General features: G+C 74.3%; 99 protein-coding genes, 2 tRNA genes, 1 pseudogene and 1 riboswitch (2 of these 103 running past the window's edge). Of the genes and pseudogenes, 37 read left to right on the top strand and 65 right to left on the bottom strand.

What is annotated here, in order from left to right; all coding sequences use genetic code 11:
* The 6 genes from OKX07_RS11585 to OKX07_RS11610 all read right to left on the bottom strand — a co-directional run.
* Positions 1 to 170, bottom strand: partial view of an FAD-dependent oxidoreductase gene (locus OKX07_RS11585; RefSeq protein ID WP_265628229.1) — the beginning only. 1,465 nt of this gene lie to the left of the window's left edge; only the first 170 of its 1,635 coding nucleotides appear in the window; the start codon lies at positions 168 to 170; its stop codon lies off the left edge, out of view.
* Between the two features lie 48 nt (positions 171 to 218).
* Positions 219 to 698 (bottom strand): hypothetical protein, encoded by a 480-nt coding sequence (locus tag OKX07_RS11590; protein ID WP_265628230.1) that lies wholly within the window; start codon positions 696 to 698, stop codon positions 219 to 221.
* Between the two features lie 240 nt (positions 699 to 938).
* Positions 939 to 1,439: a DUF3145 domain-containing protein gene (locus OKX07_RS11595; RefSeq protein ID WP_265628231.1), complete on the bottom strand. Its 501-nt coding sequence runs from the start codon at positions 1,437 to 1,439 to the stop codon at positions 939 to 941.
* 154 nt (positions 1,440 to 1,593) lie between these two features.
* Positions 1,594 to 2,082, bottom strand: coding sequence for a peptide deformylase (gene def, locus OKX07_RS11600; RefSeq protein ID WP_265628232.1), 489 nt, complete (start codon positions 2,080 to 2,082; stop codon positions 1,594 to 1,596).
* A 152-nt stretch (positions 2,083 to 2,234) separates the two neighbouring features.
* Complete coding sequence (locus OKX07_RS11605; RefSeq protein ID WP_265628233.1) at positions 2,235 to 2,459, bottom strand: BldC family transcriptional regulator; 225 nt, start codon at positions 2,457 to 2,459, stop codon at positions 2,235 to 2,237.
* Between the two features lie 19 nt (positions 2,460 to 2,478).
* A riboswitch (cyclic di-GMP riboswitch) is annotated at positions 2,479 to 2,553 on the bottom strand.
* Positions 2,554 to 2,633: 80 nt separating this feature from the next.
* The gene (locus tag OKX07_RS11610; RefSeq protein WP_265628234.1) at positions 2,634 to 3,410 is read right to left on the bottom strand and encodes a DUF1206 domain-containing protein; all 777 of its coding nucleotides are present in this window, start codon (positions 3,408 to 3,410) and stop codon (positions 2,634 to 2,636) included.
* A 116-nt stretch (positions 3,411 to 3,526) separates the two neighbouring features.
* On the opposite strand from OKX07_RS11610, the gene OKX07_RS11615 reads away from it, so the two are divergent.
* The 7 genes from OKX07_RS11615 (at position 3,527) to OKX07_RS11645 (ending at position 7,619) form a co-directional block, all read left to right on the top strand.
* Entirely contained in the window at positions 3,527 to 4,021 is a 495-nt protein-coding gene (locus OKX07_RS11615) for a YciI family protein (RefSeq protein ID WP_322746775.1), read from the top strand.
* On the top strand, positions 4,018 to 5,256 hold the full coding sequence (locus OKX07_RS11620) for an RNA polymerase sigma factor (protein WP_265628235.1): 1,239 nt from the start codon (positions 4,018 to 4,020) through the stop codon (positions 5,254 to 5,256). The genes OKX07_RS11615 and OKX07_RS11620 overlap by 4 nt, the downstream gene beginning before the upstream one ends.
* 15 nt (positions 5,257 to 5,271) lie before the next feature.
* Positions 5,272 to 5,345, top strand: a tRNA-Ile gene (locus OKX07_RS11625).
* Positions 5,346 to 5,392: 47 nt separating this feature from the next.
* The gene (locus tag OKX07_RS11630) at positions 5,393 to 6,094 is read left to right on the top strand and encodes a phosphatase PAP2 family protein (protein ID WP_265628236.1); all 702 of its coding nucleotides are present in this window, start codon (positions 5,393 to 5,395) and stop codon (positions 6,092 to 6,094) included.
* A 13-nt stretch (positions 6,095 to 6,107) separates the two neighbouring features.
* Positions 6,108 to 6,791 carry a phosphatase PAP2 family protein gene (locus OKX07_RS11635; protein WP_265628237.1) on the top strand — a complete coding sequence of 228 codons (684 nt, stop codon included), beginning with the start codon at positions 6,108 to 6,110 and terminating at the stop codon, positions 6,789 to 6,791.
* 143 nt (positions 6,792 to 6,934) lie between these two features.
* On the top strand, positions 6,935 to 7,447 hold the full coding sequence (locus OKX07_RS11640) for a hypothetical protein (RefSeq protein WP_265628238.1): 513 nt from the start codon (positions 6,935 to 6,937) through the stop codon (positions 7,445 to 7,447).
* 99 nt (positions 7,448 to 7,546) lie between these two features.
* A tRNA-Asn gene (locus tag OKX07_RS11645) sits at positions 7,547 to 7,619 on the top strand.
* Between the two features lie 2 nt (positions 7,620 to 7,621).
* Here the strand turns inward: OKX07_RS11645 and OKX07_RS11650 are convergent.
* Positions 7,622 to 8,215, bottom strand: coding sequence for a metallophosphoesterase family protein (locus OKX07_RS11650; protein WP_265628239.1), 594 nt, complete (start codon positions 8,213 to 8,215; stop codon positions 7,622 to 7,624).
* A gap of 74 nt (positions 8,216 to 8,289) precedes the next feature.
* On the opposite strand from OKX07_RS11650, the gene OKX07_RS11655 reads away from it, so the two are divergent.
* Together OKX07_RS11655 and OKX07_RS11660 are read left to right on the top strand one after the other, a co-directional pair.
* A complete protein-coding gene (locus OKX07_RS11655; RefSeq protein ID WP_265628240.1) occupies positions 8,290 to 8,700 on the top strand; it encodes a phage holin family protein in 411 nt (136 codons plus the stop codon).
* 297 nt (positions 8,701 to 8,997) lie between these two features.
* Complete coding sequence (locus OKX07_RS11660) at positions 8,998 to 9,792, top strand: transglutaminase-like domain-containing protein (protein ID WP_265628241.1); 795 nt, start codon at positions 8,998 to 9,000, stop codon at positions 9,790 to 9,792.
* Between the two features lie 36 nt (positions 9,793 to 9,828).
* Here the strand turns inward: OKX07_RS11660 and dnaG are convergent, their stop codons facing one another.
* Positions 9,829 to 11,793, bottom strand: a complete 1,965-nt coding sequence (gene dnaG / locus OKX07_RS11665; protein ID WP_265628242.1) for a DNA primase — start codon at positions 11,791 to 11,793, stop codon at positions 9,829 to 9,831.
* 122 nt (positions 11,794 to 11,915) lie between these two features.
* On the opposite strand from dnaG, the gene OKX07_RS11670 reads away from it, so the two are divergent.
* Positions 11,916 to 12,248 (top strand): YciI family protein, encoded by a 333-nt coding sequence (locus tag OKX07_RS11670; RefSeq protein WP_322746849.1) that lies wholly within the window; start codon positions 11,916 to 11,918, stop codon positions 12,246 to 12,248.
* Between the two features lie 21 nt (positions 12,249 to 12,269).
* On the opposite strand, the pseudogene OKX07_RS11675 reads toward OKX07_RS11670, so the two are convergent.
* Positions 12,270 to 12,383 (bottom strand): annotated as a pseudogene (locus tag OKX07_RS11675) (hypothetical protein); the annotation flags it as partial.
* 869 nt (positions 12,384 to 13,252) lie between these two features.
* Between OKX07_RS11675 and OKX07_RS11680 the strand changes: the two are divergent.
* Positions 13,253 to 13,705 carry an AAA family ATPase gene (locus OKX07_RS11680; protein WP_265628244.1) on the top strand — a complete coding sequence of 151 codons (453 nt, stop codon included), beginning with the start codon at positions 13,253 to 13,255 and terminating at the stop codon, positions 13,703 to 13,705.
* A gap of 996 nt (positions 13,706 to 14,701) precedes the next feature.
* Here OKX07_RS11680 and OKX07_RS11685 read toward each other — a convergent pair.
* From OKX07_RS11685 to OKX07_RS11705, 5 genes are all read right to left on the bottom strand, one after another.
* Positions 14,702 to 15,985 carry a deoxyguanosinetriphosphate triphosphohydrolase gene (locus tag OKX07_RS11685; RefSeq protein ID WP_265628245.1) on the bottom strand — a complete coding sequence of 428 codons (1,284 nt, stop codon included), beginning with the start codon at positions 15,983 to 15,985 and terminating at the stop codon, positions 14,702 to 14,704.
* A gap of 44 nt (positions 15,986 to 16,029) precedes the next feature.
* The gene (locus tag OKX07_RS11690) at positions 16,030 to 16,521 is read right to left on the bottom strand and encodes a hypothetical protein (RefSeq protein WP_265628246.1); all 492 of its coding nucleotides are present in this window, start codon (positions 16,519 to 16,521) and stop codon (positions 16,030 to 16,032) included.
* 66 nt (positions 16,522 to 16,587) lie between these two features.
* The gene (locus tag OKX07_RS11695; protein ID WP_265628247.1) at positions 16,588 to 17,472 is read right to left on the bottom strand and encodes a sugar ABC transporter permease; all 885 of its coding nucleotides are present in this window, start codon (positions 17,470 to 17,472) and stop codon (positions 16,588 to 16,590) included.
* Complete coding sequence (locus OKX07_RS11700; RefSeq protein ID WP_265628248.1) at positions 17,472 to 19,118, bottom strand: ABC transporter permease subunit; 1,647 nt, start codon at positions 19,116 to 19,118, stop codon at positions 17,472 to 17,474. The genes OKX07_RS11695 and OKX07_RS11700 overlap by 1 nt, the downstream gene beginning before the upstream one ends.
* 120 nt (positions 19,119 to 19,238) lie before the next feature.
* Entirely contained in the window at positions 19,239 to 20,471 is a 1,233-nt protein-coding gene (locus OKX07_RS11705) for a sugar ABC transporter substrate-binding protein (protein ID WP_265628249.1), read from the bottom strand.
* 198 nt (positions 20,472 to 20,669) lie between these two features.
* On the opposite strand from OKX07_RS11705, the gene OKX07_RS11710 reads away from it, so the two are divergent.
* Together OKX07_RS11710 and OKX07_RS11715 are read left to right on the top strand one after the other, a co-directional pair.
* Positions 20,670 to 21,725, top strand: a complete 1,056-nt coding sequence (locus OKX07_RS11710; RefSeq protein ID WP_265628250.1) for a LacI family DNA-binding transcriptional regulator — start codon at positions 20,670 to 20,672, stop codon at positions 21,723 to 21,725.
* 83 nt (positions 21,726 to 21,808) lie between these two features.
* Positions 21,809 to 23,515: a glycoside hydrolase family 13 protein gene (locus OKX07_RS11715; protein WP_265628251.1), complete on the top strand. Its 1,707-nt coding sequence runs from the start codon at positions 21,809 to 21,811 to the stop codon at positions 23,513 to 23,515.
* Positions 23,516 to 23,568: 53 nt separating this feature from the next.
* On the opposite strand, the gene OKX07_RS11720 is transcribed toward OKX07_RS11715, so the two are convergent.
* Together OKX07_RS11720 and dusB are read right to left on the bottom strand one after the other, a co-directional pair.
* Positions 23,569 to 24,663 (bottom strand): carboxylate-amine ligase, encoded by a 1,095-nt coding sequence (locus tag OKX07_RS11720; RefSeq protein ID WP_265631909.1) that lies wholly within the window; start codon positions 24,661 to 24,663, stop codon positions 23,569 to 23,571.
* 77 nt (positions 24,664 to 24,740) lie between these two features.
* Positions 24,741 to 25,934, bottom strand: coding sequence for a tRNA dihydrouridine synthase DusB (gene dusB, locus OKX07_RS11725; protein WP_265628252.1), 1,194 nt, complete (start codon positions 25,932 to 25,934; stop codon positions 24,741 to 24,743).
* An 82-nt stretch (positions 25,935 to 26,016) separates the two neighbouring features.
* Here dusB and OKX07_RS11730 point away from each other — a divergent pair, with 82 nt between their 5' ends.
* Positions 26,017 to 26,349, top strand: a complete 333-nt coding sequence (locus tag OKX07_RS11730; RefSeq protein WP_265628253.1) for an ArsR/SmtB family transcription factor — start codon at positions 26,017 to 26,019, stop codon at positions 26,347 to 26,349.
* Entirely contained in the window at positions 26,346 to 26,882 is a 537-nt protein-coding gene (locus OKX07_RS11735; protein WP_265628254.1) for an SRPBCC domain-containing protein, read from the top strand. Before OKX07_RS11730 ends, OKX07_RS11735 begins: the two co-directional genes overlap by 4 nt.
* A gap of 19 nt (positions 26,883 to 26,901) precedes the next feature.
* On the opposite strand, the gene OKX07_RS11740 is transcribed toward OKX07_RS11735, so the two are convergent.
* Positions 26,902 to 27,198, bottom strand: coding sequence for a DUF6036 family nucleotidyltransferase (locus OKX07_RS11740; RefSeq protein WP_265628255.1), 297 nt, complete (start codon positions 27,196 to 27,198; stop codon positions 26,902 to 26,904).
* A gap of 270 nt (positions 27,199 to 27,468) precedes the next feature.
* Entirely contained in the window at positions 27,469 to 27,987 is a 519-nt protein-coding gene (locus tag OKX07_RS11745) for a helix-turn-helix domain-containing protein (protein ID WP_265628256.1), read from the bottom strand.
* Between the two features lie 72 nt (positions 27,988 to 28,059).
* On the opposite strand from OKX07_RS11745, the gene OKX07_RS11750 reads away from it, so the two are divergent.
* On the top strand, positions 28,060 to 28,722 hold the full coding sequence (locus OKX07_RS11750) for a hypothetical protein (protein ID WP_265628257.1): 663 nt from the start codon (positions 28,060 to 28,062) through the stop codon (positions 28,720 to 28,722).
* Between the two features lie 31 nt (positions 28,723 to 28,753).
* Here the strand turns inward: OKX07_RS11750 and OKX07_RS11755 are convergent, their stop codons facing one another.
* Positions 28,754 to 30,142: a glycine--tRNA ligase gene (locus OKX07_RS11755; protein ID WP_265628258.1), complete on the bottom strand. Its 1,389-nt coding sequence runs from the start codon at positions 30,140 to 30,142 to the stop codon at positions 28,754 to 28,756.
* Positions 30,143 to 30,300: 158 nt separating this feature from the next.
* On the opposite strand from OKX07_RS11755, the gene OKX07_RS11760 reads away from it, so the two are divergent.
* The 4 genes from OKX07_RS11760 to OKX07_RS11775 are packed head-to-tail and all read left to right on the top strand — an operon-like array spanning position 30,301 to position 33,602.
* Positions 30,301 to 31,242 (top strand): metal ABC transporter substrate-binding protein, encoded by a 942-nt coding sequence (locus OKX07_RS11760; RefSeq protein WP_265628259.1) that lies wholly within the window; start codon positions 30,301 to 30,303, stop codon positions 31,240 to 31,242.
* Entirely contained in the window at positions 31,239 to 32,009 is a 771-nt protein-coding gene (locus OKX07_RS11765) for a metal ABC transporter ATP-binding protein (protein ID WP_265628260.1), read from the top strand. The genes OKX07_RS11760 and OKX07_RS11765 overlap by 4 nt, the downstream gene beginning before the upstream one ends.
* Positions 32,006 to 32,974 carry a metal ABC transporter permease gene (locus OKX07_RS11770; protein WP_265628261.1) on the top strand — a complete coding sequence of 323 codons (969 nt, stop codon included), beginning with the start codon at positions 32,006 to 32,008 and terminating at the stop codon, positions 32,972 to 32,974. The genes OKX07_RS11765 and OKX07_RS11770 overlap by 4 nt, the downstream gene beginning before the upstream one ends.
* Positions 32,975 to 33,005: 31 nt before the next feature.
* On the top strand, positions 33,006 to 33,602 hold the full coding sequence (locus OKX07_RS11775) for a DedA family protein (protein WP_265628262.1): 597 nt from the start codon (positions 33,006 to 33,008) through the stop codon (positions 33,600 to 33,602).
* Between the two features lie 96 nt (positions 33,603 to 33,698).
* Here the strand turns inward: OKX07_RS11775 and OKX07_RS11780 are convergent, their stop codons facing one another.
* From OKX07_RS11780 to OKX07_RS11805, 6 genes are all read right to left on the bottom strand, one after another.
* Entirely contained in the window at positions 33,699 to 34,058 is a 360-nt protein-coding gene (locus OKX07_RS11780; protein ID WP_265628263.1) for a VOC family protein, read from the bottom strand.
* Positions 34,059 to 34,100: 42 nt separating this feature from the next.
* Positions 34,101 to 34,886: an isoprenyl transferase gene (locus OKX07_RS11785; protein ID WP_265628264.1), complete on the bottom strand. Its 786-nt coding sequence runs from the start codon at positions 34,884 to 34,886 to the stop codon at positions 34,101 to 34,103.
* Positions 34,887 to 34,929: 43 nt separating this feature from the next.
* Positions 34,930 to 35,661 carry a DNA repair protein RecO gene (recO, locus tag OKX07_RS11790; protein WP_265628265.1) on the bottom strand — a complete coding sequence of 244 codons (732 nt, stop codon included), beginning with the start codon at positions 35,659 to 35,661 and terminating at the stop codon, positions 34,930 to 34,932.
* A 75-nt stretch (positions 35,662 to 35,736) separates the two neighbouring features.
* The gene (gene leuA, locus OKX07_RS11795) at positions 35,737 to 37,524 is read right to left on the bottom strand and encodes a 2-isopropylmalate synthase (RefSeq protein WP_265628266.1); all 1,788 of its coding nucleotides are present in this window, start codon (positions 37,522 to 37,524) and stop codon (positions 35,737 to 35,739) included.
* 181 nt (positions 37,525 to 37,705) lie between these two features.
* Positions 37,706 to 39,190, bottom strand: coding sequence for a PQQ-binding-like beta-propeller repeat protein (locus OKX07_RS11800; RefSeq protein ID WP_265628267.1), 1,485 nt, complete (start codon positions 39,188 to 39,190; stop codon positions 37,706 to 37,708).
* A 14-nt stretch (positions 39,191 to 39,204) separates the two neighbouring features.
* Positions 39,205 to 39,612, bottom strand: a complete 408-nt coding sequence (locus tag OKX07_RS11805) for a VOC family protein (protein WP_265628268.1) — start codon at positions 39,610 to 39,612, stop codon at positions 39,205 to 39,207.
* 74 nt (positions 39,613 to 39,686) lie between these two features.
* Here OKX07_RS11805 and OKX07_RS11810 point away from each other — a divergent pair, with 74 nt between their 5' ends.
* Positions 39,687 to 40,427, top strand: coding sequence for a TetR/AcrR family transcriptional regulator (locus OKX07_RS11810; RefSeq protein ID WP_265628269.1), 741 nt, complete (start codon positions 39,687 to 39,689; stop codon positions 40,425 to 40,427).
* Here OKX07_RS11810 and OKX07_RS11815 read toward each other — a convergent pair.
* The 13 genes from OKX07_RS11815 to OKX07_RS11875 form a co-directional block, all read right to left on the bottom strand.
* The gene (locus OKX07_RS11815) at positions 40,424 to 41,668 is read right to left on the bottom strand and encodes an RDD family protein (RefSeq protein WP_265628270.1); all 1,245 of its coding nucleotides are present in this window, start codon (positions 41,666 to 41,668) and stop codon (positions 40,424 to 40,426) included. The genes OKX07_RS11810 and OKX07_RS11815 overlap by 4 nt on opposite strands.
* Positions 41,665 to 44,049, bottom strand: coding sequence for a transglutaminase-like domain-containing protein (locus OKX07_RS11820; RefSeq protein ID WP_265628271.1), 2,385 nt, complete (start codon positions 44,047 to 44,049; stop codon positions 41,665 to 41,667). The genes OKX07_RS11815 and OKX07_RS11820 overlap by 4 nt, the downstream gene beginning before the upstream one ends.
* A 25-nt stretch (positions 44,050 to 44,074) precedes the next feature.
* Entirely contained in the window at positions 44,075 to 45,223 is a 1,149-nt protein-coding gene (locus OKX07_RS11825) for a DUF58 domain-containing protein (RefSeq protein WP_265628272.1), read from the bottom strand.
* Between the two features lie 3 nt (positions 45,224 to 45,226).
* Positions 45,227 to 46,183: an AAA family ATPase gene (locus tag OKX07_RS11830; RefSeq protein ID WP_265628273.1), complete on the bottom strand. Its 957-nt coding sequence runs from the start codon at positions 46,181 to 46,183 to the stop codon at positions 45,227 to 45,229.
* Between the two features lie 52 nt (positions 46,184 to 46,235).
* A complete protein-coding gene (locus OKX07_RS11835) occupies positions 46,236 to 52,424 on the bottom strand; it encodes an Ig-like domain-containing protein (protein ID WP_265631910.1) in 6,189 nt (2,062 codons plus the stop codon).
* Entirely contained in the window at positions 52,424 to 53,926 is a 1,503-nt protein-coding gene (locus OKX07_RS11840; RefSeq protein ID WP_265628274.1) for a serine/threonine-protein kinase, read from the bottom strand. Before OKX07_RS11840 ends, OKX07_RS11835 begins: the two co-directional genes overlap by 1 nt.
* Positions 53,923 to 55,509: an FHA domain-containing protein gene (locus tag OKX07_RS11845; protein WP_265628275.1), complete on the bottom strand. Its 1,587-nt coding sequence runs from the start codon at positions 55,507 to 55,509 to the stop codon at positions 53,923 to 53,925. The genes OKX07_RS11840 and OKX07_RS11845 overlap by 4 nt, the downstream gene beginning before the upstream one ends.
* Positions 55,506 to 56,396: a PP2C family protein-serine/threonine phosphatase gene (locus OKX07_RS11850; RefSeq protein WP_265628276.1), complete on the bottom strand. Its 891-nt coding sequence runs from the start codon at positions 56,394 to 56,396 to the stop codon at positions 55,506 to 55,508. The genes OKX07_RS11845 and OKX07_RS11850 overlap by 4 nt, the downstream gene beginning before the upstream one ends.
* A 90-nt stretch (positions 56,397 to 56,486) precedes the next feature.
* Positions 56,487 to 58,076, bottom strand: coding sequence for an alpha/beta hydrolase family protein (locus OKX07_RS11855; RefSeq protein WP_322746776.1), 1,590 nt, complete (start codon positions 58,074 to 58,076; stop codon positions 56,487 to 56,489).
* Between the two features lie 7 nt (positions 58,077 to 58,083).
* Positions 58,084 to 59,004: a GTPase Era gene (gene era / locus OKX07_RS11860; RefSeq protein ID WP_265628277.1), complete on the bottom strand. Its 921-nt coding sequence runs from the start codon at positions 59,002 to 59,004 to the stop codon at positions 58,084 to 58,086.
* Positions 59,001 to 60,368 (bottom strand): hemolysin family protein, encoded by a 1,368-nt coding sequence (locus OKX07_RS11865; RefSeq protein WP_265628278.1) that lies wholly within the window; start codon positions 60,366 to 60,368, stop codon positions 59,001 to 59,003. Before OKX07_RS11865 ends, era begins: the two co-directional genes overlap by 4 nt.
* A complete protein-coding gene (ybeY, locus tag OKX07_RS11870) occupies positions 60,365 to 60,817 on the bottom strand; it encodes an rRNA maturation RNase YbeY (RefSeq protein ID WP_265628279.1) in 453 nt (150 codons plus the stop codon). The genes OKX07_RS11865 and ybeY overlap by 4 nt, the downstream gene beginning before the upstream one ends.
* Positions 60,814 to 61,815 (bottom strand): PhoH family protein, encoded by a 1,002-nt coding sequence (locus tag OKX07_RS11875; protein ID WP_265631912.1) that lies wholly within the window; start codon positions 61,813 to 61,815, stop codon positions 60,814 to 60,816. Before OKX07_RS11875 ends, ybeY begins: the two co-directional genes overlap by 4 nt.
* A gap of 198 nt (positions 61,816 to 62,013) precedes the next feature.
* On the opposite strand from OKX07_RS11875, the gene ppdK reads away from it, so the two are divergent.
* The gene (ppdK, locus tag OKX07_RS11880) at positions 62,014 to 64,728 is read left to right on the top strand and encodes a pyruvate, phosphate dikinase (protein ID WP_265628280.1); all 2,715 of its coding nucleotides are present in this window, start codon (positions 62,014 to 62,016) and stop codon (positions 64,726 to 64,728) included.
* A 74-nt stretch (positions 64,729 to 64,802) separates the two neighbouring features.
* On the opposite strand, the gene OKX07_RS11885 is transcribed toward ppdK, so the two are convergent.
* The 3 genes from OKX07_RS11885 to hrcA all read right to left on the bottom strand — a co-directional run bounded on the left by OKX07_RS11885 (position 64,803) and on the right by hrcA (position 67,788).
* The gene (locus OKX07_RS11885) at positions 64,803 to 65,561 is read right to left on the bottom strand and encodes a 16S rRNA (uracil(1498)-N(3))-methyltransferase (RefSeq protein ID WP_265628281.1); all 759 of its coding nucleotides are present in this window, start codon (positions 65,559 to 65,561) and stop codon (positions 64,803 to 64,805) included.
* Positions 65,558 to 66,682 carry a molecular chaperone DnaJ gene (gene dnaJ / locus OKX07_RS11890; RefSeq protein ID WP_265628282.1) on the bottom strand — a complete coding sequence of 375 codons (1,125 nt, stop codon included), beginning with the start codon at positions 66,680 to 66,682 and terminating at the stop codon, positions 65,558 to 65,560. Before dnaJ ends, OKX07_RS11885 begins: the two co-directional genes overlap by 4 nt.
* 83 nt (positions 66,683 to 66,765) lie before the next feature.
* On the bottom strand, positions 66,766 to 67,788 hold the full coding sequence (gene hrcA / locus OKX07_RS11895) for a heat-inducible transcriptional repressor HrcA (protein ID WP_265628283.1): 1,023 nt from the start codon (positions 67,786 to 67,788) through the stop codon (positions 66,766 to 66,768).
* Between the two features lie 232 nt (positions 67,789 to 68,020).
* On the opposite strand from hrcA, the gene OKX07_RS11900 reads away from it, so the two are divergent.
* Positions 68,021 to 68,890, top strand: a complete 870-nt coding sequence (locus tag OKX07_RS11900; RefSeq protein ID WP_265628284.1) for a DUF3097 domain-containing protein — start codon at positions 68,021 to 68,023, stop codon at positions 68,888 to 68,890.
* 65 nt (positions 68,891 to 68,955) lie between these two features.
* On the opposite strand, the gene OKX07_RS11905 is transcribed toward OKX07_RS11900, so the two are convergent.
* Positions 68,956 to 69,906: a hypothetical protein gene (locus OKX07_RS11905; RefSeq protein WP_265628285.1), complete on the bottom strand. Its 951-nt coding sequence runs from the start codon at positions 69,904 to 69,906 to the stop codon at positions 68,956 to 68,958.
* Positions 69,907 to 70,113: 207 nt separating this feature from the next.
* On the opposite strand from OKX07_RS11905, the gene OKX07_RS11910 reads away from it, so the two are divergent.
* Positions 70,114 to 70,491, top strand: coding sequence for a DUF4870 domain-containing protein (locus OKX07_RS11910; RefSeq protein WP_265628286.1), 378 nt, complete (start codon positions 70,114 to 70,116; stop codon positions 70,489 to 70,491).
* Entirely contained in the window at positions 70,488 to 70,871 is a 384-nt protein-coding gene (locus OKX07_RS11915; protein WP_265628287.1) for a DUF4870 domain-containing protein, read from the top strand. The genes OKX07_RS11910 and OKX07_RS11915 overlap by 4 nt, the downstream gene beginning before the upstream one ends.
* 21 nt (positions 70,872 to 70,892) lie before the next feature.
* Here OKX07_RS11915 and hemW read toward each other — a convergent pair whose 3' ends face one another.
* Entirely contained in the window at positions 70,893 to 72,131 is a 1,239-nt protein-coding gene (gene hemW, locus OKX07_RS11920) for a radical SAM family heme chaperone HemW (protein WP_265628288.1), read from the bottom strand.
* A 31-nt stretch (positions 72,132 to 72,162) separates the two neighbouring features.
* A complete protein-coding gene (gene lepA, locus OKX07_RS11925) occupies positions 72,163 to 74,040 on the bottom strand; it encodes a translation elongation factor 4 (RefSeq protein WP_322746777.1) in 1,878 nt (625 codons plus the stop codon).
* Between the two features lie 162 nt (positions 74,041 to 74,202).
* On the opposite strand from lepA, the gene OKX07_RS11930 reads away from it, so the two are divergent.
* Positions 74,203 to 74,940, top strand: a complete 738-nt coding sequence (locus OKX07_RS11930) for a maleylpyruvate isomerase family mycothiol-dependent enzyme (protein ID WP_265628289.1) — start codon at positions 74,203 to 74,205, stop codon at positions 74,938 to 74,940.
* 12 nt (positions 74,941 to 74,952) lie between these two features.
* On the opposite strand, the gene OKX07_RS11935 is transcribed toward OKX07_RS11930, so the two are convergent.
* The 6 genes from OKX07_RS11935 to OKX07_RS11960 all read right to left on the bottom strand — a co-directional run bounded on the left by OKX07_RS11935 (position 74,953) and on the right by OKX07_RS11960 (position 81,846).
* The gene (locus OKX07_RS11935) at positions 74,953 to 75,792 is read right to left on the bottom strand and encodes a transglutaminase family protein (protein WP_265628290.1); all 840 of its coding nucleotides are present in this window, start codon (positions 75,790 to 75,792) and stop codon (positions 74,953 to 74,955) included.
* A gap of 16 nt (positions 75,793 to 75,808) precedes the next feature.
* Positions 75,809 to 76,738 (bottom strand): alpha-E domain-containing protein, encoded by a 930-nt coding sequence (locus OKX07_RS11940; protein WP_265628291.1) that lies wholly within the window; start codon positions 76,736 to 76,738, stop codon positions 75,809 to 75,811.
* A complete protein-coding gene (locus tag OKX07_RS11945) occupies positions 76,732 to 78,312 on the bottom strand; it encodes a circularly permuted type 2 ATP-grasp protein (protein ID WP_265628292.1) in 1,581 nt (526 codons plus the stop codon). The genes OKX07_RS11940 and OKX07_RS11945 overlap by 7 nt, the downstream gene beginning before the upstream one ends.
* 106 nt (positions 78,313 to 78,418) lie before the next feature.
* The gene (locus tag OKX07_RS11950; RefSeq protein WP_265628293.1) at positions 78,419 to 79,024 is read right to left on the bottom strand and encodes a hypothetical protein; all 606 of its coding nucleotides are present in this window, start codon (positions 79,022 to 79,024) and stop codon (positions 78,419 to 78,421) included.
* The gene (locus OKX07_RS11955) at positions 79,021 to 81,297 is read right to left on the bottom strand and encodes an ice-binding family protein (protein ID WP_265628294.1); all 2,277 of its coding nucleotides are present in this window, start codon (positions 81,295 to 81,297) and stop codon (positions 79,021 to 79,023) included. The genes OKX07_RS11950 and OKX07_RS11955 overlap by 4 nt, the downstream gene beginning before the upstream one ends.
* Positions 81,298 to 81,417: 120 nt before the next feature.
* Positions 81,418 to 81,846: a hypothetical protein gene (locus OKX07_RS11960; RefSeq protein ID WP_265628295.1), complete on the bottom strand. Its 429-nt coding sequence runs from the start codon at positions 81,844 to 81,846 to the stop codon at positions 81,418 to 81,420.
* Between the two features lie 426 nt (positions 81,847 to 82,272).
* Between OKX07_RS11960 and OKX07_RS11965 the strand changes: the two genes are divergently transcribed.
* Both OKX07_RS11965 and rpsT read left to right on the top strand, forming a co-directional pair.
* Positions 82,273 to 82,794 (top strand): type II toxin-antitoxin system PemK/MazF family toxin, encoded by a 522-nt coding sequence (locus tag OKX07_RS11965; RefSeq protein ID WP_265628296.1) that lies wholly within the window; start codon positions 82,273 to 82,275, stop codon positions 82,792 to 82,794.
* A gap of 144 nt (positions 82,795 to 82,938) precedes the next feature.
* Positions 82,939 to 83,199 (top strand): 30S ribosomal protein S20, encoded by a 261-nt coding sequence (rpsT, locus tag OKX07_RS11970; protein WP_265628297.1) that lies wholly within the window; start codon positions 82,939 to 82,941, stop codon positions 83,197 to 83,199.
* Between the two features lie 143 nt (positions 83,200 to 83,342).
* On the opposite strand, the gene OKX07_RS11975 is transcribed toward rpsT, so the two are convergent.
* Positions 83,343 to 84,671, bottom strand: coding sequence for a helix-turn-helix domain-containing protein (locus OKX07_RS11975; protein ID WP_265628298.1), 1,329 nt, complete (start codon positions 84,669 to 84,671; stop codon positions 83,343 to 83,345).
* Between the two features lie 190 nt (positions 84,672 to 84,861).
* Positions 84,862 to 84,990: a hypothetical protein gene (locus OKX07_RS11980; protein WP_263598882.1), complete on the bottom strand. Its 129-nt coding sequence runs from the start codon at positions 84,988 to 84,990 to the stop codon at positions 84,862 to 84,864.
* A gap of 194 nt (positions 84,991 to 85,184) precedes the next feature.
* Here OKX07_RS11980 and OKX07_RS11985 point away from each other — a divergent pair, with 194 nt between their 5' ends.
* On the top strand, positions 85,185 to 85,910 hold the full coding sequence (locus tag OKX07_RS11985; RefSeq protein ID WP_265628299.1) for an EAL domain-containing protein: 726 nt from the start codon (positions 85,185 to 85,187) through the stop codon (positions 85,908 to 85,910).
* 263 nt (positions 85,911 to 86,173) lie between these two features.
* On the opposite strand, the gene holA is transcribed toward OKX07_RS11985, so the two are convergent.
* The 5 genes from holA to leuS form a co-directional block, all read right to left on the bottom strand.
* On the bottom strand, positions 86,174 to 87,139 hold the full coding sequence (holA, locus tag OKX07_RS11990; RefSeq protein ID WP_265631914.1) for a DNA polymerase III subunit delta: 966 nt from the start codon (positions 87,137 to 87,139) through the stop codon (positions 86,174 to 86,176).
* Between the two features lie 175 nt (positions 87,140 to 87,314).
* Complete coding sequence (locus OKX07_RS11995; RefSeq protein WP_265628300.1) at positions 87,315 to 88,853, bottom strand: ComEC/Rec2 family competence protein; 1,539 nt, start codon at positions 88,851 to 88,853, stop codon at positions 87,315 to 87,317.
* Entirely contained in the window at positions 88,850 to 89,725 is an 876-nt protein-coding gene (locus OKX07_RS12000; protein WP_265628301.1) for a ComEA family DNA-binding protein, read from the bottom strand. Before OKX07_RS12000 ends, OKX07_RS11995 begins: the two co-directional genes overlap by 4 nt.
* A 122-nt stretch (positions 89,726 to 89,847) precedes the next feature.
* A complete protein-coding gene (locus OKX07_RS12005; protein WP_265628302.1) occupies positions 89,848 to 90,798 on the bottom strand; it encodes a DegV family protein in 951 nt (316 codons plus the stop codon).
* Between the two features lie 35 nt (positions 90,799 to 90,833).
* Complete coding sequence (leuS, locus tag OKX07_RS12010) at positions 90,834 to 93,749, bottom strand: leucine--tRNA ligase (protein WP_265628303.1); 2,916 nt, start codon at positions 93,747 to 93,749, stop codon at positions 90,834 to 90,836.
* Between the two features lie 70 nt (positions 93,750 to 93,819).
* Here leuS and OKX07_RS12015 point away from each other — a divergent pair, with 70 nt between their 5' ends.
* Positions 93,820 to 95,670: a helicase HerA-like domain-containing protein gene (locus tag OKX07_RS12015; protein WP_265628304.1), complete on the top strand. Its 1,851-nt coding sequence runs from the start codon at positions 93,820 to 93,822 to the stop codon at positions 95,668 to 95,670.
* Between the two features lie 18 nt (positions 95,671 to 95,688).
* Here the strand turns inward: OKX07_RS12015 and OKX07_RS12020 are convergent, their stop codons facing one another.
* The 5 genes from OKX07_RS12020 to OKX07_RS12040 form a co-directional block, all read right to left on the bottom strand.
* Complete coding sequence (locus tag OKX07_RS12020; RefSeq protein ID WP_265628305.1) at positions 95,689 to 96,369, bottom strand: metal-dependent transcriptional regulator; 681 nt, start codon at positions 96,367 to 96,369, stop codon at positions 95,689 to 95,691.
* A 33-nt stretch (positions 96,370 to 96,402) separates the two neighbouring features.
* A complete protein-coding gene (locus tag OKX07_RS12025; protein ID WP_265628306.1) occupies positions 96,403 to 97,923 on the bottom strand; it encodes a D-alanyl-D-alanine carboxypeptidase family protein in 1,521 nt (506 codons plus the stop codon).
* A 137-nt stretch (positions 97,924 to 98,060) separates the two neighbouring features.
* On the bottom strand, positions 98,061 to 100,118 hold the full coding sequence (locus tag OKX07_RS12030; protein ID WP_265628307.1) for a metallophosphoesterase family protein: 2,058 nt from the start codon (positions 100,116 to 100,118) through the stop codon (positions 98,061 to 98,063).
* 41 nt (positions 100,119 to 100,159) lie between these two features.
* Positions 100,160 to 100,951, bottom strand: a complete 792-nt coding sequence (locus tag OKX07_RS12035) for an LLM class F420-dependent oxidoreductase (protein WP_265628308.1) — start codon at positions 100,949 to 100,951, stop codon at positions 100,160 to 100,162.
* A gap of 26 nt (positions 100,952 to 100,977) precedes the next feature.
* Complete coding sequence (locus OKX07_RS12040) at positions 100,978 to 102,768, bottom strand: hypothetical protein (RefSeq protein ID WP_265628309.1); 1,791 nt, start codon at positions 102,766 to 102,768, stop codon at positions 100,978 to 100,980.
* A 170-nt stretch (positions 102,769 to 102,938) separates the two neighbouring features.
* Here OKX07_RS12040 and OKX07_RS12045 point away from each other — a divergent pair, with 170 nt between their 5' ends.
* The gene (locus OKX07_RS12045; RefSeq protein WP_265628310.1) at positions 102,939 to 104,003 is read left to right on the top strand and encodes a glutathione S-transferase family protein; all 1,065 of its coding nucleotides are present in this window, start codon (positions 102,939 to 102,941) and stop codon (positions 104,001 to 104,003) included.
* Positions 104,004 to 104,047: 44 nt separating this feature from the next.
* On the opposite strand, the gene OKX07_RS12050 is transcribed toward OKX07_RS12045, so the two are convergent.
* Positions 104,048 to 104,680, bottom strand: a complete 633-nt coding sequence (locus tag OKX07_RS12050; RefSeq protein WP_265628311.1) for a hypothetical protein — start codon at positions 104,678 to 104,680, stop codon at positions 104,048 to 104,050.
* 145 nt (positions 104,681 to 104,825) lie between these two features.
* Between OKX07_RS12050 and OKX07_RS12055 the strand changes: the two genes are divergently transcribed.
* Together OKX07_RS12055 and OKX07_RS12060 are read left to right on the top strand one after the other, a co-directional pair.
* The gene (locus tag OKX07_RS12055) at positions 104,826 to 106,625 is read left to right on the top strand and encodes an alpha/beta hydrolase (protein WP_265628312.1); all 1,800 of its coding nucleotides are present in this window, start codon (positions 104,826 to 104,828) and stop codon (positions 106,623 to 106,625) included.
* A gap of 153 nt (positions 106,626 to 106,778) precedes the next feature.
* Positions 106,779 to 108,428, top strand: a complete 1,650-nt coding sequence (locus tag OKX07_RS12060; protein WP_265628313.1) for a DEAD/DEAH box helicase — start codon at positions 106,779 to 106,781, stop codon at positions 108,426 to 108,428.
* A 150-nt stretch (positions 108,429 to 108,578) separates the two neighbouring features.
* On the opposite strand, the gene OKX07_RS12065 is transcribed toward OKX07_RS12060, so the two are convergent.
* Entirely contained in the window at positions 108,579 to 109,607 is a 1,029-nt protein-coding gene (locus OKX07_RS12065) for a sigma-70 family RNA polymerase sigma factor (RefSeq protein ID WP_265628314.1), read from the bottom strand.
* Positions 109,608 to 109,725: 118 nt separating this feature from the next.
* Between OKX07_RS12065 and OKX07_RS12070 the strand changes: the two genes are divergently transcribed.
* The 3 genes from OKX07_RS12070 to OKX07_RS12080 all read left to right on the top strand — a co-directional run bounded on the left by OKX07_RS12070 (position 109,726) and on the right by OKX07_RS12080 (position 112,272).
* Positions 109,726 to 110,118 carry a VOC family protein gene (locus OKX07_RS12070; protein ID WP_265631915.1) on the top strand — a complete coding sequence of 131 codons (393 nt, stop codon included), beginning with the start codon at positions 109,726 to 109,728 and terminating at the stop codon, positions 110,116 to 110,118.
* 50 nt (positions 110,119 to 110,168) lie between these two features.
* Positions 110,169 to 110,675, top strand: a complete 507-nt coding sequence (locus OKX07_RS12075; RefSeq protein ID WP_265628315.1) for an NUDIX domain-containing protein — start codon at positions 110,169 to 110,171, stop codon at positions 110,673 to 110,675.
* 100 nt (positions 110,676 to 110,775) lie between these two features.
* Positions 110,776 to 112,272: an AAA family ATPase gene (locus tag OKX07_RS12080; protein ID WP_265628316.1), complete on the top strand. Its 1,497-nt coding sequence runs from the start codon at positions 110,776 to 110,778 to the stop codon at positions 112,270 to 112,272.
* A gap of 4 nt (positions 112,273 to 112,276) precedes the next feature.
* Here OKX07_RS12080 and OKX07_RS12085 read toward each other — a convergent pair whose 3' ends face one another.
* The gene (locus OKX07_RS12085) at positions 112,277 to 114,952 is read right to left on the bottom strand and encodes a phosphoenolpyruvate carboxylase (protein ID WP_265628317.1); all 2,676 of its coding nucleotides are present in this window, start codon (positions 114,950 to 114,952) and stop codon (positions 112,277 to 112,279) included.
* Positions 114,953 to 115,058: 106 nt separating this feature from the next.
* Between OKX07_RS12085 and OKX07_RS12090 the strand changes: the two genes are divergently transcribed.
* Positions 115,059 to 115,343, top strand: partial view of a hypothetical protein gene (locus tag OKX07_RS12090; protein ID WP_265628318.1) — the 5' portion only. It continues 171 nt past the right edge of the window; the window shows 285 of its 456 coding nt (coding positions 1-285); the start codon lies at positions 115,059 to 115,061; the stop codon falls past the right edge of the window.

A 115,343-nucleotide genomic window follows, 5' to 3' on the forward strand; every position in this document is an offset into this window, starting at 1 on the left:
AGCGTGCCGACGGTCGCTGCTCCCGCGGTCGCCGCGAGCGCGGCGGGATCGACGTCGACGAGGCCGACGTGGCCCAGCACGGCCGCCGCGACGTGCACCGCGAGCAGCGCCAGCGTCGCGACGCGGTACGACGCGGCCCGGCCGAGCAGCCGGTCGAGCGGCCCCGTCACGGCAGCCTCGTCGGGGGCGGCGCGCACCCCTCCGGCGCGCCGGTCCGGTCAGGCGAGGGCCGCATCGCGCACCACCTGGTCGAGTGCCTCCATGAAGCCCGCGCCCGTCGACGACGAGCCCGCGAGCCGGTCCACCTCGACGTCCTGGAGCGGACGGCCGACGGCCCGGTCGACGACCGCGGACGCGAACCGCTCCTGGAACCGCAGCGACGTGGTGTTGGTGGCGGCGGGGTCGACGCGCAGAGCCTCGACGACCCCGTCGGCCAGGACCACGGTGACGTCGATGCGCTGCGGGCCGCCCGGCGTCTCGTAGCTGCCCGTCCCGGTGTACGTGCCGTCAGTGGTGGAGGCGGTGGCGCGGTCGCCGGCCGGGCGCTGCGCCGCGGTGCTCGTGGCGACGGGAGGCGGGTCGACCGGTGTCCCGGTGACGCACCCGGTCAGGGCGACGACGGCGCCCACGCCACCTGCCGTCCGCAACAGCGCGGACGTGCGGGTCGCGGCAGGGCGCGGCGGACGTCGTGCGGGCATCGGCGTCCTCCGTGGTTGATGGACGCGGCGCCCTCGCGACGCGTCTCCCCCCGGAACAGGTCCTCACCGCCACACCGACCGTCCGGTGGGCATGGGACGGACCGTAGCAAATCGGGCGGATCGCACAGCCCCACCCCTGGTCGCACGAAACGTTTCAGCGACCGGTCCACCCGAACGAGGGGCGCCCGAACGGGGGCGCGGCGACGCTCGTGCCGGTCGCGACGCGCGCCCCGCCCGACCTCAGCCGACGCGGTGCAGCCAGCGCACGGGTGCACCCGCTCCGGCGTACCGGAACGGCTCAAGCTCGTCGTCCCAGGCCTGACCGAGAGCGAGGTCGAGCTCGGCGCGCAGACGCTCGGGGTCGGCGCCGTGCTCGAGCGCGGCCCTGATGCGGTCCTCGGGGACGACGACGTTGCCGTGGACGTCCGTGGCGGCGTGGAAGATCCCGAGCTCCGGGGTATGGCTCCAGCGCGAGCCGTCGACACCGGAGCTGGGCTCCTCGGTCACCTCGTAGCGCAGGTGCGCCCAGCCGCGCAGGGCGGAGGCCAGGCGCGCACCCGTCCCGGGTGCGGCCTGCCACGACAGCTCCGCGCGGTAGAAGCTCGGGCCCGCCGGCTGGGGTGTCCAGTCCAGGCTGACGCGCGCGTCCAGCGCGTTGCCTGCCGCCCACTCGACGTGGGGGCACAGCGCGCGCGGCGCGGAGTGCACGAAAAGTACACCGCGGGTGATTGCACCGGCCATGTCGTCCTCCCGGATGGGATCGAGGGTCGCCTTCCCCAACGACCTCGCCCTGCTCGGGAGCAGTCCAGACCTGGTACTGCAGCACGCGCGGCGTGCACGGCACAGGATGCCGCATGCATCGCCGCAGGTCCAGCGACTCGCCAGACCGGATGGCCTACAACTGCTCGCGGATCGCGCGCATGGCCTTCTTGCGCACCGAGCGTTCGAGCCGGTCGAGGTAGAGCATGCCGTCGAGGTGGTCCACCTCGTGCTGCAGGCAGCGGGCCATCAGCTCGGTGCCCTCGACCACGACCTCGCGCCCGTCGAGGTCGGTCCCGACGACGCGGGCGTACCAGGCCCGGTGCGTCGGGTACCAGAGCCCCGGCACCGAGAGGCAGCCCTCGTCGCCGTCCTGGTACTCGTCCTCGGACAGCTCGACGATCGTCGGGTTGAGGACGTACCCGATCTCGTCGTCGATGTTCCAGGAGAACGCACGCAGGCCGACGCCGATCTGGTTCGCCGCCAGACCGGCACGGCCTTCCTGGTCCACGGTCTCGACGAGGTCCTCGACGAGGGAGCGGACCCGGTCGTCGATCGTCGTGATCGGGTCACAGGGGGTGCGCAGCACGGGGTCGCCGACGATGCGGATCTCACGCAGGGCCATGACCCGATCCTTTCATGTCGCGCCCGTCCGACGAGCCCGCGACCACCCCGCACCGGGCAGCCGGACCCGTCCGGGCACAGCACGATGCCGGTGGTGACCAGGTCACCACCGGCATCGGCGTCGTTCGACGCGTCGTCATCGACGACGCGAGATCACTCCCCGGCGCGCTGCTGCGGGACGCCGGTGAGGAGCGAGCGGACCTCGGCCTCGTGGAAGCGGCGGTGCCCCCCGAGCGTGCGGACCGCGGAGAGCTTGCCGGCCTGGGCCCAGCGCGTCACCGTCTTGGGGTCGACGCGGAACAGCACCGCAACCTCACCCGGGGTGAGCAGAGCGCCCTGCGAGAGGGGAGCCTCGGTGACAGACGTGTGAACAGCCATGGCTGGTACTCCTTCGTCGTTCGGTAGCTCGGCTGGCCCAGTAGGCCCCGTGGCTTTGCGTCCCCACCTTGCGGCGGGTTTGCCGTTTGTCGCTGACGTCTTCGACTATGCCCCAATCTGGACAAGCGTGCAAGAACCGCCGCCATGCCAGATCTGTCCGGAGCGGGTGAAAAGTCACAGCCTGCCGAACCGGGACCTAACACCGCAGTACCCACCGAAAGCGACGAGGCCCGCCGCGACCAGCATCAGCAGGACCGGGCCGGCCGGGGCATCCCGCAGGGTCTGCAGGGCACCGTCGAGACCGGTCGCCTCCTGCGGGTTCGCATTGGTCGCGGCGACGACGAAGAGCACGCCGACGATCGTCAGCGCCACACCCTTGGCCGCGTACCCCACCACGCCCGCCATGCGGGCGACGCGGCCCGCCGTGCCGGTCGGCAGCCGGTGCAGGTCCTCGAGGAACTTCTTCGTCAGGCCCTTGTAGACGTGGTAAACCCCGACGACGACGACACCCACCCCCACGGCGCCGACGAGCAGCCGCCCGCCCGGCGCCTGCATGAGCGTCGCCGTGGTGCTCGACGTCTGCCCGCCGCTCGACCCGCCCTGCAGCACCGTGTACGCGGCGGCCGCCAGCGCCAGGTAGATCACGGCCTTGGCGCCCGCCTTGACCCGGTCCGACGTCTCACCCGCCGCACCGCTCAGCGCGGCCGCCGCCTGCCAGGCGCCGAGCGCGACGAAGGCGACGACGCTGACCCAGAGCACCCCGGCCCCGAAGGGCGTGGCGGCGATCGCCGAGAACGCCCCGGACTCGTCGGCGCTGCCGCTCGACGAGCCGAGCGCGAGCTGTGCCGCGAGCACGCCGATCAGCACGTGCACCAGACCGCTGGCGGCGTAGCCCGCGCGTGCTCCCAGCTCCCATGCGCCCTGCGGGGACCTCGTCGCGACCGTGGCCATGTCACCTCCTCGACGTGGGCCCCTCCCCCTCCGACGTGCGCCGGTGCCCGCAGAGATCGTGGCAGCGCTCGGCGGGTTCGGCATCCGGAGGAGCGTGGCCCGCCGGGTGTCGATCGGTGCCGCGCGAGATCGTCATGACGACGACGGGGTCCGACGCCCCGACCGCGGACCGCCCGGCGGCCGCGCCCTACCCTGTCGACGAGGTCGGCACGCACGGTCCCCAGGAGGACGTCATGCGCTACACCCTGCTGCTGCACTACCCCGAGATGAGCCCCGAGGAGCTCGGGCCCGAGGGCATCGAGTATGGGCAGCGCGCCTTCACCGCCTACGCCGCGACGCTGCAGGCCGCCGGCGTCCTCGTGGCGGGCGAGGTCCTGCAGCCGTCCGTCGCCACCACCACGGTGCGCACCGTGGACGGCGTCCTGCAGGTGCAGGACGGTCCGTTCGCCGACACCAAGGAGCAGCTCGGCGGCACGTTCGTCATCGACGTCCCGGACCTGGACGCGGCACTGGAGTGGGCGCGGCGGGCGCCGTCGACGGACTGGGGTCCGGTCGAGGTCCGGCCCGGCGCGCTGCACACCGTCGACGGCGTGTGGATGCCGAGCGCGTGAGCGTCGACGAGGCCCGGGCGGCGGCCGAGCGCGCCGCCCGGGACTCGTACGGCCGTCTGCTGGCGCTGCTCGCCGCCGCCGCGGGCGACCTGGCCCTCGCCGAGGACGCTCTCGCCACGGCCTTCGAGCAGGCGCTGCGCACGTGGCCGGACTCCGGTGTGCCGCGCAACCCCGACGGCTGGCTGCTCACCGTGGCCCGGCACCGCATCCGCGACGTCTGGCGCTCCGCGGCGCACCGCACGTCCGCCCCGCTGGACGACGACGTCGTGGACGCCGCGGCGGCGGACCCGCTCGCCGACGTCGACCCCGACGCCGTCCCGGACCGCCGCCTCGCGCTGCTGCTGGTGTGCGCGCACCCTGCGATCGCGCCCGAGGTCCGCACGCCGCTGATGCTGCAGACCGTGCTGGGCCTGGAGGCCGCACAGGTCGCGCGGCTGTTCTCGGTGCCGCCGGCGACGATGGCGCAACGCCTCGTGCGCGCCAAGCGCCGCATCGCCACGGCCCGCATCCCCTTCGTGCTGCCGGACCGGTCGGTGCTGGTCGAGCGTCTGCCGGCCGTCCTCGAGGCCGTGTACGGCGCGGCCGCGGCGACGTGGCGGCAGGACGGGCGCGGCCTCGCGGGCGAGGCGCAGCACCTGGCGGTCGTGCTCGCGGCGCTGCTGGACGACGACCCGGAGGCGTGGGCCCTGGCGGCGCTGGTCACGTTCGCGCTGGCGCGCCGCCGCCCCGGCCCGTTCGTCCCGCTGGACGAGCAGGACGCGAGCACGTGGCGCGGCGACCTGATCGCGGAGGGCGAGGCGTACCTGCGTCGCTCCGAGCGGCCCGGCGTGCCCGGCCGGTTCCGCCTGGAGGCGGCCGTCCAGGCCGTGCACTGCGACCGGCGCCGCACCGGGACCACCGACTGGTCCGCGCTGCGCACGCTGTACCTCGCCCTCGACGCCGTGGCCCCCAGCCTCGGGGCGCGCGTCGCGCTGGCCGTCGTCGTGGGTCGGCTCGACGGTCCGGATGCCGGCCTGGCGGCCCTCCCTCCTCAGCCCGACCCGGCGTTCCAGCCGTGGTGGGCGGCGCGCGCGGCCCTGCTGGTGAGCGCGGGCCGGCGCGGCGACGCGGCGACGGCCTACCGGCGGGCGGCCGAGCTCGCGGACGACGCGGACGTGCGCACGTACCTGCTCGCGCGGGCCGACGACGGTCCCCCGGCCCCGACGTCTCCGCAGATCAGCGACCCGCTCCGGTAGCGTGCTCGGCAGCAGGGGCCAGTAGCTCAGTCGGTCAGAGCAGCGGACTCATAATCCGTCGGTCGTGGGTTCAAGCCCCACCTGGCCCACCGACTCCCGGCGTGCGTCCCCGGGCACCCGCCTCTAGGGTCTCGCCATGCGCGCCGCCCCCGTCCGTCGTCGTGCGTTGCTGCACGCCGCCGCGTTCGGCGCCGCGGTCGTGCTCCCGGTCGTCGCGCTGGCCGTCGTCGTGCGCGGCGGGTCCGGCGCGGTCGTGACGTTCGACGAGGCCGTCGTGCGCGCCGCCACGGACCTGACGCGGGAGTCGGACGCGCTGCGGACCGCGCTGATCGCCTGGCAGGAGGCGGCCGCGGCCCGGTGGGTGAACCTGATCCTGGTCCCGGTGGTGTGCGTCTGGGCGTGGCGCCGGCACGGTCTGGGCGACCGCGCGCTCTGGGCGGCAGGGACGGTCGCCGCGGGGTGGGTCCTGCAGCTCGCCGCCAAGGGGATCGTTCAGCGCGCGCGTCCCGTGATCGAGGACGCCGTGGCCCGCGCGCCCGGCTCGAGCTTCCCGTCCGGCCACGCGACGAACGCCTCGGTCGTCGCCGTGACGCTGACGCTGCTGGTGTGGCCGGTGCTGGGCCGCCGGGGGCGGGTCGTGGTGCCGGCGGCGGCCGTCGCGTTCGTGCTGCTCACGGCCGCGGACCGCGTGCTGCTCGGCGTGCACTACCCGTCCGACGTCGTGGGCGGTGTGCTGCTCGGCGCGGCGATCGCCGGTGCGTCGTACGTCGGCTACCGCCGGACCGCGGCCGGCACCCCGATCGACGACCAGCTCGACCCGACCGGCTCCACCCCCTGACACCGGAGGACACGTGCACGCCTTCTGGCACCGCTACCAGACCGACACCAGCAGGCCCACGGCGCAGCAGGTCCGGCGCGACCTGGCGCGACGGGTGCTGCTCCCCGCAGTGGTGCTGTGGTGCGTCGTGGTGGGCCTCGGCCTGCTCATCACGGGGCCCCTGGGCAACCTGGAGGGCGAGTACGCCGTCAACGAGTGGTTCGTCCAGCAGCGCACACCGGCGCTCGATGCCGTGACGACGGTGCTCTCGGCCATCGGCCAGACGGAGTTCCTCATCGGCGCGTGCGTGCTGGCGATCGCGCTGACGTGGTGGCGGACTCGGCAGTGGTGGTACGCGATCGTCCCGGGTCTGGCCGTGGCGGTGCAGGCCGTGATCTTCCTGTCGTCCTCGCTGGTCGTCGGGCGCGAGCGTCCCGACGTCGACCAGCTCGACCACGCCCCGCCGACGTCGAGCTACCCGAGCGGCCACACGGGCGCCGCGGCCGCGTTCTACCTGACGCTCGCGATGCAGGCGCAGCGCATCGAGCGCCCCGTGCTGCGGTGGCTCGTCACGGTCCTGTGCGTGCTCGTCCCGGTGGCCGTCGGCGTCGCACGCGCCTACCGCGGGATGCACTCCCCCACCGACGTCATCGTCGGCTTCCTCAACGGCGCCACCTGCGCCGTCCTCTCCTGGAACTACCTCCGCCGCACCCCCTGACCCCGAGCCCACGAACGGGCGAGCGTGGAAGTGGTCACACAGGTGACCACTTCCGGCGCCGGGGCGTGCAGATGTGACCACTTCCTCGGTCCGCGCCCGTCCGAACGCACCGGTGCCGTCGCGGACGCGACTACCGTGGTGCCGTGGCCCTGTTCTCCCGGCGTCGCCGGCTGCCCGATCCCCTGCGACGCGTGCTCGACCTGCGGGCCGACGCGATCCTCGCGACCACCCCGCTCGACGACGGGCGGTGGGTGGTGGCCTCGCGCCGCGCCCTGCACCTCGTCGGCGACGACGGCGCGGCCCGCACGCCGTGGGCCGACGTCGACCGCGGGTCCCTGGACGCGCAGACCCGCACCCTGACCGTGCACTGGGTGAACGGCGCCCGCACCGCGCTCGTCCTCGCGGACGACGACGACGCGTGGGACCTGACCCAGACGTTCCGCGAGCGCGTGCAGCAGTCCGTCGTGCACGTCGAGAACGTCGTCGTGCCCGGGGTGCGCGCACCGTTGCGGGTCGCCCTGCGTCGCGACGAGGACGGCGCCCTGTTCACGCAGGTGATCGGCGAGGGCCCGGTCGACCTCACCGACCCCGCCACCGCCCGCCGCGTGGCCGACGCCGAGGCGCGCGTGCGCGCGGAGGCCGGCCTGGTGCCGTGAGCCCTCCGGGGCGTCCCGGGGGCGTCCCGGGGGCATCCCGGGTGCTCCGGGCGGCGTCCGGCTCACCCCGGCGGGCCTGCTATCGTTTTCCCCGCACGATCCCCCGTAGCTCAATTGGCAGAGCATTCGACTGTTAATCGAAGGGTTACTGGTTCGAGTCCAGTCGGGGGAGCATCAGAGCAGGTCAGAGGCAGGACGGCGCTCCGCGAGGGGCGCCGTTCGTCGTGGTGGCGCCGTCCGCAGCGGCAGGCGATGGAGCTCGACGTCCTCGACGGCTCCCGCGCGCAGCGTGCACGTCAGGTAGGTGCACGCGGGCTGCCGGCGGCGGTCGGTCGGCGAGCCCGGGTTGAGCAGACGCACGCCCCGCGGTGTCACGGAGTCCCACGGGATGTGGCTGTGCCCGAAGACGAGCACGTCGACGTCGGTGAAGCGCTCGTCGCACCGCCGCTCGCGCCCGGCCGCCGCCCCCGTCTCGTGGACGACGGCGAGCCGCACGCCCGCGACCACCGTGCGCGCGACCTCGGGCAGGCGCGCCACCAGGGCCGGCGGGTCGTTGTTGCCGTGGCACGCCAGCAGGCGGGCGGCGCGCTCCTCGACGCGGTCGAGCAGGTCGGTGGTCACCCAGTCCCCCGCGTGGACCACGAGGTCGGCGTCGGCCACCGCCTGCCACAGCACCGGGGGCAGGTCACGGGCGCGGGCGGGGACGTGCGTGTCCGCGACCACGAGGACACGGACGGCCGACGGGGCGGCGGGGGCGGCGGTCGTCATCTCCTCGATGCTCCTCCAGGCGACTCGTCGTCGCACCCTCGCCCACGGCGCCCCTGCGGGTCTACGTTGGGCTCATGGTCCGGCTGCTGCTGCGCACGCTGATCTTCCTGCTCTCCGCCGCGCTCGGCCTGCTCGTCGCGGCCGCGGTGCTCGACGGGTTCACGGTCACCGCCTCGGGTTTCGTGGTGACCGTCGCGGTGTTCGCCATCGCCCAGTCGGTGCTCTCGCCGTTCGTCTTCAAGATGAGCAGCCGGTACGCACCTGCGTTCCTCGGCGGGATCGGGCTGCTGTCGACGTACGTCGCGCTGCTCCTCGCGCACCTGCTGACCGACGGCCTGCGGATCAGCGGCGTCTCGACGTGGGTGCTCGCCACGATCATCGTCTGGGCGGTCACCGCGGTGGCGACCTTCACGCTGCCGTTCCTCATGCTGCGGGAGAAGCGTGCCCGGCGAGCGGGCGGCGAGGCCGCGACCACCGCGCGCTGAGCGCGCCGGCGCACCCCCTCCCAGGGGAGTCCGGCACCCCCCCGAACACCGCCGTGACCTGCACCGATGCACCACACGGTGGAGGGGCTGGACGAACGACCGCGTGAGCCTCACACTTGCCTCACTCCCGCTCGTCCCGGGACCACCACCTCGCCTCACCCCTGCTTTGCCGTGCCCCCGTCCGGGCACCCGCCGGCACCGCCGACAGGACCCCGGACGCGTCGTCGACCCCGCGTCGGATCCCCCTGTCACCACCCGTCGTCCGGCCCGTCCTGGCCGGGGAAGGATGCGTCGTCCGTGCTGCGCTCCGTGGCCACCCACCTCTCGCTCGACGTGCACGCCCCGCTCGAGCTGCTGCTGTCCGTCGCCGTGGCGGACGGGCCGTACGAGCGCAGCGAGCTGCTCCTCGTGCGCACCGACGACTCACCGCTCGACGTGCAGGAGATCAAGACGCCGCACGGCGGCCGCATCCACCGGATCCTGGCCCCGCAGGGCCGCGTCGTCGTCGACTACCAGGCCAACGTCACCGGGCACGCGGACCCCGCCGCGCTCGAGGACGTCGACCTCGTCGAGTACCGCCGGCCCAGCCGGTACGTCGACTCCGACCGGCTCCTGGCGTTCGCGCGCGACCAGTTCCGCGGGCTGGCCGGTCCGGACCTGCTCGACGCCGTGGTCCTGTGGGTGAGCCGGCACGTGACGTACCTGTCCGGGTCGAGCCTGCCGACCGACGGCGCCACCGACACGCTGCTCAAGCGGCGGGGCGTGTGCCGCGACTTCGCGCACCTCGTCGTGGCCCTGCTGCGCGCGTGCGACGTCCCGGCACGGCTCGCCTCGGTGTACGCCCCGGGGCTCAAGCCGATGGACTTCCACGCGGTCGCCGAGGCGTACGTCGAGGGCGCCTGGTACGTGGTGGACGCGACGCGCCTGGCCCCGCGCGCGTCGCTGCTGCGCATCGCGACGGGCCGTGACGCGACGGACACCGCGTTCCTGTCGTACTACGGCGGCAGCCTGCGCCTGCGCTCGATGACAGTGACCGCCGTGACGGACACCCGCCTCGAGGACGACGGCACGGGACTGGTCCCGCTGCGCTGACCTGCAGGCCGGGTGGGGTGGCCGCGCGCAGACCCCTCAGGCGGGCTCGCGCAGCGTGCGGCGCTGCGACTCGAGCTCGAGCAGCTCGCCCAGCAGCGTGCGCTGCTCAGCCGGGTCCGCGTCGCCGCCGAGCCGCTGCAGCCGCCCGCGGACGTCGGCGATCCGGCGCGTGACCCCGATGTCGACGAGCCGCAGCACGACGCCACGGACGTAGCCGGGCAACGACCCGGGCCGGTCCTCGGGCAGCGGCGCCACCGAGAGCTCGGTGAGCAGCGAGTGCACGGGCTCGGCGGCCTCCTCGAGCACCGCCCCCACCCACGCGGCCTCACCGGCCCGCGCCACGACGTCCCGGGCGGCCGTCACTCCCCCGGCGGCCCGCACGGCCTCGTGCACCGCCCGGTACGCGGGTGCCGTGCAGGCGTCGGGCGCGAGGGCGTCGAACTCCGCAGGGACGAGCGTGGGGTGCTGCAGCACGACCTCCAGGGCGGTGCGCTCGACCTGCGCGACGGGGTCCCGCCGGTCGGGTGCGGCCATGCGCACCACCGGGACCGGCGTCGGTGCGTCGCCCGCGGCGCTCGTCGGCCGCCGGCCGCCGTCCCGGTCGGCAGCGGGCCGCGTGCCACCGCGCGGACCGCGCCGAGCGGCGTCGCCGACGGCCCGACGGACCCCGGCGACGTCGTCCATGCCGAGCCACCCGGCGAGCAGCCGCTCGTACTCCGGCCGCAGCGCCGAGTCACGGATGCCCGCGACCACCGGTGCGGCGGCGCGCAGCGCGCCCACCCGCCCCTCGGCGGTCGTCAGGTCGTGCGCCTCGAGCGTCGAGCGGATGACGAACTCGAACAGCGGCTGCCGCGAGGAGACCAGCGCGCGCACCGCGTCCGGGCCACGCTCCTGGCGCAGCTCGCAGGGGTCCATCCCGGACGGCTCGACGGCCACGAACGTCTGCGCCGAGAACGCCTGGTCCTCGCCGAAGGCGCGCAGCGCGGCCTTCTGCCCGGCAGCGTCCCCGTCGAACGTGAAGACGACCTCGCCGCCCACCGACGACCCCCCGGCGAGCTGGACCCCGCTCGCTCCCCCGCTGTCGCCGACGAGCCGGCGCACGATGCGCGCGTGGTCCGGCCCGAAGGCCGTGCCGCAGGTCGCCACCGCCGTGGGCACACCCGACAGGTGCATGGCCATGACGTCGGTGTAGCCCTCGACGACCACGACCTGCTTGGCGCGGGAGATCTCCCGCTTGGCCAGGTCGATGCCGTACAGCACGTGCGACTTGCGGTACAGCGGGGTCTCGGGGGTGTTGAGGTACTTGGGGCCGGTGTCCTCGTCGAAGAGCCGGCGTGCACCGAAGCCGACGGTCTCGCCCGTGACCTCGCGGATCGGCCACACCAGACGGCCGCGGAACCGGTCGTAGATGCCGCGCTGCCCCTGGCTGACCAGGCCCGACGCAGTCAGCTCGGCCTCCGTGAACCCCCGTCCGCGCAGGTGGCGCAGCAGCGAGTCCCAGCCCTGCGGGGCGAACCCGACACCGAAGTCGTCGGCGGCCGTCCGGTCGAACCCACGCTCGGAGAGGAACGCCCGCGCCGCCGTCGCCTGGGGCGACACGAGCTGCTCGCGGTAGAACTCCTCGGTGATCCGGTGGGCGTCCAGCAGGCGGCGTCGGCGACCCGGCTCCTCGCCGGGGCGCGACGGCCCGCCACCCTCCTCGTACCGCAGCTGCATGCCCGCGCGCGACGCCAGGTACTCGACCGCGTCGGTGAAACCGAGCCCGTCGACCTGCTGGACGAAGGCGATCACGTCGCCGCCCTCACCGCACCCGAAGCAGTGGTAGCGCCCCACCTGGGGCCGCACGTGGAACGAGGGCGAGCGCTCGTCGTGGAAGGGGCACAGCCCCTTGAGGGAGCCGACGCCCGCGGGCCGCAGCGCGACGTGCGCACCGACGACCTCCTCGATGCGGACACGCTCGCGGACGGCCTCCACGTCCTCCCGCAGAATCCGTCCGGCCACGGGCGAGAGTCTAGGCGTCCTGCCGACGTGGCACGTGGTGTCGAATGTCCTGCGGGCCGACCGTCATGGCAGTGACCGGGCGGACCGCGCCCGCGAGGCACGAGGAGGACGACGTGGAGTACATGCTCTTCATCTGCACCGACCCCGAGGGGCAGGACGCCGCACCCGGCGACCTGACGATCGAGCAGTGGGTCGCCGACGTGGACGGGCGCGGGATGCGGCACCACGGCAACCGGCTGCGGCCGGTCGAGGCCGCCACGACGGTGCGGCGACGCGGCGACAAGGTCGTGCTGACCGACGGGCCGTTCGCAGAGACCCGCGAACAGATCGCCGGCTACGACGTCATCGAGGCCGCGGACCTGGACGAGGCCGTCGCGATCGCGGCGGCACACCCGATGGCCCGTGCGGGCCGGGTCGAGGTCCGGCCGTTCTGGCCCATGGGCGACGGCGACTGAGCCCCGCGGCGCTCGTGTCGGTCAGTGCAGCGGCGGGCGCACCAGCCGGTGGTGCAGGACGACCGCCGACACATCGGTCAACGACGCGACCCGGTCGACGACGACACGCAGCCGGCGCGTGTCGTCGTCGGCCGCTGCGTCTGATGGCCCTCAGCTGCGCGGCATGACAACCGACGAGCCGACGCTCGTCGACGAACGCAGCTGCGGGTTGCCCTCTAGTTCCACTCTGCCTCAAATTGCTGCTCGAAGTCTCAGACTGTCGAGCGAACTCGCCATAGTCTGTACCGCGAGACGAGGAGGAGTCGATGGCACACATCGTGCGCGCAACCGTCGATGGCCTGGCGGGTCGCACCGACAGCCTAGACGTTAGATTTGATCGCCATTTGAACATCTTGTGGGGTCTCAATGGAACCGGCAAATCAACGTTTCTACGGCTACTACATTGCGCGCTAAGCGACGAGGTGACTCCGGCCCTCCGACTTCCGTTCTCACGAATATCCGTTGACATCTACAGTGCGACGCACGACACAATCATCACGCGTTCACTTTCCAAGGCCGACTTTGCCCCTCATGGAAGCCTTTCGACGCGCGACGAGCTCGATGCTTTCGAGTTTCTAGTGAGGTCAGGAGAGCATCCACGATGGACTACCAAGTTTGATGGGGAGCGACCCGATCGGCCCGTCCGGAAATTGCAGCACTCATATCTCCCTATAAGCAGACTTGTCGAAGATCAGTATTCGAGCCGACGCCCCGAGAGGACGCGCGGACGAATCGATGAAGCGACGCTAGACGATTTGTTTGCACAGCAGATAACAGACCGTTGGAGGTCGTACCAGGCCATTTCCCTGGCGCGGGTGAGGGATATTCAACAGGAGGGTCTCGCGCGCGTTCTTTCGACTCTCTTCGGCGGAGCACGAGGCAAGGCTAGCCCTCGAGCTTCCGGCGTTGACAGCCAGCGAGCATACGAGCTCACTAGAGACTTCCTCAGGGCACAGAATATGCGGGTGACTTTCAATGCCAAGTCATTCGCAGATCGATTCAAGGACGACGCTTCCCTCCAAGAGATTGTCGAAGACATTCGTGTGGTAACGAAGCGAATCGGGGAAGCGGTACGACCGCAATTTGAGCTAGAGCAGCTCCTGCGAATGATGTACGCCGGGGACAAGGCCGTGTCTCTCAAGCCAGGATCGATAGATGTGCAGGTGAATGGTGACGAAATTCCGCTATTCGCGCTTTCGTCCGGTGAGCGCCAATTGCTCCAGATGTTCCTCCTGGCGCTAGGTGGCGAAGAGAGTTCGGTAATCATTGATGAACCTGAACTATCGCTTCACGTCGACTGGCAAGAAACGCTTGTTGAGTCCATGCGGGCGCTGAACGGGCGGTGCCAGCTCATTTTTGCCACTCATAGCCCCGAGATCATGGCGCACATCCCCGACTCAAAGATCCGTAAACTGTGAATCCGACTAAAATTCCTAGGGACGCTGCCGCGTTCGCGCGACGCGCTATGATGGCGAGATCAAAGCGGATCTGGATCCTAGTCGAAGGGCGCGACCACGACGTCGCTTTCTACGACAGAGTGTGCCGGCAAAGCAAAGGCGTCAAAAATCACGGCTACAACATCGACGTCCGTCTCGGCGAGACGATATCTATAGATGGAAAGTCGAGTGGAGGAAAGAGGCACCTCACCAAGTTGCACGCGTTCTTTCGGAAGATGGGCGTGTTGACTCAGGGTTCAAGTGAGAACAAACGGATCATACTCATCGCTCTCGATAAGGATGCCGATGACCTGACTGGCAGGAGGTTACGTTCAAACCATGTGCTCTATACGATGCATGCGGATGTCGAAGCCGAGATCTATGCACATACCGATATTCGTAAAGCACTCGCCGACACTCTCTCGTTGAGCAAGTCAGAGGCAAAGGCGCTGGCAGGTACTGTCGGGGAACCGTTAAGACAAATCGCGGCAGCCTGGGTAGAATGGGTATCACTCGGAGTCGTCGTTGCTTCGTGCCGCGTTCGTTGTTCGCTCCGTTATGGGCTGCCGTCTCGCATAAACTCCGAAGTTTATGGACCGGTCGACCAATTGGCGCATCGCGACGCATGGGCGATCGTTCGTGCCAGCCCTTCTTATAGCCCCACTCGCGAACAATGGGTGAGATCGCGCGTGGGTGCAGCAGTCCGGTCCGGGAGGCTCCAACGGAACATCAAAGGAAAGCACGTGCCCGGGTACCTCAGTGTCCTAGTCTGCAACCACTTCAAGGCTCGAAGGCCTGTTTCGCTAAAAGGGTTCGAGTCTCGCATAACCAGCGTCGCCTTGAGTCGGGTTAAGTTCGACGAGAGCTGGACAAGTCATTGGACCCACCCAATCGAACGTCTGATCGCGATTGATGACGGGCCGGAGCAACGGCAATAGTGGTCGAGATCGGTCTGGGTCACGTGCGTACTCGCGAGCTTCACCGTGACCGAACGAGCCGTGCGTGCAAGTCGACAGCCGACACGTCGGTGAGCGAGGCGACCTGGTCGACGACGACACGCAGCCGCTGCGTGTCGTCGTCGGCCGCGCGCCAGTCGGCGGCGAACGGCGGCTCGAGCACGTCGGGGCCCCGGTCGGCCAGCACCCGGACGAGGTCCGTCAGCACCTCGCGCTGGTGCGCGTACAGGGGCTCGAGCTCACGCGGCGCCATGACGTACGTGACGGCGAGCCCCTTGAGCACGAGGATCTCGGCCAGCGTCTCGTGCGGCACGACCAGCTCCGCGGCGTAGCGCGTCAGCGGTCCGTCGCCGTAGCGCGCGCGCGTCGCCTGCTGGGCGGCCTTGGCGAACCGGCCGATGAGCTGGCTCGTCGCGTCCTTCAGCACCGCGAGCGCGCGACGCGACCCGTCGAACCCGGGCTCCCAGAGCCGCGCGACGACGAGCCGGTCCATCGCGGCCTCGAGCTCGGCGCTCGTGACCTGGGCGCCGTACCAGGTGTCGACGGCCTCGACGACCCGCACCCGCTCGTCCGGGTGGGACAGGACCGCGAGGTCGAGGCGTCCGCCGACGACGGCGTCCTCGACGTCGTGCACCGAGTAGGAGATGTCGTCGGCGAGGTCCATCACCTGCGCCTCGAGGCACTTGCGACCCTCGGGCGCGGCGGCACGGAGCCAGGTGAACACCGGCAGGTCGTCCTCGTAGACGCCGAACTTGTGCGTCGGGCGTCCGCTCGCGGGGCTGATCGGCCCCTGCCCGTACCGCCACGGGTACTTCACCGACGCGTCGAGGCTCGCGCGCGTGAGGTTGAGGCCCACGGAGCGGCCGTCGGGTGCGACGACCTTGGGGTCCAGGCGCGTCAGGAGCCGCAGCGTCTGGGCATTGCCCTCGAACCCGCCGATGCCGCGCGCGAGGTCCGCGAGCGCGCGCTCCCCGTTGTGGCCGAACGGCGGGTGACCCAGGTCGTGCGCGAGGCACGCGGAGTCGACGACGTCGGGGTCGCAGCCCAGGGCCTTGCCGAGCTCACGGCCGACCTGCGCGACCTCGAGCGTGTGCGTCAGGCGGGTGCGCACGAAGTCGTCCGACGACGGCCCGAGGACCTGGGTCTTGGCGCCGAGCCTGCGCAGCGCCGAGGAGTGCACGAGGCGGGCCCGGTCCCGCTCGAACGGGGTGCGCTCGCGCGACTTCTCCCCTTCGGGCACCCAGCGTTCACGGTCGGCCTCGGCGTAGCCGTCCGCGTCGAGGACGGCGGGGTCGAGGGTGGTCACGTGTCCAGGGTAGAGGCGTGGCGTCGTCGGGTCGGGGCGGTCGGTCAGAACGGCATGCCCTCGGAGGTCAGGGAGACGAAGGTCGCGTGCCACAGCGCGTCGGGGACCGTCTCGGCCAGCGCGGTGACCAGCGCGAGGTGCGCGTCCTCGAGATCGTCGCAGGACGCGAGCAGCGCCTCGACGGGCAGGGGCTCGCCGCGGTTCTCCACCACCTCGCCGGCGGCGTGCACCAGGAGCCGCGTCGCGGGGCCGTGCGCCTCGAGGACGTACGTGTCGGACACCCCGCTGAGCGTCACCAGGTACACCTGACGCCCGAGCTCGGCGGCCAGCGGTGTGACCCGGGCGCCCAGCAGGGCGTCGGCGACCAGGACGTGCGGGCCCACCTGGGCGCCCATGAGCCGCATCTCCGCCGATCCGGTGGCGAGGTCGAACGACACGGGCGTCGGGTCGTCCACGCCGATCTCCTCGAGCGTGGTGTCCCGGACGACGGCGAGGCTCATGTTGTACGACATGGTCGGCAGCGTACGGACGCGCACGGTCGCACCGTGCCCGCTGTCCACAGGCCCCGCGCGCGAGGTGACGTCACCGTGCCGGTCACCGGCTCACCCCTTGACGGACCCCGCCGTCAGCCCGCCGACGATGTACTTCTGCAGGAACAGGAACAGCAGCAGCACGGGCAGGGCGGCGATGACGGCACCCGCCGTGAAGAGCCCCCAGTTGGCCTCGAGCAGCGCCGAGACCCAGCCGTACAGACCCACCGCGACGGTCCAGCTGCGCTCCGACTGCAGCACCATGCGGGCGATGATGAACTCGCCGAACGTCGCGATGAACGACAGCAGCGCGACGACCGCGAGGATCGGCGTGACGAGCCGCAGGATGATCGTCCAGTACGTCTGGGCGTGCGTGGCGCCGTCGATCTTGGCGGCCTCGTCGAGCTCGCGCGGGACGGTGTTGAAGAACCCGTACATGAGGAACGTGTTCACGCCCAGCGCACCGCCCAGGTAGACGGCGATCAGGGCGAGCTTGCTGTTCAGGCCGAGGGCCGGCACGACGTTGCCCAGCGAGATCAGCAGCAGGAAGATCGCGACGAAGGCGAGCATCTGCGGGAACATCTGGACGATGAGCAGCGCCGTCAGGCCACCGCGCCGCCCCGTGAAGCGGAACCGCGAGAACGCGTACGCCGCGGCGGCCCCCATGAGCACGGTGCCGACGCCCGTCGCGATCGCGATCTGCAGCGAGTTGGCCAACCAGGTCCAGAACAGGGTGCCGCCGAGCGCCTCGTAGTTGGCGGGGTCCAGGGTCGCGAACAGCCGGTTGGAGCCGGTCAGCGTGCCGCCCTGCGACAGCGACGCCGAGATGACGTAGACGATCGGGAAGACCGCGTACACGACGGCGACGACGCCGACGAGGTGCCGCCAGCCGAGCTCGGCGAACCAGCGGTGCGGGCGCATGCGGGGCGCGGACGAGCTGGGCGCGGTGCCGGCCATCAGTTGATCTCCTCGAACTGCTTCGTCTTCTTGAACGTGATCGCGGAGATGGTCGCGACGATGACGAAGACGACGATCGACAGCGCGCTGGCCAGGCCGTAGTTCTTGGCCGCGGTGCCGTCCAGGCCGGACACCGAGTAGACCATCGAGATGAGGATGTCGGTGTGGCCGAGCGGCACGGACGCGTCGGCGAACCGCGGCCCCCCGTTCGTGAGCATGTAGATGAGAGTGAAGTTGTTGAAGTTGAAGGCGAACGACGAGATGAGCAGCGGTGCCGTCGAGACGAGCAGGAGCGGCAGCGTGACCGAGCGCCACGTCCGCAGCGCCCCGGCGCCGTCGACCTTCGCGGCCTCGAGCACGTCCCCCGGCAGCGACTGCAGCGCACCGGTGCAGATGAGGAACATGTACGGGAAGCCGAGCCACAGGTTCACGCCGAGGACGGACGCCTTGGCGAGCCACGGGTCCGTCAGCCACGGGATCGCGGCGCCGCCGAGCAGCACCTGGTTGACGAACCCGTAGGACCGGTTGAGCAGCCCGGACCACAGCAGCGCCGCCAGGAACCCGGGGATCGCGTACGGGAAGATCAGCAGCGTCCGGTAGATCCTGCGCCCGCGCAGCCGCGTGTCGTTGAAGGTGATCGCCAGGAACAGGCCGAGCAGGAACGTGGTGACGACCGACAGGATCGCGAACGCGAACGTCCAGAGCAGGATCTTGACGAACGGCCCCGCGTAGCGCTCGTCGCCGAAGGCGGTGCGGAAGTTGTCGAGGCCGACCATCACCCGCCAGCCGACGGCGAGACGTTGGCCGTCGTCGGACTCGAACCACCCGTCGGACGTCGCGTGGTAGACCGTGCCCGTCGTCACGTCCGTCATGGTCTCGGCGTCGGGGTCCCACGTGAGCGACGGCACCGAGACGAACCCGGTGCGCGCGTCCTGCGTGCGCACCGACCCGTCGTTCGGGTCGTCGGACAGCGCGACCCGCAGGTCCGTGACCTCGGACTGCCGTGCGAGGACCTCCTGACGCTCCAGCACCGTGGCGCCCGGCACCTGCGTGACGCGGCCGTCGTCGACCGTCGCGCCGTCCTCGACGGCCATCGGCTGCTCGGCGGTGCCGACCCGGGCCTCGCCGTCCTCGACGATGGCGAACCCGAGCTCGCCGCCGCGCTCGACGACCGTCAGCGGGTAGGTGGCGGAGCCCTCGACGCGCCGCTCGTTCTGCATGAGCAGGGCCGACACGGCGTCGGCCTGCGTGGAGTTGTGGCCGTCGCCGTAGTTGGTGAACGCGACCCAGCCCGTGTACCCGACGACGTACACCTGGTAGACGAGCAGGAACGCGAGCCCCGGCAGGACGTACTTCAGCGGCAGGGTGCGACGCGAGAAGTAGACCCAGTCCGCGGCGAGGACCAGCACGAGCATCGAGACGAGGATGCCGACGTGGCCCTCGCGCCACGCGGCCAGGACGCCGAACACGCCCAGCGCGTTGACGACGGCCATGAGGGCGATCTTCGCGAGCAGCCCGGGTCGCACGGGCTCGCGGTCCCGGCGGGGGCGACCACCCGACCGCGGCGGCGGCGCCGTTCCGGGCGGGCCGTCCGTGGTCCCGCCGGGGTCCGTCGCGTCGTCGGCGAGGGTGGGGTGGGTGGGCATCGCGCGCCTTCCGTACGTCGGGTCGGCGCGTCGGTGCGCCGGGACGGTGACCCCCCGGCGGACCTCACCGGGGAGCGGTCGGCCGCACCGCGCGCAGGCGCGGTGCGGCCGGCGGACGGGTCAGGACCCGATGGCTCCCTGGATGTCGGCGACCATCTTGTCCCAGCCGGCGACCGGTTCGGTCGTCCCCGCGATGATGTTCGCCTGCGTGACCCCCCAGAACGCCCAGACCGAGCCCATCTCCGGGATCGAGGGCATCGGGACGGCCTCGGCCCCGACGGCCGCGAAGCCGGCGGTGATGGGGTCGGCCGACGCGGTCTCCGCGGCGGACACCAGCGCGGGCGGCCGGCTGCCCGCCTCGTACAGCGCGAGCTGCGCCTCGTCGGTCGCGATGTAGTTGACGAGGAAGTCGTTCGCGAGCAGCGCGTTGTCGCTCTGCGCGGAGACGTAGAAGCCCTGCACGCCCACGAACGGCTGAGCGGGCATCCCGCCGGCCGACGGGATGGGGTCGATCGACAGCTCGAGGTCGGCGAACTGCTCGAGCATCCACGGGCCGCCGACGATGAACGGCGACTCACCGTTCTTGAACGCCTCGACCGCGATGTCGTAGGTGATGTCGGTGGACAGCACGCCGGCCTGGCTCTGCCCCTGCAGCCAGGTCGCGAAGGCGTGGCCCGGCTCGCCGCCGAGCGCGAGCTCGGAGGTGTAGGACCCGTCGTCGTTCTGCACGAAGACGGGGGCGCCGAACGACGTCTGCAGCGGGTAGTAGGTGTACGGGTCACCCTCGGTGCCCGTCTGCACGAGGATCGGGTAGGGCGTGCCGGCGGCCTGGCCGGCGGCGACGGCGTCGTCCCAGGTGGCCGGAGCCTCGGGGGCGAGCGCGGTGTTGCGGATGAGCGCGATGTTCTCGATGGCGTACGGCAGGCCGTACACCTGGCCGTCCTGGGTGAAGGCCTGGACGGCGACCTCCTCGAAGTCGCCGGTCTTGTCGCCCAGCTCGATGGGAGCGACGACGCCGTTCGTCGTGAGCTCGCCCAGCCAGTCGTGCGCGCCGACGGTGAGGTCCGGGCCCTCGCCGGTGGGCACCTGCGCGAGGAAGTCGGCCCGGATGTCCTCGAAGTTCTTCAGCACGAGCTCGACGTCCACGCCATTCTCGCTCTCGAAGGCTGCGGCCGCGCTCTCCACGGCCCCCTGCCGTGTCTCGTCGACCCAGACCACCAGGCTCCCGCCGGCGCCGTCGCCGGTGGCCTGCGAGGTCGGGTCGCCCGACGTGTCGTTGCCGGAACCGCTGCACGCCGTGAGCGCCAGCGTGAGGCCGAGCGTCACCGCAGCGGCCGGGATGCCTCGTCGCATCGTTGTCTCCTGTTGTCGATCGACCCTGTCCGACGCCTGGCACAGCACCGTCGTCGGCCCGTGCGGCGACGGTAAGCGCGTTGCCGACCTCCTTGCAAGTCGTTACGGTAACTTGCAGACATCGCTTGCAGCGTCGACCCCGCGCGCCCACCACGCGCTGGACGAGGAGGTCCGGTGGCCGCGACTACGCTGCCGTCTGTGCGCACTCGACTGACCGACCTGGCCGACCAGGCCGGGGTGAGCACCGCGACCGTGTCGCGTGTGCTCAACGGCAAGCCCGGCGTGTCCGCACGAGCGCGGCAGGCCGTGCTCGCCGCGCTCGACATGCTCGGCTACGAGCGGCCCGAGAAGCTGCGCATGCGCTCCGCCGGCCTCGTCGGGCTCGTCGTCCCCGAGCTGACCAACCCGGTCTTCCCCGCGTTCGCCCAGATCATCGAGACGATGCTGACCGACCGCGGGTACACGCCCCTGCTGTGCACGCAGTCGCCCGGCGGCACCACCGAGGACCAGTACGTCGAGCTGCTCATGGACCACGGCGTGGACGGCATCGTCTTCGTGTCCGGGCTGCACGCGGACACCACGGCCAGCAAGGACCGCTACCACCGGCTGCGCGGCCGGGGAGTCCCGCTGGTGCTCGTCAACGGGTACGCCGAGGGCGTCGACGCACCCGCGGTGTCGACCGACGACTCCGCGGCCATGGACCAGGCGATGCGCCACCTGCACTCCCTCGGCCACCGCGCGATCGGGCTCGCCATCGGGCCCACGCGGTTCGTCCCCTCGCAGCGTAAGCGGGACGCGTTCCTGGCGCTCCTCGAGAAGCAGGGCGACGTCGCCGCCCCCGAGAGCCACGTCGTCTCGACCCTCTTCACCGTCGAGGGCGGCCACGCGGCCGCGACCGAGCTGCTCACCTCCGGGCACACCGCCGTGGTCTGCGGCTCCGACCTCATGGCACTCGGGGCCGTGCGCGCCGCGCGTGCCCTCGGCCTGCGGGTGCCCGAGGACGTGTCCGTCATCGGCTTCGACGACTCCCCGCTCATCGCGTTCACCGACCCCCCGCTCACCACCGTGCGGCAGCCGGTGGCCGCGATGGGGCAGGCCGCCGTCTCCGCGCTCGTCGCCGAGATCACGGGCACCCGCCCCGCACGCGCGGAGCTGCTGTTCCACCCCGAGCTCGTCGTGCGCGGCTCGACCGGCAGCGTGCCCGCCCCCGCGCCCGACGCCGGGACCCGCGCCGCCGCTCCCGTCGCCCGCTGACCCGCACCACCTCCCGGCCGCCGCAGCGCGGCCGCACGGCACTGCCGTCCCCCGCTCCCGTCCCCCCATCAGGAAGGCACCCCGTGACCGTCGAGGACCTCCCCACCAGCCTGCTCGTCCACCGCCCCGACACCGACGGGCAGTGGTGGCGGCACGCCGTGATCTACCAGGTGTACCCACGCTCGTTCGCCGACGCGTCCGGCGACGGCATCGGTGACCTGCCGGGCGTCACCGCGCACCTCGACCACCTGGTCGAGCTCGGCGTCGACGCCGTCTGGCTCTCGCCGTTCTACCGCTCGCCGCAGGCCGACGCCGGGTACGACGTCGCCGACTACCGCGACGTCGACCCCCTGTTCGGCACGCTCGCCGACGCCGACGCGATGATCGCCCGCGCGCACGAGCTCGGGCTGCGCGTCGTCGTCGACCTGGTCCCCAACCACACGTCCGACGAGCACGTGTGGTTCCAGGCCGCGCTCGCGGCCCGGCCCGGTTCCCCCGAGCGCGCCCGCTACCTCTTCCGCGAGGGGCGCGGGGAGCACGGCGAGCTGCCGCCGAACAACTGGGAGTCGATCTTCGGCGGAGCGGCGTGGACGCGCACGACCGACCCCGAGGGCGCGCCCGGGCAGTGGTACCTGCACCTGTTCGACAGCAAGCAGCCGGACCTGAACTGGGAGAACCCGCAGGTGCACGCGGAGTTCGAGGACGTGCTGCGGTTCTGGCTGGACCGGGGCGTCGACGGGTTCCGCGTCGACGTCGCGCACGGCATGGTCAAGGCCGACGGTCTGCCGGACTGGGACGGCCACGTCACGATGATCGACGGCGCGGACGACGGGGAGCCGGTGACCGGCGCCGGCAACCGCGGGCCGATGTTCGACCAGGACGGCGTCCACGAGATCTACCGCGCGTGGCGCCGCGTGCTGGACACCTACGACGGCGACCGCGCGATGGTCGCCGAGGCGTGGGTCGAGCCGCTGTCACGCCTGGCGCGGTACGTCCGCCCCGACGAGATGCACCAGGCCTTCAACTTCGCGTTCCTCGCCGCCGGCTGGCACGCGCCGTCGCTGCGCCGGGTGATCACGGCCTCGTTCGCGGCCAACGACGCCGTCGGCGCCCCGACGACGTGGGTGATGTCGAACCACGACGTCGTGCGGCACGCCTCGCGGCTCGGCCTGGCGGACCCGACGCACCGCCCCAACGGCATCGGCCACGGCGACGAGCAGCCCGACGCGCCCCTGGGCCTGCACCGGGCCCGCGCCGCAACCCTGCTCATGCTCGGGCTGCCGGGCTCGGCGTACGTGTACCAGGGCGAGGAGCTCGGCCTGCCCGACCACACAGCGCTGGACGACGACCTGCGACAGGACCCCACGTACGCCCGCACGGGCGGCGTCGAGCGCGGCCGGGACGGCTGCCGCGTCCCGCTGCCGTGGGTCGGCGACGCGCCCGGTCTCGGCTTCTCGCCGACGGGCGCGACCTGGCTGCCGCAGCCCGACGGCTGGGCCGATCTGGCGGTCGACCGGCAGCGCGGCCGCGCGGGGTCGACCTACGAGCTCTACCGGGCGGCGCTGCGGCTGCGGCGCGCCGAACGGATCGGCTCGGGCGGCCTGCGGTGGCTGGGCGCGCCGGTCGGCGAGGACGTGCTCGCGTTCCGCAACGGCGACGTCGACGTGGTCGCGAACCTCGGCGCGAACGACGTCCCGCTGCCCGCTCGCGCGCAGGTTCTGCTCGCGTCGGGCCCGGTCACCGAGGGCGTCCTGCCGGCCGGCACGACCGTGTGGCTTCGCGCGTCCTGACGGCCCCGTCCTGACGGACCGGTCCTGAGGGACCGGTCCTGACGGGCCCCGTCTCAGGCGATCGTCGCCGCCACGGCATGCTCGACGACACCCGGCAGGCCGCCCTCGCGCGCCCACGCCCGCTGCTCGTCGGAGCCGGTCCCCCGCTGCCAGAGCCTGGCGAGCAGGTCCTGCACGACTCCGAGGTCACCGCTCTCCGTCAGGACGGGGCGCAGGTGGTCCAGCAGCGCCGCGACGGCGTCCCGCGCCGGCACGGGCGTCAACGCCGGGGGCAGCAGCAGGTCGCCCGTGAGCCCGGACCGGCCGGCACGCCACGTCGCGGCCCGCAGCGGCTCGACCCGCGTGCGGACCGCCGGGGTCCCGTCGGCGGCCTGCCGCGCGGCCGTCTCGACCAGCGCGCGGCTCAGCGCGGCGACCAGCACCGCGTCGTCGGCGCGCAGGCAGACGTCGGCGACGCGGATCTCGACCGTCGGGTAGCGCGGGGACAGGCGGGCGTCGAAGTACATCATCGCGGGGTCCAGGGCGACGCCGGTCGCGAGGAGGCCCGCGACGGTGTCGCGGTACGCCTGCGCGGAGCCGAACGGTGCCGTCGGCCCGGCCGTCGGCCAGCGGTTCCACATCTGCGAACGGATCGAGGAGTACCCCGTGTCCTCACCGCGCCAGTACGGCGAGTTCGCGCTCAGCGCGAGCAGCACCGGCAGCCACGGCCCGATGCGGTCGAGGACCGCGACACCCTCGTCGTCGTCGGCCACCGACACGTGCACGTGGCACCCGCTGGTGAGCTGGTCGCGGACGGTCAGCGCGTACGCCTGCGCCAGGGCCTCGTAGCGAGCACCGTGCGTGAGCGTCGTCGGGCCGTGCATCGGGGAGGTCGCGAGCGCGACGAGACGCGCGCCCGCCTCGAGCGCCGCACGCGAGGCCCGGGCCCGTCCCTCGTGCACCTCGGCCGCGAGGTCCGCCAGCTCGAGGCACGGGTGCGTCCCGGTCTCGACCTGCTGCTCCTGCAGCTCGTGCTCGAGGCCGCCGCCCGGCGGGCCCTCGTCCGGCGCCTCGCCGCCGGCGCGCTCGTGCGCCCGCACCGCCGCGTCCGCGACCCCTGACGGGACGCCGTCGGCGTCGACCAGCAGGTACTCCTCCTCGACACCCATGGTTCGCACGCGGTGCAGTCTGCAGCCCCGCGGGCGGGCGCGCTCGTCGAACGAGCGACGTCGGGCGGACGCGGGTGTCAGCCGCCCGAGACGGACAGCTCGGCCTCGTGCAGGTCACGACGGAACTCGTCCGACAGCTCGCGGGAGTCCAGCCAGCCGTAGGGCAGGATCGGGCGCTTCGGGGAGCCGGCGCGCCCGCGCGGGCCCTCGGCGGCGTCGCCCGGGTACGGCTGGTCCAGGTCGAGCTCCGCGAGCAGGTCGTCGAGCTCGACGAGCGAGGACACCAGGCCGAGGCGCGCGCGCAGCTCACCGCCGACCACGTAGCCCTTGAAGTACCACGCCATGTGCTTGCGCATCTCGCGCAGCGCCTTCGACTCGTCGTCGAACGTTCCGACCATGAGCTCGGCGTGCCGCCGCACGACGCCCGCCACCTCGGTGAGCCCGGGCCGGACCCGCACGTCGGAGCCCGCGAACGCGGCGGCCAGGTCGGCGAACAGCCACGGGCGCCCCTGGCACCCACGACCCACGACGACGCCGTCGCAGCCGGTGTGCGCAACCATCGCGAGGGCGTCCTCGGCCGACCAGATGTCGCCGTTGCCGAGCACGGGGATGTCGGTGACGGCCTGCTTGAGGGTCGCGATGGCGTCCCAGTCGGCCGTGCCGGAGTAGTAGTCCGCGGCGGTGCGCCCGTGCAGCGCGACGGCCGCGACGCCGGCGTCCTGCGCCGTCAGGCCCGCCTCGACGTACGTCAGATGGTCCTCGTCGATGCCCTTGCGCATCTTCACGGTCACGGGCACGCCGGACGGGCGCGCGGCCGCGACGGCCTCGCGGACGATCGCCGCGAACAGGTCGCGCTTCCAGGGCAGCACGGCGCCCCCGCCGCGGCGCGTCACCTTGGGCACGGGGCAGCCGAAGTTGAGGTCGACGTGGTCCGCGCGGTCCTCCTCCACGAGCAGGCGCACGGCGGCGCCCACGGTGGCGGGGTCGACGCCGTAGACCTGCACCGAGCGCGGGACCTCGTCGGGCTCGAACGCGATGATGCGGAACGACTCGGGGCTGCGCTCGACCAGCGCACGGCTGGTGAGCATCTCCGCGACGTACAGGCCCGCGCCGGACTCGCGGCACAGGCGCCGGAACGCGGCGTTGGTGATGCCGGCCATCGGCGCGAGGACGACGGGCGTGTCGACGGTGATCGGACCGATGCGCAGCGGCGGCAGCGTCGGCGTCGCGCCCGGGACGGGCGCGGCGGGGGTGGCGGTCGACGGGTGCACGCCACCAGTGTCCCCCACGGAGATCCGATCCGGACTTGTCTATGCCTTGCCAGACATATGCCGCGTGCGGCATGCTGAAGTCATGAGCATCGACGTCTTCGAGGTCGTCGCCGAACCACGGCGTCGGCAGATCCTCGACGAGCTGCGCGGCGGCGAACGGTCCGTCGGCGACCTCGTCGACCGGCTCGGTCTCGCGCAGCCCGCCGTCTCCAAGCACCTGCGCACGCTGCGCACCGCCGGCCTCGTCGAGGTCCGCCCCGACGCCCAGCGCCGCTGGTACCGCCTGCGCCCCGCGCCGCTGGCCGAGCTCGACGCCTGGCTCACGCCCTACCGCGCGACGTGGGCCGACCGCCTCGACACCCTCGGCACCTACCTCGACACCCTGCCCGCCGACCCACCCCTGGAGGACTCATGACCACCGACCAGCCCCTGGGCACCGTGCTGCACGACGGCGAGCGCCGCGGCCTGCGGTACGTCCGCACCTACCCCCACCCGCTCGACGCCGTGTGGCGTGCGGTCACCGAGTCGCAGCACCTGCGGCACTGGATGCCCGCCGACCTCGTCGGTGAACGCCGCGTCGGCGCCCCGGTCGAGCTGCCGTTCTGGCCCGAGCACGTCGAGCGCTACGGCATCGAGGAGCCCGTCCTGCACGGCACCATCGAGGCGTGGGACCCGCCGACGCGCGCGTCGTGGACCTGGGGCGGCGACGTCCTGCTGTTCGAGCTCGACGAGACCGACGACGGCACGCGGCTGACGTTCACCACGTGGCTCGAGATCCCCGACGCGGACGCCCCGGGGATCGTCGAGACCGGCTCCGGGTACCACCTGTGCCTCGACCTGCTCGAGGACGTCCTCGCCGGGCGGCCGCAGCCGACCGGCAGCATCCCGGACGACGTCGAGAAGAGCATGCGTGCGCGGTACGTGGCGGCGATGGGCGCCGAGCTCTGAGCCGGTGAGCGTCGCGCGATCAGCTGATCCACCGGTCCAACCACGCGACCGCTCGTGCCGCCGACGGGCGATGTGCCGCCTCGACGCCCGCACATCGATCGGCAACGGTCTGTGCGGACACGAGGCCGCTCTGGAGGAGCGCCGAGACGAAGTTGAGATCCTTCTCGCGACCGGCGCACAGCTTCGCGACGCAGAGATCGTCCTTGTCGAGGCACCAGCCCACGAACTGGGGTACACCGGCAGGCGCCGCCGTGTTGCGGTTCTGGACCTTGACCAGGCGGTGTCGCCATCCGTCCGGCAGGATGCACGTGGTCATGTCGACGCCGTCGATGCTGAAGCCGTGCAGCTGCTCGAACGCCGAGAACTCCCCCAGCGACGCCCTCGATGAGGTCGGCGAGGCGGGTCACCTCCACCGGGTCCTCGGCGATCGGGAGCACGTCGATCTCGACGGACATCGTCGCATCGACCGGGAGATCCTGATCGCCGTACGTCCCCAGGATCGACTGGGACCCAACGACGATCACCTCGGAGTGTCCGATGATCTGGCACGCGGTGCGGATCGCGTGCTCCAGGTCTGCGCGGCGCATCAGATCGCTCGCGCGAGCACGAGCGAACGCTGCTCCAGGGAGAGCAGACCCCCGAGCGGCGAGACCTCACGCATCTCGATGGAGTCACGGTCGAGGCCCGTCAGCACCTTCCGGATCCCCCGCACGTCGCCGCGGTCGAGCATCTCCGTCCAGCGGTCGAGATTGCGGACGTGCGGCTGACCGGTGACCCGCTGCCGAAGGCGCTCGAGGTTGCCGCGCACCGTCGGGAGCCACTCGGGGAGTGTCGAGCCGCTCAGGGACGACGACAGCTGCCGGTGCAGGAGCCAGGAACGCCGCTCGGAGCGCGTCAACGAGGGCAGGACGGGCCGACGCACGACCTCGAGCCGGTAGCCCATGCACGAGAGCAGGTCGTCGAGCTTCTCGTCGCTGAGGTCGACCTTGCCCGACAAGAACTGACTGATGCTCGGCTGGTGGACTCCGCTCAGACGCGACAGCTCGGACTGGGTGGTGCGCGTCGTGCGCATCACCTCGTCGAGGACCATCAGGCGTGAGGTCATCTGCTGATTATAGCAAATGTTGCTATAGGCCGCTTTCGGCAGCCCTCGTGCAGCCCGTAGTACCGTCCGCGCGTGACCGACGCTCCCCCGACCCCGCCCGGTACGACCCGCATCGACTTCCGTCGCGGGGTCACCCCGCTGCTCGTGGGCGCGTTCCTGCTGTGTGCGGCGCTGACCGTGCTGTGCGTGATCCCGCTGGTCCGCCCCGAGGTCCTGGAGGACAACGACGCGAGCACCCTCGTCGTCGCCCGCGTGGTGCTGGGCGTCGGGGCGCTGCTGTTCGGTGCGATCACCGTCGGCGGCGCACTGACCCTGCGGACCCTGCGCCGCCCTGCCGGGTTGCTGGTCGACCACGACGGCATCGACTGGTGGCAGGGTCACGACCGCGTCCGGCTCGCGCGCTGGGACGAGCTCGGCGCCGTCGCCGTGACGTACCAGCGCAAGCCCGCAGCGCCGAGCCTCGGAGCGATGGCGGCGGACAGGCTCGTCGGCCACCAGGGCTGGGCGCTCGAGCTCTGGACGCACACCCCGGTCCTCGACGGACGCCACCGCCGCCTGCTGACCGTCCCGGCGGACCCCGCCCCCGTCACCGGTCTGCCGCAGGTCCGCCGACGGCTCTACCTCACGCCGTCGGCGGACCTCGCCCACGAGCTCGCCGCCGCGGTCTCCGCGCACGCCCCGCACCTGTGGGCGGGCACCCTGCAGCGACCGTGGAACCCCGTCGCCGGCAGCTGACGACCGCGACGCGCGGCCCCGCAGGCTCGCGTCAGGCGCCGACGAGGCGCTGCGCGAGGTAGCCGGTGACCTGGTCGAGGGCGACGCGCTGCTGCGACATGTCGTCGCGGTGACGGATCGTGACGGCCTGGTCGTCCAGCGTGTCGAAGTCGACGGTGATGCAGAACGGCGTGCCGATCTCGTCCTGGCGGCGGTACCGACGGCCGATCGCACCCGCGTCGTCGAACTCCACGTTCCAGCTGCGCCGCAGCTCGGCAGCGAGGTCACGCGCCTTGGGGCTGAGCTGCTCGTTGCGTGACAGCGGCAGCACGGCGGCCTTGATCGGCGCGAGTCGCGGGTCGAGCTTGAGCACGACCCGCTTGTCGACGCCGCCCTTGGTGTTGGGCGCCTCGTCCTCCGTGTACGACTCGACGAGGAACGCCATCAGCGAGCGCGTCAGGCCGGCCGCCGGCTCGATGACGTACGGCACGTAGCGCTCGTTCTTGGCCTGGTCGAAGAACGAGAGGTCCTGGCCGGAGCTCTCCGAGTGCGTCGTGAGGTCGAAGTCGGTGCGGTTGGCGATGCCCTCGAGCTCGCCCCACTCGCTGCCGCTGAAGCCGAAGCGGTACTCGATGTCGACGGTGCGCTTGGAGTAGTGCGAGAGCTTCTCGGCCGGGTGCTCGAAGTGGCGCAGGTTCTCGCGCGCGATGCCCAGACCGGTGTACCAGTCGGTGCGCGTGTCGATCCAGTACTGGTGCCACGTCTCGTCCGTGCCGGGCTCGACGAAGAACTCCATCTCCATCTGCTCGAACTCACGCGTCCGGAAGATGAAGTTGCCGGGGGTGATCTCGTTGCGGAACGACTTGCCGATCTGCCCGATGCCGAACGGCGGCCGCATGCGGGCGGCAGTGTAGACGTTCTTGAAGTTCACGAAGATGCCCTGGGCCGTCTCGGGCCGCAGGTAGTGCAGGCCGGACTCGTCCTCGACGGGGCCGAGGTAGGTCTTGAGCATCATGTTGAAGTCGCGCGGCTCCGTCCAGCTGCCGCGGGTGCCGCAGTTGGGGCAGGCGATGTCGGTCAGCCCGTTCTCGGGTGCGCGGCCCTTCTTCGCCTCGAAGTCCTCCAGCAGGTGGTCCTCACGGAACCGCTTGTGGCACGACAGGCACTCGGTGAGCGGGTCGGTGAACACGCCGACGTGGCCCGAGGCGACCCAGACCTGCCGGGGCAGGATCACGGAGGAGTCGAGGCCGACGATGTCGTCGCGGCTCGTCACCATCGCCCGCCACCACTGCCGCTTGATGTTCTCCTTGAGCTCGACGCCCAGCGGGCCGTAGTCCCACGCGGAGCGGGTTCCCCCGTAGATCTCACCGCTCGGGAAGACGAACCCCCGGCGCTTGGCGAGGGAGACGACGGAGTCGAGACGGGAGGGTGCGGCAGCCACGGTGGATCTCCTGGGTCGAGGAAGCCCGCGGCTGGGTGCCGCGGGGCACAACCTGCCCAGGTTACGCGGTCGGTCGCACGCCGACCGACCGCGGAGCGCTCTCGGCTTCAGGGGTGCCCGTGTTGACAACGGTTCTCGCGGGACTGAGAATCGGTCTCATGTCCAGCTCGCCCCGCCGTCCCGCCGTCCTCGCCGCCGCGCTCGTCGCGCCGGTGCTCGCGCTGACCGCCTGCGCCTCGGCCTCCTCCGGCGCCGACGACGGCGCCGTGCAGGTGCTCGCGTCGTTCTACCCCCTGCAGATGGTGGCGCAGGAGGTCGGTGGGGACCGCGTCGAGATCAGCTCCCTGACGCCGCCGGGAGCCGAGCCGCACGACGTCGAGCTCTCCCCCGCGCAGGTCGCGTCCCTCGGCTCCGCCCAGCTCGTCGTCTACCTGTCGGGCTTCCAGCCCGCCGTCGACGACGCGGTCGCCCAGGCGACCCCCGCGCACGTCGTCGACGCGGCGGACGTCGCGGACCTCGAGACCACCGAGGACGAGCACGCCGGCGAGCAGGCCCAGGGTGCGGACGACGAGCACGGCCACGACGGGCTCGACCCGCACTTCTGGCTCGACCCGACGCGCATGCCGGCCGTCGCCGACGCCGTCGCCGACGCGCTCGCCGAGATCGACCCCGACGGCGCCGCGACGTTCCGCACCAACGCCGCCGCGCTCGGGGACCGCTTCACCGAGCTCGACGAGACGTACGCGGCCACCCTGGCCACGTGCGAGCGCCGCGTCTTCGTCACGTCGCACGAGGCGTTCGGCTACCTCGCCCAGCGGTACGACCTCGAGCAGGTCGGCATCTCCGGTGTCGACCCCGAGACCGAGCCGTCGCCCGCCCGCCTCCGCGAGGTCGGCGAGCTGGCCCGGACCGAGGGGGTCACCACGATCTTCTTCGAGACGCTCGTCTCGCCCAAGGTCTCCCAGACCCTCGCCCAGGACCTGGGGCTCACGACCGCCGTGCTCGACCCCGTCGAGGGCCTCACGGACGACGCGCAGGACTACTTCTCGATCGCCGAGGCGAACCTCGAGACGCTGCGCGTGGCATTGTCCTGCTCGTGAACGCGATCGAGGCCGCCGACGTCCACGTGACGCTCGGGGGTCAGCCCATCGTCCGTGGTGTCGACCTGACGGTGCCCGGCGGCCAGGTCCTGGCGCTGCTGGGCGCCAACGGGTCCGGCAAGTCGACCCTGGTGCGTGCGCTGCTCGGCGTCGTCCCGATCGCCGCGGGCACCGTCCGCCTGCTCGGCGCACCGCTCGGACGCGCCGTGCCGTGGGAGCGCGTCGGGTACGTCCCGCAGCGGATGGCCACCGCGGGCGGAGTCCCGGCGACGGCCCTCGAGGTCGTCGTGTCGGGCCTGCTGCACGGTCGGCGCCTGCGCGCCCCGCGCGACCGGCGCGCCCGCGCCACGACGGCCCTCGAGGCGCTCGGCGTCGCGGACCTGCGCGACGCGCGCGTGCAGGACCTCTCCGGAGGGCAGCAGCAGCGCGTCCTCATCGCCCGGGCCCTGGTGCGCGAGCCCGCGCTGCTCGTCCTGGACGAGCCCACGTCCGGCATCGACCTGCCCACGCAGGGATCGTTCGTCACCGCGCTGTCGGGGCTGCGCGACGCAGGCACCACGGTCGTGGTGATCTTGCACGAGATCGGTCCGTTCGCCCCGCTGATCGACCGCTCGGTCGTGCTGCGGCACGGCCGCGTCGTGCACGACGGACCACCCCCGCCCGCGCGCGGCGAGCACGGTGACGAGGGCCACGACCACATGCACCCGCACGCCGACCCCGAACCCCCGTCCGACGGCCCGGACCTCACCCTCGAGGTGACCCGATGACCGGCTGGGACGAGGTCCTGACCCTCCTGGGCTCGCCCCTGATGCAGCGGGCGCTCGTCGCGGCCGTGCTCGTGGGGGCGGCGGCACCCGTCGTGGGCACGTTCCTTGTCCAGCGGCGGATGGCCCTCATGGGCGACGGCATCGGCCACGTCGCCCTCACCGGCGTCGCGCTCGGCTGGCTGGTCGGCAGCTGGGCCGCCGTGTCACCGGTCGACGCGCTCGCCGTGCCCGGGGCCGTCGTGGCCGCGGTCGTCGGGTCGGTCGTCATCGAGCTCGTCCGCGAGCGCGGCCGCACGAGCGGGGACCTGGCCCTGGCCATCATGTTCTACGGCGGCATCGCCGGCGGCGTGCTCCTGATCAAGGTCGCCGGTGGCACCAACGCGAACCTCATGAGCTACCTTTTCGGGTCGATCTCGACCGTGTCGAACGGGGACCTGGCCTGGACGGCTGCGCTGGCCGTGCTGGTGCTGACCGTCGGGGTCGGCCTGCGCTGGGCGCTGTTCGCGGTGAGCCACGACGAGGAGTTCGCGCGCGCGAGCGGGCTGCCGGTCCGCGCGCTGTCGATGATCGTCGCGACGCTCGCCGCCCTGACGGTGACGATCTCGATGCGGGTCGTCGGCCTGCTGCTCGTCAGCGCGTTGATGATCGTGCCCGTCGCGGTGGCCCAGATCTTCGCGCGGTCCTTCGGCCGCACCATGATCGTGGCGAGCGCGATCGGCGTCACGGTCAGCGTCGTCGGGCTCGTCATCACGTACTGGAACGACGTGCCCCCGGGGGCGACGATCGTCGTCCTCGCGATCGCGCTGTACGCGGCGGCGGCCGTGGTCCAGCCCCTGCTCGCGCGACGGCACGCGACACGCGACCCGCACCCCGACGTCTCCGACGACGTCCTTGTCCCCACGACCGACCCGGGCTGCGACGACGACACCCCCGACGCCGTGCGTCCCCGGACCTTCGGCAGGTAAGGGCACCCTGCGCCCGGCGTACCATCGGGCGGTGACGTCGACGGAGCTGCTCGCCGGCTACGGCCTCGACGGTCTGCCCGTCGTGGCCGCGCTGCTGTGCCTCTTCGGCATCGTCCTGGTCCGCTCGCACCTGACCTACTGGGCGGGTCGCGGGGTCGCGCGCGGCGCGCGCTACGAGGGCGAGCACCGGCACGGCCCGCGGTGGTGGCAGCGCACGGTGGAGCGCACCGCCCGACTCGCCTCGACCCCGTCGGCGCGCACCGGCGTCGCGCTCGTCCACCGCGTCGGACCCCTCGCCGTGACCCTCGCCTACGTCACCGTCGGGATCCAGACCGCCGTGTTCGCGGGCGCCGGCATGCTCCGGATGCCCTACCTGCGCTTCACGCTCGCGTCGATCCCCGGCGCCGCCCTGTGGGCGGTCATCTGGGGGACGGTGGGTCTCGGCGCCGTCTGGGGTGCGCTCGCCCTCGCGGCGGGCTCCCCCTGGGGGCTCGTCGGTGTCGTCGGCGTCGCCGCGCTCGTCGCGGCCGTCGTCGTCACGGTCACGCGCCGGCGGCGCCGCGCCGAGCCGCACCTCGCGGTGCCGGCGCGGGCGGACGACCTCTCCGCCGCCCCCGAGCACCGCTGACCCCGGCAGCACCGAGCCCTCCAGCACCGCGCCCTCCAGGACCGAGCCCTCCAGCGCTGACCCCGACAACGCCGCACGCCGCGACGTGCGACGTCGTCACGCTGTGTGCGTCGGCGACACGCAGAACTGGTTGCCGTGCGGGTCGGCGAGCACCGTCCACGCGAACCCGTCAGCGAGTCCGTGCTCCGCGACGCGGGTCGCACCCGACGCGAGGAACCGCTCGACCCACGCCGCCGGGTCGTCCACCCCGAGGTCGACGTGCACCCGGTTCTTGCCGGGCGTCGGGTCGTCCACGCGCTGGAAGCCCAGCGCGGGCCGGCCCTGCTCGGTGGGCAGCACCATGACGAAGTCGTCGTCGTACGCCTCGACCTGCCCGCCGCTGTGGCCCGCCCACCAGGCCGCGAGGGCGCGGGCGTCGTGCGTGTCGAAGGTCACCATGTTCACCGTCAGTCCCATGGCACGCAACGTACGCGGGACCACCGACAACCCGGCCCCGCGTCAGCCGGGGGTCGGCGCGTCGACCGCCCCGCCGTAGCGGCGGTCGCGCCGCGCGTACGTCTCGACCGCGCGCCACAGGTGCCGCCGGTCGACGTCGGGCCACGGCTCGTCGAGGAACACCATCTCGGCGTACGCCGACTGCCACAGCATGAAGTTCGAGATGCGCTGCTCCCCCGACGAGCGCAGGAACAGGTCGACGTCGGGCAGGTCCGGCTCGTCGAGGTACTGCTGCACGGTCTTCTCGGTCACGCGCTCGGGCTTGAGCCGGCCCGCGGCGACCTCGCGCGCGATGGCCTGCGCCGCGTCCGCGATCTCGGCGCGGCCCCCGTAGTTGACGCACATCGTCAGCGTGCACGTCGTGTTCTCGATCGTCTGCTGCTCGGCGACCTCGAGCTCGGTGATGACCGAGCGCCACAGGCGCGGCCGACGTCCCGCCCAGCGCACGCGCACGCCCCAGGAGTCCATGAGGTCACGGCGCCGACGCAGGACGTCGCGGTTGAAGCCCATGAGGAAGCGGACCTCGTCCGGCGAGCGCGACCAGTTCTCCGTCGAGAACGCGTACGCCGACACGTGCTGGACGCCGATCTCGATCGCCCCGGCCACGACGTCCAGGAGCGACGCCTCCCCCGCCCGGTGGCCCTCGACGCGGGGCAGCCCGCGGGCGTTCGCCCAGCGGCCGTTGCCGTCCATGACGATCGCCACGTGCCGCGGCACGAGCTCCCGGGGGATCTGCGGCGGCCGGGCACCGGAGGGGTGCGGGTAGGGCGGGACGGTCTCGCGTGGCACACCGACATCGTGCCACCCGGGCGTCGTGCGACGGGTCGGTCGGTCAGACCCGCTCCACCATGGGCAGCGAGCGCAGCCGCCGCTCCAGGTGGAACTGGCAGAACACCGCGACGAGCCCGTTGCCCTCGGCCCGGTGCCGCTCGGCGCTCGCGTCGGCGACGTCCCAGTCGCCCGACAGCAGCGCGGCCAGCAGCAGGAACGTCTCCGGCGCCGGAGCCGCGGCGCCGGGCGGGCGGCACGCCCCGCACACCGCGCCCCCCACCGCCGGGGCGAACGCGTGGTGGGGCCCGAGCGCGCCGCAGCGCGCACAGTCGGTGAAGCTCGGGGCCCAGCCGGCGACGGCGAGCGCCCGCAGCAGGTAGGAGTCGAGCACCAGCCCGGCGGCGTGCGTGCGGGTGGCCAGCGCACGCACGGCGCCGACGAGCAGCCGGTACTGCTGCACCGACGGCTCACGCTCCGCCTCGACGAGCCGCTCGGCCGTCTCGAGCATCACCGTGCCCACGGTGTACAACGCGTAGTCCTCGCAGACCTGGCGCCCGTACGCCCCGAGCGTCTCGACCTGCGTGACGACGTCGAGGTTGCGCCCGGTGCTCAGCTGCACGTCGATGTGCATGAACGGCTCGAGCCGGGACCCGAACCGCGACGTCGTGCGACGCACGCCCTTGCCGACCGCGCGCACCTTGCCGTGCTCGCGTGTCAGGAGGGTGACGATGCGGTCGGCCTCGCCCAGCTTGTGGGTGCGCAGCACGATCGCCTCGTCGCGGTAGAGGCTCACCGGCTCATTGTCCCCCGCACCGCCGACACCGCCCGCCGCGGCGCGCGGCCGCGGCGGGGGTGACGTGCGGGTGCCTCAGCGCTCGTGCCGGTTCACGGCCGAGACGATCGCCTTGAGCGAGGACGTCGTGATCGACGGGTCGATGCCGACGCCCCACAGGATGTCGTCGCCGATCGCGCACTCGACGTAGGCGGCCGCCGCCGCGTCGCCGCCGGCCGACAGCGCGTGCTCCGCGTAGTCGAGGACGGCGACCTCGACGCCGACCTGGCGCAGCACCGCGACGAACGCCGCGACGGGGCCGTTGCCGACACCCCGCAGGGTCATGTCGACACCGCGGTCGACGAGGTCCACCTCGAGCGTGTCCTGCCCGCCCTCGGTGCTGGTCGCGCGCGTCCCCCGCAGGGCGAACCGCCCCCAGGGCTCCAGCGGGCCGTCGGGGGTCGCGGGCAGGTACTCGTCGCTGAAGATCGACCACAGCTGGTCGGCCGTGACCTCGGTGCCGTGCTGGTCGGTGTGCCGCTGCACGACCTGCGAGAACTCGATCTGGAGCCGGCGCGGCAGGTCCAGGTCCTTCTCGGACTTCAGCAGGTAGGAGATCCCGCCCTTCCCGGACTGGGAGTTGACCCGGATGATCGCCTCGTACGACCGGCCGACGTCCTTCGGGTCGATCGGCAGGTACGGCACGGCCCACTCGACGTCGCCGACGTCCTTGCCCACGGTGGCCGCCCGGACCTCGAGGGCGTCCAGGCCCTTCTTGATCGCGTCCTGGTGGGACCCGGAGAACGCGGTGAAGACCAGGTCACCGCCGTACGGGTGGCGCTCGTGCACCGGCATCTGGTTGCAGCGCTCGACGGTGCGGCGGATGCGGTCGATGTCGGAGAAGTCCAGCTGCGGGTCGATGCCCTGGCTGAAGAGGTTCAGGCCGAGGGTCACCAGGTCGACGTTGCCGGTGCGCTCGCCGTTGCCGAACAGGCAGCCCTCGATGCGGTCGGCACCGGCCAGGTACCCCAGCTCGGCGGCCGCCACGGCCGTGCCGCGGTCGTTGTGCGGGTGCAGGGACAGCACGACGGACTCGCGGTAGCGCAGGTGGCGGCCCATCCACTCGATCGAGTCCGCGTAGACGTTGGGCGTCGCCATCTCGACCGTCGCGGGCAGGTTGATGATGACGGGCCGCTCGGGGGTCGGCTCCAGCACGTCGAGCACGGCGTTGCAGACCCGCACCGCGTACTCCAGCTCGGTGCCCGTGTACGACTCGGGGCTGTACTCGTAGAACACGTCGGTGTCCGGGACCAGCTCCTCGTACTTCTTGCAGAACCGCGCGCCGGACACGGCGATGTCGGCGATGCCGTCCTCGTCCGAGCGGAACACGACCTCGCGCTGCAGCACGGACGTGGAGTTGTACAGGTGGACGATCGCCTGCTTGGCGCCCGCGATCGCCTCGTACGTGCGCTCGATGAGGTGCTCGCGCGCCTGCGTCAGCACCTGGATGACGACGTCACCCGGGATCCGGTCCTCCTCGATGAGCATCCGGACGAAGTCGAAGTCCGTCTGCGACGCCGACGGGAAGCCGACCTCGATCTCCTTGAAGCCCATGTCGACCAGCAGCTCGAACATCTCGAGCTTGCGTGCCGGGTTCATCGGCTCGATCAGGGCCTGGTTGCCGTCGCGCAGGTCGACCGCGCACCACCGCGGGGCGCGCGTCGCGCGCCGGTCCGGCCAGGTGCGGTCGGGCAGGTCGACGCGGATCTGCTCGTGGAACGGGCGGTAGCGGTGCACCGGCATGCCCGAGGGCTGCTGCGGGTTGCGCTCGACGCTGGGCGCCGGGGTGATCGGCGCGGGGGACGTGGGGCTCAGGCTGCTCATCGGGGATCCTTCGTCACGGGGTCTCGGCGGGGCTCAGCCGGGCACGACACACACCGCGACGAGGAGCCGGCCTAGAGGGCCTCGTCGCGGCGACGAAGGAGCAGCGAGCGTGCACGCACGGCACGACCATACCCCCGCGTGCGCCCCGCCCCGCAACCCGCCGACGCCCGTCGGTCGGACCTCACCCCAGCACCACCACGTCGGTCGGGGTCAGGGCGACGACCCGGCCGGCGACGGCACGGACCTCGACCAGGTCGGGCGGCAGGGCGATGCGCCACGCCTCGACACCGTCGCGCAGGCCGCGCGCGACGAGCACCTGGCCCAGCGACCCGAGCGGCTCGGGGACCAGCACGTGGACGCCGTCGGTCAGGGGGTGCGAACGCAGCTCCACGGTGAGCTCCTGCTCCCACAGGATCCTGCCGTCGGCGCCGTCCACCGCCCCGACCGACGCCTCGCCGGCCATCACCACGGTGCGGTCGACCACGGCGACCGGCGACATCGACGTCGACGTCGACCAGACCGTCGCGCCGTCGGCCGGCTGCGTCGCGAGCACCTTGTTGCCCCAGTCGAGCAGGATCTCGTCGAGCGACCCGTCACCCACGACGTCGACCGGCAGGGCGTGCACCGGTGCGCGCTCGGTGCCGTCGGCGTCGCGCAGGTGCCCGCCGAGCGCCGACGCCCACGTCGCGAACCCGCCGTCGGGCAGCCCGCTGACGAGGATGACCCGGCCGGGCGGGCCGTCGATCAGCACGGCACCCGTGCGGGCGTCGAGCACGGCCGTGGAGATCGCGACGAGTGCGACGACGTCGCCGTCACCCACGAGCGACGGGGCCGCGCGGACACCGCCGTTGTCGACCAGCGCGGCCGTCGAGGTCCAGGACCACTGCACCGTCCCGTCGATCCCGTCGCGCCGCTCGACGCGGACGCGGCGGTCCTCCAGACCCGTCGCCACGACGACGTCGTCCGCATGGCGCACGACGCCCAGCACGGTGCCGTCGTGCTCCCACGAGCCGCGTGGGGCACCGTCCGCCGGGTCGAGCGCGAGGAAGCGCATCGGGGGGACGTACGGGGTCGACTCCCCCGCGCTTCCGTACACGACGTTCGGCTCGGTCCAGGCGCACAGCAGCACCGCGTCGGGATCGGCACCCGCGGAGCACGCGACCGCGACCGACTCGAAACCCGCACCGGCCGGCTCGACGACGGGTACCTCCCACCGCACCTCCCCCGTGGCCGCCGCGGACGAGCGCACGACCCAGCGTCCGCCGGCGCCCGAGACCGTGACGATCGCGCCGCCCGCGGCCAGCACCGGGGTCGGGCCGTCGGCCCGGACGCGCCACAGGGTCGTCGGCACGGCCTCGAGGGGTCGCACGACGCCCGGCAGCGCCCCGAGCAGGTCGGCCCGCTCGCGGGCGGCGCGCTCGGCGACGGACGTGGCGATCGCCCCGGCCACGACCGCCACCACGAGGACGCCGACGAGCCAGGGCCACCAGCGCCGTCCGTCGCCGGTGTCCGCGGGCTCGCGGTCGGTGCCGTCCGGTCCCGGTCCGCCCGTCCCGTCGTCACCGTGGTGGTGGGCGCGCGACGACGGGGACGCGGGACCCGCGTCCTCGTCGTCGTCGACCAGCTCGACCGGCCGCATCCGTGAGGCCGGGCGCACCGCACCCATGACCTGAGCCTAGGTCACACGTCCAGGCCCGGGCCGTCCGGCTGCTCGACCCACTGGACGAGCTGCCACACGATGCCGTTGGGGTCCGCGAACTGGCAGTACCGCTCGCCCCACGGCTCGGTCTCGGGGGCGGTCACGACCTCCGCACCGGCGGCCGCGATCCGGGCGTACTCCGCGTCGAGGTCCTCGACGACGAACGCGATCAACAGGCCCTCACCGGCGGGGCCGGCGATCCGTGCGGGCTTGAACGTCGCCAGCCCCGTGCGCAGCAGCGCGACGTTGAAGCCGGTGTCCGGGTGGGTGACGGCGATGAAGCCGTCGGCGGACATCTCCTGCGTGAAGCCGAGGTGGGTGAGCAGGAAGTCGGCCGACGCCGCCGGGTCGGCGACGTTCAGGGACAGCGCGGAGGCGGTGATGCGCATGATGGTTCCTCTCGAAAGGGGTATCTTGTGCACCGTACAAGGTATCCGCTCAGCGTTGTATTCCCGGAGGACCGATGGCACGCGAGCTCGTCGACCTGCTGTGGCGCGACCACCCCGCCGCCCCCGCCGCCGGGGCGCGCGGTCCGCGGTCCAAGGTGACGACGACGCGGTGCGTCGAGGAGGCCGTCGCCCTGGCCGACGACGACGGGCTGGACGCCGTGAGCGTGCGCCGGCTCGGTGCCCGCCTCGGTGTCGCCGCCAACGCGCTCTACACGCACGTCGGGTCGCGCGACGACCTCCTCGTCCTCATGGCCGACACGGTCCGGGCGCGCCAGGCACGGCCCACTGGCACCGGCACCTGGCGCGACCGCGTGCGGCAGGTGGCCGACGCCGACCTCGCGCTCTACGACGCCCACCCGTGGCTGCTCGACGTCACCGACCAGCGCACCGCGTTCGGCCCCGGCACGATCGCCGCCTACGACCACCAGCTGCACGCGTTCGACGGCACCGGCCTGGGCGACGTCGACCGCGACGCGGCCCTGACGTTCCTGTCCGACTTCGTCCGCGCGTCCGCACGGGCCCGCCGACCCGACCCGCACGCCGCGGACATGGCACTCGTCTGGTCCGCGTGGAGCGAGCGGCTCACGGGCTACGTCGGCGAGCGGTACGCGCTCGCCCGCCGCGTCGGAGCGGCCGCCGGCGCGGCCATGGACGCCCCGTACAGCGCCGAGCACGCGTGGCGCTTCGGCCTGGAGCGCGTGCTCGACGCACTCGGCGCCCTCGTCGCGCGGGCGGGCACCGACCCGGCGCGCTAGCGGGTCGGGGCCGGACCCGACCGCGGCGCGGGCATCGCCACGACCCGCAGGGACCGGTCGCCGAACACGACGACCGCGCCCTCGCGCAGCCGGACCGGGTGGTCCACGCGGCACACGACCTGCCCCCCGTCCGGCAGCGTCACGACCGTCCCGTTGGTCGAGCCGCGGTCCACGACCCAGGAGCCGCCGGCGCCGTCGACCGCGAGCTGCAGGTGCGTCTTGGAGACCGAGCGGGTCGGGTCCACGACGCGCACGACCTGCACCTCGGCCCCCGGCGACGGGTTGCGTCCGACGAGCGCGAGCCGCTCGACGGTGAGCACGCGGCCGTCGTCGAGCGCGACGCGCAGACCGGGCGACGTCGCCGCCCGCGGCTCGGGCACCACGTCGGCACGCGGGGCCGCCGGGCGCGTCAGCTCGAGCTCGGGTGCGAGGCCGAACGCGAGCGTCGGCGCCGCCCGCACGACCGGGATCGCCCGGGTGTCGAGGTCCGGCGCCGCGCGCTGCGGGTGCAGCGGCGCGAGCACCAGGCCACCCGCGGGCGTCGCGGGCGGCGGTGGCGTCGCGGACGTGACGGGTGCTGCGGCGGCAGGCCGGGCTGCCGCACCCGCTGCTGGCGACGCGTCGGCCGGGGGCGCCGGGGGCCGGAACGGCTCGTCGGAAGCCTCGGGGCTGCCACCCGCCCGGCCGCTCCCGGCGCGGGCCGCCGCGCGGCGCACCGGCGCCGCGGTCGTCCCGCGTGCACCCGTCGCCCGCGTCGCGCTCACGCGCAGCACCTCGGCGTCGACGGCGCGGTCGTGCCACCCCCGCCGTCGGCCGGTCCGGTCGAGCAACGGCGACAGGAGCACCACGAGGTGACCCACCGCGAGGACGAGCGCACCGGCCGCGACGACCAGCCCGCGCACGAGGACCCGGCCCGGGCCGATCGGGCGCCGGCTGTGCACGTCGACGGTCCGGACCCCGAGCAGGCGTCGTCCCAGCGTCCAGCCGTACCGCCCGTGCGCGAGCCACTGCGCCACCGTGACGGCCAGCGCGAGCAGCGTCCCCGCCACCAGCAGGGGGGCAGGCACGACGGGGACCTGGTCGACGCCGTCGCGCACGGCCGCGACCGCCCGCAGCGCCGTGGCCAGCACCACGCCGCCGCCCAGCAGCAGCACGACCACCTGGTCGACGAGCACCGCGAGGAACCGCCGGCCCAGGCCGGCCGGCCGGTCGTCGAGGTCGGTCGCTGGTCGGACGGTCATCGTTCACCTCGGCGGGCTCGGCGGGTCGTGCGGGTCTGGCTCTGCGTCGTCGCGGGCGGTCGCGCGGCCCGCGTGCGCGGTGGACGCGGCTGCGACCGCGCCGCCCGCCGCAACGACGCCAGCGACGCCCGCGTCCGGACGCGCCCGCGCCACGGCAGGGTCCGCCGCAGCGCCCCGACGGTCGCGTCGACGTCCGCCCAGTACGCCTCGACCTCGGAACTGTCGGGCGTGCCGGCGGCGAACACCGCGCGGTCGGCGCGGCGCGCGAGCGCCTCGACCCGCGCCGCGACCGCCGGGTGGCGGCCTGCGAGGGTGGCGGACCAGTCGCGCGCCGTCTCCCGGCGCGTCGCGGCAGCCGGCGGTACCCCGCCCATGTCGCGTGCGGTGTCGACGACCTCGTCCCACCCGCCCGCGACCCGGCGCACCGGGTCCGCGGCCCGGCGTCGACGCCGCCGCCGCCGCGCCTTCAGCGCGACCACCACGAGCAACGGGGACAGCAGCACCAGGACGCCACCGAGCCCGATCCCCGTCCACGCCGCGATCCGCAGCCACGTCGCGAGCCCGGAGTCGTCGGCGGCCGGGTCCTCTGCCTGCGGCTGCTCGGTGTCGTCGTCGGGGGGCGTGACCCGGTCGGGCGGCAGGGCGGGCGGCTGCACGACCTGCGGCTGCGGGTCGGTGTCCGTCTCCTCCTGCTCCTGCTCGGGGGTGCGCGAGCGCGGCGGCGTCACGTCGAAGGGCACCCAGCCGTGCCCCGCGAACGCCACCTCGACCCACGCCTGGACGTCGCGTCCGCGGATCTCGACGGCACCGTCCTCGTCGGTCGGCACGACGACCTCGCCGTCGCCCTCGTCGTCGTCGCCGGACCCGGGGTCGAAGCCGAGCACGACGCGCGCGGGCAGCCCCATCTCGCGGATCATGAGCGCCGCGGCCGCCGCGTACTGCTCGCCGTCGCCGACCGTCACCTCGCCCGCCAGCAGGTCCGCGAGGCGCGCGGCGCCGTGACCGGCCAGCGAGGGGTGGTCGCCCGCGTCGGTCAGGCCGTGGCTGAAGTAGCCCTGCTCCGCCAGCTGCGTCGAGATCGCGCGGGCGACCTGGACGTGTGTGCCCGCGTCGCGCGCGATGTCGGCCGCGGCGACGACGACCGCCTGCGGCACGCCGCTCGGCGCCGGCTGCACGACGGGCCCCGGGGCGGCCCCGCCGATCGTCTCGTCGTCGGGCACGGTGGGCACCACCACGTCCAGCGTGTAGGTCATGCCCTCGCGCACCCCCGACGTGAGGACCGCGGCACCAGTCGCGTCGTTGTACCGCAGGTCCCCGGTGACGCGTCCGAGGTCGATGGAACGGGCCTGCCCGACGGTCGGCAGCCACACGCCCTGCAACGCCCCGACCGTGACCTCGACGCGCGCCGACTCGCCCCGCACCGCGACGTCGAGCCGGTCGCCGACGCGCCGGAACTCGCCCGAGGCCTGCGCCGACCCGTCACCGGCGACGTTGAACACCACGCCGTCGTACCGGTCGAACGTCGCCAGCCGGACCCGCGCACCCTGCGGCAGCCCGTCGACGGTCATCAGCACCGTCTCGTCGAGCTTGACCAGGCGGCGGAACGAGGCCAGGGGGCTCGGGTAGTCGCGTGGGTCGAACGGCGGCACGATCTCGTCGCGGACGACGACGCGCGGCTGGTCGGCGACGACCAGCGGACCGCCCAGCAGGCCGCCCGTGGCCGCGACCACCGCCAGCACACCGGTCGCGACGAGACGCCGCGGCCGCCACGACCCCGTCCGCCACGCCGCCCACGTCAGCAGCAGCGCCGCGAGCAGCGTGCCCGCCACGGTCGGCGGCACCGGGGGCTGCCGCGTCCCCAGCGCGACGGCGCCGACCAGGACGAGCAGCGGCACGAGCCCGGCGGCCGCGGCCACCGCGGCGCGGCGCACGCGCAGCGTCAGCGACAGCGCCGCGGCGGTCCCGACGAGCGCGAGCAGGAACGCCGCGACGAGCAGCGTGCCGGCGGTGCCCACGGGCGGCTGCAGCGTGAGGACCTGCTTCCACGTCGACGCCGCGCCGCGGGCCAGCGCGACGAACGTCGCGGGAGTCGGCAGCACGCCGCCGATCGTCGTCGACGGCGCCGCGAGCGCTCCCCCTGCCAGGGCGTACACGCCGACGAGGACCGCGACCACCACGAGCGCCGACCACCGGCGCAGCGCACCGACCACCGCGACGCCGGCGCCGAGCAGGACCCCGCCCACCAGCGCCGGCAGCACCGCCGCGGTGCCGTAGGCGGGCAGCAGGGGCGTCAGCGCCAGGCCGACCGCGACCAGCAGCACGAGCACGTCGCGCACGGCGTCCGCGGGCTCGCGCACACCGATCCGCTGTCCCGGCCTCATCGCCCGCCCCCGGGTGCCGCGGCGCTCATCCGACCACCCGGCGCAGCGCCCGCGGCAGGTCCGCGAGGCTCCCGACGGTCGCGAGCGTCAGCGCGCCCTGCGTGCGGACCGCGACGTCCTGGTCGAGCGCGCAGCGGATCACGACCGCGCGCGTGCCGGTGGGCAGCGCGCGGGCCCCGAGCCGCAGGTCCGCGTCCGACGGGGCCCCGCCGGTCACGAGGAACGCGACGGACGCGTCCGGCGTCTCGCGCACGACACGGCGCCCCAGCAGCACGACCCCGGCGCCCGCGGGCGACCAGGACAGCCGCGCGCAGTCGTCGAGCAGCAGCGGGGGCGTCCCGGTGCGCAGCCGGCCCGCACCCGCGAGGACCTCGACGTCCCGCTCGTCCCGGATCGCCTGCACGGCGACCGACGCGGCGACCGAGACGGCCAGCTCGAGCTCGTCGGGGTGGGCGTAGTCGCCGACGGCGGTCGCGAGCGCGATCGAGGTGAGGGTGCGGCGCGTGTCCTCGAACTGCTTGACCATGAGCTTCCCGCGGCGTGCCGTGGTGCGCCAGTGGATGTAGCGGCGGTCGTCGCCGGCCACGTAGTCACGCAGCGCGTGGAAGTTCAGGTCGGAGTCGGACAGGTCGCGCGTCGCCTGACCCTCGAGGTCACGCAGCAGCCCCGCGTTGGCGCCGCCCAGCGCGACGACCTCGGGGTGGACGAACAGCTCGGCCGGCTCGGTCCACCGCAGGCGGCGCTGCAGCAGGCCCAGCGGGTCGCCGCGGCGGGAGACCACGGGTCCCACGACGATCACGGCGCGCCGGTGCGTGGGCACCGCGAACAGGTCGTCGTGGCCGCCGCCCGGCGGCAGGCTCGGCACGGAGAGCTCCACGACGCGGTCCCCCACCGGCAGGTCGACCTGCGACGGGAGCGACCGGCGCCGGGCCGCGTTGTGCACGTCGACACGCCCGACGGCGCGCTGCCCGATGCGCACGCGGTGGTCCGCCAGGTCGAGCACGACGCGGTAGCGCGTGCGCCCCACGGTCATGAGGAGCGACACGACGACCACACCGAGCAGCGCCACACCCAGCGCGGCGAGCTCGCCCCAGCCGAGCAGGCGTCCCGCCACGAGGGCGACGAGCGCCAGGACGGCGACCCCCCACCCGAGGGGCGCGACGCGCAGACCCATGGCTCAGCCCTGCCGCAGGGCAGGCGGCGTGACCTGCCCCAGCACGCGCGCGACGACCTCGGTCGCGGTCACCCCGGCGAACTCGGCCTCCGAGTCCAGCATGATGCGGTGCGCGAGCACCGACTGCGCGAGCGCCTTGATGTCGTCGGGCAGGACGTAGTCGCGGCCGTCGGACGCTGCGCGCACCTTGGCGCACCGCACCAGTGCGAGCCCGCCGCGGATGCTGGCCCCGAGCGACGTCTGGGCGTCGTCGCGCGTCGCCTCGAGCAGGCGCGCGACGTAGTCGAGCACCGCGTCGTCGACGTGCACGGTCAGCGCGAGGTCCGACATCGTGCCGACCGCCTGCGTCGTGATGCGGGGGCGCAGCGCGGTCGTGCGGTCCTTCGCACCGGCGAGGATCTCGACCGACGACGCCCGGTCCGGGTAGCCGAGCGACGTCTTGAGCAGGAACCGGTCGAGCTGGGCCTCGGGCAGCCGGTAAGTGCCGGCCTGCTCGATGGGGTTCTGCGTGGCGATCACCATGAACGGCCGCCCCACGGGGTGGGTCACGCCGTCGACGGTGACGTTCGCCTCCTCCATGACCTCGAGCAGCGCCGCCTGCGTCTTGGGCGACGCGCGGTTGATCTCGTCCGCCAGCACGACGGACGCGAAGATCGGCCCCGGGTGGAACTCGAACCGCTGCGACGACTGGTCGTAGATCGTCACGCCGGTCACGTCGGAGGGCAGCAGGTCCGGCGTGAACTGGATGCGGTGGTGCGAGCCCTGCACGGTCGCCGAGATCGCCTTGGCCAGCGACGTCTTGCCGGTGCCGGGGGCGTCCTCCAGCAGCACGTGCCCGTCGGCCAGCATCGCCGTCAGCACGAGACGGATGGTCTCGTCCTTGCCGAGGAGCGCCTGCCCCACGTTGGCCACGAGCGCGTCGAAGGTCTCGGCGAACCAGGTGGTCTGCTCGGGGGTCATCTGCGGGGGCTCCAGTCCAGGGGGTGGGTCGGTCGGCGGGGCGCGGGGGGCGTCATCCGTCGCCTCCGGGCGCGGGCGGGTCCGGTGGCTCGGGGTCCGGTGCCGTGGGGACGGTATAGGTCGCCTCCGCAGACCAACCACCGTCGCCGACCGAGTTCGTGGCACGGACCGAGACGGCGACCGTGTCCCCTGCGGCAAGCCCGAGCTCACCGATCGACCGCTCATCCTGCGTCGCGGACGCATCGCGGTCCCACTCGCGGACACGCTCACCCCCGCCCGCGGCGACGACGCGCCAGCGCACGCGATAGCCCGAGATCGCGACACCGCCGTCCGCCGGAGGGGACCACGTGGCTGTGAGCAAGCTCGGCGCGGCTGCGTCATCTGCGATGAGCCCAGGGGTGGTCGGGGTTCCGGGTGCGTTGCCCCAGCGACCGATGCTCGCGCTGGCCGACCCGGTCCCACCGGTCAGTTCCTGACCCCCCACCGACGTCGTGGCACGGACCTCGACGGAGACGGACGAGCCGAGCGGGCTGAAGTTCCACCCGCTGACGTCCACCGTGGCCTCGGTCTGGTCGGTCGACCGCTCGATCTCGCCGCCGGGGCCCCTGACGACGAAGTGATAGGTGACGGCGGACGTCGAACCTGCCACGACGCCGTTCCAGCGGATCCGGAGCGTCGACGGCCTGTTGGCGGTGCCTGTCGTGGCCACCTCCGGCGGAGAGACCGAGGGCTGGCCTGGTGGGACGGATGGCGTCGCGGTCCCGGCACCGCTCGCCGCACCCTCTCCCTGCGCATTCCGCGCTGTCACGGTGAAGGAGTAGTCCTTTCCGCCCGTCAGGCCGCCCACCAGCGTGGACGTACCAGACCCTGCGTCAAGCGTTCGGTCCTCGCCCGCCGCGATCACGCGCACGACGTACTGCTGGACGGCTGACCCGTTGGGGTCCGCCGGAGCCCACGCGAGCCGGACCGACCCCTGCCCGATCTGGGGTGTCGCGGTCGGCGTACCCGGCGCACCCGGGAGTCCGTAGGTGGCGGCGGTCGTGGTGGCGACCTCACCGCTACCGGCCTTGTTGTACGCCCGGAGCCCGAACGTGTACTCGACCCCGTTGGCCGCCCCCGTGAACGGGTAGGAGCGCGCGTCCGCGCCCAGCGAGAACGTGCCGGCTCCGGCGCCACCGCTGATCACGAGCTGGTAGCCCTGGATGGCGTCGCCGTTGGACACGGTGTCTCCCCAGCGGACGGTGATCTGCCCCCCGAGCGCAGTGTTCTCCCGGGTTGCGGACAGGTCGCGTGGCGCACCAGGGGCCGCCGCAGGGATCTCCGTCGCCGACCACGCGCTCCACCCGCTCGGCTCCGGCGCCTTGTTGTGCGCGCGGACCCGCACCGAGTACGCGACACCGTTGCGCAGCCGGTCGAACGTGTACGACGTGGACGTGGTGGTCCGGCTGGCTGCGCCCGACTCGGGCGACGGGCTGATCTCGACGGTGTAGCTCGTCACGGGCGAGCCGTTCGAGACCGGCGCCGCCCACGAGGCCGTGACCGCCTGGTCGCCGAACACCAGCCGCGGCGACCCGGGGATGTCCGGCACCGCGTCGGGGCGTGCGGGCGCGGACGCCGGCGACTCCGCGGACCACCCGACGCGGTTGCGGGCCGCGACGGTGAACGTGTACTCGACGTCGTTGGTCAGGCCGTCGATCGTGCACGTCGTGCTCACGCAGGTCCGGGCGATGCCTCCGGGGGCGGTCACCCGGTACTCGATGATCGGCTCGCCCTGGTTGTCCGGCGCGGTCCACGACAGCACGACCGTGCGGTCGCGGATCTCGCCGATGCGCGGCGGCGCCGGTGCGAGCGGCACGCCGCTCACGCGGACCGTGACGCGCCCCTCGACCTCGCGGCCCGGGTCGCCGGTCACGTCGCGCACGCGGTACCGCACGACCATCTGGCCGATGAAGGTGGCGCTCGGACGCACGGAGACCGTGCCCGACGTCGCGCCGGCCGTGCCCGCGCCGGCGGTCTCGACGACCGCGCCGACGACCGTGAGAGGTCCCTGGTCGGGGAACGGGTTGAACGAGCCCTCCAGCACGTCGACCGTCGTCTCCCGGCCCTGCGCGCCGTCGTCCACGGTGAAGTTCTGGACGGTCGCGGTGCGACGCGTGCTGGCGATGACGCGCAGGTCGACGCCGACGTCCATGACGCCGGTGCGACCGTAGGTCAGCTGCAGCTCGAGCCGCCCGGTCGTGCCCTTGGGGGTGGTCGCGTCCGCAGAGACCAGCAGGTCGGTGCCCTCGAGCACGGCCGCGAACCCGGCCGGGACCCCGGACACCGACCGGAATCCGTAGCGGTCGGCTGCGGTCGCCTCACCGTCGGCCTGCTCGGGACCGCGCGTCAGCGCGAGCAGGTCGACGCGCGTGGTGGCCGCCGCTCCCGCCTCGACCTCGACCGTCGGGGCGTCGAACGTCGGCGGGTAGTCGTCGACGGCGTAGACCGTGATCTGGAGCGTGAGCAGGGCGGTCCGCGCGGACGCGTCGGACGCACCCGTCGCGTCGGTGACGGGCACCGTGATCGACGCGGGCCCTGCGTAGCCCGCGGCCGACGTGAAGACGATCGTGCCCGCGTCGCGGACCAGCTCGGAGCCGTCGGAGCGCGCCGCGGTGACCTGGGTGGGGTCCGCGATGCTCGGCTCGCGGCCCGGGGCGACCTGCACGTGCTCGGCGAGCGGGATCACCAGCTGCTCACCGCTCGCGACCCGCAGCTCGGGGGCCCGCGGACGCAGCTGCGGCGGGAAGAACCCGAGCGCCGGGACCGTGATGAACGCGTACGCGTTCGCCGACGGCTCGGTGCTGTTGACCAGGCGGTACGGCACCGTCTGCGAGTAGTCGACGAGCGTCACGACGACGTCGCCGTCCTCCGTTACCCGCGCGACGTCCGCATGGGACGCCGGGACCGACACGACGAGGTCCGACAGCGGCCCGGACGGGTTCTGCGCCACGGCCAGCACGTCGACCGAGACCTCGGTCTTGCCGAGCGTGTCGATCGCGGGGACCAGCACGTCCCGGGCGATCGGGGGCTCGACGGGCGCGTCGTCCGTCACCGTCACCGTCAGCACGCCGTAGTCGCGGCCGCCGCCGTCGTTCGTCACGAGGTACTGGATCTGCACCACGCCCGGGGACGTCGGCGCCGTGACGGCGATGCGCCGACCCTGGATCGCCGCCTCGACGCCCTCGGGCACCTCGATCGAGTCGAGCGCGAGCTCGCGGCCCGTGGAGTCGATGTCGTTGGCCAGGACGCGCACCTCGACGCGCTGCCCCGGCCGCAGGGTCACGGCGTCGTCGACCGCGACCACGCCCGAGGCGCCCGACGGGCGCGGCGCGATGCCGACCCGGACGGTCGCCACGGCCCGCTGGCCCACCCAGTCCTCGACCGCGTACGTGAACGTGTCGGTGCCGCGCGAGCCGGGGAACGCCTCGTACTCGATCCAGTCCGCGCCGACCTCGGTGACCCGCCCGAGGGTTGCCGCCGACGCCTGACCGAGCAGCGTCACGCCGTCGCCGTCGTCGTCGATCCCGACGAGCGGCACCGGGATGCGCACGGTGTCGCCCTCGAACACGCGCGCCTCGATGTCCTGCGGCCGCGGTGGGGACTTGGTGGCCGGGTCCGACTCGTGCACGCGCACGGTGACCGTGGCGGCCGTGACGTTGCCGGCGGTGTCCTCGACCGCGAACGTCGCGCGCGCCGTCAGGGCGCGGTCGGGCGCCTGGTACCGCAGCACGTCGCCGGACACGAACAGCAGGCCGTCGCCCCCGGCCAACGGCTCCGGCAGGTCCCGCAGCACGGTGAGCTGGTCGCCGTCCGGGTCCGACGCGCCGGCGAGCACGGGGATCGTCACGACGCCGCCCGCGCGGACCGTCGCCTCGACGTTGGGCACGACCGGCGGCTGGGACGACGCGGACGGCGGGACGGGCTGCACGACGATCTCGCCGAACGCCGACGCCGAGCCGTTCGACACCTCGTACGCCAGGACGACCGGCCCGTCGGGCGTGCGGTCGGCGCGGATCTGCACGTACCGGTGCTCGATCACCGCGACCTGCAGCCCGGAGTCCTCGGGCGTGGTCACGGACTGCAGCACGAGCACGTTGTTGGCGGGGTCCTCGTCGTTCGCGAGCGGGTCGATCGTCACCTCGCCGCCCGCGGGCAGCAGCGCGAGGTCGCGGACGGCCACCGGCGGCTGCGCCTGCTCGGGCCACTCGCGCACGTCGATCCGCGCGATGCCGGTCGCCTGCTGCGGCGCGGCCGTCACGACGAACTCCACGTAGTAGGGGCCGGCGCGGGGTGCCTTGAACGCGAACGTGCCGGCCGTCAGGTCGGGCACGATCGTCGCGCCGACGACGTCGGACACCGCTGCCAGGCGCGGCGGCTCGGTCGACGCCGAGCGGACGGCGTCGAGCGGACGCACGACGACCTCCTGGCCGACGTAGGTCACGGCGTGCACCGGGTCGATCTGGGGCGGCACCGACCCGGCGGCGCGCACGTCGACGACGACCTCGCCGTCCACGACGTTCGTGCCGTCGGACACCTGCACCTGCACGGTCGTGCGTCCCAGACCCCCGCCGTCCGCGGTGAACGTCAGCACGCCGTCCTGGCGGAAGCGCGCGGTCCCGGCCGACGGGTCCGCGGTCGCCCCGACCAGCAGCAGGTCGTCGCCGTCGGCGTCCTGGAAGTCGGCGAGCACGCCGTGGACGAGCTGCCCGCCGGTCTCGACCGTCAGCGAGGACGTGCGCACCTGCACGGGCGCGGCGTCGCCGTCGCTCACCGTGAGCCGCACGGTCGCCGTCGAGGGCGCGTTGACCCCCCGGCCGTCGGTCACGGTGTACTGGAGCTGCGCGGTGCCGGTCGCGCCGGCGAGCACGTGCACCTGCAGCGCCCGGCCCCCGCGGACCTGCTCGACCGTGCCGAAGTCCGCGGGCAGCGCGTCGACCTGGGAGATCACGAGGATCCCGCAGTCGGACGACGAGTCGTTGTCGATCACGGGCAGCACGCGCGTCCGGCCGGCGCGCACGCCGAACTCGTCGTCGACGGCGACGGGCGGCGAGCTCTGCTCGCTGCACTCCGTGACGGGCTCCTGCGTGACCTCGCCGCTCTCGGAGTCCTCCTCGGACTCGTCCGGGTCCTCCTCGGGCACGATGTCGTCCCAGTTGGGGACGCGGACCGCGGTGTCCTCCTGCGGCAGCCACACCCGCCCACCTGCGGTCTCGTTGAGCACGACCAGGCCGCGGTTCACGCGGAACTCCAGTCGGTCGGACGCGGTCATGCCCTCGAGGTCGTCCACCTGCGCGTCCGCGCCGTCGCACAGCTGCAGCGACGAGCCGATCGCCGACGACCACGCCGCGTACGCGCACTCCCCCACGCGCACCGGTCTTGCCGGGGTTCCCGAGCCGGTCGTGTCGTGCCGGCGCGGCGTGCCGCCGTCGAGCGGCACCTCCCACACCGCCGAGCGACCCGACACCAGCACGGTGCTCGCCGCGGGGCCGGGCTGCTGCAGCACCAGGTCGGTGTCGTCGACCGTCACCTCGCCGGCGAGCGTGCTGACGGTGCTCCCGGACAGCACCACGAGCTCGTCGCCCACCGCGGTCACGGCGTCCACGTCGACGGGGCCGAGGGTGCCCGCCGACTGCGGCGCGACGGGCTGCGTCGCGGGCACGAACGTCACCGCGCCGTCCTCGGGCGCGACCGCCAGCACCGCGCCGCTGCGTGCGACGACTGCCGCGCCGCCCTCGCCGAGCTGCAGGTCAGGGGCGCCGTCGTCCAGGTCGAGCAGGTCCAGCTCGGACATCTGACGCACCCACGTGTCGCCCGCACCGTCGACCACGGCGACGCGCCCGGCCGCCATCGACACCTTCGCGCCGGGCGTCGCCACCTGGGTGGTCGTCGCGACCGTCGCGGGGTCGACCACGGCGATCGTCCCGGGCTCGACGAGCAGCACCCAGCCCTCGTCCTGCTGCACGTCGAAGTCGCTGCTCGTGGTCACCACGCCGCCGTCGAGCTCCTCGACCGGCACGTTGTAGCGGCCCAGGCTCAGCTGGTTGGTCGCGGTGAGCCACACGCCGCCGTCGTTGAGGTCGACGCGCGCGAGCGGGAACCCGCGGTCCACCAGGGCGAGCGTCAGCACGATCGCCGGCACGGTGACCACGGCCGCGACCGTCGTCAGCGGTCGCCGGCGCCACGTCCGCGGGTCCCACCGCATCACGGCGCGCACCCCTGCGCCGGCCGCGCCGACGCGCTGCGGTCCGCCCGCACGATGGACACCTGGACGCACACCTCACCCGTCGCCTGGTCGGCGGGGACCGTGACGCGCTCGGTGTCGACGACCTCGAGCGTCGGCTCGCCGGTCGCGGCCAGCACACCCCAGAGATACTGGTCCCCGTCCTGGGGCTCGGGATTCTGCCACGTGAAGGTGACGGAGCCGTCCGCGGCGCGCACGCCGGCGAGCGAGTGGGGCGCCGGGACGGGCGCGGCCGCGGGGCCCGTCTGGGGCGCGGCCAGGTCGTCGGTCGGCGCGATGGGCCCGACGGGGTCGGCGCCGCCGAGGGTCGCGACGAGCACTCCGACCACGGCGGCGACCACCACGAGCCCCGCGACGGCCGCGACCACCCGCGCACCGCGTCGCGGCGGCGGCCCGTCGGGCACCCCGACGTGCGCCGTCGGGGCGGTCACCGGCGGTGCGACGAGCGTCGGGCGGCCCACCACGACCGAGCGGGCGCGGGTCGCGTCCTCGTCGTCGAGCCCGGTGACCTGGAGCGGGCCCGGCAGCGCGATGCCGCGCAGCCGGGTCGCGTCGTCGTCCCCGTCGAGCGGGGCCTCGAACGGGGACGTCGGCTCGTCGATGAGGTCGAGCGGCGTCACGGGCAGCCGCAGCCCGGCCTCGACCTCCTGCAGCGCCCGCGCGACCGCCATCGCCGAGGAGTAGCGGCGCGACGGGTGCTTGGCCATCGCACGGTCGAGGACGGCCTGCAGCTGCGGCGGCATGTCCTCGCGACCCACGGGCGGCAGCGGGGACCGCTCGATCCGGGCCACGAGCTGCTGGGCGCTGTTGTTGCCGCCCGGGAGCTCGAACGGCGTGCGACCCGCCAGCAGCGAGTAGACGGTCGCGGCGAGCGCGTACACGTCCGACCGCTCGTCGCTCGAGGGGTGCTCCGCGAGCATCTCCGGCGGCGACCACGGGATCGACATGCCCATCGTCTGCGCCGCCGGGCCGGTCGTCGCGGCGATCCCGAAGTCGGTCAGCGCGGGCCACCCGAAGTCCGTGGTCAGGACGTTCGCGGGCTTGATGTCGCGGTGCAGGATGCCGGCGCGGTGCGCGGTCTCGACCGCGGACGCGAGCCGCACGCCGATGCGCAGGACCTCCGGGACCGGCATGCGCTCCGCGCGGTACCGCTCGGCCAGGCCCGCGCGCGAGCAGTACTCCATGACGAGGAACGGCCGACCGTCAGCGGCGATGGCGGCGTGGTGGATCGTGACGATCGACGGGTGGTGCGACAGCTGGGCCATGAGGTTGGCCTCGGTCTGGAACCGCTCGCGCACGTCGTCGTCGAGGCTGCCCGCGAGCAGCACCTTGACCGCGACGTCGCGACGCGGCAGGTGCTGGCGGTACAGGAAGACGTCCGCGAAGCCGCCCAGGCCGAGCACGCGCACGTACTCGTACCCGGGCAGGTCCGGCGGCGCGGACGCCTCACGACGAGCAGTCACGCGCTGCGCTCCACGGTGAACGTGACGCCGTCACCGAGGTCCACCACCTCGTCCGTGCCCACCACGCTCGGCTCGCCGGGGTGCAGGCGACGCACGCCCTCGCCGGGGCGCGACACGTGCACGCCGTTCGTGGAGTCCAGGTCCGTGACGACGACGTGCTCGCCCTCCGTGCGGACCTCGGCATGCGTGCGGGAGATGTCCTGGTTGGGGCTCGGCACGGTCACGAGCCGCGGCAGCTCGCGGTTCGTCACCCGGGCGACCTGCGGCGCGCGGCCGAGCAGCACCGCGCGGTCGAGGGCCACGACCAGCCCCGTCGACAGCACGAGCCGGGCCGGCAGCGGCGCGGCCTCGGGCGTCGGGAACGGCCCGGGCACGGCGTCCTGCGACCACGCGGGCAGCCGGTCGCGCAGGCGCGCGAGGTCGCTCGACAGGATCGTCATGCCGTCGTGGTCGTCGGGCTCCGGCTCCTCGAGCACGGGGTGCGCCTGCGGCTCGACCGTCGCGACGAGCGAGGGCGGCGCGGCCGGCGCGGGGGTGTCGACGGCCGGGACCGCGACGGCGACCGGGACGTCGCCCGCCGGCGTCACGAGCGGCCACCACGGGATGTCGGGCGCGGGCTCCGGGTCGAGCTCGGGCTCGTGGGCTGCCACGGGCTCCGCCTCCGGGGCGGGCCACACCGGGGAGTACACGACGGGCTCGAGCTCCGCCACGAGCTCGGGCTCGGGCTCGTGGACCGGCTCAGGCTCGGCGACGAGCTCGGGCTCGGCGACGAGCTCGGACTGGGCGACGGGCTCGGGCTGGGCGTGCTCGAGCTCGGCGGCGGGCTCGGGCGCGACGACGTGCTCGAGCTCGTCTGCCGGCACCTGCCACGCGACCGGTTCGAGAGCCGCGACCGCGTCGAGCTCCTCCGCCTGCTCGGGCGACGCGACCGGCTCGAGCTCGTCGGGCCACACCGGCCCGGGCAGCGCGGTCGGCTCGACGCCCTCCGGCTCGGCGTCCGCCACGACCACGTCCGGCGTGAGCCCGGTGCCGGCGGGCAGTCCGTCACCCGGCTCGGACCCGACCGGCTCGTCGACGTGCGCGGGCGCCGGCACGACGGGCTGCTCGTGCGTCGCGGTGTCGGGCACCGCGTCCACGTCGGCGACGGCACCGGTGCGCAGGCCGCCGGCCCGCACCACGCCACCGACCAGGGGCCACCATGTCGCGTCCGGCACGTCGTCGACGACGACCTCGAAGCCCTGCACGCCCAGCGCGCGGTGCTCGGTCCAGACCGCGCCGTCACCGGCCGCGATCTCCTGCACGCCGTCGGCACCGTGCAGGCGCATCCGGACCGGCCCGCGGAGCACGGCGTGCACCGACCCGTCCGCGTCCGTGCGGACGACCGCGAACCTCGGCAGCGCCGCGAAACCGTCCGCCGCGACGACGCCGAGCGCACCCAGCACGTCACCGTCGCGGCGCGCCACCTGCCACAGGCCGTCGACGAGGCGCCACGGCGCGTCCGGCTCGACCAGCGCGAGGAACCCGTCACCCGCGACCGCGGTCCACGGCCCGTCCTGGTACTCGTGGTGGGCACGCTCGGTCATGCGAGGTCCTCCTGGGCGTCGTGCGGCGACGGAGCCGCCGGCGGGGTCGTGGACGTGTCGGCGGTGGGCGTGGACGACCGGGGCAGCGTCGCACCGTTGAGCATCTCGTCCCACAGGTGCGGCCCGAGGTCGGGCGCGGATCGCGGCGCGGTCGCGTGGCTCTGGTCCGGCGCGGTGGCCGTCGCGACGTCGACGACGACGGCGCTGACGTTGTCGCGCCCACCGCGTTCCAGGGCGTCCTGCACGAGGCGCGCGGCGGCCTCCTGCGGGTCGTCGACCGCGGCGAGCACGCGGGTGATGTCGTCGTCGCCGAGCTCGCGCGTCAGGCCGTCCGTGCAGATCAGCAGCCGGTCGTCGACGCCGGCGGGGAGCAGCCAGTAGTCCGGCTCGGGGGGCTCGCCGGTGCCGAGCGCGCGGGTCAGCACGTGCCGCTCGGGGTGGCGTCGGGCGTCGCCGAGGCTCAGGTCGCCGGCCTCGATGAGCTCCTGTACGACCGAGTGGTCCACGCTCACCTGGGACAGCGCGCCCTCGGACCAGCGGTAGACGCGCGAGTCGCCCACGTTGAACACGAGCCAGTACCACCCGCCGTCGTGCTCCGTGACGGCGACGCCCGCAACCGTCGTGCCGCCCTGACGACCGCGTGTGAACTCCGAGCGGATCCGCGAGGACGTGCGCGAGAAGCAGGCGTGCACGTCGTCGGAGGTCGCCGACGGCTGACCCGCCAGCTGCGCGAACTCCTCGACCGCGATGCGGCTCGCGAGATCCCCCGCGTCGTGCCCTCCCATGCCGTCGGCCACCAGGAACACCGGGGGGTACGCGAGGAGCGCGTCCTCGTTCACCTCACGGACGCGTCCGCGGTCCGTCGCCGAACCCCACGACGTGCGCACTCCACCACCCCGTCCCGACCTGTGTCGTCATCGGCGCACATGCTGCCTCACGTTGAGGCGAAGGTTCACGTGCGTCCGTCCAGTTCACCCTCAGATGCCCAGCTGGAACACACCCCAGTAGGCCAGCACCACGAGCAGCACGGCCGATCCTGCGAGCACGCACCACATCGCGAAGAACCGGGCGACGCCCGGTCCGACGGCCTCGTCGTCCTGCTGGGCGTCGTGCGCGCGGCGCGCCAGCAGCACCACGGCGAGCACGGCCGCGGTGCCCAGCAGGCGCACCCCGACCCAGCCGCCCTGCACGACCCACGCGTTGCGCTCGTAGTCCACCGCCAGCCGCGCGACGGACACCACGTACCAGACCAGCGCGGCCGCGGTCGCGACGGTCGCGCCGCCCACGAGCGCGAGGCGGCCCGCGACCCCGCGCGCGTACCGCGGCGGCGGCGGCGCGTCGTCCTCGACGGTGCGACGGGCCGTCACGCCCTGCACGACGCGCGTCGTCCCCACCGTGAGGGACGCGACCAGCAGGAGCGCCAGCGCGCCGATCACCAGCCCGAGCAGCACGCTGCCGTCGCGCAGCCAGCCCGGCTGCGGCACGGGTCCGGCGAGGTAGGTCTGCTCGGGCTGCGCACCCGCCACCCGCGGCGCGGCGTCGGCCGTGTCCGGCAGGCCCTGCACCCAGCCCGCCAGGTCCTCCAGGAAGGCGGGGAGCACCTCCCCGTCCACCCGCATGCCGTGGTTCGCACCGTCGTAGTACCGCACCGTCACGTCGTGGTTGCCGGTCACCGCGACGTCCGTGAGGATCTGCTGCGCCCCCTGCACGACCGGCATCGACGCGTCCCCCGTGCCGTACACGACGAGCACGGGCTGCCTGACCTGCTGCTGCCACGGCTGCACGTCGAAGTCGGCGTACTCGAACCCGCCGCCGGGCATCGACATGCCGACGGCCCGCGGGATCGCCCGGAACATCGCCTGCGGCACCCCGGTGTTGCGCAGGTACGCGTCGACGGCGAAGGCGGCCTGCTGCCGCGGCGGCACCACCGGCGAGGAGACCAGGACCAGGGCGTCGAGCCTCGGGTCCTGCGCGGCCATGACCGGGGCGATCCAGCCGCCCTCGCTCTCGGCGTACACGACGACGCGGTCGGGGTCGACCTCCGGCCGGTCGCGCAGCAGGTCCACGGAACGCAGGTAGTCGTCGGCCATCGCGACGTAGTCGCGGTGGCGCGTGGTGTACGTGTCGAGGCGCTTGTCCGGCACCATCGCGACGACGCCGGCGGCGGCCAGCGCCTGGGCCTGGGCGGTGAACGCCTGGGCGAACCTGCCGGTGCCGGCGCCGTGCACGAAGAGGACCGCGGGTGCGGGCTCCGTCACGTCGACGGGCAGGCTGAGGCGCGCGCGCACGCTGGCTCCGTCGAGCGGCACGGTCACCTCGACGGTCCGCACGTCGTGGACGGCGAGCGGCGGCGCGTCGCCGATCGCGGTGCTGGTCGACCCGATCTCGATCTCGTCCGCGAGCGGGACGGGGTCCCAGCGCGGTCCCATCACCGCGCCGATCACGGCGAGCAGGACGACGCCGAGCGCGACCCCGGCGACCAGGCCGTAGGCCGACGCCGAGCGTCCCGACCGGCCGCCGCGCCCGGTCAGGCGCGTCACCCGGCGCCACGCGCCGGACGCCGTCACCGCCACCTCAGAAGCCCAGCCGGCCGAGCTGCTTGGGGTCGCGCTGCCAGTCCTTGGCCACCTTGACGTGCAGGTCGAGGAAGACGCGGGCGCCGAGCAGCGCCTCGATCTGCGTGCGGGCCCGCGTGCCGACGTCGCGCAGCCGCGCCCCACCCCGCCCGATGACGATCGCCTTCTGGCTGTCACGCTCGACGAACAGGTGGACACGCACGTCGAGCAGCGGACGCCCGTCGGCGCCCGGCGGCTGGTCGCGCGGGACGATCTCGTCGACGACGACCGCGAGCGAGTGCGGCAGCTCGTCGCGCACGCCCTCGAGGGCCGCCTCGCGCACGAGCTCGGCGACCATGACCAGCTCGGGCTCGTCGGTGAGCTCCCCGGCGGGGTACAGCGCCGGCCCCTCGGGCAGGTGTCCCACCAGCACGTCGGCGAGGACGTCGACCTGGTAGCCGTCGCGCGAGGAGACGGGCACGATGTCGGCCCACTCCCCGAGCTGGTCGACCGCCATGAGCTGCTCCGCGAGCTTCGCGCGCGGCACCGTGTCGGTCTTGGTGACGACCGCGACGACGGGGGTGTTCGCGCGGCCGGGCTGCGACAGGCGCGCGAGCTGCTCGGTGATGAAGCGGTCGCCGGGGCCGATCCGCTCGTCGGCCGGCACGCAGAAGCCGATGACGTCGACCTCGGTGAGCGTGTCGCGCACCAGGTCGTTGAGGCGCTCGCCCAGCAGCGTGCGCGGCCGGTGCAGCCCGGGGGTGTCGACGAGCACGAGCTGTGCGTCCTCGCGGTGCACGATGCCGCGCACGACGTGCCGCGTGGTCTGCGGGCGCCCCGAGGTGATCGCGACCTTCTGCCCGACGAGCGCGTTCGTCAGGGTCGACTTGCCCGTGTTGGGCCGCCCGACCAGGCAGGCGAATCCGGAACGGTGGGTCATCGGGTCGCCTCCGCGCCGTGGTCGCGCGTGGCGGGGGTGCCGCGCGCGGGGGTGCCCGTGGCGGACGTGCCGCGGGCGGGGGTCGAGGGCGTGCCCTCGTCGGCGTCGGCCGCCCGGTGCACCAGCACCGTCGCGAGCCGCTTGCGGCGGCCCTCGACGCGCTCGGCCTCCAGCCGCAGGCCGTGGATCTCCCCGACCGACCCGGGCAGCGGCACCTTGCCCAGCGCCTTGGCGAGCAGACCGGCCGCCGTGTCCACGTCCTCGTCCTCCACCTCGATGCCGAACAGGTCGCCCAGCTCGTCGCGCCCGAGGCGCGCCGGCACACGGTAGCCGCCGTCGCCGATCTCCTCGACGCCCGGTGCGCTCGTGTCGTGCTCGTCGGTGAGCTCGCCGACGATCTCCTCCAGCGCGTCCTCGATCGTCACGAGCCCGGCGATGCCGCCGTACTCGTCGACCACGAGCGCGATGTGGCTCGACCCGTCGCGCAGCTCGCGCAGCAGCGCGTCGACGGGCTTGGACTCCGGCACGTACACCGCCGGGCGTGCCAGCGACGACGCGGGCGCGTCGAGCGGGTCGTCGTCGCCGGCGTCGCGCCCACCGGCGGGTGCCGGGATGCGCCGCACGATGTCCTTGAGGTAGAGCACGCCGACGACGTCGTCGACCGACTCCCCGACGACGGGCACGCGCGAGAACCCGGAGCGCAGCAGCAGCGCGAGCACCTTGTGCAGCGGCGTGCTCGCGCGGGTCGTGATCATGTCGGTGCGCGGCACCATCACCTCGCGCGTCAGGGTGTCCCCGAGCTCGAGGACCGAGCGGAACATCTCCCGCTCGTTCTCCTCGATCGCGTCGGACTCGCTCACGCGCTCGACCATGTCGCGCAGCTCGGCGTCGTCCTGCTCGCTCGTCGACGCGGCGGGGTCCGCACGTCGTCCGACGCCGCCCGCGAGCCGCGTCACGGTCAGCAGCAGGCGCGACAGGCTCGCCAGCACGCCGACGGGGTGGCGGCGGCCCATGCTGCGCGGGCTGACGCGGACGAGCAGGAACGCGACGACCGCGCACGCCGCGATCGCGAGCAGCGCGGTGGCCCACCACGACAGGCTGCCGGCGCTGAGGGCCAGCGTGAGGCACACGGTCGCGGTCATCTCGCCCAGCAGCCGGACGAACGCGGCGGCCGCTGCCACGCGGGCGGGGTCGTCGACGAGCCGGCGCACGCGCGCGGCGGCGCCGGGACGGTCGTGCTCGAGCTCCGCGACCCGGGCACGGGTCACGCGCTGGACGGCGACCTCACCGGCCGACAGGGCGGCCGCCAGCACGATCCCCAGCAGCGCGATCGCGAGCAGCAGGGCGACGGGGACGCCGCTCATCGACCGGCCAGGAACGTCAGGAGGAGGCGGCGCTGGAGCGCGAACATCTCCTTCTCCTCGTCCGGCTCGGCGTGGTCGTAGCCGAGCAGGTGCAGGATGCCGTGCGTCGTCAGCAGCAGCATCTCCTCGGCCGTCGAGTGCCCGGCGGCACGCGCCTGGGTCGCCGCGACCTCGGGGCACAGCACCACGTCGCCCAGGACCCCGGGACCGGCCGGCTCGCCCTCGCGGCCGGGCCGCAGCTCGTCCATCGGGAACGACAGCACGTCCGTCGGGCCGGGCTCGTCCATCCACCGCACGTGCAGGTCCGTCATCGTGCCCGTGTCGACCAGGCGGACGAACAGGTCCGCCTGGGGGTGCACGTGCATCGCGTCCATCACGTACCGACCGAGCGCGGAGAACTCGGCCTCGTCGACCTCGACGCCGGACTCGTTGCTCACCTCGACGCTCATGAGCGGTCCCACCGCGCGTAGGCGTCGATGATCTCGCCGACCAGCCGGTGCCGGACCACGTCGGTGGACGTCAGCCGGCAGAACGCGATGTCGTCCACGCCCGCCAGGACCTGCTCGACGACCCGCAGGCCAGACGTAGTGCTGCTCGGCAGGTCGACCTGCGTGACGTCACCCGTGACGACCACCTTGGAGCCGAAGCCGAGCCGCGTGAGGAACATCTTCATCTGCTCGACGGAGGTGTTCTGGGCCTCGTCGAGGATGACGAAGGCGTCGTTGAGGGTGCGACCCCGCATGTACGCCAGGGGCGCGACCTCGATCGTGCCCGCCTCCATGAGCCGCGGGATCGAGTCGGGGTCGACCATGTCGTGCAACGCGTCGTACAGCGGGCGCAGGTAGGGGTCGATCTTGTCCGAGAGCGACCCAGGCAGGAAGCCGAGGCGCTCGCCCGCCTCGACGGCCGGGCGTGTCAGCACGATGCGGGTGACCTCGCGCGCCTGCAGGGCCTGCACGGCCTTCGCCATCGCGAGGTACGTCTTGCCGGTGCCCGCGGGACCGATCCCGAAGGTCACGGTGGTGCGCGCGATCGCGTCGACGTACTCCTTCTGCCCGGGCGTCTTGGGGCGGATGGTGCGCCCGCGCGAGGACAGGATGTTGAACGTCAGGACGTCGGCGGGCCGCGCCCCGGAGTCGGCAGTCAGCATCTTCACCGACCGCAGGACCACGTCGGGGCTGAGCGGCGTGCCCGCGGCGGCCATCTCGATGAGCTCGTCCACGAGCCGCGTGACGAGGGCGACGTCGCCGGGCGGACCCGCGAGCGTGACCTCGTTGCCGCGCACGTGCACGTCGACGGTGCGGAAGCCGTCCTCGATGCTGCGCAGCACCTCGTCGCGCAACCCGAGCAGCTCGACCATCGACACATCGGTCGGGACGGTGATCCGGTGCTCGACGCGCGCGTGGCGGGACTGCGGGACGCGGGGCTGGGGGCTGGTCTCGGCCATGTGCTCGGCGGGTGCCGTGCGCTCCTTCTCTCGAGGCGTGCCCTCCTGCGGGCACGTGCCCATCCTACGGCTCCGGTCCGACACGCACGGGCTCCCCTGGGCCCTTCGTCCCCGGGCACGCACGCCGCGCCAGGAGAACACTGGGACGAGGACGCCGGGCAACGGAGCCCGGTGGGTGCCTGCGACGGAGGAAGCACCATGGCCCGGTACGTCAAGGACTTCAGCGAGGGTGACAAGGACCAGAAGGACCTGCTCGGCGGGAAGGGCGCCAACCTCGCCGAGATGACCCGGCTGGGCCTGCCCGTCCCCCCGGGGTTCACGATCACCACGGAGGCGTGCCGCGCCTACATGCGCACCGGCGAGCTGCCGCCGGAGCTGCGGGTCGAGGTCACCATGGCGGTGCGGCACCTCGAGGACGAGCTGGGCCGCCGCCTGGGGGACTTCCACGACCCGCTCCTGGTGTCGGTGCGCTCGGGCGCGAAGTTCTCGATGCCCGGGATGATGGAGACGGTCCTCAACGTCGGCCTCAACGACGCGTCCGTGCAGGGCCTGGCGGAGCTCTCGGGCGACGAGCGCTTCGCGTGGGACTCCTACCGCCGCCTCATCCAGATGTTCGGCCGCACGGTCCTCGACATCGACGCGGACCTGTTCGCCGACGCGCTCGACAAGGCGAAGGCCGCACGCGGGGTGTCCGCGGACGTCGACCTCGACGCCACCGACCTGCACGCCCTGGTCGACACGTACAAGCAGATCGTGCGCGACGGGTCGGGCCGCGAGTTCCCGCAGCACCCGCGCGAGCAGCTCGACCTGGCGATCGTCGCGGTCCTCGAGTCCTGGGGCACCGACCGCGCCCGGCTGTACCGCCGCAAGGAGCGCATCCCCGACGACCTGGGCACGGCGGTCAACGTGTGCTCGATGGTCTTCGGCAACCTGGGGCCGACGTCGGGCACCGGCGTCGCCTTCACGCGCGACCCCGCGTCGGGCCGCACGGGCGACTACGGCGACTACCTGGTCAACGCGCAGGGCGAGGACGTGGTCGCCGGCATCCGCAACACGCTGTCCCTCGCGGACCTCGAGGAGGTCGACCCGGCGGCGTCCGCGGAGCTGCGCCAGGCGATGCGCCGCCTCGAGACCCACTACCGCGACCTGTGCGACATCGAGTTCACGATCGAGCGCGGCAAGCTGTGGATGCTGCAGACGCGCGTCGGCAAGCGCACCGCGCCCGCGGCGTTCCGCATCGCGTGCCAGCTGGTCGACGAGCACCTCATCACGATGGACGAGGCGCTGTCCCGGGTCACCGGCGCCCAGCTCTCGCAGCTGCAGTTCCCGCAGTTCGCCGCCGACGGCGCGGACCGTGTGCTGCTGACGAAGGCGATGCCCGCGTCCCCCGGCGCCGCGGTCGGCATGGCCGTGTTCGACTCCGCGACGGCCGAGCAGTGGGCCACCGAGGGCAAGGACGTCGTCCTGGTGCGTCGCGAGACCAACCCCGACGACCTCGGCGGCATGATCGCCGCCGTGGGTGTCCTCACCGCCCGCGGCGGCAAGACGTCGCACGCGGCGGTCGTCGCGCGCGGCATGGGCCGCACGTGCGTCGTCGGCGCCGAGGAGCTCACCGTCGACGCCACGGCGCGCACCATGGTCACCCGCAGCGGGCACACCGTCACCGAGGGCGAGGTCATCGCGATCGACGGCACCAGCGGCGAGGTCTTCCTCGGCGACGTGCCCGTCGTCCCCTCCCCCGTGCAGCGGTACCTCGAGGACGGTCTGGACGTCGCGCTCGACGAGGCCCCGGACGAGGAGACGCGCGACCTGGTGCGGGCGGTCGACCGGATCCTGGAGCACGCCGACGCGACCCGCCGGCTGCGCGTGCACGCCAACGCCGACACGGCCGAGGACGCCACCCGCGCCCGCAGCCTGGGCGCGGAGGGCATCGGCCTGTGCCGCACGGAGCACATGTTCCTCGGCGAGCGGCGCGTGCTCGTCGAGCGTGTGGTGCTCGCGACGGACGACGACGAGCGGCAGGAGGCGCTGGACGCGCTGCTGCCGCTGCAGCGGCAGGACTTCACGGACCTGCTCGAGGCGATGGACGGGCTGCCGACGACCATCCGGCTCATCGACCCGCCGCTGCACGAGTTCCTGCCCGACCTCACGGAGCTGTCCGTGAAGGTCGCGCTGGCCGCCGAGCGGGGCCGCGTCGACGAGCGTGAGGTCACGCTGCTCACCGCGGTGCGCCGCATGCACGAGGCCAACCCGATGCTGGGCCTGCGTGGGGTGCGCCTGGGGCTCGTCGTGCCCGGCCTGTTCGACCTGCAGATCCGCGCGGTCGCCGAGGCGGTCGCGGCCCGGCTGGCCGACGGCGGCCACCCGCACGCGGAGATCATGGTCCCGCTGGTGGCCTCGGTGCAGGAGCTGCGCCTGGTCCGCGACCGCGCGACGACGATCATGGCCGAGGTGAGCACCGAGCAGGGCGTGACGGTGGACCTGCCGGTCGGCTGCATGATCGAGCTGCCGCGCGCGGCGCTCACGGCGGACCGGCTCGCCACGCAGGCGCAGTTCTTCTCCTTCGGCACCAACGACCTCACGCAGACGACGTGGGGCTTCAGCCGCGACGACGTCGAGGGCGCGTTCTTCTCGCAGTACGCCGCCAACGGGGTGCTCTCGGTGTCACCGTTCGAGACGATCGACGTCACGGGCGTCGGGTCGCTCGTGCGGACCGCCGTCGAGCTGGGTCGCACGACCCGCCCCGACCTCACGCTCGGCGTGTGCGGCGAGCACGGCGGCGACCCGGAGTCCATCCGGTTCTTCGACGCCGTCGGGCTGGACTACGTGTCCTGCTCCCCGTTCCGCGTCCCGATCGCCCGGCTCGAGGCGGGACGTGCGGCCGTCGAGCACGTGGGCAGCGACTCCCGCTGACCCCCGGACCCGTGGGGCCGGCGGCGCACCACTCCCCGTCACGCGCCGCCGACCCCGCGTCCGGGTCCGGGCCGTCAGCCCCAGCGGCCGAGGCGGTCCGCGAGCATCGCGAGCGCGACCGGCCCGGCGGTCGAGGTGCGCAGCACGTGCGGGCCGAGGCGGCAGACGACCGCGCCGGCACCGGTGAGGTCGTCGACCTCGCGGTCGCTGATGCCGCCCTCGGGGCCGACGACGACGAGCACGTCACCGGCGGCCGGCAGCGCGACCTCGTGCAGCGGGGTCGTCGCCGACTCGTGCAGGACGACGGCGACGCCGCCCGCCGCCACGGCCGCGGTGACCCGCGCCACCAGACCCCGGTCGTCGAGCGGCTCGTCGACGGCCGGCATGCGCGCGCGTCGCGACTGCTTGGTCGCCGTCCGCACGGTGCCGATCCACCGCGCGCGACTCTTCTGCGCACGCTCGCCGCGCCAGATGACGACGGACCGCTCGGCCTGCCAGGGCACGACCACGTCGACCCCGACCTCCGTCGCGGCCTCGATCGCCATCTCGTCGCGGTCGCCCTTGGCGAGCGCCTGCACGAGCACCAGGCGCGGGGCGGGCTCCGGCTCGACGACGACCTCGTCGACGTCGATGTGCACGCCCTCGGCCCCCGCGGCGCGCACGCGGCCGACGACGCGGACGCCGGCGCAGTCGACCACGTCGACGCGCTCCCCCGGCCCACGACGCTGCACGACGCCCGCGTGCCGGCCCTCCTGGCCGCCCAGCAGGTACTCCCCGCCCGCCCGGACGTCGTCGAGCAGCCCGGGCTCGACGACGAAGACGGGTGCGCTCACCGGCCGGAGAGCTTGTCGCGCAGCTTCGCGAACATGCCCGGGTTGGCGGCCGCGAGCCGCGCCTCCGGACGCTCCTCGCCGCGCAGCACGGCGAGCCGGCGCAGCAGCTCGGCCTGCTCCTCGTCGGCGGGCGTCGGCACCTGCACCTCGACGTGGACGTGCAGGTCACCGCGGCCACCGACGTGCAGGTGGCCGATGCCGAGCCCCCGCAGCGTGATGACCTGCCCGGGCTGGGTGCCGGGCCGCAGGTCGACCTCCTGCGGGCCGTCGAGCGTCTCCATCGCCAGGACCGTGCCCAGCGCGGCCGCGGTCATCGGCACCTGGAGCGTCGCGTGCAGGTCGTCACCGCGACGCACGAAGATCTCGTGCTTGCGCTCGCGCACCTCCAGGTACACGTCGCCCGGCGGACCGCCGGCCGGACCGACCTCGCCCTGGCCGGTCAGCTTGATGCGCGTCCCGGTGTCGACACCCGCGGGGACGTCGACGGACAGCGTGCGACGCGACCGCACGCGGCCCTCGCCCGCGCACTCGGTGCACGGCTCGGGGATCACGGTGCCGAAGCCGTGGCAGGCGGCGCACGGCTGGGTCGTCATGACCTGCCCGAGGAACGAGCGCGCGACCCGCTGCACCGACCCGCGGCCCCCGCAGACCTCGCAGGTGCGCGGCGACGTGCCGGGCCGGCAGCAGGTGCCGCCGCACGTGGGGCAGAGCACGGCCGTGTCGACCTGCACGTCGCGGTGCACCCCGAAGGCCGCCTCCGCGAGGTCGAGGTCGAGCCGCACGAGCGCGTCCTGCCCGCGTCGGGCACGCGGCACGGGGCCGCGCGGCGCACCACCCCCGGCGGCGCCGAAGAACGTCTCGAAGATGTCCTGGAATCCGAAGCCGCCGCCCATGCCGCCACCCGGCGACGCGGGGTCCGCACCCATGTCGTAGGCGCGCCGCTTCTCGGTGTTGCCCAGGACGTCGTAGGCGCGCGAGACGTCCTTGAAGCGGTCCTCCGTCCCGGGGTCGGTGCCCGCGACGTCCGGGTGCAGCTCGCGGGCCAGCCGCCGGTAGGCCTTCTTGATCTGCTCGGGGGTCGCGTCCCTCGGGACGCCGAGGATCTCGTAGTAGTCGGTCACGTGGCGAGCTGCTCGCTTCCTGCTCGTGCGGGGCGTGGTCGGGCCGTCGCGTGGCGCGCCGGTCGGCGCGCGGGGGCGGCCGCTCAGCCCGCGAGGATCCGGGTGAGGTAACGGGCGACGGCGCGGACCGCCGCCATGGTCTGGGGGTAGTCCATGCGCAACGGGCCGACCGACCCGAGCACGGCGACCGAGGAGCCCTCGCCGCCGTACCCGCTGGTGACGATGCTCGTCTCGGCGAGGCCCTCGTGCTGGTGCTCGCGGCCGATGCGCACCGCGACGCCGGCCGAGTCCTCGGCCATCTCCGACAGGAGGCGCAGCAGGACCACCTGCTCCTCCAGCGCCTCGAGCACCGGCCCGATGGTGTGCGGGAAGTCCGCGCCGCCGCTGCGCGCCAGGTGGGACGCACCGGCGATGACGACGCGTTCCTCGCGCTCCTGCGCCAGCGTCTCCGCGACGACCGCGACGACGGACCGGGCGAGGTCCTCGCCGCCGGGCGCGAACTCGACCGCGAGCGCGTCGAGGACCGCCGACAGCTCGGCGAGCCGCAGGCCGGCCGCGGCGACGTTGAGCCGCACGCGTAGCCGTGCGACGACCTGGTCGTCGAGGTCCGCCGTCAGCTCGAGCGTGCGCTGCTCGACGCGTCCGGTGGTCGTGATGATCACGACCAGCAGGTGACGCGCACCGACCGGCACGAGCTCGACGTGCCGCAGCGCGGAGCGCCGCAGCGACGGGTACTGCACGACGGCCACCTGGTGGGTGAGCTGCGCGAGCAGCCGCACGGCCCGGTCGATGACGTCGTCGAGGTCGACGGCCTCCTCGAGCAGCGTGCCGATGGCGCGCTTCTCGGCGGCCGATAGCGGACGGACACCGGTGAGCCGGTCGACGAACTCCCGGTAGCCGGCCTCGGTCGGCACCCGGCCGGCCGACGTGTGCGGCTGGACGATGAGCCCGGCCTCCTCGAGGGCGGCCATGTCGTTGCGGATGGTGGCGGGCGACACCCCGAGCGCGTGACGCTCGGTGAGGGCGCGCGAGCCGACGGGCTCACGCGTGGCGACGTAGTCCTCGACGATCGCGCGCAGCACGTCCAGCCGACGGTCCTCGCTCATGCCGCTCCCTCCGTCCCCGGTCGCTCGTCTGCCCGCGCACGGGCCGTGCAGTGCCTGTGGCACGGTCCCGGCGTAGCACTCGCCCGGACCGAGTGCCAATTCTACGCGGTCGCACCGGCAGAGGGCAGGCGTCACCGGGACCGGGGCGCGAGCGGGGCGCGAGCCGTCCGCGAGCGGGGCCGGGCCGCGCGTCGTCGGGCGCGTCGCCGGGACGACCTCCTAGAGTGCCTGCGTGAGAGACGACCGCTACGGCTCGGACGTGCTGTCGGGCGGCCGTGACGCCCCCCGCCCCGCCCACCACCGCCCCGCGCGCACGTCGCGCGACCAGCCCGCCGAGCGCGGCCTGGTCGTCGAGGACGTCGAGACGGGCTGGGTCGGCGCGGTCGTGCGGGTCGAGAAGTCCGGCGGCCAGCACGTGGTCGTGCTCGAGGACCGCGGTGGTCGGACGCGCACGTTCCGGCTCGGCCCGGGGTTCTGGGTCGACGGCGAGCCCGTCGTCCTGACCGCGCCCGTGACGACCCGCGCGCCCACCCGCCCGACGCGCACCGCGTCCGGCTCGGTGGCCGTGCCCGACGCACCGGCCCGCGTCGCGCGCGGCTCGCGCATCTGGGTCGAGGGCAAGCACGACGCGGAGCTCGTGGAGAAGGTGTGGGGCGACGACCTGCGTGTCGAGGGTGTCGTCGTCGAGCTGCTCGACGGCGTCGACCACCTGGCCGACGCGCTGCGCGACTTCTCCCCCACGGCCGACCGGCGCGTCGGGGTGCTCGTCGACCACCTCGTGCCCGGGTCGAAGGAGAGCCGACTGGCCGCCGAGGCCCTGCGCACGGTGCCCGCCGGGACGGTGGTCGTGCTGGGTCACCCGTACGTCGACGTGTGGCAGGCGGTGCGGCCCGAGCGGGTGGGTCTGGCGGCGTGGCCGACGATCGAGCGGGGCACGGAGTGGAAGCGGGGCATCCTGCGCGAGCTCGGCTGGCCCGCGCAGGACCAGGCCGACGTCGCCCGCGCCTGGCAGCGCATCCTGCGGTCGGTGCGCTCGTACGCCGACCTGGAGCCGAGCCTGCTGGGCCGCGTCGAGGAGCTCATCGACTTCGTCACGGCCTGAGCCCCGGGCGCGGCGAGGCCCGTCCGGCGTCGGCCGGACGGGCCCCGCTGCGTCGGGGCGGGATGTCAGGCCGCGACCTGGCCCCCGGTGAGGCGGCGGTACGCGTACACCGTGAGGAGCGCACCGACGGGCAGCGACACGAGCACGCCGATGCCGCACACCGCGGTGCCGATCCAGCTCACCACGGCGACGAGCAGGTACACCAGCACGCCGGTGCCCAGGTCACGCGTCTGCAGCGCGACGGACGTGCGGATCGCCTCGATGGCGCCCTCGTTGCGGTCGACGATCGCGGCGACCGCGTAGAACACGAAGAAGCCCGCGGCGACGAACGCGACCTGCCCGAGGAACGGGATGAAGTTGAGCACGAACCCGGCGACGGCGTAGAGCAGGCCGAGGACGACGAGCTGCGACATGTGCGAGGTGTCGAACAGGTCGCCGACGCCGATCTGGTGGCCGGCCGCGACCTTCAGCGCGGCCTTGATGAAGGCGGCGCTGAACAGCACGAGCAGCAGCAGCATCACCGCGATGTACAGGCCGATGCCGATCGACGCGCCGACGCCTGCCGCGGCACCCGCCACGCCGTCCGACCCGCCGCCGAGCGCGGCGACACCGCCGACCAGGCCGATCCCGACGATCGCGACGACGGCGATGACGGCGAACCACGCGAGGCCGCCGAGCACGAACGCCACCCAGTGCTGCCCGAACTTGGAGAACGCCCACGAGAAGCCTGCGCCGATGTCGACGGGGCCGGACTGCGGGCCGTAGGCGCCGGGCGGCGGCTGGGCGCCGGGCTGGCCGTACGGCGACGCGGGGGGCGGGTAGGCCCCGGGCGCGGCACCGCCCGGCGTCCCGTAGGCGGGCGGCGGCGAGTACGCCCCACCGGGGGGCGGGGTGGGCGCGCCGGGCTGCTGCGGCGCGGGCGGCGCGGTGCCCCCGGGCTGCCCGAACACGGGCGGGGGCGGCGGGACGCTCGGGTCGTCGTCGCGCGGCGGCGGGCCGCCGGGGATCTCACTCATTGCATGCCTCCTGGGCGCGTGGCGGGGCGTTGGCACGCCCCGGTCGTCAGCGAAGCGAAATGCCGCAGAACGTGTCAAGGCCCCGCGCCGCACCACCGGGCACTTCCACCCGTCCGACCGGTACGCTGCCGCTCGCGAGACGTCCGTCCTGCGCCCGTCGCCGCACGGACGCAGGCCGCCGCCCATGACGAGCCCCAGGAGCCGCACGTGTCCTACGACCCCCGACCCACGCCGTCCACCCGGTCGTCGCAGGGCAGCACGCTGGCGATGGTGGCGCACCTCGGCGGCATCCTCACGTACATGTTCGCGGGGTGGATCGCCTCGCTCGTGGTGTGGCTGGTCCAGCGGGACAAGGACCCTGCGACCGCGCGGGAGGCGCTCGTGGCGCTCAACTTCCAGCTGACGGCGCTCATCGCGATGATCATCTTCCACGTCGTCCACCAGATCCCGGTGATCGGGATCGTCGGGTGGGTCGGCAAGCTCGCGGTGGCCATCGTCGCGCTCGTGCTGTCGATCCTCGCCGCCGTGACGGCGTACCGCGGCGGGTCCTACCGGTACCCGTTCAGCCTGGAGCTCGTGCGGTGAGCACGCCTCCTGCCCCTCCCGGCTGGGCGGCCCCGCCCCCGCCCCCGCTGCGGCCCGAGGACGAGCGCACGTGGGCGATCCTCGGCCACCTGCTGCCGCTGCTGGGCGTCGGGTTCCTCGCGCCGCTGGTCGTCTGGCTGGTCTTCCGCGGCCGTGGGCCGTTCCTCGAGCACCACGCCAAGGAGTCGCTGAACTTCCAGATCACGCTGCTGATCGCGGGCATCGCGGGCGCGGTCCTCACGGCCGTGACGTTCGGCCTGGCGTCGCCCGTGCTGATCGCGCTGGGCGTCGCCTGGGTCGTCCTGGCGATCCTGGCCGCCGTCGCCGCGAGCCGCTGGGAGTGGTACCGCTACCCCGCGACGCTGCGCCTGGTGGCCTGAGGGTCGCGAGGGTCGCGTCCCTCAGGCCGTGAGCGCCCGCACGACGGTGTCGGCGAGCAGCCGGCCGCGGCGGGTCAGGACGACGCGGCGGGGGCCGTCGGCACCGAGCGCGGCACGCGGGTCGACCAGCCCGTCGGCGACGAGCCCCGCCACGGCGGTCCGCGCCGGCGCCGCCAGGTCGTCGAGCGGCAGGCCCTGCGCGATCCGCACCCCCAGCATGACGCGCTCGAGCGCGACCGTACCGGCGTCGAGGACCTCACGGCCCGCGGCCGGGCTCAGCCCGCGCGCGAGGCGGTCCGCGTAGGCGCGCGGGTGCTTGACGTTCCACCACCGCACGCCGCCGACGTGGCTGTGCGCCCCGGGTCCGATGCCCCACCAGTCGTCGCCGCGCCAGTACCCCAGGTTGTGCCGGGACGCGTCGGCGGGCGTCCGCGCCCAGTTGCTGACCTCGTACCAGTGCAGGCCCGCGGCGGTGAGCAGGTCGTCGGCCAGCTCGTACTTGGTGGCCTGGTCGTCCTCGTCGGGCAGGGTCAGCTCACCGCGGCGCACCTGGACGGCCATCCGCGTGCCCGGCTCGACGACCAGCGCGTACGCGCTCACGTGGTCCACCCCCGTCGCGAGCGCCACGTCCAGCGACCGCCGCCAGTCGTCGAGCGACTCCCCGGGCGTGCCGTAGATGAGGTCGAGCGAGACCCGCAGGCCCGCGTCGCACGCCCAGCGCACGACGTCGGGGACCCGTGCCGGGTCGTGCGTGCGCTCGAGCGTGCGAAGGACGTGCGGCACGGCCGACTGCATGCCGAACGAGACGCGCGTGAAACCGGCCGCGGCGAGCCGCGCGAGCCCGTCAGGGGTCACCGAGTCCGGGTTGGCCTCGGTCGTCACCTCGGCGTCCGGGGCCAGCCCCCACGTGGTGCGCACGCCGTCGAGGAGCCGCGCGAGGTCGTCGACGGGCAGCAGGGTCGGGGTGCCACCGCCGACGAACACCGTCGCGACGGGCCGCGACGGCAGACCCGCCGCCCGCAGCACGCGGTCCGCGAGCGCGAGCTCCCCCAGCGCGGTCCCCGCGTAGGCCGCGAGGCTCGCCCCGCCGCCGAGCTCGGTGGCGGTGTAGGTGTTGAAGTCGCAGTACCCGCACCGCACCGCGCAGAACGGCACGTGCAGGTAGACACCGAGCGCCCGCGTCGCGGCGCCGTCCGCCGCCGCGGCGGGGAGCGCACCGTCCGGCGGCGCGGGGTCGCCCTCGGGCAGTGCGGGGCTCACGGGGTGCCGCCGGTGCCGGCGACCGTGCCGCTCACTTCTTCTTCGCGTCCTTGCCGCCGGCCGACCCTGCGGGCTCGCTGGACAGCGCGGCGATGAAGGCGTCCTGCGGCACGTCGACCCGGCCGATCGTCTTCATGCGCTTCTTGCCCTCCTTCTGCTTCTCCAGCAGCTTGCGCTTGCGCGAGATGTCACCGCCGTAGCACTTGGCCAGCACGTCCTTGCGGATGGCGCGGATGGTCTCGCGCGCGATGATCCGGGCGCCGATGGCGGCCTGGATCGGCACCTCGAACTGCTGGCGCGGGATGAGCTCCTTGAGCTTGGCGGTCATCATCACGCCGTACGCGTACGCCTTGTCCTTGTGGGCGATCGCGCTGAAGGCGTCCACGGTCTCGCCCTGCAGCAGGATGTCGACCTTGACGAGGTCCGCCACCTGGTCCCCGATGCGCTCGTAGTCGAGGCTCGCGTACCCGCGCGTCCGGGACTTCAGCTGGTCGAAGAAGTCGAAGACGATCTCCGCCATCGGCAGCACGTACCGCAGCTCGACGCGCTCCTCGGAGAGGTAGTCCATGCCCTGCAGCTCGCCGCGCTTGCCCTGGCAGAGCTCCATGATCGCGCCGATGAACTCCGCCGGGGACAGGATCGTCGCCTTGACCATCGGCTCGCGGACGTCGCCGATCTTGCCGCTGGGGAACTCGCTCGGGTTGGTCACCGTGACCACGCTCTTGTCCTCGAGCGTCACCTCGTAGACCACGTTCGGGGCCGTCGAGATGAGGTCGAGGTCGAACTCCCGCTCGAGCCGCTCGCGCACGATCTCCAGGTGCAGGAGGCCGAGGAAGCCGACGCGGAAGCCGAACCCGAGAGCGACCGACGTCTCGGGCTCGTAGTTCAGCGCCGCGTCGTTGAGCTTCAGCTTGTCCAGCGCGTCGCGCAGGACCGGGTAGTCGGTGCCGTCGATCGGGTACAGGCCCGAGAACACCATGGGCTTGGGGTCGGAGTAGCCGCCCAGCGCCGCGGCGGCCGGCTTGCTCGCGTTGGTGACCGTGTCGCCGACCTTCGACTGGCGCACGTCCTTGACGCCGGTGATGAGGTACCCGACCTCACCGACCCCGAGGCCCTTGGTCGGCACCGGCTCCGGGGAGCTGACGCCGATCTCGAGCAGCTCGTGGGTCGCGCGCGTCGACATCATGACGATCTTCTCGCGCGGGTTCAGGTTGCCGTCGACGACACGGACGTAGGTGACGACGCCGCGGTAGGTGTCGTAGACCGAGTCGAAGATCATCGCGCGGGCGGGCGCGTGCGCGTCGCCCGTGGGCGGCGGGACCAGCTCGACGATCCGGTCGAGCAGCTCGACGACGCCCGCACCGGTCTTGCCGGACACCCGCAGGCAGTCCTCCGGCTCGCATCCGATGAGCCTGGCCAGCTCCTCGGCGTACTTCTCGGGCTGCGCGGCGGGCAGGTCGATCTTGTTGAGCACCGGGATGATCGCCAGGTCGTTCTCGAGCGCCAGGTACAGGTTGGCCAGCGTCTGCGCCTCGATGCCCTGCGCGGCGTCGACCAGCAGCACGGCACCCTCGCAGGCCGCCAGCGAGCGCGAGACCTCGTAGGTGAAGTCGACGTGGCCCGGGGTGTCGATCATGTTGAGCGCGAAGGCGTCGTCGGCCACGCCCCACGGCATCCGCACGGCCTGCGACTTGATCGTGATCCCGCGCTCGCGCTCGATGTCCATGCGGTCCAGGTACTGGGCGCGCATGGCGCGCGCGTCGACGACACCCGTGAGCTGGAGCATCCGGTCGGCGAGCGTCGACTTGCCGTGGTCGATGTGCGCGATGATGCAGAAGTTGCGCAGCAGCTCGGGGGCGGTCGCCGCGGGGCGGATCCGCTCGGCGGCGGTGGCGGACGGGATCGGCAACTCGGCGTTCTCCGGATTCTCGGACGGTCTTCTCGACGGTCGGGACGACCCTGGCACCGGCGCCGTCGCGGCGGACCGGCGACCCGCGATCGGCGGGATCGCGTCCCCCGACGGCGGGCGTGGCCCTGTCGGGTGTCGGGAGGCGGACCCCACCATGGTCCCATGACGCGCGACCTGGGCGACGCACCCACCGTCACCGACCTCACCCTCCCGGACCTCGCGACGCTGGGCGCGCTGCAGGGCCGCTTCCTCGCGTCGGTCCGCGAGGTCGACGCGACCGTCCCGGTGCCCTGGTGCGGCCGGTGGCGGGTCCGCGAGCTCGTGGTGCACCTCGCCCGCATCCACCACTGGGCGGCCGGCCAGGCCCGCCGGTGCCAGGAGACGCCGCTGGGCCGCGGCCCCTTCGTCCTCGACGAGCTCTACGCGACCCAGGCCGCCGAGCTGCGCGCGACCCTCGAGGCCCTGGACCCCGACGCGCCGGCGTGGACGCTCGACGGCAGCGGGGTCGTGCGGTTCTGGCACCGCCGCCAGGTGCACGAGACCCTCGTCCACCTGTGGGACCTGCGGACCGCCGGCGGGCTGCCGCTCGACGTCCCGGCCGAGCTGTGGGCGGACACGGTCGACGAGGTCGTGACCATGTTCCAGCCGCGACAGGTCCGCCTGGGACGCACGACGGTGCTGCCGGGGCGCATCGCCCTCGTCGCGCGGGACGTCGGACGCGCCTGGTCGACGGACGCCGACGAGGACGCACCGCCCTCCCCCGTCGTCCAGGTGGCCGGGCCGGCCGCCGCGCTCGCGCTCCTGCTGTGGGGCAGGACGACGCCGGACGACCCCGCGCTGACCGTCACGGGCGACCGGGCGGCGCTCGAGGCCGCGCTCGCCGGCCGGATCACGCCGTGACGGCGCCGACGCTCACGCCTCCCGTGTGATCCGCACCTGCACCGAGAGGTCCTGCGTCTGGCGGCCCGCGTAGATCCCGCGCAGCGGCGGCACGTCGTCGTAGCAGCGGCCGCGGCCCAGGACGACGTGGTGCTCGCCCGCGCGCACCCGGTTGGTCGGGTCGTACCCGCACCACTCGCCGGTCCACCACTCGACCCACGCGTGGGACTCGCCCGTGACCGTCGCCCCGATCTCGCCGGACGAGTCGGGGTGCAGGTACCCCGAGACGTAGCGCGCCGGGATGCCGACCGACCGCAGCGCGCCGAGCACGAGGTGCGCCATGTCCTGGCAGACACCGATGCGCTTGGTCCACGCCTCGGTGGCAGGCGTGTGGACGGTCGTGACGCCCGGGATGTACTCCATCTCGTCGCGCAGAGCACCGCAGATCGCCTCGGCGGCGGCCGCCGGCTCGAGCCCCTCGGCGACGCGCCGGGCGATCTCGACGACCTCCTGGGGCACCTCGGTGGCGTCGGTGTCGGCGAGCTGCTCGGCCAGCCGGTCGCGCACCTCGGGACCGTGCAGCACGTCCCAGCCGACCGTCGAGGAGGGCCCGGGGCGCTCGACGACCTCGACGACGTGCTCGGCGGTCAGCACGAGCGACTGGTGCGGCGCCAGGACCTCGAACGCCGTGACCTGCGTGCCCCAGTAGTCCCGGTAGTCGTGCATCCAGGTCTGGGGGTGGATGTCCAGGCGCGACTCGAGCACCGCCTGACCGGGCTGCGAGAGCGGGGTCATGCGGGCCTCGTTGTACGACGCGACCACCGGGTCCGTGTACCGGAACGTGGACGTGTGGACGATCCGCAGCCGGCTCACAGCGCTTCCCCCCTGCTCACAGTGCTTCCCCCACCCACGTCAGCTCGGCCCCGGACGGGAAGTACCGTCCGCGGATGGCGTCGGACGCCGCCGAGCACGCCCGCTGCACGCGCTCCATCTCGCGCGGCAGCTCGTCGACGATCTCGAGCAGCGGCCGGTACTCCAGGTTGGTCCGGACGCGACCGATGTGGCGGCGCGCCTCGCCGATGGTCGCCCGGTCGGCGACCGGCTCGAGCGCCGCCAGGGAGGCCTCGGCCTCGTTCAGCGCGTACACGATCGAGCGCGGGAACAGCCGGTCGAGCAGCAGGAAGCCGGCGGCACGCTCGTCCGAGGCGTTGCCGCGGTAGGTGCGCAGGAACGCCTCGTGGGCACCGCACGAGCGCAGCAGCGTCACCCAGCTCGGACCCGCGGACCCGGCGAGCGCGCGTGTCGTCAGCAGCCGCGCCGTCATGTCGGCGCGCTCGATCGACCGCCCCAGGACCATGAAGTGCCATGTCTCGTCGCGCGACGTCGTGGACTCCATGATCCCGGTGACGATCGCGGCACGCTCCCGCACCCACGTGAAGTAGTCGTGCGGGCGGGCCGGGCGCATCTGCGACGGCAGCTGGTTCCAGCTGGTGTTGAGGCACTCCCACAGCTCGGTCGACACGATCTCCCGGGCACGGCGCGCGTTCTCCCGCGCGGAGACGATCGCACCGGCGATCGACGACGGCGAGAACCGGTCGTACCCGAGGACGTCGAGCACGTGCTCCCGGCCGACGTCGAGGTCGGCCGGCGGGTCGGGGCGGTCCATGACGGACAGGAGCGACCGGCAGGCCAGGTCCTCCTCGGCCCACGGGTCCTCCAGCAGGATCTGGATGTGCACGTCGAGCAGGCGCGCCGTGTCGTCGGCGCGCTCCACGTACCGACCGATCCAGAACAGCGACTCCGCGATCCGGCTCAGCACGTCGCACCCTCCGTGGTCCGCTGCTGCTGCTGCTGCATCACCTGGACGCGCTGGTCGGAGGGGTTCGAGTCGATCGGGACCGACGCGTCCTTGGGCACCGGCTGCGGCAGCGACTGGCGCTGCGTCTGCGCGCGCCGCGGCACGCGCCCACCCAGGACCCACGTGTCCTTGGACCCGCCACCCTGCGAGGAGTTGACGACGAGCTGGCCCTCGGGCAGCGCGACGCGCGTCAGCCCGCCCGGCAGGACGTAGACGGACTCGCCGTCGTTGACGGCGAACGGGCGCAGGTCGACGTGCCGGGGCCGCAGGCCGTCCTCGACGAGCGTCGGCACGGTCGACAGCTGCACGACGGGCTGCGCGATCCACCCGCGCGGGTCGTCCCGCAGCCGGGCGCGCAGCACGTCGAGCTCGGCGCGCGTCGCGCGCGGCCCGACGACCAGACCCTTGCCGCCCGACCCGTCGACGGGCTTGACGACGAGCTCGTGCAACCGGTCGAGCACCTCCTCGAGCGCACCCGGGTCCTCGAGCCGCCACGTGTCGACGTTCGGCAGGATCGGGTCCTCGCCGAGGTGGTAGCGGATGAGGTCGGGCAGGTAGGTGTAGAGCAGCTTGTCGTCGGCCACGCCGTTGCCGATGGCGTTGGCGATCGTCACGTTGCCGAGGCGGGCGCTGGTCATCAGCCCCGGGCAGCCGAGCAACGAGTCCGAGCGGAACGTCACCGGGTCGATGAACTCGTCGTCGACGCGCCGGTAGATGACGTCGACCCGCCGGCGTCCCTGCGTCGTGCGCATCCACACGCGCCCGCCCGAGACGTACAGGTCGCGCCCCTCGACCAGCTCGACGCCCATCGTGCGGGCGAGCAGCGTGTGCTCGAAGTACGCGGAGTTGAACACCCCGGGCGTCAGGACGACGACGGTCGGGTCGTCGACGCCGTGCGGGGCCGCGGCGATGAGCGCCGCGAGCAGGCGGCGCGAGTAGTCGACGACGGGCCGGATGCGCAGCGCGGCGAACAGCTCGGGGAACGTCTGGGCCATCGCGCGCCGGTTCGACAGCACGTAGCTCACGCCCGACGGGACGCGCACGTTGTCCTCGAGCACCCGCCAGCCGCCCAGGGAGTCCCGCACGAGGTCGATGCCGGAGACGTGCACGCGCACGCCGTTGGGCGGCTCGATGCCCCGGGCGGCACGGTGGAAGTGCGTGGAGGAGACGACCACGGAGCGCGGCACCACGCCGTCGGCGACCGCCTTCTGGGGTCCGTAGACGTCGGCGAGGAACGCCTCGAGCGCCCGCACGCGCTGCGCGACGCCGGGGGCGACGTGCTCCCACTCGTCCCCGGCCATGACCCGCGGGACGACGTCGAGCGGGAACGGCCGCTCCTCGCCCGCGAAGTCGAACGTCACGCCTTGCTTGAGGTACGACCGCGCCAGGGTGTCGGCGCGGGCGCGCAGCTCCCCGTCCGAGAGCTGTCCCAGCGCCGAGTGCACGTGCCGGTACGCGGAGCGCACCTCGCCCTCGGGGCCGATCATCTCGTCCCACGCGGTCCCCGCCGGGTAGTCGTCGAAGAGGTCCGCCATGGCGCGAATCTAGTAGGCCCATGTCAACGACGCGTTACGTGACACGTGGGCGCAACCGGCGACCGGCGTCGCCGCACGCGTGCCGCGACCACCACGGCCCACGAGGTCACCCGGCGGTGGTCCCGGGGACCACGGTGTAGCGGAGGTGGACGGTGGCGCCCTGGCAGGCGTCCTGGTCGGTCGCCGTGGTGCGGAAGCCGATGGCCGCGCCGGTGAAGGAGGCGGAGTCCCCGGGTGCCAGGGTCCGCCCGACGGGCATGCGGGGGTCCAGCAGGAGGTAGTCGCTCGCACCGCAGCTCCCGACGCGGTGCCCCGCGAGGGCGACGGAGGCGATGGTGACGTCGACCGCCGCCACGACGGTGCCCTCTCCTCCTGTGTTCGTCAGCAGACCCTCGATCGCGACCGGCTCGACCCCGGGCGCGAGGCCGTCCAGCACCGAGACCTGCCGGACGGTGAGCGAGCCGTCGGTGGCGAGGCAGTCCCACGTCGCGGCCCGGGCCGACGGCGCGGGAGCGACGACCGCCACGGTCACGCCCACGACCAGCAGGGCGAGGGCCGCGAGGCCGCCACCGGCCCGCGCGACGCCGCCACCGCGGCGCGACCGGCGGGCCACGCGCAGCACGATCCCCACGCTCACGAGCGCGAGCGCGAGCACCACCAGGAGGCCGAGGTCGCCCTCGACGCCGGTCCGCGGCAGCGGCTGGCAGGTCACTCCGGCACCCCTGCGACGCCGGTGACGCCGTTGTCCGCCAGCGTGACGGTGCCCCGCGACAGCGCCTGACCCTCCAGGGTGCTGCGGGCTCCGAGGGTGACGGCACCGTGCGCGAGGATCACGCCGGCGAACGACGAGTCCGCTCCGGTGCCCACGGCACCCGCCGCGACCCAGAACACGTTCGACGCCTGGGCGCCGTTCCTCAGCTCGACGACGCTCCCCGCGGCGGTGTCCAGCGCGGCATCGGTCCGGAAGACGAAGACCGCGTCCGGGTCGCCCTCGGCGTCGAGGACGACGGTGCCGGTCAGTGCGAGCGCCGCGGCGGTGTGGTGCACGCCGACGTGGAAGGTGCGACCCCCGAGGTTCCCGGAGACCTGGGTGTGAGCGGGCCGCGACGCGGCGTCGCCGAGGGCCGCGAGCAGGTCGGCCTGGGCGGTCGCGGCAGCCGCGTCGCCGGCGTGGACGGTCCCGTGCACGACGCCCGGCGGGAAGCCCGTGACCGATGCGCTGGGACTGACCCCCAGGTCACCGCTGAGGTCGGTGGCGCCGGTGCTGACGACGCCCGTGGCCGCGAGCACCGAGAACGTCACCGCGGACCCGAGCGCGATCGGCGCGGGGTTGACCTCGACGGTGAGCTGCTGGGTGTCGCTCCCGCCGTCCCCCGAGGCGACGCGCACCTTGGCCACGACCGCGTACGTCCCCGCCGGCAGGTCGGCCGCCGCGGTCACGCTCCAGGTACCGCCGGTGACGGTCGTCGTGCGCGGGGCGCCGACGCCGGTGACCGTCACGACGCTGCCGTCCGGTGCGTCGCTGGTGCCGCTGACCACGGGCATCGTGTCCTTGGTCGCCCGGGCGTCGCCACCGGTGATGCTGATGGTCGGGGGTGGTGCGGTCGTGAAGCGGATCGTGGCGCCGGCGAGCGTCACCGCGTCGTAGGACAGCGCCCGTCCGATCAGCACGGTCCCCGCACCGAGGGTGATCGCGCCCTGGGCGATCACCGTGCCGGAGAACGCGGACGACCCTCCGGTGCCCATGGCACCCGCCACGACCCAGAAGACGTTCGACGCCTGCGCGTCGCCGGTGAGCACCACGGCACTGGCGGCAGCCGTGTCCAGCGCGGCCCCGACCTGGATGACGAACACGGCGTCCGCGTCGCCCAGGGCGTCGAGGATCAGCGTGCCCGTCAGCGCGAGCGCGGCGCCGCTCCGGTAGACCCCGGGCAGGAGCGTCACACCGTTGAGGTCGCCGCTGAGGTCGTCGTCGGGCGCCAGGGCCGCGAGCTGGTCGTAGGCGGCGATCATGTCGGTGCGGGCGTCGGCCGCCTCGTCGTCACCGGCGTGGACGTCCCCGGCGACGATCCCCGGCGGGAACCCGCTGACGGCGATCCCCGGGCTGACGCCGAGGTCGCCGCTGACGGCCGTCGCGCCGGTGCTGACGACCGCGGTGCCGGCCAGGACGGAGAAGCCCGCGGCCGCCCCCAGCGGCCCGGGCACCGCGACGTCGAACGGGTCGCTGGTCCCCGAGGCCAGGCCGACCGCGGAGGCGACGAGCGTGTAGCCGGTGCCCACCTGGTCGACGGTGAGCCCGTCGAACGTCGCGGTGCCGTCGGACGCGGTGGCGACCGTCAGCGTGCCGCCCAGGACGGCACCGGGGGGGCCGTCCGCGATCGCGACCGTGACCGCGATCCCCGCCGTCGCGACGGGTGTGCCGTCGGCGGTCGCGAGGCGGACGGTGACCGCCGGTGCGACGTCAGCGCCGGGCGCGGTGCCGGTGGGCTGGACGCCGAAGACCAGCCGGGTGGCACCGGACACCGTGACGGTGCCGCTCGCGGTGCCGGGCGCGGTCCAGGAGCGGTAGACGGCCGTCACCACGTAGGTGTGGTCCCCGGGTGGGACGCCCACGTCGCTGCACACGGTGCCGACGACCAGCGACGTCGGGGTGCTGCCGCACGCGGGGCTCGTGGTCACGCCGTCGGAGCGGGTGACCAGGTAGCCCTCGGGCGTCGGAGCCCCCGCGCTCGGCGTCCACTCGAGGGGCACGTCCGTGAAGACGTCCGCGGGGACCGTCACCCCCGTGGGCGGAGACAGGGTCCCGGTCGTCGCCGACGCGGAGGCCGAGCCGGTCGAGCTCCAGTAGCCCGACGCGGACGTCGCGGTCACGACGAAGGCCAGCAGCACGGCGACGACCCGGGACCCGGACCGACCGGCGCGCGCCGCGAGGCGCCGGCGCCCGGGCAGGGCGCCGGCGCGGGGCCGGGCGGGTGCTGCGGTCATGGTCGTCCACCGCGTTCGTCGGCGTGCGTGGCGGTCCCGGCTCGGGAGCCGGGGGAGGTGGGACGAGGGACGGGGTGCGCCGCGTGTCCGCGACGCACCCACGCCCCCCGGCTCAGGCGGTCAGGACGCGACGACGTGCAGCGGCACGACCGCGCCCTGGCAGGCGTCCTGGTCGACCCCGGTGTCGGTCAGCGTCACGAGGACCTCACCGTTCACCACCCCGCCGTCACCCGGGACGGAGCCGATCAGCCCCTGGTCGACCGTCACGACGTAGTCCCCGACGAGGCAACCGGCGGGCGGCACCCACGCGACTCCCAGTGCGTCGGCCGCCGTGGCCTCGACCAACGACAGCTCCTGCGGTCCGTCGGCGTTGTTGGTGACGGTGAAGGGAACCGTCATGCCCGCACCACCGGGGACGATCTCGCCCGTGGCCGAGGCCGAGTCGACCACGACGACGAAGTCCGTGCTCTCCCCCGTCGTCGCCGTACCGTCGCCGGTACCGGTCGCGGTCCAGTAGGCAAATGCGGCACCGGCGCCCACAACGGTCACCAATGCAGCAGTCACGACAATTCTGCGGCTCTTTCCACGTGCGCGGCGAACGGCCATCACGGACCCCTTGGTGTGCTTGCTCGACAATGCGGACTCGACGCTGAGCGCCGCGAAGACGGCCCCTCTCACAAGGCTCGTCGTCCTGAAAAACGTAACACGCCAAATGCGGTCCGCTCCCGCGCGGAAGTTTGGGAAACATTTCCCATGGGAATAGTCGTCCCCCGTTCGCGCGACCCGCGTCTGCACATCTTGGTCCTGACCTGGTGATCGACGACAAAGGACGCTCGAATCGACTCGCCGATCTCACCCGAACGCGCTCGTGGCATTTCGGGCGAATCCCCGGGGCGGTCCCCACGGGGCTCACCGAGGGGCCGCGTGCCCCCCGCGGCCAGGCGTTCGGCGGGGCGCGGACTAGGCTCGACCCTCGTGACCGACGGACGCTGGGGCACGGCCCTCCGGAACGTGGCCCGCCGACTCCTGGCACCGAGGACGCCGCCCGGTGCGGCACGGGCAGCCCGAGGCTCGCGGGCCCCGGCGACGGGTGGACCGTCGCGCGCGGACGACGCCGTCCGCCCCGCGTACGCGCCCACCGCCGACGGCCGGCCCGACCCGGGCGAGGTCGTCTGGACGTGGGTGCCGTACGAGGACGACCCGACGCAGGGCAAGGACCGACCCGTGCTGGTGCTCGCGGTCGAGCGCGGCACCGTGGTCGCCCTGATGCTCACGAGCAAGGACCACGACCGCGACGCGTCCGACGAGGCGCGGCACGGGCGCGCGTGGCTCGACGTCGGCGCCGGCGGCTGGGACCCGCAGGGTCGACCGAGCGAGGTGCGGCTCGACCGCGTCCTGCGGCTGCCCGCGGCGGACGTCCGCCGCGAAGGGGCTGCGCTGGACCGGCGCCGGTACGACGCCGTGGTGCGTGCCGCCGCCCAGCTCAACCGCTGGTAGGATGTCGAACCGCGTGCCCGCCCGGGTCGGCGGGCGCGAGCGCAGGCCTTTCCCGCGGGTGTCCCCACGCCCCAGTCCTGGCGCTGCGCATGCCCTCAACGACCTGTCAGATCGCTTCGGCGACCTAGCCAAGAGAGTTCACACGTGGCGAACATCAAGTCCCAGATCAAGCGTATCGGCACCAACGAGAAGGCCCGTCAGCGGAACAAGGCCGTCAAGTCGGAGCTGAAGACGTACGTGCGGCGCGTCCGCGAGGCCGTCGCCGGTGGCGACAAGGACGCGGCGAGCAACGCTCTCGCGCTCGCTGCCCGCAAGCTCGACAAGGCGGTCTCGAAGGGCGTCATCCACGCCAACCAGGCCGCCAACCGCAAGTCGGCGCTGTCGAAGGCCGTCAACGGCCTCTAGCCGTCAAGGCCTCTAGCCGTCAACGACTAGGGGCCGCGGCGCGCAGCTTCCACCTGCGCGCAGGGACGCGAGTCCCGCACCAACGACGGAAGGGCGGCACCCCTGAGGGGTGCCGCCCTTCCGTCGTGCCGGTGTCCGGGGCGTCAGCCCCCGAGCGACCACGTCTCGCGCGGGGCGCCCGTCGGCACGGACGGCTGGAACCCGGCCTCGCGCAGCGCCCGGTCGAACGCCCGTGCCGCTGCGTCGACGTCACCACGACGCAGGTACCGGTCCCCGAGGTCGCGCCACACGCCGGCGGAGTGCCGCGTCGCCGCCATCATCCCGAGCATGTCCGCACCCCACTGGAACGCGGCCGTCGCACCCGGGTGGTCCCCGCGCGCGTCCAGCACGTCACCCAGGGCGATGTGCGCGGTGGCCGCCTCGAGCCGCGGCGAGTCCCCCAGGCCGGCCAGCGCCGCACGGGCGTCGGCCTCGGCCGCCGCCTCGTCGCCCAGCATGAGGTGCGCCCGTGACCGCTCGACCTGGAGGCGAGCGACGTCGAGCGCCGAGCCGACCGCGTTCAGACCCGGCTCGGCGGTGTCGATCTGCTGCAGCGCAGCCCGCGGGTCCGCCGGGTCGGACCGCAGCAGCAGCCACGCGTAGTTGACGCGCAGGCGGGGCAGGTCGCGGTCCGGCTCCCCCTCGGACAGCAGCGCCAGGGCGCGTTCGGTGTAGCGCTGCGCGAGCTCGTAGTCGCGCCGCTGCTCGGCCACGAGGGCGGCGTTCCAGTAGACGCTCCCCCGCCCGCGCGGCGTCCCGAGGGACTCGGCGAGCCGGACGAGCTCGGCCGCCCGGTGCGTCGCGTACAGCAGGTCGCCCCGCTCGACGTACGCCCACAGGACGGTCGAGGCCAGGCGCAGGTGCTCGTCGGTGCCGACGAGGTCGGCGCTGTCGAGCTCGGCCAGCGTCCGCTCGCCGACCTCGACGGCGCGGTGCAGGTCGCCCGCCTCCAGGTAGCAGCCGACGAGCGCCGTGGTGAGCACGGCCGCACGCAGGTGGTCCGGACGCGCCTGCGTCTCGGTGAGCAGCGGCTCGAGCAGGGTGATGGCCGTCTCGAGCTCGCCCAGGAGCTCGTGGGCGCGGGCGAGCGTCGTGAGGGCCTCGACCCGCAGGACGGGCGTCACCACCGTGAGGTCGAGCGCGTCGATGCGCTGCACGGCCCCGGCTGCATCGCCGCTGGCCAGGTCGAGCCGTGCGTAGTCGAGCTCGAGACGCGTGCGCGCCTCGTTCGGCCCGTCCTCGCCGTGCTTGAGGAACTCGAGGGTCGTGCCCAGCCTTTCGGCCAGCACGCCGAGCGCCGCGTCCGTGGGTTCGCGGTGCCCCGCCTCGATGAGGGAGATGTAGCTGGGCGAGAAGGCGTTGCCCGCGAGGGCCGTCTGAGACAGCCCCGCGGCCAACCGCGCCTCGCGCACGCGGTCACCGATTGTCGTCATGAGAAGTCATTGTACGTATGACGTCCGTGAACGCCATCCCCTGTCGCGCACGGCGCGCCGGGAGATCTCGCACGCCGGTGCGCGGGGCCTGCGCGCACCGGTGCGCGCAGGGCACCGCGCACCGGTGCGGCGGGGACGGGTACGGCGTGCGACGCGGGGTCCGCGGCACCGCACCCCTCGGGTGGACCGATCAGACGAAGTCCTTGCAGCAACCGCTCGCCCCGCCGTTGAGCGAGACGGAGGCGGTCACTGCGGGGGCACCGACGACGAGCGAGCCGACGATGGCGAGAGCGGCGATTGCGCTGGTGAGGGGCTTCATGTCGTTCTCCTGTGTGAGGGCTCCATGCTGCCTGGGGACTCGGACGTCGACGGCCCGCCAGGTCAGGACACGTCGCCGACAGGGTGACACATCACCCCCTTCCGTGCGAGCAGACCGCCACCCGAACGGCTCATTCCAGATTCCACCCCCGTCTCAGATGATCACATGTCCGGACTTGTGGTGTCATAGGGGCCATGACATCGGACGATTCGACTCGATCGCTCGCGCAGCTCGGCGCGGCGGTCGACGCGGCCATCCCACGCGCCCTGCGGCGCGAGTGGGAGCGGCACATCGCCCTCGAACCGGTGCTGGTCGCGCGCCAGGGCATCTACTCGGCCCACGGCCGTCCGTTCGCCTACCAGATCTCCTACCGGGCCCCGGGCCACCACCCGGAGCTCGCCCGCAGCTGGGGCCGGGCCGACCACGAGCGCGCGACCGACCACGTGCTGCGAGCCACGTTCGGACGTGCCGACCTCGAGCACGTCGCCCAGGGCCGCCTCCTGTTCGTGCGGTGCCCGCGGGCGCACCTCCTGGGTGACCTGCCCCTCCCGGCCCGCCCGGACCGCCTCGTCATCGAGGTCAGCACGGCGACCGAGATCGACGCCGCTGCGCTCGCCGGGATCCGCCGTCTGCGCGAGCAGGGCTTCCGGATCGCGCTGCCCGCCTTCATCGACCTACCGGCGCAACGCCGTCTGCTGCCCCACGCGGACTTCGTCAAGGTCGACGTCCGCGACCTCGACGTCGAGGGGCACCCGGTCGTGCGCGTCGCGCGGTCGTTCGGCGCGATGCTCGTCGCCGAGTACGTCGAGTCGCCCGACGTGCTGCGGCACGCCCGCGACCTCGGCTTCACGCTGTTCCAGGGCAACCTGATCGAGCGCGCCGGCGTGCTCGACCGCGCCGGCGCCCGCCTCGTCAGCTGAGCGCACCGAGGGCCGCGACGCCCGCCCCGGTCACGACGTCACCGGACCGGCTGCGTCCGGACGGGTGATCCTGCCGGCGCCGAGGTCATGATCCCGGCGGCCGCCGGTCCCCCACCGTGTGACCACGAACGGGCCTGAGGGCCGGTTGAGCACGGGACGCCCCGGCCGGACGACACGTCCTGGTGCTCGTCGACGTCACCCGCGCAGCGCGCGATCGCTCCCCCGTGCGGGCGACGTCACGACCGACGCGCCCGCGGTCCTGCTCAGCGGTCGACGGCCGACGCCACGCGCAGGACGGCACGCTCGACCGCGAACCGTGGGTCACGCCCCTCGCCCTTGACCTCCGCGTCGGCCTGCGCGACGGCGGTGATCGCGACCGCCAGGCCTTCCGGAGTCCACCGGCGCAGGTCCTGCGCCGCGCGGTCCACCTGCCACGGCGCCATGCCGAGCTCGCGTGCCGCGGCGGCGCCGCGGCCACGCACGGCACCCACCTTCGCCAGGGTGCGCAGGCGTGCGGCGAGCGCCGCCACGATCGGGACCGGGTCGAGCCCGGTCACGAGCGCGTGCCGCAGCAGAGCGACCGCCCGCCCGGCGTCGCCCGCCACGGCGGCGTCGGCGACCTGGAAGCCGGTGGCCTCGACACGGCCGCCGTGGTAACGCCGCACCGCGTCCTCGCCGATCAGCCCGGTGGTGTCGGCGACGAGCTGACCGCACGCGGCGGCGAGCTCCCGCAGGTCGGACCCCACGGCGTCGACGAGCGCCCGGACACCGCGCGCGTCGGCACGGCGACCGGCGCGCCGGAGCTCCTCGGAGACGAAGCCGGCCTTGTCGGAGTCGGACTTCACCTGCTCGCACCCGACGGTGGGTACCTGGGCGCGCTTCGCGGCGTCGAGCAGCCGCTTGCCCCGCTGGCCGCCCGCGTGCCGGAGCACGACGACGACGTCCGGGACGGGCGAGGCCAGGTAGGCCTCGGCGTCGAGCAGCAGCGCGTCGCCGGCCCGCTCGACACCCTCGACCAGCAGGACCTTGCCGTCGGCGAACAGCGACGGGCTCGTCAGGACGGTCAGCTCGCCCGTCGCGTACGTGGCCGCGTCCACACGCGTCACCTCCACGTCCGGGTCGCGCTCCCGCGCGAGGGCGACGATGCGCTCGCACGCCCGCTCGGCCAGCAGCTCCTCGGGTCCGCTGACCAGCACCACCGGCGCCGGCTCGGCGTGCGTCCACGGCACGCCCCCCGACGTCCCGCCGGTGCGGCCGCGTGCTGCTCCGCCGGTGCTGCGGGACGGACGGGCAGGGGTGCGGGAGGCCACGGCCCCAGCCTGCCAGACGGCGCCGACACGCCCTGCCCGCGACCGGCCCTCGGCGTCCCCTGAGCCTCGGCCCCGTCCAGACCTTCCCCCGGCCTCACCCCGGGCGTGGACGACGCAGCACGAGCACGGCCGCCGCCACGACGGCGACCGCCGCCGTCACGGCACCCCCGGCACCCGGCCACCACGCCAGGGACGCCCCCGGCAGCCCCGCCGCGCAGCGCGCCACCGCGGCGATCCACCAGCAGGCCGCGCCCGCGCCGGCCGCGACCACGCCCGCCGCCGCCGGCCAGGGCCCCGCGAGCAGCGCCGCCAGCAGGCCCAGCACGGTCGCGGGTGCCACCGCGGGCGCCACGACGAGGTTCGCCGCGACGGCCCACGGCCCGAGGGTCGGCCACAGGGCGAGCGTCACCGGCAGGCACCCCACCTGAGCCGCGACGGGCGCCGCGAGCAGCGCGGCCGCGTCGCGCCCGCACCGCGGGGACCACCGCTCGACGAGCGGACGGCCGAGGACGACCAGGCCCGCCGTGGCCGCGACCGAGAGCGCGAAGCCGACGTCCACCCCGAGCCAGGGGTCGGCGACGAGCAGGGCGACGACGGCCGCCGCCAGCGCCGCCGGACCCGCCGCGCGGCGGCCCGCGACCAGGCCGAGCAGGCCGACCCCACCCATGACGGCTGCCCGCACGACGCTCGGCGACGGGCCGACCACGAGCAGCAGACCCGTGCCGGCGAGCGCGACCGCGGCCACCCGCACCGGCAGCGGCGCACCCACGGCACCGGCGGCGGCGAGCACCAGGGCGCCGAGGATCGCGAAGTGGGCGCCGGACACCGCCATCACGTGGGCGAGCCCGGCGGCGCGCATCGCCGTGACGAGGTCCGCCGGCACGGCGCCGGTGTCGCCGACGGTCACGGCGGGCAGCAGCCCGCGCACGTCCGCCGGCATGCCCGCGGCGACCGTCCGGGCGGCGGCACGGACCCGGCCCGCCCCGGCATGCGCCGGGTGCGGCGCGCCGGTGACGGCCGGGTCGTCCCCCGCCCGCAGCACGACGGCGGCCCGTTCGCCGCGCGTCGTGGCGGTCAGGGTGCCGCGCAGCTGCACGGTCGAGCCCAGCGGCGGCGCCGCAGGGGCGACGACCTCGACCGGTGCCGCCACCCGGTGCCAGCGACCGTCGAACCGGAGCGCGGAGGCCGTCACCGTGAACCGCAGACGTGGGTCGGCGCCGCCTGCCGGACGCGAGCCGGTCGACACCCACCCGACGACCTCGACCGCCCGGCCCTGCGCGGCCGCGGCCGTGAGCGGCGCGGGAGCGCGCTGCTCCTGCGCGACCGCACCGCTGACGAGCACGGCGGCCGCGGTCGCGACGCCCAGCACGACGGCCGGCGCCGCGCGACGCAGCCGCCCGGGGCCGGTCGCACGTCCGGGGGTCGGTGCACCCGCACCCCGCACGACGTGCCGGACCGCCGCCGCCAGCACGACAGCCGCCGCACCGGCCAGCAGCGCACCGGGCAGCAGGACCGCACGCGCCACGGCCTGGGGGGCGTGCACCACGACCACCGCCGCGCACCACGCCGCGACGGCGGGCGGGACGAGCCTCAGGTCGAGCGCCACCGCGGCGACCGACGGCCCGACGCTCACACGCGCACCCGCGGGCGGAGCTCCGCGAGCAGCGCGGGTCCGATGCCGGAGACGTCGTCGAGCTCGTCGACGGTCGTGAAGGGGCTGCCTGCGCGGTGCTCGACGATCCGCGCGGCGAGCACCGGACCGACGCCCGGCAGCGCCTCGAGGGTCACGGCGTCGGCGGTGTTGAGGTCCACCAGGGCGTCCTGCGGGGGGCCGACCACGGCGGCGGGCGCCGCGCCGACCTGCGGCAGGACCAGCTGCTCACCGTCGGTGAGCACGCGCGCGAGGTTGACCCCGGCGAGGTCGGCCTCGGGCGTGCTGCCGCCGGCGGCGGCGACCGCCTCGGCGACCCGGGAGCCGAGCGGGAGCCGCACCACACCGGGGTCCGCGACCGCCCCGACGACGTGGACCACGAGCTCGTCCGCCGGGTCCGCCGCGTCGCCCGTCACGCGTCCGGCGACCGCCGGCGTCGGGAGCGCCACCGGCTCACCCTGGGGCGCGGCGGCGGACCGCAGCGCGACCCCGCCCGCGACGAGCGCGAGCAGCAGCACCGCCGTCCCGGCGGCCCGCCAACCCGGCACCCACCGCACCCGGGGGGTCGGGGCGACCGGGACCGTCGCCGCTGCGGCGGTCAGCGCCGTCGTCACGCTGGGGTCCCACGGCGCCGCGAGCGCGTCAGGCGCCGGCTCGCGCGGTGCGGGGCCGCGCGGGGTCCAGCCGGGGGGTGGAGCAGGCGACGGCGCGGTCGGGTCCGGCGTGGGCACGGTCGGGTCCGGCGCGAGCACGGCCGGCGCGGGCACCGGGTCGTCGCCGGCGCGATGTGCGGCGAGCGCGACGAGCCGGCGCGCGACGTCGGGCGCGGTGCGGGAGCGGTCGAGTGGCGGCATCGACCGCACGCTAGGACGACGGCACGCCGGCCCGTGCGCCCGCCGGTGGACCGGTGGACGAGACCGCGCGACGCCGGGGCTGTGGTCGGCTCACGCGAGCACCGCGGGACCGCCCGACGGCCCTACGCGTCCGTGACGACGACCGCCAGCAGGCCCGGCCCGACGTGCGCGGCCAGCACCGCGCCCGCGTCGGCGATCAGCACCTCGACCACGGGGACGCCCGCGTCCCGCACGAGGCGCTCGGCGACCTCCTCCGCGACGTCGGAGGGGCCGACGTGGTGCACGCCGATGCGCGCCGTGGTCCGACCGGCGAGGTCGGCGAGGGCGACCTGCTCGAGACGTTCGCGCGCGGCGCGCCGGGTGCGGACCTTCTCGCCCACGACGAGCCGGCCGTCCTGCAGCGACAGCAGCGGCCGCAGGCCCAGGACGGTGCCGAGCGCCGCGGCCGCCGTGCCGAGGCGACCGCCGCGGCGCAGGTGCTCGAGGGAGTCGACGAGGAACCACACGCGGCTGCTCTCGGCGGCGGTCGCGGCGACGCGGGCCACCTGCTCCGCGTCGGGCCAGACCGGGGCGGGTGCTCCCCGGTGCACCGCACGCGTCATCCAGCGCCGCACGGCGGCCCCGCGCCCGTCGTCCGGCAGGTCCCCCGCCGCCGGGTCGTCGGGGTCCGCGACGACCGGCGCACCCGCGTACCGTGCGGCGGCGACGGCCGCGAACCCGAAGCCCAGCGCGGCGGTGCGCGAGTCGACCACCCGCACGGGCACGGGGCTGACGGTCGCGGCCGTGCGGGCGGACCGCACGGTCCCCGACATCTCGCCCGACAGGTGCACCGAGACGATCTCGTGGGCGCCCGCGGCGGCGGCGCGCTCGTAGACGGCCGCGAACGCCGACGGCGGCGGCTGCGACGTCGTGACCTTCGCGCCGCGCTCGAGGGCGTGGAGCAGCTGCTCGGGTGTCACGTCGACGCCCTCGACGTACCGCACGCCGTCGATGGTGACGTCGAGCGGCACGACGTGCAGGCCCACGGACGCCGCGAGGCCCGGCGGCAGCGCAGCCGTGGAGTCGGTGACCACCGCGACCCGGGGCGGGCGCGGCGCGGCCCCGGGCGTCAGGCGGGCACCACGTTGACGAGCCGCGGGGCACGCACGACGACCGTGCGGACGTCGCGCCCCGCCAGCGCGCGCTGCACGCCGGCGTCCGCGAGCGCGAGCGCGCGCAGCTCGTCCTCACCGACGGAGGTCGCGACCTCGGCGCGGCCGCGGACCTTGCCCTGCACCTGGAAGACGCAGGTCACGGTGTCCTCGACCAGGTACCGGGGGTCGGCCTGCGGGAACGCGGCGTGCACGACCGACTCGTCGTGGCCGAGCCGCTCCCACAGCTCCTCGGCCAGGTGCGGCGCGACGGGCGCCGTCATGACGACCAGCGCCTCGACCACCGACCGCGGGCTGCGCTCGAGCGTCGTGAGGTGGTTGTTCAGGACGATGAGCTTGGCGATCGCGGTGTTGATCCGCATGCCCTCCATGTCCTCGCGCACGCCGTCGATCGTGCGGTGCAGGACGCGCAGGGTCTCCGCCGACGGCTCGTCGTCGGACACCACGACCTCGCCCGTCGTCTCGTCGACCGCGTTGCGCCACAGCCGCTGCAGGAACCGCTGGGCGCCGACGACGGCGCGCGTCTCCCACGGGCGGGACAGGTCCAGCGGACCCATCGACATCTCGTAGACGCGCAGCGTGTCGGCGCCGTACGCCTCGTACATCTCGTCGGGCGACACGGCGTTCTTCAGCGACTTGCCGATCTTGCCGTACTCGCGGTGCACGGGCTGCCCCTCCCACCGGAAGCCCGTCGGCGACGTCTCGTCCTCCACGACCTCGGCCGCGGGGACGTACACGCCGCGCTCGTCGGTGTACGCGTACGCCTGGATGTAGCCCTGGTTGAACAGCTTGTGGAACGGCTCGGAGCTGTGCACGTGCCCCAGGTCGTAGAGCACCTTGTGCCAGAACCGCGCGTACAGCAGGTGCAGCACGGCGTGCTCGACGCCGCCGACGTACAGGTCGACGCCGCCGGTGAACTCACCGCCCTGCGAGCCGTGGCCGGCCCCCATCCAGTACTGCTCGAGCGCCGGGTCGACCAGCACGTCGTCGGATCGCGGGTCCAGGTAGCGCAGGTAGTACCAGCACGACCCGGCCCAGTTGGGCATGGTGTTGGCGTCGCGGCGGTAGCGCTTGGGCCCGTCGCCCAGGTCGAGCTCGACGTGCAGCCAGTCGGTGTTGCGTCCCAGCGGGGGCTCGGGCTCGGAGTCCGCGTCGTCGGGCTCGTAGGTGCGCGGCGAGAAGTCCGGCACCTCGGGCAGCTCGACGGGCAGCGCCGAGTCCGGCAGCGCGATCGGGGAGTCGTGCTCGTCGTACACGACGGGGAACGGCTCGCCCCAGTAGCGCTGGCGGCTGAACAGCCAGTCGCGCAGCCGGTAGGTGACGGTGCGCTCGCCCACGCCGTGCGCGGAGAGCCAGTCGACGATCCGCTCCTTGGCGTCGTCGATGCTCAGGCCGTCGAGGCTGATCTCGTCGTTCGTGGAGTTGATGACGGTGCCCGCGCCGGTCCGGGCACCCGGGGGCGTGCCCTCGGGTGCGTCGATCGTGTGGACGACCGGCAGGTCGAACGCCTCGGCGAACTGGAAGTCGCGCTCGTCGCCGCCGGGCACGGCCATGATCGCGCCCGTGCCGTAGCCCATGAGGACGTAGTCGGCCGTGAACACCGGCAGCAGCGTGCCGTTGACGGGGTTGGCGGCCAGGTGGCCGGTGAAGACGCCGGTCTTGCGGCCCGCGTCCTGCTGCCGCTCGACGGCGGTCTTCGCGGCGGCCTGGCGGCGGTAGTCGGCGACGGCGTCGGTCGGCGAGCGGTGGCCACCGGTCCAGGCGCTCGACGTGCCGTCGGGCCAGGCCTGCGGGACCTCGTCCAGCAGCGGGTGCTCGGGCGAGACGACGAGGAACGTGGCACCGAACAGCGTGTCGGGACGCGTGGTGAAGACCTCGACCTGCGCGCCGCCCTGCACCGCGAACCGGACGCGCGCGCCCGTCGAGCGGCCGATCCAGTGCCGCTGCATGGACTTGACCTTCTCGGGCCAGTCGATGCGCTCCAGGTCGTCGGTCAGGCGGTCGGCGTACGCCGTGATCCGCATGTTCCACTGCCGCAGGTTGCGCTGGAAGACCGGCATGTTGCCGCGCTCGGAGCGTCCTTCGGACGTGACCTCCTCGTTCGCCAGCACCGTGCCCAGCCCGGGCGCCCAGTTGACGGGCGTCTGCGACAGGTACGCCAGGCGGCGCACGTCGACGACGCGGCGGCGGGTCGCCTCGTCGAGGTCGGCCCACGTCGCCCCCGCGGTGACGCCCTCGACGTCGACGGGCAGCGCGCGGGTCCCGGCGGCGTACTCCGCGACCAGCTCGGACACCGGGCGCGCCCGGCCCGTGCCGCCGTCGGGACGCACCGCGTCCTCGTCGTACCAGGCCTCGAAGATCTGCAGGAAGATCCACTGCGTCCAGCGCACGTAGTCCGCGTCGATCGTCGCGAACGAGCGCCGCGGGTCGTGCGCCAGCCCCAGGCGGCGCAGCTGCCGCTTCATGATCGCGATGTTTGCCTCGGTGGTCGCGCGCGGGTGCTGCCCCGTCTGCACGGCGTACTGCTCGGCGGGCAGGCCGAACGCGTCGAACCCGAGCGCGTGCAGCACGTTGTCGCCGCACATGCGGCGGTACCGGCCGACGACGTCGGTGGCGATGTACCCCAGGGGGTGCCCCACGTGCAGGCCGGCGCCCGACGGGTAGGGGAACATGTCCATGACGAAGAACGGCCGCGCGGCCGGGTCGGCGTGCCGGCCACGGCCGTCCGTGAGCGCCCCGACCGGGTTGGGCGTGAAGTACGTGCCGCGCGCGTCCCACTCGTCCTGCCAGCGCAGCTCGATCTGCTGCGCGAGGGCGGCGGTGTAGCGGTAGGGGACGTCGTCGGGGGCCGGGTTCGGGGACTGGTCGCTCACCGGTGAAGCGTACCGACGTGTGGTCGCCCTGCCGTGCGCACGACCGCGGGACGGTCCCTAGGATCGGCCCATGCCGGACAGCAGCCAGCCGACCCCCGGGGCCGCGCGCCTCGCCGAGCTCGAGGCGCAGGCCGCGCGGGCCGCGGCCGACGCCGCCCGCGCGCACGCCGAGGCAGCGCAGGCCGAGGCGGTCGCGGCGGCCGCAGCGCTCGCGGCGGCGCGCGCGGCCGTGGCCGGGCAGGGCGGGGACCCGGGGGTGCCCGCCGCGGGCGTCCCCGACCCCGCGCCGGCCGACGACACCCCGCCCGGCGACGACGCCCCGACCGCCGACGACCCCGTGTCGGCGCTCGCCCGGAGCATCGAGGCCGGCTACACGTTCGCGGGACCGGTGCTGCCGCTCGGCGTGCTCCTGCAGGACGGCTCCCCCGTGCCCACGGCGCGCGTCGGGCTGCCGCTGGGCATGCTCAACCGCCACGCGCTGGTCGCCGGTGCGACGGGCACGGGCAAGACGCGGACCCTGCAGCTCATGGCCGAGGGGCTGAGCGCGGCCGGCGTCCCGGTGTTCGTCGCCGACGTCAAGGGCGACCTGACGGGGCTCGCGGAGGCGGGGCCGGTGTCCGACACGCTGTCCGCGCGGACGGCGGCACTCGGCCAGGAGTGGCGGCCGACGGCCTTCCCCGTCGAGCTGTACGCGCTCGGCGGGGTCGGCGACGGCGTCCCCGTGCGCACGACGGTGACGGACCTGGGCCCGCTGCTGCTCGCCAAGGTGCTCGGCCTGAACGCCACGCAGGAGTCCAGCCTGGGGCTCGTCTTCCACTGGGCCGACCAGCAGGGCCTGGCGCTGCTCGACCTCGCGGACCTGCGCTCGACCCTGCAGTTCCTCACGAGCGACGAGGGCAAGCCCGAGCTGAAGGGCATCGGCGGGCTCTCGTCGGCGACGGCCGGCGTCATCCTGCGGCAGATCGTCGCGCTGCAGGGACAGGGTGCGGACGCGTTCTTCGGTGAGCCCGCGTTCGACGTCGCCGACCTGCTGCGGACGGCGCCCGACGGGCGCGGTGTGGTCGCCGCGCTGCAGCTGCCGGGCGTGCAGGACCGTCCCGCGCTGTTCTCGACCTTCCTCATGTGGCTGCTGGCCGAGCTGTTCGAGGTGCTGCCCGAGGTGGGCGACCCCGACCGCCCACGCCTCGTCTTCTTCTTCGACGAGGCGCACCTGCTGTTCGCGGACGCGTCGAGGGCCTTCCTGGCCGAGGTCGTGCGCACGGTCCGGCTCGTGCGGTCCAAGGGCGTCGGCATCGTGTTCGTCACGCAGAGCCCCAAGGACGTCCCGGCGGACGTGCTGGGGCAGCTCGGCAGCCGCGTGCAGCACGCGCTGCGGGCGTTCACGCCCGACGACGCGGCGGCGCTGCGGGCCGCCGCCCGCACCTACCCCTCGTCGGGCTACGACCTGGAGCAGGTGCTGCAGCAGCTCGGCACGGGCGAGGCGGTCGTCACGGTGCTGAGCGAGAAGGGCGCGCCGACGCCCGTCGCGTGGACGCGCCTGTACGCGCCGCAGGCGTCGATGGCGCCCGCCGCCGCGGCCACGGTGCACGCCACGATCGCGGCGTCACCCGTCGCGGCGCGCTACGCCCAGGCGGTCGACCGGGAGTCGGCGCACGAGCTGCTCTCGGCCCGCATGGCACGCTCCGAGGCTGACCGCGCCGCCGCGGCGGCGGCCGAGCAGGCCGCGAAGGACGCCCGGGCCGCGCAGCAGGAGGCCGCGCGGGAGGACCGCGAGCGCGCGAAGGCGGACCGGGCGTCGGGCCGCAGCCGCTCGACGCGGAGCGGCAGCGACCCGCTGGAGTCGTTCCTGCGGTCCGCCGGCACGCAGCTCGGGCGCGAGATCACCCGCACCATCTTCGGCACCAGCCGCCGTCGGCGCTGACCGCGGCGGCGGCCCGTGTCAGGCGCGCGCCGCCACCCAGATCGCGCTCGCCGCGACCTCGCCCAGCTCGACGCGGTCCGGCACGCCCTCGATGCGGACGCTCACGACGCCCGTCACCGCCCGCCGCTCCTCCAGGGTCACGGGCGCGTCGAGCACCAGCCCGACGCCCTCGAGGTACCGCAGCAGCTCCGGGTCGGCGTCCGAGATCCGAGCGACGCGGTAGTCCCCCGTGGCCACCTCCCACATGACCCGCGCGTCGGGCAGGTGCACCGTGCCGTCGGCCGCCGGGATGGGGTCGCCGTGCGGGTCCCGGTCCGGGTGGCCGAGCATGTCGGCGACCCGCTCGACGAACCGGTCGCTCACGGCGTGCTCGAGGACCTCCGCCTCGTCGTGCACCTCGTCCCAGCCGTAGCCGAGCCGCTCGACCAGGTAGGTCTCGATGAGCCGGTGCCGCCGGACCATCGCGACCGCGTGGGCGCGTCCCGCCGCCGTGAGCTCGACCGCGCCGTAGGGCCGGTGGGACACCAGGCCGGCGTCGGCGAGCCGCTTGACCGTCTCGGAGACGGTGGACGGCCCGACCCCGAGCCGGCTCGCGAGGAGCTTGGTCGTCACCGGCACGTCGGACCACTCCTGCGCGCCCCAGACGACCTTGAGGTAGTCCTGGGTCACCGCGGACAGGGGTGCAGGGCTCTCCGTCACGTCGCCCAGCGTAGAGGGCTCACGACGCGGGGCTCACGACCCGTCGACGCTCCAGTGCCACGGCTCCCCCGGCAGGTTCTCGAGCCCGTACGCGCCGGCGTGCTCCACCAGCCACGCGTACGCCTGCGACCCCGCGCCCAGCGTGCGACCACCCGACGTGAAGTCGACCGCCAGGCCCCGCTCGTGCCGGGACGTGCCGGGGCGCGCGGTGCTCGGCGTGCACGCCGAGGCGGGCTTGTCGTGCACGTCGGCGTCGGTGGGGCCGCAGTGGGCTCGGCGCAGCGCGACCTGCTGCTCGGTGCTGCGCCACCCCCCGCCGTGCAGCGCGATGCCGTCCTCGCGCGCGGCGTCGACGAGCGCGTCGACGGCCTCGGCGAGGCACGGGTGGACGCGGATGCCGCTGCGCGTGCGCACGACGTCCCCCTCGCCGACGGGCCCGTCCACGCGCGCGCAGTCCGTGGGCTGCACCCCGGTCGGGACGAGCCCCGGCGGGACGGCGAGCTGCCACAGCACCTCCCCCTGCGGGGCGACGAGCAGCACGGCGGTCTCCTCCAGCACGAGGCGCGCGCCGGGGCGCCCGCCCGTCCCGGTGCCCCACACGGGGGTCCCGGCGGCGTCGAGCAGCACGAGGTCGCCGTCGTCCTGCAGCCGGGCCGTCGCGGCGGTGTCCGTCGGCGACGTCCAGAACGGCGTGCCGTCCCAGGTCGCGACGAGCGACCCCGCGGTGACGGCCAGCCCGAGGTGGCCCGACGGCGACCCGAGGGTCCCCGACGCGGTCAGCTCACCGCCGGGTCCCAGCGCGGCGGGGCCGATCGGTGTGCCCGCGCTCCAGACCGGGGCTCCGGACGCGTCGAGCAGCACCAGGTCGCCGTCGTCCTGCAGTGCCAGCGTCGCCGGTCCGCGCCCGGCGGTGCGGCTGCGCCACACGACGTCCCCGTCCTCGTCGACGGCCACGAGGTTGCCGTCGGCGCGCAGGTCGAGGCCCACGGCAGGGCTGGCGTCCGCCGGGGTCGCCGGCGACGGCCCCGGAGTCCACCGCACGGCGCCGTCCGGGCCGCGCAGCTCCACACCGCGATCCGGTGCGACCAGCAGCGTGTGCCGGCCGTCGGGTGACGAGAGCACGTCGCCGGCACGCAGCCGACCCGGCCCGTCGAGCGTCGAGGGCGTCAGCGCGGTCCCGCTGCTCCACACGAGGGCGCCGGCGGCGTCCCGCACGACGACGTCGCCGTCGTCCTGCAGGTGCAGCGCCCCTCCCGAGCCGCCGGTCGCGGTGCTCCACAGCAGCGTGCCGTCGGGTGCGACGAGGCGCACGTCGCCTCCGGCGTCGGTCGTCAGCGTCGCCCCGGGCACGCCGCGCCCGGAGGACCAGCGCACGACGTCGTCGAGCCCGTACAGCCCGAGCGACCCGTCGGGCTGCACGACGAGCACGTGGGCGCCCGACGCGGCGAGCAGGGCCTGACCGGGCGCGAGCCGCTCACCCGCGCGCAGGACGTCCTCGCCCGGGCCTGCGACCGCGGGCGCGCCGCCGGCGAGCACCAGACATGCCGTGACCATCGCGACCGTGACCCGTCGCACACGCGCTCCCCCCGGCGCACCGCGCGGCGCTCGGCCGGGCCGGGCGCGGTGCGCACTGCACCAGGCGACCATCTGTGTCACGCATGCGCAACCCTCGGGCGCGCTTTCATCCGCCGTCAGCCGTCCTGCGGTGCCGACCCGTCGCCGAGGGGCGCGTCCGGGGCGTCACCGGCGGTGCCGCCGGCCTCGGCGACCTCACCGTCCGCGGCAACCTCGTCGTCGCCCTGCGCGTCCGGCTCGACGACGGCCGGCCAGGGCTGCGGACGCCCGACCGTCACCGAGCGGTCCGGGGCGACACGGACCACCTGGTGGTCCACGAACCGGCGCGTCTCCGGGTCGAAGCGCAGCACCGTGAGCTCGGCGATCCCGCGCAGCGGGCCGACCGTCGGCTGGCCGAGGGTCGCGCCGGCGGTGCTCGACGAGATGAGCCGCACGCCGAGGCCGACCTGCTCGGGCCCCACGCGCCGGTGGTAGTGGCCCGAGAGCTGGGCGGGCACGCAGCCGTCGTCGAGGGCGTCGTCCCCCACGATCGGGGTGTGGATCAGCAGCAGGTCGACGGCGCCGTCGTCGCACGCGACGTCCGCGAGGCGACGTGCCATCTCGGACGGTGACTCATCGGAGCCCGAGGCCGTCCCACCGGCCCCGACGCGGGTCTCGTTCGGGTCGCTGTCACCGAGGATCCGCAGACCCGCGACGTCGACGACGCCACCGTCGAGCACGATCGCGCCGGCGCGCGCGTAGTTCGCCGTGGTCTCCGGCGAGTCGTGGTTGCCCGGCGACGTCACGAGGGGCACCCCGGGCGGCACGGCGCGCGCGAACGACGTCACGCAGTACTGCTCGACCGACGTGCCGTTCATCGTGGTGTCGCCGGCGTCGAGCACGACGTCGGCGCCCGCCAACCGCGCGAGCGTGCCGATGAGCGGCGCCATCCCGACGTTGCAGTGCAGGTCCGTCACCAGGACGAGCACGACGGGATCGACCTGCGGGGTCGGCGAGGCCGTGGCGGTGGACGACGTCGTCGGGTCCGGGGTCGTCGTCGGGTCGAGGGTCGTCGTCGGGTCGAGGGTCGTCGTCGGGTCGAGGGTCGTCGTCGGGTCCGGGGCGACGTCGGCGTCGTCCTGCTCGCCGCCCCCGACGCCGAGGGCGGTCGCGGCGGGGTCGGTCGCGGCGGGGTCGGTCGCGGCGGGGTCGGCGTCGGCTTCGGCCTCGCGCTCCGCGAGCCGCGCGGCCGCGCGCTCGGCCGCCTCCTGCCGTGCGGCCTCCAGCGCGAGCTGCTCCTCGTCGGCCTCCCACTCCTGCCACGCGACGACGAGCGCGTCGTCGGCGGTGCGGTAGAACTCCTCGTTCTCGCGCCAGACGTCCAGGGCGTAGGAGCCGTACGTGTCGATGACGCCGCCGAGCCGGCCCGTGACGCGGGCGCCCTCGAGCGGCGTGCCGTCGAACACGGCGGACGACAGCTGGTCGGGCGCCGGGCGGTCACCCGGCGCGACGCTCGACGTCAGCACGGTGGCGCCGACGACGACCGCCAGCACGCCGGCCGTCAGAGGACGCGCGCGCGGCTGCAGGGCCGCCAGCAGGTCGCGCCGCCGGGCCGCGCCGAGCAGCGACCGGACGGTCCACCACCCCGCGACGAGGACGACCAACGCGACGGCCGAGCGCAGCAGGGCGTTGCTCACGAGCGCGAACGCGACGTCCTGGGCCGCGGCGGCGGGGCCGGAGAAGAACGACACGTAGGCCGTCAGGTCCTCGCTGAGCGCCTGGAGGGTCCGCGCCTGGCCGAGCTCCGTCACGCTCGCGGGGATCTCCCCGACCGTGGCGTGCAGCCCGAGCGTCAGAGGCAGCGGCGAGTCGATCTCCAGGGTGCCCAGGGGGCCGAAGTCGATCGTGACGATGGCGTCCGTGGTGACGTCGTACCGGGTGACGTGGGGCCCGAGGGCGCCCTGCACCGACGCCGTCGTCACACCGAACCCGACGGACACGACGACCGCGGCGACGGAGAGCGCCACCACCGACCACCAGCCGTGCCGGGGCCGCCACGCGCGCACGGCCCGCACGGCACGACCCGTCCGGAGGCGAGCCCCCGCGACGCGCGCACGCAGCGCAGGGCGACCGTCCGACGAGCCTCGGTGCTCGGCCGGGCCGGGCAGCGGCACGTCTCTGGTCGGGTCCTCCATCGCCCCCAGAGCCTAGACGCGCGCCGCAGCGGCGGCGCGCGTCAGGCGAGCGAGTCGCGCCACCTCACCCAGGCGGCGGCCTGCGACAGGTCGTAGTCCGGCCCGCTCGTGCCGACGGTGAACAGCCGCACGCCCGCGGCCAGCAGCTCCGCACCGACCTGTGCGGGGTCGGACCCGTCGACGCCGAGAGACCGCGTCACCAGCGACGCCGTGTCGCGTCCGACGGCCACCCCGTGCTCGTCGAGGATGCCGCTCTTGCGCCGCAGCGTCTCGACGTCGCCGAACGTGTGCCAGACGTCGGCGTGCTCCGCCACGATGCGCAGCGTCTTGCGCTCACCGCCGCCGCCGATCATCACCGGGATGTCGCGCGTCGGCACCGGGTTCGACGCGGCCCACCGCGCGCGGATGCGGGGCATCGCCTGCGCCAGGTCCGCGATCCGCGATCCCGCGGTGCCGAAGTCGTACCCGTACTCGGTGTAGTCCCGCTCGAACCAGCCCGCACCGATGCCGAGGATCAGCCGACCGCCGCTGATGTGGTCGACGGTCCGTGCCATGTCCGCCAGCAGCTCGGGGTTGCGGTAGGAGTTGCAGGTCACCAGCGCGCCGATCTCGACGCGGCTGGTCTGCTCCGCCCACGCGCCGAGCATCGTCCAGCACTCGAAGTGCTTGCCGTCGGGCTCCCCGCTCAGGGGGAAGAAGTGGTCCCAGTTGAACACCACGTCGACGCCGAGGTCCTCCGCGCGGCGCACCGCGTCACGGATCTGACCGTAGTCGGCGTGCTGGGGCTGGATCTGGACGCCGACGCGCACGCCGGTCGTGGGGCTCTCGGTCACCCGTCCACGCTAGCGGCCCCGCGCGCTCACTGGTACGTGACGAGGTCCGGCACGGGCTGCACCTGGTAGGTCTGCACGGGGTCGAGCATGGGGACGTCCTCGTCGTAGAAGTTCTTCCACCCCCAGTGCACGGGGGGTGCGCCGTTGCGCAGCGCCTGCCACGTCCCGGCCTTCGCGGGCTGGCTGCCCTGCCCGTCGACGTGGATCAGCGGCGCGAGCTCCTCGTGGGACGTGTCGAGACGCTCGCGCTCGCCGATCATGCGCAGCGAGAACTGGTGCAGGACGAACATCTTCTGGGGCAGCTGCCGCTCGCGCGTGAGCTGCGCGAGCCACGCGGCCGTCGCGTTGACCTCGTCGATCCCGACGGTGCCGATCTGCCGCAGGTGCACCTGGTCGGGCGCGAGGCGCCACTCGGGGTCCAGGGCGAGGCCGACGTGCGGCAGCGCCAGCAGCTCGGTGTAGGCCTGGGCCTGCGTGACGAAGTCCGTGCGACCCGGCTGCAGGTCGAGCACCACGTACTGACCCGCGGCACCCGCGGCGTCCACCAGCGGGCGCAGGTCCTCGACCGCCCGGCGACGCGAGTAGCTGCCGTCGGGCTCGGCGCCCGCGGACGCGACGGTCGCGATGATCTCGACCGCCGGGACGACCGTGTCCGACGTGAGCCCCCGGTAGGGCGCCGCGTGCTGCTCGGCGCGCGCGATCGTCGCGGGCACGTCCTGCTCGCCCAGCACGCCCAGCGACGCCGTCCCGGGGGTTCCGTACAGCGCCACGTACTTCTTGCCGGGCAGCCCGGCCACGGTCGGGAACACGAGCTGACCGCCGCCCGGCAGCTCGACGCCCGTGCGCGCGGTCGCGACACGGGCGGCCAGCTGCTCGGGCGCACCGAACGTCCCCCCGTACCCGAGGACCGCCCCCGGCGCGGCCGCCGCGAGCGCCTGCACGGACGCCGACGTCGCGCGCGGGTCCCCACCGGGCACGTCGAGGACCTCGACGCCGAACGCGCGCAGCGTCGCGGCGGCGGCGAGCGGGACGGGCGCGTCCGCGAGCGCGAGGACACCGTCGGCGGTCGTGGGCGTGGTGGGCGGGAGCGTCACGCCCGCTGCTGCCGGGGTGGTCGGGTCGCCGGTCGGCGACGGGTCGCCGGTCGGCGACGGGTCGTCGGTCGGCACCGGGTCGCCCGTCGGCACGGGGTCTGCGGTCGGCGCAGCGCCCTGCGCGACGAGCACGGCCGGCGCGGGTCCGGTCAGCGCCCGCACGGCCGCCGCCTCGCCGCCGGGTGCGACGTCGGTCGTCTCCCCGAGCTCGTGCCCGGTGGCGTCCTGCAGCGTGTCGGCGTCGGCACCGGCCGCCACGGCCACCGTGCCGACCCCCGCGGGGACCGCGTCCGCCGGCACGTCACCGACGACGAGGACGTGCTCCGTCCCGAGCCGGTCGAGCTCGCCCGCGACGTCGACGCCGCCACCGGCCAGCAGCACCGGCGCGCCCACGGCGACGGCGGCGCTCGCGGCGGTCAACGTACCCGCGACGTCGCCGACCGCCGCGACGACCACCACGGGCGCGGACGTGAGCAGGGTGGTCGACGTCGTCAGCGCCGCGTGCGCGTCGTCACCCGTGACGACCGTCGCGGGCGCCGGCGACGCGGCCACCACGGCGGTCAGCGGCTCGGGCGTCGGGGACGGCCTGGGGGTCGCGGAAGTCGCGGACGTCGCCGCCTCCGGGGTGCCCCACGTGCACCCGCCGAGCAGCGCGACGACCAGCAGCGCGCTGCCCCACCGGGCGCGCAGCCGCACCCTGCGGACGTCCCTCGACACGTGCACGCGTACCTCCCGGCGATCGGACGGCGCAGCGCCGCAGGCTCGCCACTGTAGGCAGGTCCGCCGGGGCCCGCCCGGCACGAAGCGGCGCACTCCCGGACAGATCCCCGCGCCGCGGTGCCGTCCGCGCACTCCGACCTGCGGGGACGCGGCCGAAGAGGCATCATCCGACGATGGACCAGTCCCCCGGAACGCCGGCCCCCGACGGCACCACCGCGCACGACCGACCCGGCGTCTACTCCACGCCCGGTGCGGAGTTCGAACGGGACAGCCGCTACCTGACCACCCGCATCACCGCGGACGGCCGCGACGGCTGGGCCGTCGAGCCCGGCCGCTACCGCCTCGTCGTGTCGCGTGCGTGCCCCTGGGCCAGCCGTGCGGTCGTCGTGCGCCGCCTGCTGGGCCTGGAGGACGCGCTGTCGATGGGCATCTGCGGCCCCACCCACGACGAACGCTCGTGGACCTTCGACCTCGATCCGGGTGGCGTCGACCCCGTCCTGGGGATCGAGCGGCTGCGCGACGCCTACCTGCGGCGGGACCCCGACTACTCCCGGGGCATCACCGTGCCCGCGATCGTCGACGTGCCGTCGGGTGCGGTCGTCACCAACGACTTCTCGCAGATGACGCTGGACCTGTCGACGCAGTGGACCGCTCACCACCGGCCCGGCGCGCCCGACCTGTACCCCGAGGCGATGCGCGGCGAGATCGACGAGGTCGCCGCGGAGATCTACCGCGACGTCAACAACGGCGTGTACCGGTGCGGGTTCGCCGGCTCGCAGCGGGCGTACGACCGCGCGTACGACCGCCTGTTCGCCGCGCTCGACCGCCTCGAGGAGCGCCTGACCGCTCGGCGCTACCTCGTCGGCGACACGATCACCGAGGCCGACGTGCGGCTGTTCACCACGCTCGTACGGTTCGACGTCGTCTACCACGGGCACTTCAAGTGCAACCGCCACCGGCTGACGGAGATGCCGGCGCTGTGGGCGTACGCGCGCGACCTGTTCCAGACCCCCGGCTTCGGCGACACCGTGGACTTCGTGCACGTCAAGCAGCACTACTACGGGGTCCACCGCGACATCAACCCGTCCGGGATCGTGCCGCGCGGCCCCGAGCTGCACGGGTGGCTGACCCCGCACGGCCGCCAGGCGCTGGGCGGGCGGCCGTTCGGCGACGGGACGCCGCCCGGTCCCGTCCGCGACGACGAGCGCGTGCCGGAGGGCCACGGGGCCACGGGCTGAGTCGCCTGCTCCGCCGCGCCGGTCAGATCCTGGTCAGATGCCGGTCAGATCCCGGTCATGCGGTGGTCGCGGCCGAATCCGGGAAGGAACTGCGGCCCACGGCGCGCGAACTCGGCCTCCCATGCCGCGGCCCAGCGCACGTACGGCGTGTGGGCCAGACCGTCGTTCGCGAAGCGCGGGTCGGTCGTCACCTCGGTCACGCAGAAGTCGGGGATGGCCAGGTCCGTGACCGGTCCCCCGCGCTCGACCTCGGCCACGACGAGCGGCGCGTTCGCCCCCGCGAACACGTCGACCACCCAGCCGTCCTCCCCCAGCCAGACCGAGTGGCGCAGCTTGGCGACGCGCTCGCCGCCGCGGCGCACCATCTCGACGCCCACCAGCGGGTCGATCTCCCGCTCCGCCTCGTAGCGCGTGCCGGCGTTCATCGGGCCCTTGACGGTGACCGCGCAGAAGTCGACCCGGTCGGCGTACCGCTCGAGCAGCGTCAGCTCGTCGTCGCGGACGTCGACACGGGAGACGGCCGACACCTGGGCGCGCACGCGCAGCGCGAACCCCTCGTCGGCCAGGTAGTAGCTCTGCACGATGAGCGCAGGGGCCGCGTCGAGCAGCTCGGTGGGCACGCCGCGCGCGACGAACCGACGCTCGAACTCGAAGTCCCCGTACCCGGTGTCGCTCATCGTCGTCCGCCCGTCCGACGGCCCCTCGGCCGTCCGGACCCACGGTACCCACCCGCGACCGTACCGACCTGCTCGACCTGCAGCTCTCCACCTGGAGCGACTGACCTGCGGACACGGGACGCCACCGCGTGGGACAGTGCTGGGCATGGCGACGGGGGCGTCCGGCGACGCGACCACGGTGGACGGTGCGGTGGGGTCCCCCGGGGCCGCGCCACCCGGCCCGACGGCACGTGGACGTGCCGCACGCCTCGGGGCGGCGGTCGCCCGGTGGTGGGCGCGCTTCTCCCCGACGGGCCTGATCGGGGCGCTCGTGATGTTCGCGGCTGCGCTCGGACCGTCGCTCATGCCGCGCAGCCCGCTCTACCAGGGCGCGATCGCCGGCGCCTGCGCGGCGATCGGGTACGGCGTCGGCGCCCTCGTCGGGTGGGGCGGGCGACGCATCGGGCTCCGCGCGCCGTGGCCGCCCGAGCGCCGGGTGCTCGTGCGCCGCACGTGCGCCGCGCTCGCGGTCGTCGTGGTCGTCTGGGCGCTGCTCGTCGACGCCGACTGGCAGGCGCGCTCGCGCGAGCTCCTCGACATGGGCGCACCCGTGCCGGCCCGGCCCCTGCTGGTGCTGGCGCTCGCGGTCGTCCTGGCCCTGCTGCTGGTGCTTGCCGCGCGCGGGTTGCGGGCGGTGGTGGCGGCCGTCGCCCGCCTCACGGGCCGGCTCCTGCCTCCGGTGGTGGCCCGCCTCGTCGCGGTCCTGGTGGTCGGCGTGGCCACGTTCCTCCTGCTCGACGGCACGATCGTCGCGGGCGGGATGAACGTCCTCACCTCGACGTTCGGGGCGCTCGACAAGGAGACCTACGAGGGCGACGAGCCGCCGACCGACCCGAGTCGCAGCGGGTCACCGGGGTCCCTGGCCGCGTGGGACTCGCTGGGGCGAGAAGGGCGCCGGTTCGTCGCAGGAGGTCCGGACGTCGCCGAGCTCGAGCGGCTCTCCGCAGCGGTCGGGCTCGACCGCGAGGTGCGCGAACCGGTGCGCGTCTACGCGGGCCTCGACAGCCACACCGAGCTCGACGACCTCGCGGAGCTGGTCGTCGACGAGCTCGACCGCACGGACGCGTGGGACCGCTCGGTCCTCGTCGTCGTCACCACGACGGGCACGGGCTGGGTCGACCCCGCGTCCGCCGCCGCGATCGAGCTGCTGTGGGGCGGGGACACCGCGATCGCCGCGATGCAGTACTCCTACCTGCCGAGCTGGGTGAGCTTCGTCGGGGACCGCTCCGCCCCGCCCGAGGCCGGGCGTGCGCTCTTCGAGGCCGTGCACGCGCGCTGGTCGCAGCTGCCCCCGGACGACCGGCCCGCGCTCTACGCGTTCGGCATCTCGCTCGGCAGCTTCGGCTCGCAGGGCGCGTTCGCGAGCCTGCCGGACGTCGTGGCCCGCACCGACGGCGCCGTGTGGGCCGGCACCCCCGGCTTCACCCCCCTGTGGCGCGAGCTCACCGAGGAACGCGACCCCGGGTCGCGCGAGATCCACCCCGTGCTCGACGAGGGGCGCACGGCACGCTGGGGCGTCGCGCTGCGCTCCGACGACGGGGCGTCCCTCATCGCCGGCGAGGCGACGTGGCAGCGGCCCCGCGTCGTGTACCTGCAGCACGCGTCCGACGGCGTCACGTGGTGGTCCACGGACCTGCTGCTCGAGCGCCCCGACTGGCTGCGCGAGGAGCGCGGCGAGGACGTGCTCCCGGACGTCCGCTGGTTCCCCGTCGCGACGTTCTTCCGGGTCGGGATCGACCTGTTCGTCGCGGGCGAGGCACCGGCCGGGCACGGGCACACGTTCGTCGGCGAGTACGCGGACGCGTGGGCAGCCGTCGCACCGCCTCCCGGCTGGGCTCCGGCGGCGACGACCGTCCTGCGCGCTGCGCTCGACGCCCCGCGGGACACGTCCGTGGCAGGTCGCTGACCTGCACCGACGCGCATCGCACGGGGCTCCCTGCGCGGGATGTGAGAGAGTGGGTCCGAGAGGCAGCGCGATCGACCGCGCGCCCGCGTCGTGGAGTCCCCCCGGGAATCGTGCGGCGGACCCCGACTTCAACAGCCCGAGAGGCACCATCCTGTGACGACCTTCACCGACCTCGGCGTGCCCGAGGTGCTGGTCCGCGCGCTCGCGCACCAGCAGATCACCGCCCCGTTCCCCATCCAGACCGCGACGCTGCCGGACACCCTGCGCGGCGCCGACGTGCTCGGCCGCGGCCGCACGGGCTCCGGCAAGACGCTCGCGTTCGCGCTGCCCGTCGTGGCGCGCCTCGCCGCGTCCGGCACGCAGCGCCGTGCCCGTCGCCCCCGCGCCCTGGTCCTGTGCCCCACGCGTGAGCTCGCGACGCAGATCGAGGCCGTGTTCGCCCCGCTCGCAGCCGCTGCCGGCCTGCGCACCACCACCATCTTCGGCGGCGTGGCGCAGTCGCGTCAGGTCACCGCGCTCGACCGGGGCGTCGACGTCCTGGTCGCCTGCCCGGGGCGCCTGGAGGACCTGCTGCGGCAGAACCTCGTCACGCTCGACGGCGTCGAGATCACCGTCCTCGACGAGGCCGACCACATGGCCGACCTCGGCTTCCTGCCCGTCGTGCGGCGCCTCATGGACAAGACGCCGACGCGCGGTCAGCGCCTGCTGTTCTCCGCGACGCTCGACAACGGCGTCGGCACGCTGGTCGACCGCTACCTGACGACGCCCGTCGAGCACGCGGTCGACCCCGCCGCGCAGACCGTGGTCGCCAGCACGCACCACGTGCTCGAGGTCGCCGACGCTGCTGCCAAGAAGGCCGTCGTCGAGATGTTGGCGGCCGGCTCCGGTCGCCGTGTGCTGTTCATGCGCACCAAGCACCACGCCAAGAAGCTCGCGCGCCAGCTCACGCTGGCGGGCATCCCCGCTGTCGACCTGCACGGCAACCTCGGCCAGGGTGCGCGCGAGCGCAACCTCGCGGCGTTCTCCTCCGGCAAGGCGCGCGTGCTCGTCGCCACCGACATCGCAGCGCGCGGCATCCACGTCGACGAGGTCGAGCTCGTCGTGCACGTCGACCCGCCGGCCGAGCACAAGGCCTACCTGCACCGCTCGGGCCGCACCGCCCGCGCGGGCGCCTCCGGCACCGTGCTGACCCTGCAGCTCCCCGAGCAGCGCGCCGACGTCCGGGCGATGACGCGTGCCGCGGGCATCACGGTCACGCCGGTCGCGGTGACGCCCGGCGACGCGCTGGTCCGCCAGCTGGCCGACGCGCCGGGCACCGTCGCCACCGAGAACGGCGGGACGCCTGCCCCCACGCACGCCGTGTCCGGCAGCGTCATGTCGAGCGACCGCTCCTCGGGTCGTGCACGGTCCGGCGGTGCGCAGCAGTCGGCGGGCCGCGGCCAGTCGTCGCAGCGCGGCCGGTCCACGCCGTCGCGCGGGCAGGCGGCACCGACCCGGGGCCAGTCCGCACCGGGCAGCACCCCGCGCGCGGCGGACACGTCCGACGCGGCCGCACGTCGCCGCGGCGGCTCGCGTGCCGCGTCGCGACCGGCGGGTCCTGCCGTGGTGTGGACCTCCGGGGGCCCGGAGACCGCACGCACGCACGACGCGCGCAGCACCGCGCCGCAGCAGCGCAGCACCGGCCCGTCGGCCGGTCGCGACGCGGGCGCACCGTCCTCGGACGCGGCGGGCGCGCCCCGCCGTCGCCGCGGCGGGCGCGGCCGCGGACGGGCCGGCGCGGCGGCGAGCAACCCCGCCGCCTGACCTCCCTGCACGTACGCCGAGCCCGGAGGCCGGCGGTCCTGGTACGTCAGGACCCCCGGCCTCCGGGCTCGGCGTCGTCGTGGCACCGCCCGTCGTCGGGGCACCGCCCGTCGTCGGGGCACCGCCCGTCGCCGCGACGGCGGCCAGGGGCTACGCCAGCTGCTCCGGCAGCCCGAACCGCGCGAACAGCTCGGCCCCGAACCACACGGTGACGTGCCGCACGCCGTCACCGGTGACGGTGACCTGCTGCAGCTGGAACGCCCGGTGGCGGCCCTCGGCGTCCCGCATGTACAGCGCGAACGCGGGCAGCCCGTTGGCGGCCGTCGGCACCAGCCGCATGTCGCCCGGGCCCCTGGCCGGGCACCACGTGCCGATGAGCTCGCCGATCGCCTCGGGGCCCGTGTACCAGCCCGGGAACGGCGGCATCTCCCAGACCACGTCCGCCGCGAGCAGGTCGACGATCGCCGCGATGTCGTACGCCTCGAAGGCCGCGACGTAGCGCGCGAGCAGCTCCTGCCGGCGGGGATCCGTCGGCTCGAGCGGCGGCGTGTCCTGCACCCCCGCCATGTGCGCCCGCGCCCGCTGCAGCGTGGAGTTCACGGCCGCGACCGACAGGTTCAGCGCGTCCGCCACCTCGGCCGCCGACCACGCGAGGACGTCGCGCAGCAGCAGGACGGCGCGCTGCTGCGCCGTGAGGTGCTGCAGCGCGGCGACGAACGCGAGGCGCACGGAGTCCCGGTGCACGGCCGTCTCGGCGGGGTCGACGGGCGGTCGCGCCCAGACCAGCGCGTCGGGCAGCGGCTCCAGCCACGGTGTGCTCAGGTCCTCGCGCGGCTGGTCGCGCGGGTCCGAGGCGGGCGCACCCAGGCCCGTCGGGAGGGGCCGGCGGCGACGGCCCTCCAGGTGCGTCAGGCACGTGTTCGTCGCGATCCGGAACATCCACGTGCGCAGGGACGAACGGTTCTCGAAGCCGCGCATCGCGCGCCACGCGCGCAGGTAGGTCTCCTGGAGCATGTCCTCGGCGTCGTGGACCGAGCCGGTCATGCGGTAGCAGTGCGCGAGGATCTCGCGACGCATGGGAGCGAGGCGCTCCGCGAACTCGTCGGCCGTCAGGTCGACCGGGACGGGAGCGGTGGCCCCGCCGGTGCCGGACGTCTGTTCGGATGTGGTCGTCGTCACACGACGACGTTAACCGCCACCACCGACATCGCACATCCCCCGATGAGCCGGGCGTCCGGCGCAGGTCGGCACCGGTGACGTCCGTCCGCACGCACCCGCTGGAGAACCCGTGCACCGCATGATCTTCGTCAACCTGCCGGTGCGGGATCTCGCGGCGTCCCGGACGTTCTACACCGGGCTCGGGCTGGCGGTGAACGAGATGTTCAGCGACGCGCAGGTGGTGTGCGTCGTCGTCTCCGACGCGATCTGCGTCCTGCTCCAGGACCACGCGCGGTTCGCCGGCTGCACGCACCTGCCGGTCGGCGACGCGCGGTCGAGCACGCAGGTGGTGCACTGCCTGACCGCGGCGTCGCGCGCGGAGGTCGACGCGCTCGCTGCCGCCGCGCTCCGATCCGGCGGCAGCGAGTTCCGCGCCACCCAGCACGACGGCCCCGTGTACGCGCGCACGCTGGCCGACCCGGACGGCCACGTGTGGGAGATCCTGCACATGGACCTGACGTCGGACGGGTGAGCGAGCACCGCACGGGCCGCGCGTCGGTCGTCCGTGCCAGACTCCCGGCCATGGCACCCGACCCCGACGGCTACGCACCGGACGACCACGCCGCGGGGCGCACCCTGCTGGTCGCGGCCGCCTACGTCGTGCTGCGCCGCCCGGGGCGCGACGGCGACGAGGTGCTGCTGCAGCGCCGCGCCGGCACGGGGTACATGGACGGGTGGTGGGCCGTGCTGGCCGGTCACGTCGACCCCGGCGAGTCGGTCCACGAGGCCGCGGTCCGCGAGGCCGCCGAGGAGTCCGGGGTCGTCGTCGCGCCCGCCGCGCTGCGTCCGCTGACGGCCCTGCACCGCTTCGAGCGCACGGGCCCGCAGGTCGAGCAGCGCGTCGACGTGTTCTTCGAGGTGACGACGTGGACCGGCGAGCCGGTGCTCACCGAGCCGGACCGCGCAGCCGCCATGGGCTGGTTCCCGCTGCGCGCCCTGCCCGACGAGGTCGTCCCGCACGAGCGGCTCGTCCTCGACCTGCTCGCGGCCGGTGCGCCCGTGCCGGCGGTGCTCTCCCTCCCCCGCTGACGGTCCCGTCGTGGCCGCCGCTGCGGCGTGCGGGTGGAAGTTCGGGTGCGCCGGGCCGCGACGCACGGTCGCGGCACGCGGCGGCGCTAGCGTGACCCGCGTGCACCCGGACCCCACCCGCGACGACCTCGCGGCCCTCGTGGCGGCACGCACGCCCATCGTCGTCCTGGAGACCGAGGACGAGGCCGGCGCGGTCGAGCTCGTGCTGCGCGCCGCGTCGCGCCCGCCCGGCGGCCGCGCGCCGCACCCCGTCTTCCGCTGGAGCGTGACCGACGGCCTGCGCCGGCTCGACGTGGACCTCGGCGGGTCCCAGCTGCACAACAGCGAACCTCCGGCGCTGCTGCGCTCGATCGCGGACGGTGTCGCGCCCGCCGTGTACGTCCTGCTCGACCTGCACCCGTGGTTCGACGACCCGGTCGTCGTGCGCCTGCTCAAGGACGTCGCGCAGCGACCCATGGGTCTGCGCAGCACGCTGGTGCTCGTGTCGCACGCGCTGACGCTGCCCCGCGAGGTCGAGCACCTGGCCGTGCGGCTGCCCGTGTCGTTCCCGTCCGCCGCCGAGCGCGCGCTCATCGTGGACCGGACGGTCGCGGCCTGGGGGCAGGTGACCGGCCAGCTGCCGCACGTCGACGCCCACGCACGCGAGCTGCTCGTGCAGCGCCTCGCCGGGCTGTCACGCGCGGAGGTCGGCCGGCTCGCGCACGGCGCGATCGTCGACGACGGCGCGCTCACCGTCCGCGACGTGCCGGTCGTCGAACGCGCCCGCTTCGACGCGCTGTCGGCCGACGGCGTGCTGTCCTACGAGTACGCGACGGTCGCCCCCGGGGACGTCGTGGGCCTGGACCGCGTCGTGCGCTGGCTGCTGCTGCGCCGCCCGGCGATGGACGGCTCGGCGCCGCACCTGGACGCGCCGCGCGGCGTCCTGCTGCTCGGCGTGCAGGGCTGCGGCAAGTCGCTGGCGGCCCGCGCCGCCGCCTCGATCCTCGGGGTGCCGCTGCTGCGCCTCGACCTGGCCGGTGTGCACGACAAGTACGTCGGCGAGTCCGAGCGCAGGCTGCGTGACGCGCTGGCCGCTGCCGACGCACTCGCGCCGTGCGTGCTGTGGGTCGACGAGATCGAGAAGGCGGTGGCGAGCAGCGACGGCGACGGCGGCTCGTCACGGCGGGTCCTGGGGACCCTGCTGACGTGGCTGGCCGACCGCGGGTCCCGCGTCTTCGTCGCCGCGACCGCCAACGACATCGCCGCGCTGCCGCCCGAGCTGGTCCGCAAGGGCCGGTTCGACGAGCTCTTCTTCGTCGACCTGCCCGACGAGGCCGCGCGGTCGGCGCTCCTGCGGCTGCACGCCACCCGCCGGGGCCTGGCGCTGCGTGACGACGAGACGACGCCGCTGGTCGCCGCGTCGCAGGGCTTCTCCGGTGCGGAGATCGAGCAGGCCGTCGTCGCCGCGACCTACGCCGCCCACGCGCACGGCGGGACGCTGGACGCCGCGACCGTGCTGACCGAGCTGCGTACGACGCGCCCCCTGGCCGTCGTCATGGCGGAGCGCGTCGCGGCGCTGCGCGCCTGGGCGGGCACGCGGACCGTGCCCGCCCGCTGACGCGTCAGCCGGTGTTCTGCAGACCGGCGGCGACGCCGTTGACCGTCAGGAGCAGCAGGCGGCGCAGGTCGTCCGTCGACTGATCGTCCTGACCCGTCCGCAGGCCGCGCAGGGCCCGCAGCTGCAGCAACGACAGCGCGTCCACGTACGGGCTGCGGAGCTGCACGGCGCGGCCGAGGATCCGGCGCCGCGAGAGCACGCCCGTGCTGCCCGTCGTCGCCAGGACCCAGCGCCGCGTCAGCGCCATCTCGCCGAGGACCAGGCCCGCGAGGTCGTCGCGGTCGCCGAGCGCCAGGTAGTGCGCGGCGATGCGCTCGTCGGTCTTGGCCAGCGACATCTCGACGTTGTCGATGATCGTCGCGAACAGCGGCCACTCGGCGTACGCCGTGCGCAGCTCGTCCAGGTCCCCGACCGCCTCGAGCGCGGTCCCCAGCCCGTACCAGCCGGCCAGGTTGATGCGGGCCTGCGACCACGAGAACACCCACGGGATCGCACGCAGGTCGTCGAGCGACGACACCGACAGGCCGCGGCGGGCCGGACGCGAGCCGATGGGCAGCAGTCCGAGCTCCTCCAGGGGCGTGACCTGGGCGAACCAGGCCGGGAAGCCGTCGGCGCGGACCAGTGCGTGGAACCGCTCGCGCGACGTCACGTCGAGCCGGGCGGCGAGGTCCGCGAACCGCGCGGCCGCCTCGTCGTTGCGGCGCACGACGCTCGGGGCGTCGGCGAGCAGCGTCGCAGCGGTCACCTGCTCGATGTGCCGGGTCGCGATGTCCGGGTCCCCGTACCGGGCGAAGATGACCTCGCCCTGCTCGGTGAGCTTGAACCGGCCGTCGACCGAGCCGGGCGGCTGGGCCAGGACGGCGCGGTTCGCCGGGCCGCCACCGCGACCGAGCGCGCCGCCGCGGCCGTGGAACAGCGTGAGCACGATGTCGTTGCGGTCCGCCCACTCGGCGATGCGCCGCTGCGCGTCGTCGAGCGCCAGCGTCGCGGACAGGGGCCCGACGTCCTTGGACGAGTCGGAGTACCCGAGCATGACCTCGACCCGCCGGCCGTTGGCGGCGAGCCGCTCCTGCACGCGCGGGTGCGCCAGCGCGCCGTCGAGGATGTCGATGCTGTTCTGCAGGTCGGCGAACGTCTCGAACAGCGGGATCGCGTCGATGACCGGGGCGTCGTCCGCCCCGCCGAACGCCAGCTCGGCGAGCCGGTAGACCGCGGCGAGGTGCTCGGCGGACTGCGTGAAGGACACGATGTAGCGCCGCGCGGCCTTGATGCCGAACCGGCGCTGCACCGTCCCGAGCGCACGGAAGGTGTCGAGCACCTCGACCGTCATCGGCTGCAGGTCGCCGTCGACGCCGTGCTCCTCGATGTCCGCGAGCGCGGCGGCGTGGACCTGGGAGTGCTGACGCACCTCGAGCTCGGCGAGGTGGAAGCCGAAGGTCTGGACCTGCCAGAGGAGGCGCTGCAGGTCCCCGTAGGCGGCGCGCCGGGCGCCGGCGGCGTGCAGCGAGTCCTGCACGGTGCGCAGGTCCGCCTCGAGCGCGTCGGCGCTCGGGTACGCCAGGTCGGCGTCGCGGCGACGGGTCGCCGCGATGCGCTCGATGACGCCGAGCATCGCGCGGCGGTGCGGCTCGTTGGGGGCGTCGTTGGCGATGCGCGACGTCATCGCCTCCGACAGGGAGCGCAGGCGCTGCCACAGCGCGCTGAGTCCCGGCGACGCGGGCGTGCCCACGCCGTCGAGCGTGAGCCCGTCGGCCGTGCGGCGCGCGGAGGCGAGCAGGGCGTCGAGCGCGTGCTCGGAGGCGAGCATCGCCGCGGCGCGCGTCACCTCGGCCGTGACGTTGGGGTTGCCGTCGCGGTCGCCGCCGATCCACGTGCCGAGGCGCGCGAACGGCGCGACGACGGGCGCGGTCGTGCCGGCGGCGTCCTCGAGCAGCCAGTCGTCGAGACGGCGGTACACGGTGGGCAGGATGTCCGCGAGCGTCGCGTCGAAGATCGACAGGACCGTCACGACCTCGTCGAGCACCGTCGGCTTCTCCGCCCGCAGCGGGGACGTGCGCCACAGCGTGTCGATCTCCGACAGGAGGCGACGCTCGTTCTCCGCGAGCGTCGTGCCGCCGATGTGCAGGGTGTCGCGCTCGGCGACGAGCTCGGCGACGCGGCGGATCGAGCGGGCGACGGCCCGTCGGCGCGCCTCCGTCGGGTGCGCCGTGAAGACGGGCCGGAACTCCAGGTCGCGCAGCCGGGCGCGCGCGGTGTCCTCGCCCATCTCGTCGACGAGCTGCTGGTACGCCGCGGGCAGCGAGTCGTCGGGCGCCAGCTCGTGCGGCGCGAGCCGCGACTCGCGGTCGTGCAGCACGCGCACCCGGTGGTACTCCTCGGCCAGGTTGGCGAGGTGGAAGTAGCAGGTGAAGGCGCGCGCCACCTGCTCGGCGCGTCCGTGGCTGAACCCCGCCACGAGCGCCTCGGCCTCGGCGAGCGCATGCCCGTCAGGGTCCCCGTGCGAGGCGATCGTCAGCTCCCGCAGGCGTTCGACGTCGGCGAGCAGGTCCTCCCCGCCGGCCTCGCGCAGGACGCGTCCGAGCAGCTCCCCCAGGAGCCGGACGTCGTTGCGCAGGAGCTCCGGTACCTCGTGGCTGACGACGCCGCGTGGGACGTCCGACCTGATCTGCGCTTCGCTCACGGGAGAAAGGTAGTTGACGGGCGAGCGCACCCGCCCCCTGCGCCCGACGGGTGGGCACGGGCCCCGGTCCCGGGGCGTGCCGTGGGCGCCGTGGCATGCTGGGCGCGTGGTCCTGTTCCGTCGCCGGCCCGAGGTGCCCGCGGACGTCGTCGCCGGCTTCTGCGCGGCCGAGGCGCCCGCGATGCAGCGCTCGATCCTCGCGGCGCTGGGGCTCGGCGAGCGACCCGCAGCGGTCGACGTGCCCGCGCGGATGCGGGTGGAGCGTGGCGCCGACGACCGGCTGGTCCTGGTGTGGCGCAACGTGATCGTCGGGTTCGTGCCCGCGTCCGCCGCCCCCGCGCTCGCCGCGGCGCTCGAGGCCGCCGGTGACGCCGCGCTCGTCGTGCGCACC

It is taken from the genome of Cellulomonas sp. S1-8, from assembly GCF_026184235.1.
Classification (GTDB): Bacteria; Actinomycetota; Actinomycetes; order Actinomycetales; family Cellulomonadaceae; genus Cellulomonas.

Coding starts and splice junctions, on each gene's coding strand:
- OKX07_RS11770 (WP_265628261.1), top strand. CDS start 32,006: ATGACCGGCTGGGACGAGGTCCTGACCCTCCTGGGCTCGCCCCTGATG.
- OKX07_RS12030 (WP_265628307.1), bottom strand. CDS start 100,118: ATGGAGGACCCGACCAGAGACGTGCCGCTGCCCGGCCCGGCCGAGCAC.
- OKX07_RS11800 (WP_265628267.1), bottom strand. CDS start 39,190: ATGGGTGCGGTGCGCCCGGCCTCACGGATGCGGCCGGTCGAGCTGGTC.
- OKX07_RS11985 (WP_265628299.1), top strand. CDS start 85,185: ATGACATCGGACGATTCGACTCGATCGCTCGCGCAGCTCGGCGCGGCG.
- OKX07_RS11865 (WP_265628278.1), bottom strand. CDS start 60,368: ATGAGCGGCGTCCCCGTCGCCCTGCTGCTCGCGATCGCGCTGCTGGGG.
- OKX07_RS11595 (WP_265628231.1), bottom strand. CDS start 1,439: ATGGCCGGTGCAATCACCCGCGGTGTACTTTTCGTGCACTCCGCGCCG.
- OKX07_RS11875 (WP_265631912.1), bottom strand. CDS start 61,815: ATGGCCGAGACCAGCCCCCAGCCCCGCGTCCCGCAGTCCCGCCACGCG.
- OKX07_RS12025 (WP_265628306.1), bottom strand. CDS start 97,923: ATGGTCACGGCATGTCTGGTGCTCGCCGGCGGCGCGCCCGCGGTCGCA.
- ybeY (WP_265628279.1), bottom strand. CDS start 60,817: ATGAGCGTCGAGGTGAGCAACGAGTCCGGCGTCGAGGTCGACGAGGCC.
- OKX07_RS11720 (WP_265631909.1), bottom strand. CDS start 24,663: ATGGGTGTCGAGGAGGAGTACCTGCTGGTCGACGCCGACGGCGTCCCG.
- def (WP_265628232.1), bottom strand. CDS start 2,082: ATGGCCCTGCGTGAGATCCGCATCGTCGGCGACCCCGTGCTGCGCACC.
- OKX07_RS11730 (WP_265628253.1), top strand. CDS start 26,017: ATGAGCATCGACGTCTTCGAGGTCGTCGCCGAACCACGGCGTCGGCAG.
- OKX07_RS12055 (WP_265628312.1), top strand. CDS start 104,826: ATGGCGACGGGGGCGTCCGGCGACGCGACCACGGTGGACGGTGCGGTG.
- OKX07_RS12045 (WP_265628310.1), top strand. CDS start 102,939: ATGGACCAGTCCCCCGGAACGCCGGCCCCCGACGGCACCACCGCGCAC.
- OKX07_RS11740 (WP_265628255.1), bottom strand. CDS start 27,198: ATGACCACGTGCATCCTGCCGGACGGATGGCGACACCGCCTGGTCAAG.
- OKX07_RS11955 (WP_265628294.1), bottom strand. CDS start 81,297: ATGACCGCAGCACCCGCCCGGCCCCGCGCCGGCGCCCTGCCCGGGCGC.
- OKX07_RS11735 (WP_265628254.1), top strand. CDS start 26,346: ATGACCACCGACCAGCCCCTGGGCACCGTGCTGCACGACGGCGAGCGC.
- OKX07_RS11745 (WP_265628256.1), bottom strand. CDS start 27,987: ATGACCTCACGCCTGATGGTCCTCGACGAGGTGATGCGCACGACGCGC.
- OKX07_RS11630 (WP_265628236.1), top strand. CDS start 5,393: ATGCGCGCCGCCCCCGTCCGTCGTCGTGCGTTGCTGCACGCCGCCGCG.
- OKX07_RS11700 (WP_265628248.1), bottom strand. CDS start 19,118: ATGCCCACCCACCCCACCCTCGCCGACGACGCGACGGACCCCGGCGGG.
- OKX07_RS12015 (WP_265628304.1), top strand. CDS start 93,820: ATGCCGGACAGCAGCCAGCCGACCCCCGGGGCCGCGCGCCTCGCCGAG.
- OKX07_RS12050 (WP_265628311.1), bottom strand. CDS start 104,680: ATGAGCGACACCGGGTACGGGGACTTCGAGTTCGAGCGTCGGTTCGTC.
- OKX07_RS11695 (WP_265628247.1), bottom strand. CDS start 17,472: ATGGCCGGCACCGCGCCCAGCTCGTCCGCGCCCCGCATGCGCCCGCAC.
- OKX07_RS11830 (WP_265628273.1), bottom strand. CDS start 46,183: ATGACCCCCGAGCAGACCACCTGGTTCGCCGAGACCTTCGACGCGCTC.
- ppdK (WP_265628280.1), top strand. CDS start 62,014: ATGGCCCGGTACGTCAAGGACTTCAGCGAGGGTGACAAGGACCAGAAG.
- OKX07_RS11930 (WP_265628289.1), top strand. CDS start 74,203: ATGACGCGCGACCTGGGCGACGCACCCACCGTCACCGACCTCACCCTC.
- OKX07_RS12070 (WP_265631915.1), top strand. CDS start 109,726: ATGATCTTCGTCAACCTGCCGGTGCGGGATCTCGCGGCGTCCCGGACG.
- OKX07_RS11590 (WP_265628230.1), bottom strand. CDS start 698: ATGCCCGCACGACGTCCGCCGCGCCCTGCCGCGACCCGCACGTCCGCG.
- OKX07_RS11655 (WP_265628240.1), top strand. CDS start 8,290: ATGGTCCGGCTGCTGCTGCGCACGCTGATCTTCCTGCTCTCCGCCGCG.
- OKX07_RS11835 (WP_265631910.1), bottom strand. CDS start 52,424: ATGCGGTGGGACCCGCGGACGTGGCGCCGGCGACCGCTGACGACGGTC.
- OKX07_RS11805 (WP_265628268.1), bottom strand. CDS start 39,612: ATGCGCATCACCGCCTCCGCGCTGTCCCTGAACGTCGCCGACCCGGCG.
- OKX07_RS11825 (WP_265628272.1), bottom strand. CDS start 45,223: ATGGGTCTGCGCGTCGCGCCCCTCGGGTGGGGGGTCGCCGTCCTGGCG.
- OKX07_RS11905 (WP_265628285.1), bottom strand. CDS start 69,906: ATGAGTGAGATCCCCGGCGGCCCGCCGCCGCGCGACGACGACCCGAGC.
- era (WP_265628277.1), bottom strand. CDS start 59,004: ATGACCCACCGTTCCGGATTCGCCTGCCTGGTCGGGCGGCCCAACACG.
- hrcA (WP_265628283.1), bottom strand. CDS start 67,788: ATGAGCGAGGACCGTCGGCTGGACGTGCTGCGCGCGATCGTCGAGGAC.
- OKX07_RS11945 (WP_265628292.1), bottom strand. CDS start 78,312: ATGGCGGACCTCTTCGACGACTACCCGGCGGGGACCGCGTGGGACGAG.
- OKX07_RS12000 (WP_265628301.1), bottom strand. CDS start 89,725: ATGCCGCCACTCGACCGCTCCCGCACCGCGCCCGACGTCGCGCGCCGG.
- OKX07_RS11650 (WP_265628239.1), bottom strand. CDS start 8,215: ATGACGACCGCCGCCCCCGCCGCCCCGTCGGCCGTCCGTGTCCTCGTG.
- OKX07_RS11760 (WP_265628259.1), top strand. CDS start 30,301: ATGTCCAGCTCGCCCCGCCGTCCCGCCGTCCTCGCCGCCGCGCTCGTC.
- OKX07_RS11670 (WP_322746849.1), top strand. CDS start 11,916: ATGCTCTTCATCTGCACCGACCCCGAGGGGCAGGACGCCGCACCCGGC.
- OKX07_RS12075 (WP_265628315.1), top strand. CDS start 110,169: ATGGCACCCGACCCCGACGGCTACGCACCGGACGACCACGCCGCGGGG.
- OKX07_RS11810 (WP_265628269.1), top strand. CDS start 39,687: ATGGCACGCGAGCTCGTCGACCTGCTGTGGCGCGACCACCCCGCCGCC.
- OKX07_RS11605 (WP_265628233.1), bottom strand. CDS start 2,459: ATGGCTGTTCACACGTCTGTCACCGAGGCTCCCCTCTCGCAGGGCGCT.
- OKX07_RS11780 (WP_265628263.1), bottom strand. CDS start 34,058: ATGGGACTGACGGTGAACATGGTGACCTTCGACACGCACGACGCCCGC.
- OKX07_RS11980 (WP_263598882.1), bottom strand. CDS start 84,990: ATGAAGCCCCTCACCAGCGCAATCGCCGCTCTCGCCATCGTCGGCTCG.
- OKX07_RS11705 (WP_265628249.1), bottom strand. CDS start 20,471: ATGCGACGAGGCATCCCGGCCGCTGCGGTGACGCTCGGCCTCACGCTG.
- OKX07_RS11820 (WP_265628271.1), bottom strand. CDS start 44,049: ATGAGGCCGGGACAGCGGATCGGTGTGCGCGAGCCCGCGGACGCCGTG.
- OKX07_RS11610 (WP_265628234.1), bottom strand. CDS start 3,410: ATGGCCACGGTCGCGACGAGGTCCCCGCAGGGCGCATGGGAGCTGGGA.
- OKX07_RS11845 (WP_265628275.1), bottom strand. CDS start 55,509: ATGACCGAGCGTGCCCACCACGAGTACCAGGACGGGCCGTGGACCGCG.
- OKX07_RS11975 (WP_265628298.1), bottom strand. CDS start 84,671: ATGACGACAATCGGTGACCGCGTGCGCGAGGCGCGGTTGGCCGCGGGG.
- leuA (WP_265628266.1), bottom strand. CDS start 37,524: ATGAGCAGCCTGAGCCCCACGTCCCCCGCGCCGATCACCCCGGCGCCC.
- OKX07_RS11815 (WP_265628270.1), bottom strand. CDS start 41,668: ATGACCGTCCGACCAGCGACCGACCTCGACGACCGGCCGGCCGGCCTG.